The sequence below is a fragment of the Phyllobacterium ifriqiyense genome, assembly GCF_030817885.1.
GTDB classification, from domain to species: domain Bacteria; phylum Pseudomonadota; class Alphaproteobacteria; order Rhizobiales; family Rhizobiaceae; genus Phyllobacterium; species Phyllobacterium ifriqiyense.
Map to the genome: position 1 here is coordinate 228,239 of NZ_JAUSZT010000002.1, position 115,343 is coordinate 343,581.

95 protein-coding genes and 6 pseudogenes (2 of these 101 running past the window's edge) are annotated in these 115,343 nt (G+C 53.6%); 56 read left to right on the forward strand and 45 right to left on the reverse strand.

All coding sequences use genetic code 11. From position 1 onward, the window contains the following. The 6 genes from exoK to QFZ34_RS02735 all read left to right on the forward strand — a co-directional run. Positions 1 to 450 carry the 3' portion of an endo-1,3-1,4-beta-glycanase ExoK gene (gene exoK, locus QFZ34_RS02710; RefSeq protein ID WP_307276594.1) on the forward strand. It extends 333 nt beyond the left edge of the window, so 450 of the gene's 783 nt are visible here — the last part of the coding sequence; its start codon lies off the left edge, out of view; its stop codon occupies positions 448 to 450. A 107-nt stretch (positions 451 to 557) separates the two neighbouring features. Further along, entirely contained in the window at positions 558 to 1,655 is a 1,098-nt protein-coding gene (locus tag QFZ34_RS02715; RefSeq protein WP_370878709.1) for a glycosyltransferase family protein, read from the forward strand. A 32-nt stretch (positions 1,656 to 1,687) separates the two neighbouring features. Further along, positions 1,688 to 2,701 carry a glycosyltransferase family 2 protein gene (locus tag QFZ34_RS02720; protein WP_307276599.1) on the forward strand — a complete coding sequence of 338 codons (1,014 nt, stop codon included), beginning with the start codon at positions 1,688 to 1,690 and terminating at the stop codon, positions 2,699 to 2,701. After that, positions 2,691 to 3,650: a glycosyltransferase family 2 protein gene (locus tag QFZ34_RS02725; protein WP_307276602.1), complete on the forward strand. Its 960-nt coding sequence runs from the start codon at positions 2,691 to 2,693 to the stop codon at positions 3,648 to 3,650. Before QFZ34_RS02720 ends, QFZ34_RS02725 begins: the two co-directional genes overlap by 11 nt. Then, positions 3,640 to 4,614: a glycosyltransferase family 2 protein gene (locus QFZ34_RS02730; protein ID WP_307276605.1), complete on the forward strand. Its 975-nt coding sequence runs from the start codon at positions 3,640 to 3,642 to the stop codon at positions 4,612 to 4,614. The genes QFZ34_RS02725 and QFZ34_RS02730 overlap by 11 nt, the downstream gene beginning before the upstream one ends. A gap of 156 nt (positions 4,615 to 4,770) precedes the next feature. Further along, a complete protein-coding gene (locus QFZ34_RS02735; protein ID WP_307276609.1) occupies positions 4,771 to 7,095 on the forward strand; it encodes a polysaccharide biosynthesis tyrosine autokinase in 2,325 nt (774 codons plus the stop codon). A 4-nt stretch (positions 7,096 to 7,099) separates the two neighbouring features. Here QFZ34_RS02735 and QFZ34_RS02740 read toward each other — a convergent pair whose 3' ends face one another. Both QFZ34_RS02740 and QFZ34_RS02745 read right to left on the reverse strand, forming a co-directional pair. Further along, entirely contained in the window at positions 7,100 to 7,900 is an 801-nt protein-coding gene (locus tag QFZ34_RS02740) for a metallophosphoesterase (protein ID WP_307276612.1), read from the reverse strand. Between the two features lie 54 nt (positions 7,901 to 7,954). Beyond that, a complete protein-coding gene (locus QFZ34_RS02745; protein WP_307278851.1) occupies positions 7,955 to 9,076 on the reverse strand; it encodes an alpha-hydroxy acid oxidase in 1,122 nt (373 codons plus the stop codon). Positions 9,077 to 9,583: 507 nt separating this feature from the next. Here QFZ34_RS02745 and QFZ34_RS02750 point away from each other — a divergent pair. Further along, positions 9,584 to 9,778 (forward strand): hypothetical protein, encoded by a 195-nt coding sequence (locus QFZ34_RS02750; protein ID WP_307276614.1) that lies wholly within the window; start codon positions 9,584 to 9,586, stop codon positions 9,776 to 9,778. Between the two features lie 294 nt (positions 9,779 to 10,072). Then, the gene (locus QFZ34_RS02755; RefSeq protein ID WP_307276617.1) at positions 10,073 to 11,737 is read left to right on the forward strand and encodes an amino acid adenylation domain-containing protein; all 1,665 of its coding nucleotides are present in this window, start codon (positions 10,073 to 10,075) and stop codon (positions 11,735 to 11,737) included. On the opposite strand, the gene QFZ34_RS02760 is transcribed toward QFZ34_RS02755, so the two are convergent. Continuing rightward, positions 11,728 to 11,985, reverse strand: a complete 258-nt coding sequence (locus QFZ34_RS02760) for an acyl carrier protein (RefSeq protein ID WP_307276620.1) — start codon at positions 11,983 to 11,985, stop codon at positions 11,728 to 11,730. The two genes, QFZ34_RS02755 and QFZ34_RS02760, sit on opposite strands and share 10 nt — an antisense overlap. Continuing rightward, complete coding sequence (locus QFZ34_RS02765; RefSeq protein ID WP_307276623.1) at positions 11,985 to 12,608, reverse strand: serine O-acetyltransferase; 624 nt, start codon at positions 12,606 to 12,608, stop codon at positions 11,985 to 11,987. Before QFZ34_RS02765 ends, QFZ34_RS02760 begins: the two co-directional genes overlap by 1 nt. 783 nt (positions 12,609 to 13,391) lie before the next feature. Here QFZ34_RS02765 and QFZ34_RS02770 point away from each other — a divergent pair. Both QFZ34_RS02770 and QFZ34_RS02775 read left to right on the forward strand, forming a co-directional pair. Beyond that, complete coding sequence (locus QFZ34_RS02770; protein ID WP_307276626.1) at positions 13,392 to 14,003, forward strand: LysE family translocator; 612 nt, start codon at positions 13,392 to 13,394, stop codon at positions 14,001 to 14,003. Between the two features lie 676 nt (positions 14,004 to 14,679). Next, positions 14,680 to 15,036 (forward strand): hypothetical protein, encoded by a 357-nt coding sequence (locus QFZ34_RS02775; RefSeq protein WP_307276630.1) that lies wholly within the window; start codon positions 14,680 to 14,682, stop codon positions 15,034 to 15,036. Positions 15,037 to 15,181: 145 nt separating this feature from the next. On the opposite strand, the pseudogene QFZ34_RS02780 reads toward QFZ34_RS02775, so the two are convergent. Continuing rightward, a pseudogene (locus QFZ34_RS02780) lies at positions 15,182 to 15,482 on the reverse strand (hypothetical protein). 598 nt (positions 15,483 to 16,080) lie between these two features. On the opposite strand from QFZ34_RS02780, the gene QFZ34_RS02785 reads away from it, so the two are divergent. Then, positions 16,081 to 20,493 (forward strand): putative Ig domain-containing protein, encoded by a 4,413-nt coding sequence (locus QFZ34_RS02785; protein WP_307276634.1) that lies wholly within the window; start codon positions 16,081 to 16,083, stop codon positions 20,491 to 20,493. 348 nt (positions 20,494 to 20,841) lie between these two features. Here the strand turns inward: QFZ34_RS02785 and katE are convergent, their stop codons facing one another. The 3 genes from katE to QFZ34_RS02800 all read right to left on the reverse strand — a co-directional run bounded on the left by katE (position 20,842) and on the right by QFZ34_RS02800 (position 25,074). Next, positions 20,842 to 23,031, reverse strand: a complete 2,190-nt coding sequence (gene katE / locus QFZ34_RS02790) for a catalase (RefSeq protein ID WP_307276637.1) — start codon at positions 23,029 to 23,031, stop codon at positions 20,842 to 20,844. Between the two features lie 69 nt (positions 23,032 to 23,100). Continuing rightward, positions 23,101 to 23,598, reverse strand: a complete 498-nt coding sequence (locus tag QFZ34_RS02795) for a YciE/YciF ferroxidase family protein (protein ID WP_307278854.1) — start codon at positions 23,596 to 23,598, stop codon at positions 23,101 to 23,103. Positions 23,599 to 23,985: 387 nt separating this feature from the next. Beyond that, positions 23,986 to 25,074: a LacI family DNA-binding transcriptional regulator gene (locus QFZ34_RS02800; RefSeq protein ID WP_307276639.1), complete on the reverse strand. Its 1,089-nt coding sequence runs from the start codon at positions 25,072 to 25,074 to the stop codon at positions 23,986 to 23,988. A 209-nt stretch (positions 25,075 to 25,283) separates the two neighbouring features. Here QFZ34_RS02800 and QFZ34_RS02805 point away from each other — a divergent pair, with 209 nt between their 5' ends. From QFZ34_RS02805 to QFZ34_RS02815, 3 genes and pseudogenes are all read left to right on the forward strand, one after another. Then, positions 25,284 to 26,126, forward strand: a complete 843-nt coding sequence (locus QFZ34_RS02805; protein WP_307276644.1) for an ABC transporter substrate-binding protein — start codon at positions 25,284 to 25,286, stop codon at positions 26,124 to 26,126. 78 nt (positions 26,127 to 26,204) lie between these two features. After that, positions 26,205 to 27,756 (forward strand): annotated as a pseudogene (locus QFZ34_RS02810) (amino acid ABC transporter permease/ATP-binding protein). 56 nt (positions 27,757 to 27,812) lie between these two features. Beyond that, positions 27,813 to 28,937 carry an NAD(P)/FAD-dependent oxidoreductase gene (locus QFZ34_RS02815; protein WP_307276646.1) on the forward strand — a complete coding sequence of 375 codons (1,125 nt, stop codon included), beginning with the start codon at positions 27,813 to 27,815 and terminating at the stop codon, positions 28,935 to 28,937. A 1,095-nt stretch (positions 28,938 to 30,032) separates the two neighbouring features. On the opposite strand, the gene QFZ34_RS02820 is transcribed toward QFZ34_RS02815, so the two are convergent. The 3 genes from QFZ34_RS02820 to QFZ34_RS02830 form a co-directional block, all read right to left on the reverse strand. Then, positions 30,033 to 30,326, reverse strand: coding sequence for a hypothetical protein (locus QFZ34_RS02820; RefSeq protein ID WP_307276649.1), 294 nt, complete (start codon positions 30,324 to 30,326; stop codon positions 30,033 to 30,035). A 309-nt stretch (positions 30,327 to 30,635) separates the two neighbouring features. Then, the gene (locus QFZ34_RS02825; RefSeq protein WP_307276653.1) at positions 30,636 to 30,887 is read right to left on the reverse strand and encodes a SemiSWEET family sugar transporter; all 252 of its coding nucleotides are present in this window, start codon (positions 30,885 to 30,887) and stop codon (positions 30,636 to 30,638) included. A 552-nt stretch (positions 30,888 to 31,439) separates the two neighbouring features. Beyond that, the gene (locus QFZ34_RS02830) at positions 31,440 to 32,066 is read right to left on the reverse strand and encodes a hypothetical protein (protein ID WP_307276656.1); all 627 of its coding nucleotides are present in this window, start codon (positions 32,064 to 32,066) and stop codon (positions 31,440 to 31,442) included. A gap of 506 nt (positions 32,067 to 32,572) precedes the next feature. On the opposite strand from QFZ34_RS02830, the gene QFZ34_RS02835 reads away from it, so the two are divergent. The 6 genes from QFZ34_RS02835 to QFZ34_RS02860 all read left to right on the forward strand — a co-directional run bounded on the left by QFZ34_RS02835 (position 32,573) and on the right by QFZ34_RS02860 (position 39,343). After that, positions 32,573 to 33,502 (forward strand): ArsR/SmtB family transcription factor, encoded by a 930-nt coding sequence (locus QFZ34_RS02835; protein WP_307276661.1) that lies wholly within the window; start codon positions 32,573 to 32,575, stop codon positions 33,500 to 33,502. A 139-nt stretch (positions 33,503 to 33,641) separates the two neighbouring features. Further along, entirely contained in the window at positions 33,642 to 35,153 is a 1,512-nt protein-coding gene (gene arfA, locus QFZ34_RS02840; protein ID WP_307276664.1) for an arabinosylfuranosidase ArfA, read from the forward strand. 9 nt (positions 35,154 to 35,162) lie between these two features. Next, positions 35,163 to 36,233: an ABC transporter ATP-binding protein gene (locus tag QFZ34_RS02845; protein WP_307276667.1), complete on the forward strand. Its 1,071-nt coding sequence runs from the start codon at positions 35,163 to 35,165 to the stop codon at positions 36,231 to 36,233. Positions 36,234 to 36,301: 68 nt separating this feature from the next. After that, positions 36,302 to 37,570: an extracellular solute-binding protein gene (locus QFZ34_RS02850; RefSeq protein ID WP_307276670.1), complete on the forward strand. Its 1,269-nt coding sequence runs from the start codon at positions 36,302 to 36,304 to the stop codon at positions 37,568 to 37,570. Between the two features lie 67 nt (positions 37,571 to 37,637). Beyond that, positions 37,638 to 38,516 carry a carbohydrate ABC transporter permease gene (locus tag QFZ34_RS02855; RefSeq protein WP_307278857.1) on the forward strand — a complete coding sequence of 293 codons (879 nt, stop codon included), beginning with the start codon at positions 37,638 to 37,640 and terminating at the stop codon, positions 38,514 to 38,516. Further along, positions 38,513 to 39,343, forward strand: a complete 831-nt coding sequence (locus QFZ34_RS02860) for a carbohydrate ABC transporter permease (RefSeq protein WP_307276673.1) — start codon at positions 38,513 to 38,515, stop codon at positions 39,341 to 39,343. The genes QFZ34_RS02855 and QFZ34_RS02860 overlap by 4 nt, the downstream gene beginning before the upstream one ends. Positions 39,344 to 39,691: 348 nt before the next feature. Here QFZ34_RS02860 and QFZ34_RS02865 read toward each other — a convergent pair whose 3' ends face one another. The 4 genes from QFZ34_RS02865 to QFZ34_RS02880 form a co-directional block, all read right to left on the reverse strand. After that, a complete protein-coding gene (locus tag QFZ34_RS02865) occupies positions 39,692 to 40,009 on the reverse strand; it encodes a LysR substrate-binding domain-containing protein (protein ID WP_337353497.1) in 318 nt (105 codons plus the stop codon). Next, positions 40,006 to 40,299, reverse strand: a complete 294-nt coding sequence (locus tag QFZ34_RS02870) for a LysR substrate-binding domain-containing protein (RefSeq protein ID WP_307276679.1) — start codon at positions 40,297 to 40,299, stop codon at positions 40,006 to 40,008. Before QFZ34_RS02870 ends, QFZ34_RS02865 begins: the two co-directional genes overlap by 4 nt. 142 nt (positions 40,300 to 40,441) lie before the next feature. Beyond that, entirely contained in the window at positions 40,442 to 40,594 is a 153-nt protein-coding gene (locus tag QFZ34_RS02875) for a helix-turn-helix domain-containing protein (protein WP_307276683.1), read from the reverse strand. A 75-nt stretch (positions 40,595 to 40,669) separates the two neighbouring features. Beyond that, positions 40,670 to 41,575, reverse strand: coding sequence for a LysR family transcriptional regulator (locus QFZ34_RS02880; protein WP_307276686.1), 906 nt, complete (start codon positions 41,573 to 41,575; stop codon positions 40,670 to 40,672). A 148-nt stretch (positions 41,576 to 41,723) separates the two neighbouring features. Between QFZ34_RS02880 and QFZ34_RS02885 the strand changes: the two genes are divergently transcribed. Together QFZ34_RS02885 and QFZ34_RS02890 are read left to right on the forward strand one after the other, a co-directional pair. Next, on the forward strand, positions 41,724 to 42,383 hold the full coding sequence (locus QFZ34_RS02885; protein ID WP_115055651.1) for a hydrolase: 660 nt from the start codon (positions 41,724 to 41,726) through the stop codon (positions 42,381 to 42,383). 347 nt (positions 42,384 to 42,730) lie between these two features. Continuing rightward, a complete protein-coding gene (locus QFZ34_RS02890) occupies positions 42,731 to 42,934 on the forward strand; it encodes a KTSC domain-containing protein (RefSeq protein ID WP_307276693.1) in 204 nt (67 codons plus the stop codon). Between the two features lie 133 nt (positions 42,935 to 43,067). On the opposite strand, the gene QFZ34_RS02895 is transcribed toward QFZ34_RS02890, so the two are convergent. Beyond that, a complete protein-coding gene (locus QFZ34_RS02895; protein ID WP_307276696.1) occupies positions 43,068 to 43,655 on the reverse strand; it encodes a TetR/AcrR family transcriptional regulator in 588 nt (195 codons plus the stop codon). 96 nt (positions 43,656 to 43,751) lie between these two features. Here QFZ34_RS02895 and QFZ34_RS02900 point away from each other — a divergent pair, with 96 nt between their 5' ends. Together QFZ34_RS02900 and QFZ34_RS02905 are read left to right on the forward strand one after the other, a co-directional pair. Beyond that, positions 43,752 to 44,864 (forward strand): efflux RND transporter periplasmic adaptor subunit, encoded by a 1,113-nt coding sequence (locus QFZ34_RS02900; protein ID WP_307276699.1) that lies wholly within the window; start codon positions 43,752 to 43,754, stop codon positions 44,862 to 44,864. After that, positions 44,864 to 47,971, forward strand: a complete 3,108-nt coding sequence (locus QFZ34_RS02905; protein ID WP_307276702.1) for an efflux RND transporter permease subunit — start codon at positions 44,864 to 44,866, stop codon at positions 47,969 to 47,971. Before QFZ34_RS02900 ends, QFZ34_RS02905 begins: the two co-directional genes overlap by 1 nt. Positions 47,972 to 48,412: 441 nt before the next feature. Here the strand turns inward: QFZ34_RS02905 and QFZ34_RS02910 are convergent, their stop codons facing one another. From QFZ34_RS02910 to QFZ34_RS02950, 9 genes are all read right to left on the reverse strand, one after another. After that, positions 48,413 to 48,553 (reverse strand): helix-turn-helix domain-containing protein, encoded by a 141-nt coding sequence (locus tag QFZ34_RS02910; protein WP_307276705.1) that lies wholly within the window; start codon positions 48,551 to 48,553, stop codon positions 48,413 to 48,415. A 115-nt stretch (positions 48,554 to 48,668) separates the two neighbouring features. Further along, complete coding sequence (locus QFZ34_RS02915) at positions 48,669 to 50,180, reverse strand: amidohydrolase family protein (RefSeq protein ID WP_307276708.1); 1,512 nt, start codon at positions 50,178 to 50,180, stop codon at positions 48,669 to 48,671. A 63-nt stretch (positions 50,181 to 50,243) separates the two neighbouring features. Beyond that, positions 50,244 to 51,137: an ABC transporter permease gene (locus QFZ34_RS02920; RefSeq protein WP_307276711.1), complete on the reverse strand. Its 894-nt coding sequence runs from the start codon at positions 51,135 to 51,137 to the stop codon at positions 50,244 to 50,246. Further along, complete coding sequence (locus tag QFZ34_RS02925; RefSeq protein ID WP_307276715.1) at positions 51,122 to 52,168, reverse strand: ABC transporter permease; 1,047 nt, start codon at positions 52,166 to 52,168, stop codon at positions 51,122 to 51,124. The genes QFZ34_RS02920 and QFZ34_RS02925 overlap by 16 nt, the downstream gene beginning before the upstream one ends. Continuing rightward, positions 52,165 to 53,724, reverse strand: coding sequence for an ABC transporter ATP-binding protein (locus QFZ34_RS02930; RefSeq protein ID WP_307276719.1), 1,560 nt, complete (start codon positions 53,722 to 53,724; stop codon positions 52,165 to 52,167). Before QFZ34_RS02930 ends, QFZ34_RS02925 begins: the two co-directional genes overlap by 4 nt. 22 nt (positions 53,725 to 53,746) lie before the next feature. Next, positions 53,747 to 54,814 carry a BMP family ABC transporter substrate-binding protein gene (locus QFZ34_RS02935; protein ID WP_307276722.1) on the reverse strand — a complete coding sequence of 356 codons (1,068 nt, stop codon included), beginning with the start codon at positions 54,812 to 54,814 and terminating at the stop codon, positions 53,747 to 53,749. A gap of 124 nt (positions 54,815 to 54,938) precedes the next feature. Beyond that, positions 54,939 to 55,259 carry an NIPSNAP family protein gene (locus tag QFZ34_RS02940; protein ID WP_307276725.1) on the reverse strand — a complete coding sequence of 107 codons (321 nt, stop codon included), beginning with the start codon at positions 55,257 to 55,259 and terminating at the stop codon, positions 54,939 to 54,941. Further along, positions 55,256 to 56,887, reverse strand: coding sequence for a GMC family oxidoreductase (locus QFZ34_RS02945; RefSeq protein WP_307276729.1), 1,632 nt, complete (start codon positions 56,885 to 56,887; stop codon positions 55,256 to 55,258). The genes QFZ34_RS02940 and QFZ34_RS02945 overlap by 4 nt, the downstream gene beginning before the upstream one ends. Positions 56,888 to 56,889: 2 nt before the next feature. Continuing rightward, positions 56,890 to 57,741 (reverse strand): uracil-DNA glycosylase family protein, encoded by an 852-nt coding sequence (locus tag QFZ34_RS02950; RefSeq protein WP_307276731.1) that lies wholly within the window; start codon positions 57,739 to 57,741, stop codon positions 56,890 to 56,892. Positions 57,742 to 57,961: 220 nt separating this feature from the next. Here QFZ34_RS02950 and QFZ34_RS02955 point away from each other — a divergent pair, with 220 nt between their 5' ends. Together QFZ34_RS02955 and QFZ34_RS02960 are read left to right on the forward strand one after the other, a co-directional pair. Then, positions 57,962 to 58,639, forward strand: coding sequence for a TetR/AcrR family transcriptional regulator (locus QFZ34_RS02955; RefSeq protein WP_307276734.1), 678 nt, complete (start codon positions 57,962 to 57,964; stop codon positions 58,637 to 58,639). A gap of 478 nt (positions 58,640 to 59,117) precedes the next feature. Then, positions 59,118 to 59,381, forward strand: a complete 264-nt coding sequence (locus QFZ34_RS02960; RefSeq protein WP_307276737.1) for a hypothetical protein — start codon at positions 59,118 to 59,120, stop codon at positions 59,379 to 59,381. Positions 59,382 to 59,531: 150 nt separating this feature from the next. Here the strand turns inward: QFZ34_RS02960 and QFZ34_RS02965 are convergent, their stop codons facing one another. Both QFZ34_RS02965 and QFZ34_RS02970 read right to left on the reverse strand, forming a co-directional pair. Next, positions 59,532 to 60,068: an SIS domain-containing protein gene (locus tag QFZ34_RS02965; RefSeq protein ID WP_307278860.1), complete on the reverse strand. Its 537-nt coding sequence runs from the start codon at positions 60,066 to 60,068 to the stop codon at positions 59,532 to 59,534. A 33-nt stretch (positions 60,069 to 60,101) separates the two neighbouring features. Continuing rightward, positions 60,102 to 60,875, reverse strand: coding sequence for a GntR family transcriptional regulator (locus QFZ34_RS02970; RefSeq protein WP_307276740.1), 774 nt, complete (start codon positions 60,873 to 60,875; stop codon positions 60,102 to 60,104). A 151-nt stretch (positions 60,876 to 61,026) separates the two neighbouring features. Between QFZ34_RS02970 and QFZ34_RS02975 the strand changes: the two genes are divergently transcribed. The 14 genes from QFZ34_RS02975 to QFZ34_RS03040 all read left to right on the forward strand — a co-directional run bounded on the left by QFZ34_RS02975 (position 61,027) and on the right by QFZ34_RS03040 (position 75,853). After that, a complete protein-coding gene (locus QFZ34_RS02975) occupies positions 61,027 to 62,412 on the forward strand; it encodes a family 4 glycosyl hydrolase (RefSeq protein WP_307276743.1) in 1,386 nt (461 codons plus the stop codon). Further along, positions 62,409 to 63,335, forward strand: coding sequence for a carbohydrate kinase family protein (locus QFZ34_RS02980; RefSeq protein WP_307276746.1), 927 nt, complete (start codon positions 62,409 to 62,411; stop codon positions 63,333 to 63,335). Before QFZ34_RS02975 ends, QFZ34_RS02980 begins: the two co-directional genes overlap by 4 nt. A 35-nt stretch (positions 63,336 to 63,370) precedes the next feature. Further along, positions 63,371 to 64,633 carry an ABC transporter substrate-binding protein gene (locus QFZ34_RS02985; RefSeq protein ID WP_307278863.1) on the forward strand — a complete coding sequence of 421 codons (1,263 nt, stop codon included), beginning with the start codon at positions 63,371 to 63,373 and terminating at the stop codon, positions 64,631 to 64,633. Between the two features lie 92 nt (positions 64,634 to 64,725). Next, a complete protein-coding gene (locus tag QFZ34_RS02990) occupies positions 64,726 to 65,826 on the forward strand; it encodes an ABC transporter ATP-binding protein (protein ID WP_307276749.1) in 1,101 nt (366 codons plus the stop codon). Continuing rightward, positions 65,823 to 66,698, forward strand: coding sequence for a carbohydrate ABC transporter permease (locus QFZ34_RS02995; protein WP_307276752.1), 876 nt, complete (start codon positions 65,823 to 65,825; stop codon positions 66,696 to 66,698). Before QFZ34_RS02990 ends, QFZ34_RS02995 begins: the two co-directional genes overlap by 4 nt. Before the next feature lie 3 nt (positions 66,699 to 66,701). Then, the gene (locus QFZ34_RS03000; protein WP_307276754.1) at positions 66,702 to 67,568 is read left to right on the forward strand and encodes a carbohydrate ABC transporter permease; all 867 of its coding nucleotides are present in this window, start codon (positions 66,702 to 66,704) and stop codon (positions 67,566 to 67,568) included. Positions 67,569 to 67,775: 207 nt separating this feature from the next. Continuing rightward, positions 67,776 to 68,657 (forward strand): glycine betaine ABC transporter substrate-binding protein, encoded by an 882-nt coding sequence (locus tag QFZ34_RS03005; RefSeq protein WP_307276757.1) that lies wholly within the window; start codon positions 67,776 to 67,778, stop codon positions 68,655 to 68,657. A gap of 106 nt (positions 68,658 to 68,763) precedes the next feature. Next, complete coding sequence (locus tag QFZ34_RS03010; protein WP_307276761.1) at positions 68,764 to 69,381, forward strand: ABC transporter permease; 618 nt, start codon at positions 68,764 to 68,766, stop codon at positions 69,379 to 69,381. A gap of 4 nt (positions 69,382 to 69,385) precedes the next feature. Beyond that, complete coding sequence (locus QFZ34_RS03015) at positions 69,386 to 70,027, forward strand: ABC transporter permease (protein WP_307276764.1); 642 nt, start codon at positions 69,386 to 69,388, stop codon at positions 70,025 to 70,027. Continuing rightward, positions 70,024 to 70,956: an ABC transporter ATP-binding protein gene (locus QFZ34_RS03020; protein WP_115055621.1), complete on the forward strand. Its 933-nt coding sequence runs from the start codon at positions 70,024 to 70,026 to the stop codon at positions 70,954 to 70,956. Before QFZ34_RS03015 ends, QFZ34_RS03020 begins: the two co-directional genes overlap by 4 nt. Before the next feature lie 19 nt (positions 70,957 to 70,975). Beyond that, entirely contained in the window at positions 70,976 to 72,049 is a 1,074-nt protein-coding gene (locus QFZ34_RS03025) for an LLM class flavin-dependent oxidoreductase (protein ID WP_307276770.1), read from the forward strand. Further along, positions 72,046 to 73,371 carry an LLM class flavin-dependent oxidoreductase gene (locus QFZ34_RS03030; RefSeq protein WP_307276773.1) on the forward strand — a complete coding sequence of 442 codons (1,326 nt, stop codon included), beginning with the start codon at positions 72,046 to 72,048 and terminating at the stop codon, positions 73,369 to 73,371. Before QFZ34_RS03025 ends, QFZ34_RS03030 begins: the two co-directional genes overlap by 4 nt. 14 nt (positions 73,372 to 73,385) lie before the next feature. Next, complete coding sequence (locus QFZ34_RS03035) at positions 73,386 to 74,387, forward strand: ornithine cyclodeaminase family protein (RefSeq protein WP_307278866.1); 1,002 nt, start codon at positions 73,386 to 73,388, stop codon at positions 74,385 to 74,387. After that, positions 74,384 to 75,853 carry an HAL/PAL/TAL family ammonia-lyase gene (locus tag QFZ34_RS03040; protein ID WP_307276776.1) on the forward strand — a complete coding sequence of 490 codons (1,470 nt, stop codon included), beginning with the start codon at positions 74,384 to 74,386 and terminating at the stop codon, positions 75,851 to 75,853. Before QFZ34_RS03035 ends, QFZ34_RS03040 begins: the two co-directional genes overlap by 4 nt. Positions 75,854 to 76,222: 369 nt before the next feature. Here QFZ34_RS03040 and QFZ34_RS03045 read toward each other — a convergent pair whose 3' ends face one another. Next, on the reverse strand, positions 76,223 to 76,519 hold the full coding sequence (locus tag QFZ34_RS03045) for a hypothetical protein (RefSeq protein ID WP_307276781.1): 297 nt from the start codon (positions 76,517 to 76,519) through the stop codon (positions 76,223 to 76,225). A gap of 404 nt (positions 76,520 to 76,923) precedes the next feature. Here QFZ34_RS03045 and QFZ34_RS03050 point away from each other — a divergent pair, with 404 nt between their 5' ends. Then, complete coding sequence (locus QFZ34_RS03050) at positions 76,924 to 78,816, forward strand: adenylate/guanylate cyclase domain-containing protein (RefSeq protein ID WP_307276784.1); 1,893 nt, start codon at positions 76,924 to 76,926, stop codon at positions 78,814 to 78,816. 201 nt (positions 78,817 to 79,017) lie between these two features. On the opposite strand, the gene apnL is transcribed toward QFZ34_RS03050, so the two are convergent. From apnL to oiaX, 11 genes and pseudogenes are all read right to left on the reverse strand, one after another. After that, the gene (gene apnL, locus QFZ34_RS03055; protein WP_307276789.1) at positions 79,018 to 80,907 is read right to left on the reverse strand and encodes a D-apionate lactonase; all 1,890 of its coding nucleotides are present in this window, start codon (positions 80,905 to 80,907) and stop codon (positions 79,018 to 79,020) included. Next, positions 80,904 to 81,563 (reverse strand): annotated as a pseudogene (locus QFZ34_RS03060) (Gfo/Idh/MocA family protein); the annotation flags it as partial. The pseudogene QFZ34_RS03060 and the gene apnL, both read right to left, overlap by 4 nt. Then, positions 81,505 to 82,617, reverse strand: a complete 1,113-nt coding sequence (locus QFZ34_RS03065) for an ABC transporter permease (RefSeq protein WP_307276792.1) — start codon at positions 82,615 to 82,617, stop codon at positions 81,505 to 81,507. The gene QFZ34_RS03065 and the pseudogene QFZ34_RS03060, both read right to left, overlap by 59 nt. Next, the gene (locus tag QFZ34_RS03070; RefSeq protein WP_307276795.1) at positions 82,617 to 84,176 is read right to left on the reverse strand and encodes a sugar ABC transporter ATP-binding protein; all 1,560 of its coding nucleotides are present in this window, start codon (positions 84,174 to 84,176) and stop codon (positions 82,617 to 82,619) included. The genes QFZ34_RS03065 and QFZ34_RS03070 overlap by 1 nt, the downstream gene beginning before the upstream one ends. Before the next feature lies 1 nt (position 84,177). Continuing rightward, positions 84,178 to 84,822, reverse strand: a complete 645-nt coding sequence (locus tag QFZ34_RS03075; protein ID WP_307276798.1) for a DUF2291 family protein — start codon at positions 84,820 to 84,822, stop codon at positions 84,178 to 84,180. A 73-nt stretch (positions 84,823 to 84,895) separates the two neighbouring features. Then, complete coding sequence (locus tag QFZ34_RS03080) at positions 84,896 to 85,834, reverse strand: D-ribose ABC transporter substrate-binding protein (RefSeq protein ID WP_115055601.1); 939 nt, start codon at positions 85,832 to 85,834, stop codon at positions 84,896 to 84,898. Between the two features lie 80 nt (positions 85,835 to 85,914). Then, complete coding sequence (locus tag QFZ34_RS03085) at positions 85,915 to 86,742, reverse strand: phosphogluconate dehydrogenase C-terminal domain-containing protein (RefSeq protein WP_307276802.1); 828 nt, start codon at positions 86,740 to 86,742, stop codon at positions 85,915 to 85,917. A gap of 79 nt (positions 86,743 to 86,821) precedes the next feature. Continuing rightward, positions 86,822 to 87,259, reverse strand: coding sequence for a D-erythrulose-4-phosphate isomerase (gene derI, locus QFZ34_RS03090; protein WP_307276806.1), 438 nt, complete (start codon positions 87,257 to 87,259; stop codon positions 86,822 to 86,824). Positions 87,260 to 87,285: 26 nt separating this feature from the next. Further along, complete coding sequence (locus QFZ34_RS03095) at positions 87,286 to 88,083, reverse strand: triose-phosphate isomerase (protein ID WP_307276809.1); 798 nt, start codon at positions 88,081 to 88,083, stop codon at positions 87,286 to 87,288. 3 nt (positions 88,084 to 88,086) lie between these two features. Beyond that, on the reverse strand, positions 88,087 to 89,418 hold the full coding sequence (locus tag QFZ34_RS03100) for a four-carbon acid sugar kinase family protein (protein ID WP_307276813.1): 1,332 nt from the start codon (positions 89,416 to 89,418) through the stop codon (positions 88,087 to 88,089). A gap of 7 nt (positions 89,419 to 89,425) precedes the next feature. Beyond that, a complete protein-coding gene (gene oiaX / locus QFZ34_RS03105; protein WP_307276816.1) occupies positions 89,426 to 90,685 on the reverse strand; it encodes a 3-oxo-isoapionate-4-phosphate decarboxylase OiaX in 1,260 nt (419 codons plus the stop codon). A gap of 178 nt (positions 90,686 to 90,863) precedes the next feature. Here oiaX and QFZ34_RS03110 point away from each other — a divergent pair, with 178 nt between their 5' ends. After that, positions 90,864 to 91,568, forward strand: a complete 705-nt coding sequence (locus tag QFZ34_RS03110; protein WP_307276818.1) for a transcriptional regulator NanR — start codon at positions 90,864 to 90,866, stop codon at positions 91,566 to 91,568. Positions 91,569 to 92,015: 447 nt separating this feature from the next. On the opposite strand, the gene QFZ34_RS03115 is transcribed toward QFZ34_RS03110, so the two are convergent. Continuing rightward, entirely contained in the window at positions 92,016 to 92,288 is a 273-nt protein-coding gene (locus tag QFZ34_RS03115) for an usg protein (RefSeq protein ID WP_307276821.1), read from the reverse strand. Between the two features lie 278 nt (positions 92,289 to 92,566). Here QFZ34_RS03115 and QFZ34_RS03120 point away from each other — a divergent pair, with 278 nt between their 5' ends. Together QFZ34_RS03120 and groL are read left to right on the forward strand one after the other, a co-directional pair. Beyond that, the gene (locus QFZ34_RS03120) at positions 92,567 to 92,881 is read left to right on the forward strand and encodes a co-chaperone GroES (RefSeq protein WP_307276824.1); all 315 of its coding nucleotides are present in this window, start codon (positions 92,567 to 92,569) and stop codon (positions 92,879 to 92,881) included. A gap of 47 nt (positions 92,882 to 92,928) precedes the next feature. Continuing rightward, positions 92,929 to 94,557: a chaperonin GroEL gene (gene groL / locus QFZ34_RS03125; RefSeq protein ID WP_307276827.1), complete on the forward strand. Its 1,629-nt coding sequence runs from the start codon at positions 92,929 to 92,931 to the stop codon at positions 94,555 to 94,557. 220 nt (positions 94,558 to 94,777) lie between these two features. Here groL and QFZ34_RS03130 read toward each other — a convergent pair whose 3' ends face one another. Beyond that, entirely contained in the window at positions 94,778 to 95,857 is a 1,080-nt protein-coding gene (locus QFZ34_RS03130; RefSeq protein WP_307276830.1) for a class II aldolase/adducin family protein, read from the reverse strand. 195 nt (positions 95,858 to 96,052) lie between these two features. Here QFZ34_RS03130 and QFZ34_RS03135 point away from each other — a divergent pair. The 6 genes and pseudogenes from QFZ34_RS03135 to QFZ34_RS03160 all read left to right on the forward strand — a co-directional run bounded on the left by QFZ34_RS03135 (position 96,053) and on the right by QFZ34_RS03160 (position 102,777). Beyond that, positions 96,053 to 96,833: pseudogene (locus QFZ34_RS03135) on the forward strand (DeoR/GlpR family DNA-binding transcription regulator). A gap of 743 nt (positions 96,834 to 97,576) precedes the next feature. Continuing rightward, positions 97,577 to 98,239 (forward strand): annotated as a pseudogene (locus QFZ34_RS23290) (carbohydrate kinase); the annotation flags it as partial. Continuing rightward, positions 98,236 to 99,780, forward strand: a complete 1,545-nt coding sequence (locus QFZ34_RS03145) for a sugar ABC transporter ATP-binding protein (RefSeq protein WP_307276837.1) — start codon at positions 98,236 to 98,238, stop codon at positions 99,778 to 99,780. The pseudogene QFZ34_RS23290 and the gene QFZ34_RS03145, both read left to right, overlap by 4 nt. Before the next feature lie 30 nt (positions 99,781 to 99,810). Next, positions 99,811 to 100,791, forward strand: coding sequence for an ABC transporter permease subunit (locus tag QFZ34_RS03150; RefSeq protein ID WP_307276840.1), 981 nt, complete (start codon positions 99,811 to 99,813; stop codon positions 100,789 to 100,791). A gap of 67 nt (positions 100,792 to 100,858) precedes the next feature. Beyond that, positions 100,859 to 101,798 (forward strand): annotated as a pseudogene (locus QFZ34_RS03155) (ABC transporter substrate-binding protein). Positions 101,799 to 101,877: 79 nt separating this feature from the next. After that, a complete protein-coding gene (locus QFZ34_RS03160; RefSeq protein ID WP_307276843.1) occupies positions 101,878 to 102,777 on the forward strand; it encodes a sugar phosphate isomerase/epimerase family protein in 900 nt (299 codons plus the stop codon). 36 nt (positions 102,778 to 102,813) lie between these two features. Here QFZ34_RS03160 and QFZ34_RS03165 read toward each other — a convergent pair whose 3' ends face one another. Then, entirely contained in the window at positions 102,814 to 104,883 is a 2,070-nt protein-coding gene (locus QFZ34_RS03165; protein ID WP_307276846.1) for an ATP-dependent helicase, read from the reverse strand. Between the two features lie 111 nt (positions 104,884 to 104,994). After that, the gene (locus QFZ34_RS03170; RefSeq protein WP_307276849.1) at positions 104,995 to 106,149 is read right to left on the reverse strand and encodes an MFS transporter; all 1,155 of its coding nucleotides are present in this window, start codon (positions 106,147 to 106,149) and stop codon (positions 104,995 to 104,997) included. Between the two features lie 147 nt (positions 106,150 to 106,296). On the opposite strand from QFZ34_RS03170, the gene QFZ34_RS03175 reads away from it, so the two are divergent. Together QFZ34_RS03175 and QFZ34_RS03180 are read left to right on the forward strand one after the other, a co-directional pair. Then, positions 106,297 to 106,791, forward strand: a complete 495-nt coding sequence (locus QFZ34_RS03175; protein ID WP_307278870.1) for an Lrp/AsnC family transcriptional regulator — start codon at positions 106,297 to 106,299, stop codon at positions 106,789 to 106,791. 64 nt (positions 106,792 to 106,855) lie between these two features. Then, positions 106,856 to 107,314, forward strand: coding sequence for a hypothetical protein (locus QFZ34_RS03180; RefSeq protein ID WP_307276852.1), 459 nt, complete (start codon positions 106,856 to 106,858; stop codon positions 107,312 to 107,314). Between the two features lie 161 nt (positions 107,315 to 107,475). Here the strand turns inward: QFZ34_RS03180 and QFZ34_RS03185 are convergent, their stop codons facing one another. Next, a complete protein-coding gene (locus QFZ34_RS03185) occupies positions 107,476 to 108,195 on the reverse strand; it encodes a Crp/Fnr family transcriptional regulator (RefSeq protein WP_307276855.1) in 720 nt (239 codons plus the stop codon). Positions 108,196 to 108,288: 93 nt separating this feature from the next. On the opposite strand from QFZ34_RS03185, the gene QFZ34_RS03190 reads away from it, so the two are divergent. Next, the gene (locus tag QFZ34_RS03190; protein ID WP_307276858.1) at positions 108,289 to 108,546 is read left to right on the forward strand and encodes a DUF6894 family protein; all 258 of its coding nucleotides are present in this window, start codon (positions 108,289 to 108,291) and stop codon (positions 108,544 to 108,546) included. Positions 108,547 to 108,743: 197 nt separating this feature from the next. Here QFZ34_RS03190 and QFZ34_RS03195 read toward each other — a convergent pair whose 3' ends face one another. Continuing rightward, positions 108,744 to 110,987 (reverse strand): sensor domain-containing protein, encoded by a 2,244-nt coding sequence (locus tag QFZ34_RS03195; RefSeq protein WP_307276861.1) that lies wholly within the window; start codon positions 110,985 to 110,987, stop codon positions 108,744 to 108,746. 706 nt (positions 110,988 to 111,693) lie between these two features. Between QFZ34_RS03195 and QFZ34_RS03200 the strand changes: the two genes are divergently transcribed. The 3 genes from QFZ34_RS03200 to QFZ34_RS03210 all read left to right on the forward strand — a co-directional run. After that, the gene (locus QFZ34_RS03200) at positions 111,694 to 113,136 is read left to right on the forward strand and encodes a DUF7125 family protein (protein WP_307276864.1); all 1,443 of its coding nucleotides are present in this window, start codon (positions 111,694 to 111,696) and stop codon (positions 113,134 to 113,136) included. Continuing rightward, on the forward strand, positions 113,136 to 114,191 hold the full coding sequence (locus QFZ34_RS03205) for a sensor histidine kinase (RefSeq protein ID WP_307276868.1): 1,056 nt from the start codon (positions 113,136 to 113,138) through the stop codon (positions 114,189 to 114,191). Before QFZ34_RS03200 ends, QFZ34_RS03205 begins: the two co-directional genes overlap by 1 nt. A gap of 774 nt (positions 114,192 to 114,965) precedes the next feature. Then, positions 114,966 to 115,343, forward strand: the 5' end (the start) of a protein-coding gene (locus QFZ34_RS03210; protein WP_307276871.1) for an alpha/beta fold hydrolase. It continues 486 nt past the right edge of the window; the window shows 378 of its 864 coding nt (coding positions 1–378); the start codon lies at positions 114,966 to 114,968; the stop codon falls past the right edge of the window.

Consider the following 115,343-nt stretch of genomic DNA (forward strand, 5'->3'; position numbering starts at 1 on the left):
GGCTCGGGTTTCAATACCAGTTTCTTCACCTATATCGGGCCGGCTCATGAGCAACCCTGGGACGAAATAGACTTTGAATTCTTAGGAAAGAACACGTCGCAGGTTCAACTCAACTCCTATGTCGACGGAAAAGGCGGAAACGAGAAACTCATAGATCTTCCCCGAAAGGCGGATACGGAATTTCATGACATTGCGTTCGTGTGGGAGAAGGACCGTATCAGATATTATGTTGACCAAAAACTGGTTCACACAATCACCAGTCCAGCTGCCTTGCCGGGACATCCTCAGAAAATCTATTTGAGCCTTTGGGCCAGTGACACACTGACAGATTGGCTTGGCGCTTTTGCCAAACCCGAAGTGCCGGTATCAGCACAATTTACACGCGTGGCTTATACGGCCCTGGGCGAGCCCTGCCAGTTTCCCGAATCCATCGCCTGTAAACTCCAGTAGACCAACAGCATTGACGTTGTACGAAAAGAATCGACAAGGACCGAAAGTTGCACATTCTCTACCTCGTTCACGATCTTGACGATCCTGCGGTTCACCGGCGGGTGGAAATGCTTCGTGCTGGGTGTGCAAATGTAACCCTTGCGGGATTTTCGCGAGGCAATAGATCAGAGCGAGATACTGGGGCTCAGAACGTATTCGAACTTGGGTCGACCCGAAACGGCGCATTCGCTCAACGGATAATTGCTGTCGGCAAAGCAATGTTGTCGTTGGGACGCTCGTTCAGACGCATTGAACGACCAGATTTGATTCTTGCCCGAAATCTCGAGATGCTTGCCTTGGCGAACCGTGCCTCACTTTTATGGAAGACTCCGATCGCCTATGAAAGTCTCGACATCCACCGGTTGCTTCTAAGAAAAGACCCCGTTGGAGCGACACTGCGCGCAGTTGAACGTTTGTTGGCAAGACCAGCGCGTGTTCTTGTTACCTCGTCTCCAGCATTCGTGGACAATTACTTCAGGCCGTTTCGTATCATTGATGCACCAGTAATGCTCATCGAGAACAAGGTCTATTATCCCTCAGCAGCCGGCCCTTTGGCTGTGGTGGTACGACAGGGCAGGCCGTGGAGAATTGGTTGGTTCGGCGCCTTGCGGTGCCGACGCTCGCTTGAACTGCTCGCATCCTTTACCCGCGCGATGGACGGTGCGGTTGAAGTGATTTTGCGCGGCCGACCATCGCTAAACGAGTTCGCAGATTTCGAAGGCTTTGTTAAGAACGAGCCCTTCATTCGCTTCTGCGGACCCTACAGAAATCCCGAGGACCTGCGCGCGATCTATGAAGACGTGGATTTCTCGTGGGCGATTGATTTCTTTGAGGCAGGTCAAAACTCAAATTGGCTTCTGCCCAACAGGCTTTATGAGAGCTGCCTTCACGGAGCAGTTCCTATCGCCATGGCTGGAACCCAGACTGCGTCGTTTCTCCAACAGAAAAATCTTGGCATGATTCTTGGTGAGGCCACGCCGGTGGCGCTCATGACGATGTTCGGCCAGCTAGATCGCGCAGGTTACGCAGAAGCCCAGGCGCGTATCGTTCAAGAGCCCAAATCCAGCTGGCAGCACTCAAAAGTTGATTGCACAGATCTCGTTGAAAGATTTCGGCGGCTGGCAGCGCCGGACCAAACCGATGTTTTTAGTCAACTCGTCGCCTGAACACCCGACAAGACAATACTGAAGGATAGGAAATGGAATTCCAGCGCATTGAGCCACGAGGCCGATCTGCAATGATTGTCATTCCATGCTTGAATGAAGCGAGCTACATCGGAGGGTTGATCGAAAAGTTGAATAAGGATGCACTGCGCTTTGGCATGAAAATCGTCGTCGTCGACGGCGGCAGCAGCGACGGAACCAAGGAAATTGTCTCTAATATGCTCGAGCACAATGACAGGTTGATCCTGATGCATAATCGAAAACGAGTTCAAAGTGCTGGTATTAACCTGGCTGTCGCTACATATGGTGACAGGTACGACTATATTATCAGGGTGGATGCCCATGGGCACTATCCAGACGGTTATTGTGCGACGCTGCTTGACGAAATCGAGAAGACGGGCGCCGATAGCGTGGTCGTGGCCATGGCCACTGTAGGAACAGGTGTGTTCCAAAAAGCTACCGCAATGGCGCAGAACTCAAAACTTGGAAACGGGGGCGCGAAGCATCGTGTCGGCGCCTCCGGCCATTGGACAGATCATGGTCATCATGCCATCATGACGGTCAGCGCGTTCCAACATATCCATGGATATGATGAGACATTTGCCCACAACGAGGATGCTGAATTTGATTGTCGGCTGAGCGCTGCCGGATATCGGATATGGATGACGGAAAAAACCCATATGGTTTATTTCCCGCGCTCTGCCGCGTGGCCACTGTTTTGCCAGTACCTTGGCTATGGTCGCGGGAGAGCCAAGAATCTGGCCAAGCACAAAATGATCCCGAAAATTCGTCAGGCGATCCCATTGTTTGTGATGCCGGCGGTTGTCATGGCCCTGTTTGCAACGATCCACTGGTTAGCTGCCGTTCCCGCTGGTCTGTGGTTTGGAGTATGTCTGAGCTACGGGCTTTGGCTTTCGCTGCGAGAACGCAGCCTCTACGGCCTACTTGCCGCTCTGTCGGCAATGATTATGCATCTGGCCTGGTCCACGGGCTTCTGGTTGCAATTAACGGGGATTTCGCAGGTTCCGGTGCCAGACTATGAACAATGAACGCGCGCTCCTTGACAGGCGGGTAAAAGTGACGGTGTGTATCTGCACTTATCGCCGTCCCCAAATTGCAGCGACCTTGCGCTCTGTCGACGCATCGACCGGCATTGAGGACTACCAAGTTGATATCTTGGTTGCTGACAATGATCTGAAGCCCACTGCCAGAGAACTTGTCAGTTCGCTCGCAAACCAGCTTTCGATGAGGGTACGATATATCCATGCACCTTCTTCAAACATCTCGCTTGCCCGCAATGCCTGTCTTGAAGCTGCTGCCGGCGATTACGTTGCTTTCATTGATGACGACGAAACGGCCTCTTCGACCTGGTTGTCCCACCTTTTGCGGAAGGCATGTTTGGCGAACTCTGATGTTGTGCTGGGACCGGTCAAAGCCATCTATGGAATTCATGCGCCCGGCTGGATGGTCCGGGGCAAGTTCCATGACACGCTGCCGGTGTGGGTAAAAAACGAAATCCGCGCCGGGTACACGTGCAATGCCCTTATCCGCCTCGGTTCCCCGGCAATCATAGGTCGTCGCTTTGATCCTGCGCTTGGCCGCACAGGAGGCGAAGACACGGTTTATTTCCATGGCGTGTGGAAAATGGGCGGAAAAATTGATTACGCACCGGACGCATGGGTTGAGGAATCCGTGCCGGGTAATCGAGCAAGTTTTAAATGGTTGCGTGAACGTCGATTCAGGTTTGGCCAAACGCACGCTATTCTTGCGAACGAAAGAAAAGGGAAGGTGGGACTTGCCGGGCACATGGTGCTTGCGGGCGCAAAGGCTGGCTACAGTTTCATGGTGGCATTGGTCGTATGGTTTTTACCCGTGCGACGAAACAGGTGGCTATTGCGCGGAATTATGCACGCGGGAGTCGTCAGTCGGCTCGCGGGAATGCGTACGATTGAAGCCTACGGAGTTGCGGGCAAGGGAGATCAGAGGAATGCGTCCTGACGTCAGTGTTGTCATTGCTGCATATAATGCGGAAAAGACGGTAGTCCGTGCCGTGAGCAGCGCTCTGGCACAGCTTGAGGTCAGTCTTGAAGTGATCGTGATAGATGATTGCTCAACCGACGGTACAATCAAATTGTTAACTTCAACATGGCCGGATACGGTCAGGGTGATCCAACTAAAGAACAACGGCGGTCCAGGGCAAGCCCGTAACGCGGGGATTGCCGAGGCGCGCGGACACTGGATCGCAATCCTCGATGCCGACGACGAGATGTTGAGCGGCCGATTGAAAGCGATGGTGGACCATGGGAACAACACCGGAGCTGATGTTGTCGTTGACGACATCCAGGTGGCTGACGGCAACATCACCGCGCCATACCCCATGTTTGCCGGCCGCTTGCAGATGATGTCAGGATTAACATTGGCGGCGTTCATTGATTCCAATCGGATATTCAGCAAAAAGTTCAATTATGGCTATCTAAAGCCAGCTTTTCGCCGTGATTTTTTACGCGATCACAATCTGAGATATAATGAAGCACTCCGCATCGGAGAGGATTATCTTTTCATGGCCTCGGTGCTCGCATGCGGCGCAAGATGTTCGATCTTGCCTGTGGCAGGATATCGCTACAACATCACGGCAGGGTCGATCTCGCGTGTGCTGAACCGCCACCATGTTCTGGCAATGCTTGAAGGTGACAATGCATTCGTTTCAAGTTTCAAACTGGATGAAAAGGCGCAATTAGCGCAAGCGCGCAGAACTTCCAACTTAAGGGAGGTTCTCAACTTCCTGATGTTGGTCGATGACATCAAACAAAGACGAGTGGCTGCGATCGCTAAGATGGCATGGAGGAACCCACGCGTGTTCCGGTTTCTTCATATGCCCTTGCTTGTCAGGATACAACGCGCAGTGTCCCATATCATGCATTCAATCGGACCGCGCAAAGTCGATATCAAGGCATCGCTATGAGAAAAGGTTTGGGAAACAAACACGCGGCCGAAAGAGACGTTGCGGCCAAGCCAACCCTATTCGTTGCCGGGCCCAACACATTTACTATTCGTCACAAAACCAACAAGAACAATTGGCGGTAACATGCATCAGGTCAATATCCCCCTATCGAGCCGAATGAACGCGAAGACAACTTCCGAGTACGATCAGGCGGATGAAAACTTTATCGATCTCGAACGCCTGTTTACTATCGCAAAGCGTCAGGCGAGAGTTGTTATTGCCGCCGCGCTCGTAGGCTTGCTGCTCGGAGTGTTTTATATCGTCTTGGCAAAGCCCAGCTATACTGCGGCAACGAGTATCCTCCTTGACGATACTCTGGGAAAGTTCGCCGATGATGTCTCGCCAGCGCCGTCCAATATGCAATCCGACACAACGATCCTCAGCCAGATCGCGATTTTGAGATCCGCAGAACTTGCTACCAAGGTCGCAATCAAGGAAAAACTGGACGAAAACGTCTTTTTCATGAACCCACCACGGTCTTTGGTGTTCAGACTGAAGTCAGCGGTGAGGGCGGTCGTCGGTTTGTTTGGCATGGGTGACGGGTCGAACATCGAACTGGAGGAAAAGGCCGCCCGAATAGGGTATGCCGCCTCGCTGCTGCAGGAGGGCCTTTACGTTGAACGTCAAGGCCGCAGTTTTGTGATCGATCTTACCTATACATCAGGCGATGCCGCACTTGCTGGTAAACTCGCCAAAGCCTATGCCGATGTTTATCTCTCGGATCAACTCGACGCCAATTACGATGCGACCGAACGGGCAACAATTTGGCTTCAGACGCGACTGACGGATTTGCAGGAAAGTTCCCAGACAGCAGCGCTCGAGGCAGAGCGCTTTCGTGCTGCAAATGGCCTAACTTCGGCAAAAGGGGCTTTGGTGTCAGAACAGCAGCTGTCGGATCTGAACAGCCAGCTGATTTTGGCGCAGGCCGATACCGCCCGTTCCCGTGCTCTTTTCAGCCAATTCAAGTCCATCATAGACTCCGGTCCTGAAAAGGCGGTCACCAACGCTTCGGTTCTTTCCGAACAATCGGGTACATCAGTCATAGAGACGCTGAGGAGCCGCTATCTGTCAGTCAGCAAGCGGGAACAGGAAATTGTATCTCACTTTGGCCAAAATCATGCCCAGGCCGTCACCCTGCGAACCGAAAAGCGGGACATCGAAAACCAGATCTTTCAGGAACTGAAGCAACTGACAGAAAGTTACCGCAATCAGTTTGAAGTTGCACAGTCGCGGGAAACCTCGCTACGCGAAGGGCTTGGTAAGGTAACAGGCGAAACGTCTGTCGCCAATGAAGCGCTGGTTCATCTGAAAGAACTGGAGCAGAATTCCGAGGCGCTGAGCAACTTGTACCGAACCTATCTTACGCGCTTTCAGGAAGCCTCCCAGCAGCAGTCGTTTCCAATCGCCAAGGCACGCATCATTTCCATTGCCACGATGCCCAGCGCCCCATCCAGTCCAAACAGGACAATGGTCTTGGCCCTGTCCTTTATACTCGGGGGCCTAACGGGAACCGGCATCGGAGCATTGCGCGAATTTCGCGAGCGGTTCTTCCGCGTCGGCGATGATGTGAGGTCACTGCTCGGATTGAAGTTCCTTGGATATGTGCCCAGCTTTGACGGGGCGTCAGAGGAGAAAAAAGTAGCGCGTTGGGAGCTTTCCTCGGCCACGCCCGTCGCTCCCACGCCTCCGGCCAATGTCACGCGCGTGGCGGTCGAGAACCCATCATCGGTTTTTGCAGAAACGCTTCGAAACGCGAAAATTGCTGCTGACGTGGTGCTGCAGGGGCATAAAAGCAAAGTTCTGGGCGTCATCTCGGTACTACCGCATGAAGGTAAATCAACCGTCGCGGCAAATCTGGCGCTACAACTTTCGGCAAAGGGCGCCTCTACGCTTTTGATTGATGCGGATCTGCGTAATCCTGGTCTTACACGATCATTTTCGTTCACCCCGCAACGCGGACTGGTACAAGCGGTGCTTGGCGACCAGCCCTGGCAATCCATGTTGAAAATCGACAAGCGGACCAAGCTCGCTATTCTACCAGCCGTTCTGCACAAGCATTTTCAGTACACCAGCGAGCTTTTATCCAGCGAGGCTATGGAAAAACTTCTCAATGAGGCCAGGAATGCCTATGAATATATCATTGTCGATCTGCCGCCGCTGGGTCCTGTTGTTGATGCCAAAGCCTTCGCGCCGTTTGTCGATGGTTTTGTCATGGTCGCGCATTGGGGCAGCACGCCGCGCGCGCTCGTAAAATCGGTACTTCAGTCGGAGACGCACATTTTCCCGAAAGTTCTTGGCATTATTTTGAACCGGACCGATATGAAGGAGCTATCCAAATACACCTCTTTTGGGAGTTCCGAGCACTTTATGGAGCGATATAGCAGCTATTACCTCGATCAGGCTCCATCAAAACCAAAGCCTGTGTCACATGAAGGCGCATAGCTTATCAAGTTACCAGAATGGTCCCGTGTCGCTTCCAGATGCGCAAGGCGGTCAGTTTGCCGCTGTAATAGGCGCCGGTGTCAATGTTCAAACGCCTTCCTTGCCGATCGGGCGCTTCGACGGGGGTGTGCCCATGGATCACCCAGTACTTGAGGAGGGGCGTGTCATTGAAAAAATCATCCCTGATAAAAACAAGATCCTCATCCCGCTGATTCTGGAGGGCAATGGTAGGTCGCACACCCGCATGGACGAAAACGAAATCATCCGCTTTTACGACAATGGGTAGTGATCGCAAGAAATCAATGTGACGGGTCGGCAAGTTGCTCCGGATGTATTGATCCAGATGTTTGGGCTTCGGATACATTTTCTTCAAATGCGCAACGTCTATGCCGTAAGACGTAAGGGTTGTATTGCCTCCCATCTGCATCCATGTCGAAAGAGCAAGGTGTCCGTCAAAATAATCAACCATTGCCATGTCATGATTGCCAGTTAGGCAGATCCTCTCAAATCCATCCTTGCAGGGTGTCAACAGGTGTTCCACGACTTGTGCCGAGGCCGGGCCCTTATCGATATAGTCGCCCAGCATTACCATAAGTTTCTTACCGGTCAGCCGCTTGGCATCAGAGAATATCATTTTTTCCAGAGTGAGCAGTTCATGCAAACAGCCATGAACATCACCGATAACGTATACAGCGGCATCCGTGACAGTTGTTTCCAGTCGTGGACGTCGCTTAGAGGCCTTGCCTGGACTGCGCCTGACATACTGGAAAAAGGCACGAAGCCTCTCCCTGATCGGTGCTGACAATCCCATACTCCCCGGACGAGAACACGCCATCCGCTTAAGATAATCCAAATGAAGTCAATTTGCTGCCGCAAATCTTGTCAGCATATCGGACTGCAAATCATCGAGATGACTGACACCCAGCAGGGCCATGTTCTGGTGAATTTCCTTGGACAACAGGTCGATGGCTTTGGCAACTCCAAACTGCCCACCCACGCTTGCGGCATAGAGAAATGGTCGTCCGATAAAAACGAACTTGGCTCCCAATATCAGAGCTTTCAGAACATCAGTGCCGCGGCGAATGCCGCCATCCACCATTACCGTCGTGGTCGAACCTACGGCAGATACAATGCCCGGCAGCACTCTGAGAGGGGCGACCGTTCCGTCAAGCTGGCGGCCGCCGTGATTGGAAATTATAATCCCGTCTGCTCCTATGGACGCAGCGCGTACGGCATCCTCAGGCCTCATAACTCCCTTCACAACTAGGTTGCCGTTCCAACGTCTGCGAATTTTTTCAAGATGGGACCAATCCAGGTGATCGCGTTTGCTGAAATCGCGTGACACGTTCCTGGAAATTATCGGTGCACCACGGGTTGCGAAGGAATTTTCGAAATGAGGAACGCCGTGATTTAACAGGGTTCTGGCAAGTGTTCTGATGCTCCAGGAAGGATGGGTCAGGCCTTGCCATAATAATGCTAAGGTCGGACGCAGGGGGGTGGAAAAACCGTTGCGAACGTTGTTTTCGCGACTTGGAAGCGTCGCCACATCGACGGTGATAACGAGCGTTTTAAACCCTGCTGCTTCAACCCTGTCCAGCAGGGCTTCAATACGTGGCCACTCACCTGGAAGATAGGCCTGAAACCAGCTGGCCGGTGCCGCCTTGGCCACATCTTCGAGTGGGATAAGGGACGAACCGCTCATTATCATCGGTATATTTGCTGATTGCGCGGCAGCAGCGAGCACAACGTCGCCTCTGTAGGACATCATTGCGCTGATTCCCATGGGGGCAATCCCGAAAGGGGCGGCGAACGTCTGCCCAAAAAGACTGGTTCGTTGATGCCTTGCAGACACGTCAAGGAGCACACGAGGTCGAAAACCAAATTCAGCGAATGATTTCGCATTGTCAGTCAAGGACAGATTGGTTTCACTTGCGCCGGCTATGTAGCCAAAAAGGGGGCGTGGAAGATAACTTTCAGCCATCGGTTCGAAGTCATCAAGACACAAGACCTTGCTAAGGCGGCGGCGAACGGATCGCGACGCGCCCACAGACGATTTGTCATGCGATGTCACTTTAGCACTCGCTAAGGTTTCCGCCATTGGTGCTGCTCACTTTCACACAACAGGACTGAGCAATAGTCCATAAACTCGAATGATTACTGATACTGGACAGGGCATGGCATGGAACAACCCGGACACCGATGCCGGTTGCAAACTTACACGAGGAAATCCAAAATGTAATAAACAATAGGATTAAAATTTACTTTAAATTGTAGTTAAATTGAGTGTGTTGAGTTAACTCACCGATTACAGCAAGTTAGGTACAGGCAGATGCTCACTATATTTGCGTTGTTCCGAATACTTTGAAAAACAAGACGCAACTGTTTGTGTGGCTTTCGGCGGGTGGTGGTTTGCGCGGAGTAATCCGGCGCAAGCATAAGTCCTTTTATTGTTATCGATGTTGCGGGTACCTTGAGTATGGAAACTTCATTGAGTGACAGGCGTATCGGCGAGCTGGTCGAACTCGTTTTGCGGGACAACCCGCGTGCGTCGAGATTGACCCATCTCATAGCTCTCGCCGAGCGGGTTGATCCCCACATGCAGATGGCGGAGATCAGGGCGGCATGGTCCCGTTTCAACAAGTTTCACAGAACACCCCGCCTCGGCCGGGTTCCTCAAAAGTAGTACAAACAGCAGTGTAAACCCTGATTGGATTCTCTCTGTCGGCTCCATCCCGGATTAGGCGAAGAGCGAAAGTGTTAATCCTGCGACGAGTTCGGTTAACTCCATGTGTCTATAGCGCTTATACTGGAAATCAGTAGAATAAGCTGCGTGTAGCGTCCATATCGCAATAAAAACGAAGCTATGTTCAGTAGACCGAAAGAAAAGCAACTATTGACGATCCTGCGGGTTCACTCGGGTGCCGTCATCGCAAATCGACAAATTGCAACAATCTTGTGATCATATGCAGGTGTAGGAATGACAACCCGGAATCTCGCCAGACCGCTTTTTCAATTTGCGCGGAGCCAGCCGGATGCCGTTGCCATCTCGTCAGGTGGTGAGGCTTGGTCGTACGGTGAGACGGCAAGGGTCGCCGCTGCGCTTGCAGGCAGATTTGCAGCTGTGCGCAGCAGCGGACGAATTGGAATCCTTGCCTCCAGGAGCGCTGTCGCCTGCCTGGGCATACTCGGAACCGTATGGGCTGGCCTGACATATGTCCCACTCAGTCTGAAATTACCGGAAGAGCGCCTGGTAGAACTTCTGAAGGCGCTCGCCCTGGACGCAATTGTTATCGATCACCGCGGCGCCGGAATGATCTCGGCCACGGTCCATGAATACCTGCCCAAGTTAGTAATCATGGCAGCGAACGTCAAACCGTCAGGCGTGAGCCTCGGTAAAGATATCGTCTACCTGACGGATATCAAGGAGATTGTCGGGGGAGAGCCCGCCCCAATTGATTCAGACAATATTGCCTATATAGAGTTTACATCCGGAACCACCGGAAAACCAAAAGGGGTTATGGTTCCGGCGATTGCTGTGAACAACTATCTGCAGGTCATGCAAGAATGGAGTGGAATGAGCCCAACTGACCGGGCAGCCGAAACCTGTGACATCACTTTTGACCTTTCCGTACATAACATGTTTTTGACGTGGCATGGCGGAGCATCGCTCCATATTATGTCGGCCATTCAAATGTTGCAGCCAGCGCGGTTTATAAGGGATCACGGAATCACGTGCTGGTTGTCCGTACCCTCCATCATCGGCCTGATGCGCAAAACAAACATGCTCAAGCCGGCGTCACTTGCCAGCCTGCGGATTTCAATGTTTTGTGGTGAGCCACTGCCTAGCGGAGCCGCGCAAGCATGGCTGGAAGCTGCGCCCAACAGCCGTGTGGATAATATTTATGGACCTACAGAAGCGACCATTGCCTGTTTAAGACAGGTGGTTGAAACACCGATAGCTGTAACGGCAGGCCGAGGCATCGTTGCCATCGGTTGCGCATTTCCAGGAATGAGCGTTGCGGTATTCGATCAGCACAACCAAAAGGTAAAGGTCGGCGTGCCAGGGGAGATTGCTCTGTGCGGTATTCAATTGGCCAGAGGATACTTTGGACAGCCTGAACTCACCCGGGAGCGCTTTCCGGTAATCGACGGAGAGCGATGGTATCTAACCGGGGATCTGGGAGTGGAAGATGAAAACGGGATCTTTCATCATCTTGGCCGGCTCGACAATCAGATAAAGATTATGGGCAATCGCGTGGAACTTGAGGAAGTTGAAATGCACTTGCGCGCGGCCAGCGGTTCAGACGAGGTCGCAGCTGTGGCCTGGCCCATCGAACATGGATCTGCGACAGGCATTGTCGGATTTGTGGTTAACACAAAACTGCGGCCCGAACAGATCCAGGCAAGCTTGGCGGAAAAAGTAGCCAGCTACATGATGCCCTCGGATTTGCACCTAATGGATGCCCTGCCGCTCAATGGAAACGGCAAGGTTGACCGCGCTGCGCTTGGAATACTGCTTTCACATGGACTTGTCGGGGTAAGGGACGGGACGGGACGGCAATCGGCGCTGGAGCAAATGACAGTTGCCCCCTTGGTACACAGAGCTGCCCATCTGGATAAGACACCCGCCCTTCAGGGCTGATTATTGTAATAAAATGACACGAAATCGCCAAATGTCTGAGGCTCAAAAGATGTTGCCGAGTGGGAAAAAGGGTCCCATTCGAGGCTGTCTTGAAGCCTTGCCATGAGCACGGAAAAACCCAAGGAATCCAGCCCAGTATCATAGAGCATGGTCTCGTCATCCGGCATCGCAACAAGCGCGCCGCTCTTGGGAGCAATGACGGATACGTATTCGGCCAGTATTATTTCTCTGACAGCAGATCTTTCCATTAAATACCTCTGGATGACCGGGCGCACTCCAGGTCAGGTTTTCCGGTTTCATTATTCATTTCCGGCCTGCCCAAAATGGACCGGCTTACAATCCGCGGCGGCGGCGCCAAGACAGTGGAGTTCGATTTTATGTCCGTAACGATGACGACGTTCGGGCCGATATTCACATCATCGCCAATCGTTACTTGCCCGATGATAACCGCGCCAACACCGATGTCGACCCGGTTGCCGATCACGGGAGCATGTTCTCGTCCGGTCTCACCCCTTTGCAAACCGCCGATGCCAAGGGTAACCCCCTGACGAATAACACAGTCATCACCGATCGTGGCGTATTCGTGGACAACGATGCAGCCTTGGTGTCCAATATGAAGTCGCCTGCCGATGGACGCGGTGTGGTACAGCTCGATGCCATAGTAATTCCTGACGAACCGGGCGAAGAAAAGATGAATAACCGAGAAAAACGCTCTTGCCAAATAGTTGGGACGGCTACGAGCCCATGTACCATATCGATAGACGGCCAGAGCCCGAAAACCCGGCAAAGTTAAATCTTTTCGATGGTTCATGAAGTCTTCTTTTATCAAGGCAAGAAGACCCAGCTTAGCTATCAGCTCATTCTTATACATCGCGCCCCTTGTCCCGTCGCCCGAATTGGAACGCGAACGATTTCAGCAGCAAAACCCCTATTGTGACCATAACATTCCATAGGGAATATACGAACTCATAAATAAGAACTAGTTCAGCCAAGGTTTGTATAAGTCGCGGCACCGAAGTTCAGGAGTGATGCCTTTTCCGATTTGCCTGAGCCCGGACGCCAATCGGATCTTTACACCGGAATAGGGCATGGCCGCTTTGTGCAGGAGCAGCCAGGCTGGAGATTGGCCGGGTGGTTTGACTTCGCAAAATTACGGCGGAATGACAAGTTGACGGTTGGCGCCAGTGCGTCACGCCAGCTCAATGGCATCTAAGCAGAACTATGTATAAGATAGGCTGGGTACAACCCAAAACCTGAAATGCAGGTATCGCTTTCCGCGCTCGCGGTTATCTGCACGCGGATGGCGCCCACTTTTACGATCTTCGCATGGTGGTACATGCTTCGCACTATGAAGCTGGAATCAAACCAGGACAGGTCGCACCTTACGGTTGGGCGGGTCAGGATCTGGCGATAGCGCGCAGGCTCCTATCACGTTGTTTTTGCTGGGTGACAAATCTGTGCTTGCCCGCTATGGAAACGGCTATCTATGCAGCCAGAAACATGCTCCGAGGAGACATCATGAGAGCAAGCAAAGACGGCTCCACTCACCTTACCTTTCGACGTTAAACGCTGGCTTCGGGTCCAAGGAGATTGTTTATTGGGGAACTGCAAGCAGACTGGCGCGTTCCCTTTGTCGATTTACGAAGGATGTGGAATGGACATTACATCTCTCGTTGTTTTTGCTGTAGCCTTGGCTGTTGCTTCTGCGTCGCCGGGACCGAGCGTTGCGGCCCTTGTCGCACGAGTGCTTTCCAAAGGCCATCGGGACGTTTTCCCATTCTTGATTGCAATGTGGATAGGCGAAGCCATCTGGCTGGGATTGGCGGTGCTGGGGCTGTCGCTGCTGGCCCAAACCTTTCAACCCCTATTTCTTGCCATCAAGTGGTTCGGGGTGGGCTATCTGCTTTTCCTGGCGTGGAAGATGTGGCACGCACCTGTGGAGACCTTGGCGGAGCATTTTGCGTGCTCAGGATCCAGATGGCGACTTGCGCTAGCGGGTTTCGTAGTGACGATGGGAAACCCAAAAACCATGATGTTCTATGTTGCCTTGCTGCCAACCATCGTGGACCTGCACAAGATTTCAATATTTGGCTGGCTGGAGCTCACCTTCGCGATGTTCTGTGTCGTCATAGCCATCGACTTATGTTGGACGTTGGCGGCTTCGCGTGCTCGGCGCTTTTTCACGAGCCGCAAGTCTATGAAGATAGCAAACCGCACCAGTGCCGGAATGATGGCTGGGGCTGCAGTTGCCGTGGCAGTGCGATGACAAGCCATGCGTGCTTCGAGAAACCGATTGGCGATTGGGTTCAATAACTTTAAGGAGAGACCGGTCCATAGAATAACAGGCCGTGTTGCGGATTATTCTGCCGATAAGGTTGGTTGTTATTGCTTCTGATATTATGAGAAGCAAGAGGTGAGTGAATGAACGATCAACGGAGTTTGTGATCAAAGGAATCTGACGTTTATTAAAGAACTCGAAATAGCGGCAAGCAAGTTATGGGACTAAGAATTAATTTGGCCGCATGGCCATTTGTTCAAAGGAGTTTCGCAGAGCGACCGAAATGGGCGCGAAGCTACCATAGCATCGACGCGCGTCCTTAGATATCTGTGCTGTCGGCGGCTCCGGTGGCACATTTATGATGCCTCATTACTTTCTACGATGTTTGAATCGGGGTCGTAAAGATAGAGCTGCGGGAAGCCGGCCAAACCAGTTCGGAGGATCAGCAGATATTTTGGATCGTCTTCAGGTAAATTTCCCGGAAACCGAGTGCCGCGAGGTGTTTGATCACCGCTTCAAAGTCGTTGGTTCGGAACGCAGAGTGGCAATCCTTGCAGTCTATTCTCCGCCGTTGGCGGGAAGTGCCGCCGGGATGCTATATCAAAACTCGCGGGGCGGAACTATGCGCGCCTCTTCACGTTCAACTCGCTTGGGAGGAGTCCCCATGGAGACAAAGGATAAATTATTCCGCATCGAAGAGGGCTTCTGGCTCTCCGGTAAAGACCATTTCCTCGCACATGTGGACGAGAAGGCAATTCTCGCCTTCCCGCAAGCGGGAGAGATGCACGGCATCCACCCACGCGAAGACGTGGCAGAGACCGCCACCCTGACGAACCGGTGGCGCAACCTCAAAATGACCAGCAGGTACCTGCTCATGCCTGCCGACGACGTCGCCATCGTCAGTTATCGGGCCGATGTGTCCCGTAACGACGGCGAGCCTTATTCCGCGCTGGTCAGCTCGGCTTATATCCGGCGGTCGACCGGCTGGAAACTGACCTTTCATCAGCACTCACCGGTTTAAACCAATTGCGTTGCAAAGTCGCTCCACCGATCTTCCGGCGAGCACCTCCAAGGGGCTTGAGATGTTGTCAGATTCCTGTCGCAGGAGGAGCACCTCTTTTTAAGCAACAGTGGGATCGGGCGTCCGAATTGGCAGTACCTGGCAGTCATCGCATGCATGCCCGTTCCTCGATTCCCGATCTGTCGAGATGCTTGGTATCCTCGCCTTTCCAGGGTAATGGCATCGAAGCAGGATCCAGGTTGACCAAGGGCGTCGGCATTCGGCATTTTAACTCCGGCTCCGTCTATTCCACGATCCGGGCGGGCGAGGAATCAGAAGCTCGCCGGCTTACTGGCCCCGTACTGGTCGCCAGTCGACCAATATGCGAGATCAACTTCTGCCGGACTTGGTTCGAAGGGGCGGATTGTAACAAGGATTCGACTGCCATCTTTGGGCACGCTCGTCATGTTACGTCAGCGGTTTGCCTCATCCCTCGTCTTGCCTCGTTGATCTTACGTATTGTATGCGTCGCTTCACCATTGAGAGCGCTCAAACTGAGAGTTTTTACGGACCTTGCGATGTCGCCACATACTGCAGTTTCAAAATCACCTGTGGCGAAGTGCCAGCGCCTCTTTCCCCAACAGTTTCCAGCATCCCGCGGCGAGACCCGCGTGAATAGTCCGAAAATTCATTATTGCAGACAAGGCGGTTTTGTTCCTCAGACCTGTCCTGCGTGATTGGTGGCTCTTCTTCCGGTGACATAATCACTGAGCAGAATGCGCGTTGGGTGATAGGGGCTTGCTCGATATTATACACAACCCAAGCAGGGCGGCCGCTATTAATCATTGCCATCGTGGTAAATGAATGATTTTCTCCTAGATTAATTTAAGTAAGGCACCAATAGCATTCAGTACATCTATTGAGTTTATGAAATGTCGCTTTCCGTCTTATTTTTTCGCGAAGATTCTTTATTTAAAAAAATAATGAATAGGGTCGCAATTTGTGATTGCAGTCGCTTCCTCACAACGCTAGGTAAAAAATATCAAGAATACGCTGGGGGGCGTTATGTATTCAAAAGTATTTTCACGTGTGCGTACTCTTGCGATAGCAATTATGTTGTTTCCTGGTGGCCTGGCATGGTCAGATTTGGCGTTTGCACAGACTTGCGCCCCCAATGAGACAAGCCGTTCCTTTAATTTCACAGGTGGTACGCAATCCACGGTTGTACCAAGTGGGGTGAGTTCGATCACCGTTCATCTCTTCGGTGCACAAGGTGGCGACGGCAAAGGTGGCGCGGGTTCAATAGGCGGTAGTCCATTCAGTCCTGGCGGTACAGGTGGCCTTGGAAGTCGCGTTAGTGGTAAATTGAGCGTTTCGCCAGGCGATATTCTATCGATTGGCGTCGGTGGCAGAGCGTCTTTTGCAGTCAATCCCGGGGGGCCAAGCGGCACCAACGATGGTGGAAATGGCGGCGGCGGAACCGATCTGAGCTTGGGTGGCAGCCGGATTGCGATCGCCGCTGGCGGCGGGGGTGGCGGCAATGGTGGTTGGAGTACTGCCAATGTAATTAGTGGTGGTAATGGCGGTATCGGAGGTGGTCTGGGCTGGGCAGGAGCGACTGTGCCGGGCGGGACAGGTCCGTTCGGCGGCGGCGGCGGTTCACCCGGTGCGGGCGGCTCTGGCGGAGCCGGGTGTGGCAGTTTCCCCGCGACGCCCGGTCAAGCGAACGGGCAGGGGGGAAGCTCAAATAATTTTTCTGGATCTTTCATCGGGGCCGGATTTGGCGGCGGCGGCGGTGGCGGTAGCACCGTTGGCGGTGGAGGCGGCGGTGCAGGTGTCGGCACAACCGGCTGTCAGCAGAACTGGAACGGGGGTGGCGGCGGAGGAGCCGGGGGCACTTCAAGTCCGGGTGCTTTGCAATCGGCGTCGATCCTGAACGATGCGAACTCCGGTGACGGCTCCGCATTGATTTGCTTCGCAACGCCGACGTTTTTGGTCAGTGGCATCGCAAACGGCTTGAATGGCACAGCAAGTCTTGAGCTTGCAACAACAAGCCCCGTAAGTGTCCAAACCGTTAATATCGGCGGCGGCAGTTTTTCCTTTCCCAACAGGGTGCCTGACGGAGCAAACTGGAGCGCGAGGGTATTGACAGCCCCGGACGGGCAACTCTGCACGCTTGTGCCTTCGTCCGGCACCATATCCAACGCTGATGTGTCCAATCTGGCTCTTACCTGTACGACTGTGCAGGTAGACCTCACGCCCCAGACGTTGCCTGATGGTGTATTCGGGGAAGCCTACAGCCAGACAATAACAGCAAGCAGCTCAAATGGTGGTACGGCGCCTTACAGCTTCAGCCTTGCTTCTGGAAGTATTCCCGGTGGTCTTATTCTATCGTCTGGCGGACTGTTGTCCGGCACGCCCAACGCTACGGGAAGTTTTACCTTCACTATTCGAGCGACAGATGCAGACGGCTTTATCGGCGAGCGGCAATATACAGTCGCGATTCCTGTGCCGGTCATTGCCGTTGCACCTGCCGACCTGCCTGATGGAAAGGCCTCGAACGCCTATGTTCCGGCAACTCTCTCAGCAACAGGTGGTGCAGCGCCTTACTCATTTCAGGTGACTGCCGGAGCTCTGCCCGCTGGGCTGAGTCTGGCCGGTGACCGGATTTCGGGTACGCCAACTGCAGCGGGTTCGTTCACCTTCACTGTTAGAGCAACCGACGCCAACGGGTTTACAGGCGAGCGCCAATATACGTTGGCAATCGAACCGCCGACGATTATTGTAAGCCCTGATAATCTGCCCGGAGGTAACGCTTCGAACGATTACGGTTCGGTGACGCTGGCAGCAGATGGCGGAACAGGCCCTTATACGTTTCAGGTAAGTGCCGGTGCTTTACCTACAGGGCTGAACCTGGCCGGAGCCGTGATTTCCGGTGCGCCAACCATTGCAGGCTCATTCACTTTCACTGTAACTGCTACCGATGCAAACGGAGCTACCGGCGAACGGCAGTTTACGATCGCGATAGTGGCACCGGGAATCAATATTGCACCGGACGCGCTACCGGACGTGGTGATCCCGAACGATTATGCTCCGGTAACGCTGACGGCTAATGGCGGAGCGGCGCCCTATACATTTCAGATAAACGCCGGCGCATTACCAGCTGGATTGAGCCTGTCGAATGCCAATATTTCGGGCAAGCCAACCGCTGCTGGTTCGTTCACATTCACAGTGAGAGCCACGGATGCCAATGGTTTCAGCGGCGAGCGGCAATACACAATCGCCGTCGCAGCGCCGGGGATCACGATTGGTCCGGATGCCGTGCCGGGGGGACAAGCCTCTAACCTTTATGCTTCGGTCACGCTCTCGGCAGACGGCGGCACTGCACCTTATAAATATCAGTTGAGTGCCGGAGCACTGCCCGCCGGGCTTGCCTTAGCTGGTGCCGAAATTTCCGGCACACCTAAGGTCGCAGGCACCTTCAACTTCACGATTACCGCAACCGATGCTAGCGGTTTTACTGGTCAACATCAGTACAGCCTGTCCATTGAAGCCCCCACGATTACAGTCACGCCCGATGTTATTCCAGGTGGAAAAATTCAAGAGCAATATGGTCCGATAGCGCTCACCGTTGACGGCGGAGCAGCACCTTACAGTTTTCAGGTTTCTGCGGGAGCATTGCCTGCCGGGTTGAATCTAACCAATGCCAGCATATCCGGAACACCCACGGCAGCTGGTTCCTTCAGTTTCAGTGTCACCGCAACAGATACGAACGGCTTTACAGGTACCCGGCAGTATAAAATCGCCATCCAGGACTTGCCGCCGCCGATAGCACAGAATCAAACGCTCAGCGTTTTGGCGGGTACAACTGGCACAGTCGATCTTACTCAAGGTGCGACGGGTGGCCCATTCTCCGCCTCGGCAATCGTAACCTCTCCTCCAGGTGAAGCTGGCGAGGCACGCATCACGAGGGAAGATGGCACCCATATCCTTCAGTTTGCGGCAGCCGGGACATTTGCTGGCACAACCAGTCTGACCTATACACTATCAAACGGAGCTCGCAGGTCTGCGCCCGCAACGGTTACGATTGAAGTAATTGCGCGTCCCGACCCGTCACGCGATCCCGAAGTTATTGGATTAATCCGGGCCCAGACGGAGAGCGCCAAGCGTTTCGCCAACACGCAAATCCGCAATTTCAGCCACAGGCTGGAACAACTCCATAATGAGGGTGAGCAGCGCAGCAATTCTGTAGGGCTCAGTGTCAGCGTTTTGACCGATTCAACGCAATCGGAACCTTATGAATCACAGGATTATTCTCAGCAGGGCCCGTCACTCAACGTTACCCGCCAAGGCTCGGGAGCGGTTAGCATTGGCTCTAATGCCGCATGTATCGACGGTACTCAGAGCAGTCTGAGCGCGCAGAAGGATCCATCGTCTGAGTCGACTTCCATCACAACCGGGCAAAGCGCGACAGGGACCAGGCTCCGTCCATCCGCTGCATGTCCGCAAGCCGGTTTGATAGCCTATAGTTCGGATCAAGCGTCGAATAATCCTGCCCGTGATCCTGCGCTTGAGGCGATAGGGAAAGTGTCGTCACCGGCAACCAATGCTGTTGAAGCTCCTCCCCCGGTCGCAAATGAACACGCGTTGGGCGAGTTCGCCCTCTGGAGCGGTGGCTATGTCAACTTCGGCACCAATGATGATGGGGCAATCAAGCTGGATAATACATTGGTGGGCGTGAGTGCCGGCGTTGACTATCGCTTCAATCCGAATCTGACGGCCGGTATCGGTGTAGGCTTTGGACGCGATAGTACAGACGTTGGCGACAATGGCACTGAAAGTCGTGCAGAAGCGTTTTCAATTGCAGCTTATGGCAGCTATCGACCCGTCCCAGGTTTCTTCCTTGACGGGCTTGCTGGCTACAGCACCATGAGTTTTGACAGCGAGAGATATGTGACGTCGACCGGAGACTTCGCTTCGGGAAAGCGGAATGGAGACCAGTTTTTCGCATCGCTGACCGCTGGTTATGAATATCGCAAAAAAGGTCTGCTGATGTCCCCCTATGGCCAGTTGTCAGGATCACGTTCAACACTCGACGCATTCACTGAAAAGGGGGCGGATATTTACAACCTTACTTATGGCGATCAGGATATTGACACATTGTCAGGAACCTTCGGGTTTCGCGTCGAACACGCTATACGTACCAAATGGGGTTTGCTCACGCCTCGTGCCCGGTTGGAATACACCCACGACTTTGAAGGATCGAGCCGCGCCAGTGTGGGATATGCCGACCTTGGTACGTTGCCCTACGCGCTTGATGTTGACGCGTTCTCTCAAGATCACTTTACGGTCGGAATGGGGTTCGATGCGCAGATAGGAGAAGGTTGGAATGTGGGCTTTGATTATCGTACCGCATTTGGAACCGACGGCGACAGCCAAGACCATACGTTCGCAACAAGGCTTGGCATAGAGTTCTAGAAGGGCAGATGTTCTTTGGTTGTACAGGGCCTCAAGACGCTGTTCGCCAGGGACGTGCCAACCCCGCTCATGCCCGATTGCCTCGCCAACAGCGAATGCCAGTTTGGCGATAGCAGGGCCTGACACTGTTGACGGCAATCGCCGTGAGATCATGCGCGTTGACACAGCCGAGTGAGCCACCACACCATCCAGCTAATTTCCGGTCGGTGCGAGACCAGCGGCATCTCCGGGCAATGGTCGAGAGGCCGCGTAATTTAGCCGCTGGCGAGAGTGCCTCCGATATCCAGGCGAGCAGTCGGCTGTAACAGGGAGGCGGCGGCAACCAGTCGCCGCCGCGCCCCAAAGGGTCTACCTTATTGGCGCAGAGGCTTTCCCAAGCTTCACGGCGGGCTCGCGCGCCCAAACCCGAAGTTTACCCAACCTGGAGACAAAGGCGGCAGGGCCTTCCTCTCCAGGCAGCTCCAGAATGCCCTCGTCGAGGTCGTTTGCAATCCCGGCTTTTTTGAGTAGCGGCAATGCGGACCGATCGTACCCGATGAACTTGCAGTGCTGGAACGCGTCAGCAACAAAGTCACGAGCCGTTGCCTCCTCCACCAGGTCATCAATGGCTGCGGCAGAGGTCAGCAGGGCCACTGCATCGAACAGGACGGAAGGGCCGCCATCAATCATGTGATGTGCTGCTACCCAACTCCCGTCGGACGCGGTAACGCCCCCCACCTTCGGTGCTATCAGTTCGAAGACCGCCCCATCCTTGGTAACAGCCGTGGCAAGGCCCTTCAGAAGCCCGGCATCAACACCATCGGTTACGAGAATACCAAGTTTGCGCCCTTCGAAGCGCTTGGGTCCACGTTCCACGATGCTGAGCGCCGGTGATGGTTCCAGATCCTGGCGCGTCGGCATGGCCGCATCAGCCGGTTTCGGCAGCGATTGAAAACCGAGCTTCCTGGCCACCGTTGATGCCAAGGTATCATCGATATTGAGCAGATGTGACACCATGCGCTCACGTATGACCGGCTCTTCGACCTTGCTAAGCTCGAAAGTTAAGGCCATGGCGATGTGCCGCTGTTCGGGTGGTGTCTGGCTAATATAGAATTGGCGCGCCTGACTGTAATGGTCGGCGAAACTCTCTGGGCGGAGCCGAATCTTCGAGCCCTCTTCGTCTGATGGAAAATGGCGAAAGCCGCGGACCGGGGACGCTCTCGGTCCTTCGTTGCGCGAGTTTGGCTGATAGTTTGTCCGCCCGACCGGGTTTCGCATTGCCATGTGGCCGTCTTGTTGGAAGTTATGAAACGGACATTTGGGTGCATTGATGGGCAGATGGGTGAAATTTGGGCCGCCCAGACGCTTCAATTGGGTGTCCAGGTACGAGAAGTTCCGACCCTGGAGAAGTGGATCATTGCTGAAGTCGATACCGGGGGGCACGTTCTGGGTCATGAAGGCAACCTGCTCCGTCTCGGCGAAGAAATTGTCGGGCATCCTGTCAAGTACCAAACGGCCTATTGGCCGAACCGGCAAGATCTCCTCGGGGATGATCTTCGTAGGATCAAGGATATCGAAGTCGAAATTGTCGGCGAATTCCTGATCAAACAGCTGAACGCAAAGCTCCCATTCCGGAAAGTTACCCGATTGTATCGACTGCCAGAGATCACGGCGATGGAAATCAGGATCCGCACCATTGATCTTGACGGCCTCGTTCCAGACCACCGATTGCAAACCCAGCTTTGGTTTCCAATGGAATTTTACGAAGGTTGACTCGTCCTTGTCGTTGACAAACCGAAAAGTGTGGACACCAAAACCCTCCATGAAGCGGAAGGAGCGGGGAATGGCACGGTCAGACATGATCCACATGACCATGTGCATGCTCTCGGGAGTGAGGCTGATGAAATCCCAAAAATTGTCATGCGCAGTCTGCGCCTGGGGAAAGGCGCGGTCAGGCTCCTGCTTTGCTGCATGAATAATATCCGGGAACTTGATTGCATCCTGGATGAAAAAAACCGGAATGTTGTTTCCGACCAAATCCCAGTTGCCTTCTTGCGTGTAGAGCTTCACCGCAAAGCCTCGGACGTCACGAGCAAGATCGGCTGAACCCTTGTTGCCCGCAACAGTTGAGAACCGGACGAAAGCCGGCGTCTTTTCGCCTGGACGCTGAAAGAGATCCGCGCGTGTATAGGCCGCTAGGGACTCGTAAGTCTCGAAGAAGCCATGCGCACCGTATCCGCGAGCGTGAACCACGCGTTCGGGGATTCGTTCGTGGTCAAAATGGAAGATTTTCTCTCGAAAATGAAAATCATCGATGACAGCGGGGCCGCGGGCACCAACCCGAAGTGTATTCTGGTCATCGGCAACGGGGCCGCCTTGGGCGGTTGTCAGAACCTCGTGTCCGTCTTCGGCGAACTGGTGAAGCTCGCCACCTTTTCCACGATGGAGTTGCTGGTCATGGATCGTGACAGTGTTTGGGAGTTTTCCGGTCGCGGCGGTTTTCTTCAATGCGGGCGTTTTTGGTGCTGGTTTTTTCGCTGGGGAAGGCTTCTTGGCCATCGGTCTCTCCTCATTGGCAGGGTGCATGCGAAAGGGGCGCGCGATGCGCGTTTGAAGACGACGGAATGATCAGGCAGCTTTACCCTTTGCTTTCGCAAAGGCCTCTGCAAGATGCGTGAGCTTTTCGTCGGTGGCTACTTCTTCAGCCAGGTTCGCTTGAAAAAGAGGGATCGCGTCCTCAAGGCCGACCTGCTTGGCCCAGGCAATCAGGGTGCCGTAGCGGGCCATTTCATAATGTTCAACCGCCTGCGCCGAGGGAAAGAGGCCTGCATCGAGAGCAGCCGAACCCTTGTATTCCTCCATGATTTCTTCGCCCTCGGCGATAATACCCTGGATGGCTTCACAGGTCTTGCCGCGAGCAGGTTTTCCCATTAGCTCGAACACCTGTTCAAGACGTTCGATTTGGCCCTGTGTCTCGTCGCGATGCTGCAGGAAACCTGACTTGCCTTCTTCTGACTGAGCCGCCCGGGCCATTTTTGGCAGCGCCTTCAGAATCTGCTTCTCGGCAAAGTAAATGTCTTTCAGCGTGTCTAGGAAAAGGTCGTTCAAGGTCTTCTCGGCCATTATGTCCTCCCTGGGAACCATTGCGGCGACTCAACGCCTCCTGCAATAAAATGTTCCCGATCGAAGAATGGCAGCGTTCCAGTTCAGCCCAACATCGCACTGCGCAGGGGCAACTTGCGCGGGATACTGCGTTTGCCACGCGGTTCACATTACCATCCCTCACTATTGGTTTGGTTCAAGGCTGGAGCCAATGACGCCAACAGTCACGTCCAGCCGATTGCGCAGTACACGTTTCGATAAAGGAAACCGCTTGCCATTATAGTCACCGGCTTGCGGGGCTACCTTTGGTCCGTAGCCTGCTTTTTGACCAATCTTTGGCGCTGCAGACAGCCGCCTCGAACCTCTCAATCAGCTGTCCGTGACCTAGAAGGCGCGACATGCGACAGATAGTCATTTCTGGCCGCCTTTAATCGCGCGCGGCGGCCCGACAGAGCCACGTTCGATGAGTGACGTACCTATCACAACTCTTTTGGGTGGATGATTCTCTCCTTTAAGTCGCCGAATGAGAAGCTCTGCGATGGTTTTCCCTAGTGTGTAGGCTGGCTGATCAATGACTGTAATGGGTGGACTCGTCACCCTGGTCCAATCTGCGTCATGGAAGGTAATCAATGATATATCCTCAGGAATGCGCAGCCCGCGTTCGCGAATGATTTTAAAAATTTCAATTGCTATCAGGCTGTCAGACGCAAGGATCGCCGTTGGTCGATCAGGTCTGGCCAGGAGATTCTTGGTGAGTGTCCGTGTCTCTTGTGCATTCGTTGCGCCGAGTTGCACAAATTTCTCGGGGTTTTCTATGCCACTGGCCCGACACGTTGCGAGAAAACCCTCGATGCGCTCGCGCACTGAGGATGTGTAGATCTGCTTAAGCTCTCGATATTCGCGTCCGGCGAAATCGACTGCCGTGACATAGGCAATATTGCGATGCCCGGCATCCGACAAAATCTTCGTTGCCCGCATCGCGGCGTCGCGGTCATCGACGGTCACTGTATCAACGTCGAAGTCAGGTAGAGCGCGATCGAGGAGGGCCAACGGTCTGCCCGAACGGTGAATTTCCCGCAAATGCGACACGTCCCGGGATTCTGATGGGGTGACGATCAGACCGTCCACGCGTTTGCCGATCAAGACACGAACGGCAGCTTTCTCAACCTCGATCTGTTCACTGGAATTCGCAAGGATAACGTTGAATCCAGCAGCTCTCGCTACATCGCTTATGCCGCGGACAGCAAAACTGAAGAAAGAGTTCTCTATGTCGCCGACGACCACGCCGATAATTCCCGATTTTCCGGTGGTCATGCTTCGGGCCAGCTCGTTCGGCCGGTAATCCAGTGCCTTGGCAGCAGCCAGTACATCTGCGCGGATTTTTTCGCTGACAGCGCCGTATCCGCCCAGAACGCGAGCCGCGGTTGCTTTCGACACATTCGCCTCTCGCGCCACATCGCTGACGGTGACGGATCGGGATTTTTGAGCAGCGTTTTTCATATTTCAAGCACTACAAGGGTTGTTGACGGAAGGTCAATGTGAATATATCAATTAGCATTGAGACCGGTCTCAATCAATAAGAGACCGGTCTCATGGGCAAAGATCTCTTCTCAGTGATCCAGGCAACCAAGAGCCGTGACAGTGAAGGGCAGCCCGCCAGTTTGAGCATGCCAATTTAGAACAATAATTTCAGAGTGGAGAACAGGGACATGAGCATTTTAATACTCTTCAGAAGGACAATGAAGTCTGCCCGGGTTGGAATGATAACCTTGACCATCGCGCTTGCCGGTTTTGGGGCCGTTTCCAGTATGGCAGCGGCCGAAGATAATCCTTACGGTTTGATTGATGAGAAAGTCATAAGCGTTGGCACGATGGGCGACGCGAAGCCCTACACATTTACAACCGCAGATGGCCAGTTCACCGGTTTCGACATTGAACTTTTTCTGAATGTTGCAAGCAGACTTGGTTTTGGGAAGGGTCAAGTGGTTTTCACAGGGCAGGAGTTCTCGGCACTCATGCCGTCAGTTGCCAATGAACGTTTTGATGTGGCCGTCGCAGCCATTGGAACGACGGAAGCACGCAAGAAGACCATAGACTTTTCCGACGGCTATCTTGCCGGCTATCTCTCCGTGCTGACAGCGGACAAGGCAATTACATCTGCTGAAGGATTGAAAGGCAAGCGGTTGGGGGTGGTGCAGGGGACGCTTCAGGAAATCTACGCCGCCAAAAATTTCACTGACACGAACCTTGTCAAATTTCCCGATAACAATTCGGCAGTTTCAGGCCTCAACAACGGAACGGTTGATGCCCATTTCCTGGATTATGAGGCCGCAAAGCAATATGGCGAACGTTATCCAGAACTCAAGATCGCAGTAAATATACCGTCCTTTGATGCTCCGGCTGGTTTTGTTATCCGCAAAGGCAACGATGCATTTCGTGAAGCGTTGAACACGGCCCTCCATGCGGCAATGCAAGATGGGACCTGGAAGACGCTTTATGAAAAGTGGTTTCCGGGCTCACCCATGCCCGACGCGTACCTTCCCAAGAAATAACGTCGTGGCCGCTGCTCTGATGCCTCAAAGCAGCGGTCCTGCCGTTGATCTTTATGGTCACAACACAGGGGGAATGGGATGAACTGGCTCGAAAATCTGCGTCGAAGTTTTCTCGATTGGGACGCTATGGCGGCTGTTTTGCCCGCCATGATCACAGTCGGACTGAAAAATACCCTGATCCTTGCAGCGGCCTCAACCGTGCTCGGACTTCTTATCGGTCTGTTGCTGGCCGTCATGGGCATATCCCGCTCAAGATGGTTGAGGCTTCCCGCGCGTATCTACACTGATGTCTTCCGCGGACTGCCCGCAATCGTGACCATTCTTCTTATTGGACAGGGATTTGCCCGTATTGGGCGGGAGATTTTCGGTCCTTCGCCTTACCCTTTGGGGATTCTCGCGCTTAGCCTGATTGCCGGTGCCTATATCGGAGAAATCATCCGCTCAGGTATTCAAAGCGTTGAGCGCGGGCAGATGGAAGCATGCCGCGCCTTGAGCATGAGTTACGGGCAGGGAATGCGCTTGATTGTGATCCCGCAAGGAATTCGGCGTGTATTGCCGGCGCTTGTCAATCAGTTCATTGGAAACGTCAAAGACTCAAGTCTCGTATATTTTCTTGGTTTGCTGGCTTCAGAACGCGAGATATTCCGCGTTGGGCAGGATCAGGCGGTTGTTACCGGAAACCTGTCACCCCTTCTGCTCGCCGGAATCTTTTATCTCCTTGTTACCGTCCCGCTGACCCACGTGGTGAATTACATTGATAACGGCCTGCGCCTTGGCAAGCACAAGAGCGGTGCTGTTACGAGCGGACTTGCCGAGGTCAGCGAACTGGAGGGCACCGGCAGTAGCAACGGTGCTCGCAATAGACAGTCGACTGCCCGGAGTGATGCCGGTAAGCCGCGTTTCAAAGGCGGCAGTCTCGCGGTCAGCAATCTGGATATGTCATACGGCGATCTTGATGTGCTCAAGCAGGTAACCCTGGCGGTAAAACCGGGTACTGTCACATGTATTATCGGGCCGTCTGGTTCGGGGAAGTCAACATTACTGCGTTGCATCAATCGGCTTGTCGAACCGAAGGGCGGCGATGTGCGCATAGATGGTGAGAGCATTCTAGCAATGAAGCCCGAGAAACTGCGCAGAGCGCGTCGGGATGGTTTTTCAGCATTTTAACCTATTTCCGGATCATACAGCGCTTGAGAACGTTATGCTTGCATTGACCGAGATAAAGGGCCTGCCCAACGAAGAAGCGGAGCGTATTGCACAAGCGCGCCTTGCTGATGTTGGGCTGGCAGCCCGCAGTCATCATCGCCCCAGCCGTCTTTCCGGAGGACAACAGCAACGGGTGGCGATCGCCCGGGCTCTGGCCATGGATCCGGAGGTTATCCTCTTCGATGAGGTAACGAGTGCGCTTGATCCGGAACTGGTAAAAGGGGTTCTCAACCTTTTGGCCGATTTGGGGCAACGGGGCATGACCATGGTTGTCGTCACCCATGAGATGGGTTTCGCCCGCAAGGTGGCCGATCAGGTTGTCTTCATGGACGAGGGCCGCGTTGTTGAGGCCGGCCCGCCAAGTTCCATTTTTGACCATCCGCAAAGTTCCCGGCTGAAACGCTTTCTTGCCGAAGTTCTGTGACCGCCTATTGAGTGCAAGTTCAATCTGAATCCATCATACTAATGAAAGTCTCTATCATGAATTCATCTTCCTTGGTGTCGAAGGTCATTGTCGTTGGCGGCGGTATTTTCGGCGTCTCGTCCGCCGTTCATCTTGCTCGACTGGGTGTTCAAACGATCCTTATCAACGACGGCCCTCTGGCAAACGGTGCATCGGGGCGCTCACTGGCCTGGCTCAATTCCTCGCGGCAACGCTCGGACGAATATCATCGTTTGCGGATGGCCGGCATAGATCGCTATCGCACTCTGGCAGCAAAGCATCCCGATGCCGCGTGGCTGCGTTTCGATGGAGGGCTGACGTGGGACTCAGATGATACTGCCAACGAGATCGCAGCGGTTTTCAGGTATGAACGCAACATCGGATATGATGCGCAACTTCTTTCTCCAGGTGACATCGCGGCCGTCGCGCCTGGCGTCGATGAACATTCTGTCACACCGCAAGGCGCTATCTTCAATCCCGGTGAGGGTTGGGTTGATCTGCCGAGTTTGATAGAGATTTTGAGTCAGGAATTTGTGCAACGCGGTGGCAGATTGGTAACAAATGCCGGCTTGGCCAAGGTCACCGTTGCAGATGGCCGCGCAACCGGGGTTACCATGGCAAGCGGAGTCTCCGTTAAGGCCGATGCCGTTCTGTTGGCTACCGGGGCGAGCGTTCCGTCGACGATCGCCGAGTTTGGGCGTTTTGTTCCAGATAGTACACCGATTGCCTTGCTGGTCAGGACGCAGCCGATGCACCTGCCTCTTCGGGCTGTGCTGAATACGCCTCGCGTAGCAATCAGGCCAACGCCCACAGGTGCACTCGTACTGGATTCTGCTTGGTCGGAGGAAGAGGTCATCGCGCAGCCCGGTGGCACATATACGGTAAACGATTCGACGGTGGCAAGGCTTCTCGAAGAAGCTTCAAAAGTACTGAATGGCAACCCAAGGCTGGAACTCGATACTTATTTCGTCGGACCGAAACCAATCCCTGGGGACGGGGAGCCGGTCTTTGGGCAGCTCGATGACATAGCAGGATACTACATTGCGTTCAGTCACAGCGGTGCCACACTCGGCCTGATCGCCGGTGAACTGTTGGCCGGAGAAATTGCAACTGGAGAGCTTAATCCACTTTTGACAGCCTTTCGACCTAGCCGATTTGACTGATGGTTCCTCCGGTTTCTCTTTAAAACATAAGCCATGAGCCAAACACAGTCGATTAGTAAAGATAGCGTTTTGCGAGAAGTGCCGACGCCGCCCTCAGCGCGAACTCCTGGAATCGCCGTCTGTCCGTTGGCGCTGTCGTGCTTGAGGAAATTATGATCGCCAACCCGAACTTCAGACGCTCCTGGAAATTCGATAGTAATGGGGTTTTGCGTGCCGGTGCCGAGTACCCGAATGTCTGGCTGCCAAGCCGTCAATCATGGCAAATTCACTGCGGAACCATATCTGGTGGTTATCGCACCGTGCCAGGTTTCTCGCGGCCGGATGCCATAGGTAGGTGTTTGTCGGTTGTGAGCAGACCTGGATGTGAACTGCCGCTTGACCTGCGGGAAACTGCTCAATCAGCTGTTTTGGTTGGTTGAACGACACCCGCAGGCGAGAGTGTTCATCGTCGGACTTCTGTGAACAGGCTTGCCGGTTTCCGGCAAGGTCGAGAGGGCGGCCGATCTATTCGAAGATCCGGTCGGCAAGCGTCATCTTTCTCCTCGGCCCTGCGCGACGTAAACGGCCTTTGCCACCGCATTGCTGCTCGTGCCGACATGCACGGCCGGGCCCGCGCCGGGCGGAACATTTTCAAATCTTGGTATCCTTTGCCAGTTCCAACGCAACCGATGTCCCGAGCCTGGATACCTGACCGTGTTCCCGTCTTGCTATGTCTAATCAGGATCTGAACCTGATGCTGCCTTTCATTTTCCTCTCCAGCTGGACAGCAGCCCGCATAAGACCATCGAGAGCTTTAGGAAGCTTTTGCAGCAGGCTGAGCTGCCAGTGGCCGGCACTTTGCCGACCGACGAATTCGACCTTGAGTTCGGTTAACCGGAATTCGGGTCAATACTGCAAGGATATACTGCAAACTACTTGCCGATTTGCTTGACCTACGCGTTCAATCCAAGCGGTCTCCTTTCGCAGTAGACGGAGCTGCGTTGTACAGCGCAACCTTCACCCGCCACCAGTTCTTGCGCATCTCTGGTTTGAACGAATTGCTCCAGGCCAAAGGCAGCTTCAACCACTACAAAAGGATAGAAAGTGGGTCAGACTTCACAACCTCTCGATTGACGTTGTCCGGATGACGATCGCTTCCTGCTGGAACGCCACTTCCAGATCTTTCCGATAGTGACGCCACCAAACCCGATCGATTTCATCGACCATGACTTCGACGATGATTATTTGGTCTTTTTCGGTCACCACGCCATTCTTCCAGAGGCCTTCGGCCGGCGCGTTTGCGTGAAGCGTGACGCCCCCGAATTTTTCCGAGAGCTGAATGCGGACGTCCCGGTAAGCTGTTTCCTTGCCGGGGATAACAGGAAGCAGAATTTCGACGAGGGCAGCCACGATACCCTCTCAGCAAGCTGCGCCAGGCAAAAATCCAGCCGGCACGGCCCATGCTGATGCTCTGGGCCATACCTGGATCCAAATACGGGCATTTTCATGCATATCTTCCCTCCTTACGCCCAGCTTGCAGTCGGCTCCTGCTCCTGCTCCAACTTCGCGTCGGGGACTTTTCCCGAGGAGCGCCTTCCTCCTGGCTCGATATCAAGGTGACGGTTGCGGCAATACTGTCTCATCAACACGCTCAAGGCGCCCTGGTTCCGGAAAGCCGGCTTAAAACGGGGAGCGCCGGTTCCAGTAACCTGTTTCGCACTAGCTTCTGAGCTTCTTTACAAGGATAAGCGCCGACAGCACAAAGCAGGCAGCATTCGTGACAATGATTGGCCACTCGGACCGCATAAGGCCAAAAGCGGTCCAGAGTATGAAGCCGGTAACGGTAAGACAATACATTTTCGTGGAGATTGCTTCGGTGTCTCCGGTGCGAATGACCTTCCGGACCTGCGGCAAGAAGCTGCAAACGGAACAGAGGGAGGCGAGATATCCAACGATGAGCGCTGTATCCAAAATGGCGACCTCCTTCTGAGTGCATCATTCAAAGTGATCGGGGAACTATCGCTCCCCGCTGTTGTTCCCAGTCTGCGCTGCGGCTAACGACAATGGATTATGATATGGACTTCGACTTCGCAAAACAGACTGCGTTGTTGCCGGAGATGAACCGGCCGGATTGACGGTCGTCAATTCCCTGGCGCGCGATCACTCGTCCGTAACGAATTTCAACGATAGAACCAGCAGGACCGGAACAACGGATTCTTCTTTTGCCTTGCGCAATGCAGTCATGGGTTGATGAAGAAACTCGGCGCCTCATATCAAGGGTCGAGCGCGTGTCCGGCTAAGCAGTTGCGTGCCGCTGATGCCGCAAGCGGGCGTAACTACAAAAGACCGGTGGTTACCTCATTGACGAACGTCTCGATTGCAATCTGTTTCTCCGCAACCGCGACATTCCATTGGAGACCTTGGTCGCAATGATATTCACAACTGCGTTCCATGGCCAATCTTTGACAGGTGGATTATCTCGCCCGCAGCTTTAAATCCGCAGCAGGTTCCTAGATACGCAGCTCACCGCAAAAACCCGTTACGTCTAAATTCATCCCAGCCAACCAGTTTCCCGCTCGCCTCCATGGGCTCCGCTTCTGGCGGAGAGTCAAAACCCGCCCCCTTCTTCAATGAGCGTTGCAGCTTCGCCTTGTAGGCGGCCCGCCGTCGGTTTTCTGCTGCAGCCGCCACATCTTCCTCGCGCCACTGATCCACCAGTCCGTTGTCAAGCAGGTCTTCGACAACCTTGGGATCGAAGACATGAAACGTGATCTGCTTGGCACGCCCCCGTAGTCTCACAGTCCGCGTGCCCGCACTGGGTAGGCGGCCATCGGCCAGCCAGCGGTATCTCTCGGCTGGCTTGATGGTCAGGATGTCCTCAATTTCACGAGGGATCACGGGAAGTTTTTCGATATCGTTCATTGCTGAAGACACAATAGCCGCTGCGGTTTGGAATTGTGTCTTTGAATTGGCCGACATCGACAGCACCAGTTCCCCCGCGTCGAGTACGAGCGATTTCTTCGACGATATGGGTAGCCTTGCCCGCATTTCGAGAAGTACTCCCTTTGTGCGCACGGAGGACCCCAGTGTGGCTTCCGGTGGAAGTTTCCAGGTTCTGAGGAGCTCGATATCGTTGTCTTGCTTCGACATAGAGCATAGATGGGTTCCCTGTCAGATGAGGTCAAGCCAATATAAGCCGGGCAGGCGGCTGTCAGCCAACGAAGCGTCCTGACGTGAACCCGGTCATGCTTAAAGAAACCACATGGCTCCGGGCTCCTGTCCGGCGCGCCGTATTTGTTGGATGAGTTCGACATTCCAATCGGTTTTTGGTCCTTCGTCCATAAGATTGGCAAACCTGCCCAAGAGCGCACACGTTCGTTGACATCGTGCTGGTCCCAGGGTTTTGAAGACCGAGCAAGCTTTTGTCGCGACCATCGATCTTCTTGGTCATCGCGTTACCCTTGGTGCGACAACTCACCTTATGGGCATCACCAAGCGGAAGCCTGTGTTTGTCGTTCATCCGCTTCCTTCGAAGCTTGATAAAGTCAGCAAAGGAGGCGTTAGTCGCATAGCCTGAAATGCGAAAAATCACATTTTGCGTTTATTTAAATCGATAATTCCGATATGAACCAGATATTGGCTCATCGGTAAGGCACATGAATTCGAACTTTCTCGTCATAGATCCGGAAAAAGACTTGGTCGCCATCAAAGCGTTATCCTCGCTACCTCGGATTAAGCTATTGAAAGAGCTGTCAAAACAGACCGGTATGAATGTGAATGAGCTCGCGCGGTTTTCCGGGCTGCCGCAGTCGTCGGTATCAGCCCATCTCCAGGTGCTTGAAAAAGCGGGACTGGTCCGCACCGAAATGCAAAAAGCACGCAAGGGAAACCAGAAAATTTGTTTTGCCGTCTACGATGAACTCGTCGTTACGTTTATTTCGGCCAGACCTGCTCTGTCTTCCGATCTTATCGAGGTGTCGATGCCTCTCGGGCTTTATACGAACAACGCGGTGACCGGTCCTTGTGGTATCTGCTCAGTACACGGAATCATTGGTCTTTTGGATGTACCCGAGACATTTATTGATCCGGAGCGAATGAAGACGAGCCTGCTCTGGTTTACCAGCGGCTTTGTCGAATACCAGTTTCCCAATAATGCAAAACTTCGTGGTAGCAACATAGAGGCCATCGAAATTGTTATGGAAGTTAGCTCGGAAGTTCCCGGTACCTTGTCCAATTGGCCGTCGGACATTGTACTATCAGTAAACGGTACGGAAATCGGAGTATGGACGTCGCCCGGCGACTATGGCGATCGCCGGGGAACCTTTACTCCCGACTGGTGGAAGCTCAAGGGGTCCCAATACGGTATGTTGAAGACCTGGTCCGTGGGAGCGGGAGGTTCATTTGTGGATGGTCATAAGATCTCGGATGTCAATATCGGTGATCTTGCTCTGGACGCCCACCGATCCATACGGCTGCGAATCGAGGTAAAAGCTCAAGGGCGTCATCCGGGTGGTATCAACATTTTCGGGCGGGGTTTTGGCAATTATGATCAAGACATCATTATGCGTTTGAAAACAAAGCAATAGCCGTGTTTTAACAACGAAATCTTCTTTACCTTTTGCACTGCAGCACATTCTGGCCATTGACAAGCCCGGTGCACTCCTCCGACTATATCTAAAAATACGATGAGTATCGTTTTATTGGGTTGTCAGGGAGCGACACGGAATGAAGGCACGCGCAGCCGTCCATGTAGACTTTAAAATCAGTAACATTGATGAGCGGCTTTATTCAGCCTTCATTGAGCATATGGGTCGCGCAATCTATGGCGGAATCTACGAACCGGGTCACCCGCAGGCGGATGCGCAAGGTTTTCGCAAGGATGTGCTCAAGTTTGTACAGGATTTGAAGATACCCGCCATCCGCTATCCGGGCGGTAATTTCGTTTCCGCCTATCGCTGGGAAGACGGCATAGGGCCAAAGGAACAGCGCCCGGTTCGGCTGGATCTTGCCTGGCGCTCGAAGGAGACGAATCAAGTCGGAATCAACGAGTTTGCCGATTGGGCGAAGTTGGCCGGTATTGAAATGATGTTGGCAGTCAATCTTGGCTCTCGTGGGCTCGAGGAGGCGCGCAACTTTCTGGAATATACCAACTTTCCGTCCGGAACTTCCTGGAGCGATTTGCGCCAGTCGCATGGCAAGACCGATCCCTATCAGGTCAAGATGTGGTGCCTTGGCAACGAGATGGATGGTCCTTGGCAGATCGGGCACAAGGTCGCTACGGAATATGGCCGCCTTGCCAATGAAACGGCCAAAGCCTTCAAAGCCTTTGATCGAGACATTGAGGCAATCGTCTGCGGCAGTTCCAATGACGGCATGGCGACCTATCCCGAATGGGAGCGGGAGGTCTTGGAAGAATGCTACGAGAATGTCGATTATATCTCGCTGCATAAGTATTTTGGCAACAAGAGCAGGGACACGCTCAACTATTTTGGCAAGATTGAAGAAACCGGCCGTTATATCCAGACTATTGCCGGCACGATTGACTATGTGAAGTCTAAAAAGCGCGCCAAAAACGATGTGCACATCTGCTTTGATGAATGGAACGTTTGGTACCACATCCGTGAGGAAGACAGCCATCGCTGGAGAACCTGGGATTGGCCGGAAGCGCCGGCATTGCTCGAAGAAACCTACAACTTCGAAGATGCTTTGTTCGTTGCGGGCCTGCTGAATGAATTCATCCGCCGCTCTGACCGTGTGCGCATTGCTTGCATCGCACAGTTGGTGAATGTCATTGCACCGATCCGCGCCGAAAAGAACGGGCCTGCCTGGAGGCAGACGATTTATTATCCATACCGGTTTGCGTCGGTTTACGGACGCGGTGAAGCGCTCAATGTAGCGGTGGACGCTCCGAGGTATAATTGCCATGTCGCCGATGATGTTTCTTATCTCGACGTTGCAGCAGTTTACGACCGAAGTGCAGGTGTTCTGACCTTGTTTGTTGTGAACAGGCATTTAACCGAAAGAGCTGAGTTGGACGTCAGCCTCACTGGTTTCGCCAGGCCGGCGCTTTTCGAGCACCATGCGATGGAAGGTTACGGACTTCATGAAACGAATGGTCCAGATCGCCCGGATCACGTCGTTCCGAAATTAGGCGCAGGAGTGGGTATCGAGGATGGTAATTTGAAGGGATCTGTTGCACCGCTTTCCTATCATGTATTCCGCCTCACGACGAATTGAGACATCGAGATGGGGATCAGTTTACACAATGTCAGGAAAAGTTTTGGGCCGGTCGGCGTTATCCATGATGTAAGCATGGAGATTCCAACCGGAGATTTTGCGGTTTTTGTCGGTCCATCCGGGTGCGGCAAGTCAACGCTTTTGCGAATGATTGCCGGACTTGAGGATACGACCAGCGGTACGATCTTTATTGAAGGTCGAGATGTGACCAATGTCGAGCCAGCGCAGCGTGAGGTCGCGATGGTCTTTCAGTCGTACGCGCTCTATCCACACCTTACAGTCTTCGAAAACATGGCCTTTTCGCTGAGGCTGAAAAAGACCGCAAAATCACATATCAATGAAATGGTGCATGGGGCTGCGCGCATTCTTCACCTTGAGGACCATCTGCAAAAGCGGCCTTCTGAGTTGTCAGGCGGCCAGCGCCAGCGCGTTGCCATTGGCCGCGCTATTGTCCGGCAACCAAAAGTGTTTCTCTTCGATGAGCCGTTGTCCAATCTTGATGCCGAATTGCGCGTGCAGATGCGTCTTGAGTTGGCCAAGCTGCATAAGCAGATCGGCGCTACCATGATTTATGTCACCCATGATCAGGTTGAAGCGATGACGCTGGCCGACCGCATATTCGTGTTGAAGGGCGGTGTCGTCCAGCAAGCCGGCAAGCCCCTGGAGCTTTACGATAATCCCGACAATCAGTTCGTCGGTGGGTTCATCGGTTCGCCCGCCATGAACTTTTTGCCGGGGCGGGTTCTCGGACGGCAAGAGGAAACCCTTCGGGTTGCTGTCGATGGGGCAGGAAAGGAATTGTTGGCAAAGGTGTCGGCAAATTTGAGCGATGGAACCAGTGTCAGGATCGGGGTCCGGCCAGAACACTTACAGCCGGTCACCAATGGTATTCCGGCGACAGTCGAGTTGGAAGAAGATCTCGGCGGCGTATCCTATTTGCATGCCCGTTTAGCCGGAGGGCAGGCAATCGTTGTCGAGACCCGCGAACGTCGCAAAAGCCTCGACGGGCAAACCATATACCTTGGAGCGTCAGCGGAAGATGTCCTTGTTTTTGCAGAAGACGGGCGCCGGTTGCGCTGAACGCCTTTGAGTGAGATTCAACCGCCACCAACGGGAGAAGGGTGGCATCAGATTAGGGAGGAATTCTTATGCGATTTAAAGCTCTGCTTGCCGCCACGGCGGTGGCCCTTATGGCGCTACCCGCCATGGCTCAGGAAAATGTTACATGGTGGGATTTTCTGAGTGGCGGTGATGGTGTCCGCATGAAGGCGTTGATCACGCGCTTTAATCAGGAACACCCAGACATCAAGGTCACCGGCACCACCCTCGAGTGGGGTATTCCCTTCTATACCAAGGTTCGTACCGCAGTAGCCGTGGGGCAGGGGCCCGACATTATGACCTACCACCTTTCCCGTATGCCGTTAGGACTGGAAGAGGGCGTACTTGACGAAATCACCGATGACGATCTCAAGAACGCTGGCGTCACGAAGGATAGCTTCTTTCCGGCGTCGATAAAGGCTGCGAGTTCCGATGATGGCAAACTTCACGCTGTGCCGTTCGATATCCATTCCATCGTTCTTTATTATAACAAGTCATATCTGGAAGGGTCGAAATTCCTCGACGCCGATGGCAGGCTGACAGGGATCAACAGTCTCAAGGACTTTGAAGAAGCCCTGACTCTGGCAAAGGACAAAGGTGCAGTGGCGCCGGTATCCTATGCAACCGGTGATGATGGCGGTACCTATCGCGTATTCTATACATTGTTGCGTCAGCAGGGCGGTGAATTGATCACAGGCAAGGAAGTGCTGGCGGGAGACAATCTTGCAAAGGCTGCCAAAGCAATTGAGGTCATGACCAATTGGGCCAAGAATGGCTGGCAGCCGGAACAGGCGGAGTATGAAGCCTCAGTTGCGCTGTTCACTTCCGGAAAGTCTGCGTTTTCGTTGAATGGCGTTTGGGAAGTCCCCACCATGATCGATCTGGAGAAAAAGGGAACGCTTGGTTATCAGTGGGGCGCCGTTCAGGTGCCCAATCTGATGGGAACTCAGACAACTTGGGCGGACTCCCATTCTTTTGCGATACCGGCCAATAACAAGATGTCGCCTGAAAAACGCAAGGCCGTCATGACGGTAATCGGTTGGATGGAGAAAAATTCTCTGGCCTGGGCCGAGGCAGGACATATTCCTGCATACAAGGAAGTGGCCGATGGCGAGGCGTTCAAAAAGCTGGAGCCGAACGCCACCTATGCGGCGCTCGCAAACACTGCCTCTTACGATCCACGGTCGCCAATCGCTGGTGTGGCATCGCCTGCCTACGATGCGGCCATCAACATTATCTCGCCTGCCATCCATGGTTATGCTGAGCCAATGCAAGCTGCTGAACAGATCAAACAGGACCTTCAGGACAAACTGCAATAACGGTCGTGCCGATGACCGCGTGTTAGGGCGCGGTCAACAATGATTCTGGGAGGTTGCTGACGTGGCCATGCTGACAAACCGGCGCAAGGAGATGGTTGTAGCCGCTTCGCTCGTTGCACCATTCGTACTGACGTTCGTGGTAGTCTTTCTTTATCCGACGATCCGGCTCGTGCAATTGAGCTTCACCAATTCTCCCCTCATCGGTTCAGGAGAATGGATAGGATTTGATAACTTCACACGGCTTTTGTCCGACAAGTTGTTTCTAACGTCGTTGAAAAACAACGGATACTTCGTGCTTTTGACGGTCGTGCCTACCACGGCTCTGGCGCTGGGCTTTGCATTGATGATTACACGCCTGCGTGGCTCTTTGCAGGCGTTGGCTCTCGCAATTTTCTTTCTGCCTTACATACTGCCGGTGTCTGTCGTGACGCAGATATGGACATGGATGCTGGACTTTCAGTTCGGTGTGCTGCAGCCGGTAATAGAGTTTTTCACGGGAAAGCCTGTTCCCGTTTTCAAAAACCCTTATTGGGTCATGCCGACTGTCGCTGCCGTGACGATTTGGTGGACCAATGGGTTCAATGTACTGCTGTTCATTGCTGGTCTGCGTAATATCTCGAAAGACTATTATGAAGCCGCACAACTCGACGGCGCAACACGTCGGCAGTTGTTCACAAGAGTGACTTGGCCTCTTCTCTGGCCTGTCACTGGCTTGGTATTGACCCTTCAGCTGATATTGCAGTTGAAGATCTTTGATCAGGTTTATCTGCTCAGCAGCGGAGGACCATTCAATTCGTCCTACGTGCTGCTCTTGATGGTTTACCGCGAGGCGTTCCAACTAAATCACGGCGGCTATGCATCAGCGATAGCGCTTGTCCTGTTCATTATTATTGCAATGCTCTCGGTTCTCCAGTTCCAACTCTTTCGTGCAGGAGGACGTCGATGAAATCGGTCCGGAAAATCGAAGGCTGGGTTTTGACGGTCTGCACTTTTCTCGCTGCGGCATTGTGGATTTTCCCGCTTTATTGGGCCTTCATAACCTCGCTTCGCTCAGAGGAGCGCGTGGTGTCGGATGGAGCCGGTGTCGTCCCGGACGAAATCAATCTGGCCTCGTATGCTGATATCCTCTGGAATACCAACCTCGTCAGTTGGTACATAAACTCAATCGGTACTGCCGTCATCATCACGGTAGTAGTGATCGTATCCGGCATGATGTGCGCCTATGCCATTTCACAGATGCGTTTTCCCGGCAGACGCATACTTTATAGCGTAGTACTTGCGAGTTTCATGGTGCCCTCGCAGGCTCTGGTCGTGACCCAGTTTATCCTGATCAACGATATGGGGCTCATCAATACATGGGCGGGTATCATTCTACCGCAGCTGATCGTTCCGGTCGTCATTATCGTCTACAAACAGTTTTTCGACGCCGTGCCTAAGGAACTGCGCGAGGCCGTGGTGCTCGACGGCGGCGGTGACTATACGCTGCTGTTCAAGATATACCTGCCATTAAATTGGGGCATCACGACAGCATTGGCCATCATCACCTTTATCATGGCCTGGAATCAGTTTCTTTGGCCCTTCCTTGCCGTGACGACCGAGGACATGATGACGATCCCTGTCGGAATAACCCAGGTCAAGGACGCGTTTGGGGTGTTCTATGCAAGGTTGATGTCGGTTGCGCTTCTCGGAGCAATGCCTGTCGCTGTTGCCTATCTGATCTTTCAAAGAAAAGTTACCGAGGCAGTTATGATCTCGTCTGGTGTTAAAGGATAAAACTCCCCAGCTCAGGGTACCTATCCCAAGACGTTCATATAGTCAGACTTTGTTGCAACAGCTGAATGGAAGCGCAAGAGCTTCTCGGGCGCACCATCATTAGACGATTCTCGGTCGTTTAGTGAGAACCCTGAATGATCTTCAAACTCAGAGCGGATTGCGCTCTTTTCTGATTCGCCTTCCGGAACTCGATCAAGTGCTGCCACTACGATCAAAACGAGATTGGAGAGATCAACACTACAATCGAAATTGGTGAAAATTATTCTATTGTCGGCATTTTTAAAGGAAAACTCATAACTTCCCTGGTTGAACGCAGTAGTAATCTGTAGGTCATGCGTTCAACTCAAATCAAGAGCCTTCATTAATCCGTGGGGGCAACTGACATTGGGTGGAAAACAGTTTCTCGCTGATAAAATCAACGAAGACCCACACTTTGGGTGAAAGGTGCCGGCTTGAAGGCCAGATCAGATTGAACTGGCCGGGTGCATCGAGGTGATCGACCAGCAGCGACATAAGTTCCCCGGTCCGGAGTGAGTTAGTCACCAGGAAATCCGGCATGCAGCCGATGCCGAGCCTGCGCAGGACGGCACCGTGCAACGCCTCCATATAGTTGTATGTCAGGACGTGAAGGACCCTGACCTCAGGCTCTCCCGCCGAACGTATCAGGGGCCAGTCCTAATCTTGCCGCTATTGGGATAGCGGAAGCCGATTCCGACATGACTCGACAGGTCAGGCGGGCAAGTTGGCATTCCCCGTTTCCCCAGATAGGCGGGAGATGCACACAGCAGCAGCTGGAAGGGCCGAAGCGTGCGGACCATGATGCGGCTGTCGGGCAGCTGCCCGTTGCCGATGGCGACATCAACGCCTTCATCGATAAGATCGACGATGCGGTCAGTGAAATCCAGGTCAAGTTCGATTTCCGGATAGAGTGACAGGAATTCCCCAAGCACCGGCAAGAGCAGGTGGTAAGCGACGACAGGTGCACTGACCTTGACACGTCCGCGCGGCGTTTCCCCGTTCGAAGTAGAGTCTTCTGGGCATCGTCAAGATCGTCAAGAATGTGGCGGCATCGTTCGTGAAACACGCGGCCTTCCTCTGTCAGTCGCAGGCTGCGGGTCGAACGCTGAAAGAGCCCACGCCCAGCTGGCTTTCGAGTCTCGTCACGGCCTTTCCGACAGCAGATGGAGACAGGCCCAGGACTCGTCCAGAGGCGACGAAACTGCCGAGATCGACCGTACGCACGAAGGCCATCAAGCCGGTCAAGCGGTGCCGGGTGATTACAGCCGGCGACCGACTGCAATCACGGGGATGCTGCTCATGGCCCAATCAAGCATCTCCTTTACCGATGCTCTCCTCGCCCTCGGCCAGGTTTCCAAAACATTCGATAAGCATCTCGGTGAGGATTCTCACTTTTCTCGTGGGATACCGACCGGGCGGTCTCACGACGAAGATGGCGGCGGGTGGAACCGGATAACCTGTCATGATTGGCACCAATGCGCCCGACGAGATATGATCGGCGACGAGCGGTTCGGGTAGATAGGCGACCCCTATCCCCTCCAAAGCGGCCGCCACGAGCGATACTCCGTTGTCAGCTACGAAACGCCCTTGGGGGCGCACCAGGACAATCTTGTCGCCATCCATAAATTGCCACGTTTCAGCTTCCCGCATGACCACCTGGTGATTCACAATCTCATCCGGTGTTACGGGAGCGCCGTGAGCCTCGACGTAGGCAGGACTTGCGACAAGTTTGCCAAAGAGTGGTCCCACACGTCTTGCGACGAGGTTGGAATCCTGAAGGTGGCCTACACGGATTGCGCAGTCAAAACCTTCTCCAACGAGATCTACGAAGCGATCAGTATAGGAAGAACTGATATGCAGTTGGGGGTGTCGGCGCGCCATCTGCGAAAGGACAGGAGCAAAATGCGTTGGACCAAATGACAGTGGTACGGCTATGCGCAGGCGGCCTCGAAGCTCACCGGCCGGCAACATCGTTTCCTTTGCGACATCCAGTTCGGTGGAAATCCGGGCTGCATGCTCCCTGAATGTAACACCTGCTTCTGTCAGCGCTATACCACGGGTCGTCCTCGCAAGTAACTGTGCGCCAAGTTCCGCCTCGAGCTGGGTGATTCTCCGGCTGACCATCGACTTGGAAATGCCCAGCCGCAGCGCCGCTGACGATATCCCGCCGGCATCAGCGACCTCGATGAATATTCTCAGATCCTCAAGTTGCACATCGCGTTCCTTTTCCTGCAACACAGCGTCACACGATTTAGGTCTACCGGCTCGCAGAAGACAATGACAAGTTGGCTGCGGATGGCTCTCCGATGAGGGTATCCTCGCAACATCTCTTAACGAACCGCCAATATAGGATCTATATTCAATGACCTTTCGTAACGGCCTCAATTCTCTCCTTCGTCCCGAAGATTCCGTCCTCGTTCTGATTGATCATCAGCCTTACCAGCTAACTAACCTCAATAGCCATGATCCTCAGGCCGTCGTCAACAACACGACTGCGCTAGCAAAGCTGGCAAAAGCCTTCAATGTTCCGACCATCCTCACCAGCGTGATTGCGGACCGCGGCGGCAAGCTCTTCAAGCAAATCACAGACGTTTTCCCAGGGCAGGAAGTAATCGACCGGACCTGGGTGAATACGTGGGAGGACAAGAAGGTGGTGGACCTGGTGAAGGCGACCGGTCGCAAGCAACTAATCATCGCAGGTCTGTGGACCGAAGTTTGCGTAGCGATGCCAGCGATTCAGGCAGCTGGCGAAGGCTGGGATGTGACTGTAATCACTGACGCATCGGGCGGAAGCTCAACCGAATCTCATCAGGTCGCCATCCAGCGGATGATTGCGGCAGGCGTTAACATGATGACTTGGATGGCTCTTGCTGGCGAGTGGCAGCGTGACTGGGCTCGCACCGAGCACGTCGAAGAGCTGACCGAAGTGCTCATCTCGCACATGGCCGGCAGCGGCATTGCCTATCTGTGGGAGCAGCAGTTGCTCAATACCCCCGTCCCGACAACCAAAGGCGGCCATTAAATCCTTCCTGGGGTGATGGGGACATCGACGGTTGCCCCGCGACTAGCTGGGCGATCTGTCGATCCTCGTCATCTTCAATCGGTCTCAGCAATTGTAGAATCGTTGAAGCTCCGTTGCCGAGACGCCCAACCAGTCGGACGTGAATGGCAGACTTTTTCCTGTGCCCCGCAACATCGGTTGCGCAATAGGCCGCAATTGTTGTGGCTTCAGCATGTGACAGCCGTCTTTGTTCCGTCGCTGCATCGCGACCGGCTTTACAGGCTCGGATGCGGGAACCATTTCCCTACCGACAGGTTATGGTTCGGGCCGTCAGAGAGCTCCGGTAGTGGAGGTTGGTGAGGGATAAAATGCCTTCTACGTTGATCCGAAATACCAGCTATGATGAAGCGGCACGGATATTGTCAATATGGTTTGTGACAAGCAGAAATCGGTACGACTATATGGATGTGCCGCCTGGAATATATGACGATTTTCGCCATGCCTTTTCCAAAGGACGTTTCTTCAACCAGCACATTCGCGACGTGTATCGCTATCGCATCTACCGATCTTGAATGATATTTCCGGCGAAACCACCTCGATCAATCCACTGGAGTGGTCAAGGGCTCCGAAAGCATTGATGAGCGATAGTGCTGTTTGCTGGTTTGAATCTTATCAATGGCGAGCTTAACAAGCCAGCGGCATCTGTCAGACGACATCTTCACGGTGCGCAATGCGCCTGACTTCCTCAGCCGCTGCATCAAGAATACCTTCTGCCAAACTCTTGTCCCCCATGATACGGGAAAGCGTGACGGCACCAACCATAAGCGAAAGTATTGTCATCGCCTTGGCGCTGGGGTTGGAGCTCTTGGCTTCGTTCATCAGTTCATCCAGCACCTCAAAGTGAGCCGCTACTCCCTCTTCAAATGGGTGTCTCACTTCGTCACTCTGGCGCACCGCATCAGATCCCAGCGCCACCAATGGGCAGCCATCTGCCATTTCCCCGCGATGCCCCATTGAAAGATAGAACGACATCACCGCCTCCAGGGGATCGGAGCTTGTCGCGGCAGCTGTCGACCATCTGCGCGTCGCACTTTCCATGGCGCGGCTGGATGCCAGAGCAGCAAGGTGTTCCTTGGACGAGAATTGCTTATAGAATCCACCTTGCGTCAGACCGGCGCCCTTCATCAGATCCTTCAAGCCGATTCCATCAAAGCCACGCTCTCGAAAGAGGCGGCTGGCAACGTTGATCACCGTTTCTCGGTTTTCCTCTGCCTGTGCGCGGCTCACTCTCATATCTGCCTCCAATTAGATTTCGTTTGACATCTATATCATGTTTAGATTTAGATCGCAATCCAAATCGCCGAACGCTGGCCAAACTGAGAATGTAAAATGAAACGCAAATATGTCCTGACATTTGTAGGTCTTCTGGGAACGGTGGCGGTCGCTGCTTTTATCTTAATGTCCGAAACCACTGAACGGAAAGCCGAAGCCGCGGATCCGAGGACGGTTGCACCGCTCGTAAGGGTGACAGAGGCGAAGAAGACTGCATCGGCAGAGCGGTCGTTTACCGGCACCATCGCGTCACGGGTGCAGAGCAATCTCGGTTTCCGGGTGCCGGGCAAGATCGTCCAGCGGATGGTTGATGTGGGTCAGCAGGTTCGGACAGGTCAGGCTCTGATGCGCATAGATGAAACAGATCTCCAACTCGCCCTTACGGCCAAGCGCAATACGGTCATCGCGGCGCGGGCTGTCCTGATCCAAGTACAGGCAGATGAGAAACGCTATGCGGCGTTGGTGAAAAATGGACTGGCTGCCACCCCACAACGTTATGAACAAGCGAAAGCAGCGCTCGACACGGCCTCGGCGCAGCTTGCGGCCGCTGAAGCTGACGCCAGTGTCGCAGAAAATGCAGCCACCTATAGCGTTCTACTTGCAGATGCAGATGGAACAGTTGTTGAGACGCTTGGAGATCCAGGACAGGTCGTGGCCGCGGGCCAGACGGTTATTCAACTCGCGCAGGCTGGCCCGCGTGAAGCCGTTGTCTGGCTACCTGAGACGCTGCGGCCCGACATAGGATCCCAAGCCGAGGCCAGTGTCTATGGAGCCGACGGTATCAGCGGAAAGGCGCGCTTGCGACAGATCTCCGATGCTGCCGATCCGCAGACCCGTACCTACGAGGCGCGTTACGTCCTCGATGGCGCCGCCGCCTCTGCCCCGCTCGGCTCGACGGTGACGATTAAAATCCTGGACGCGCACAGGCAGTCGGAGGTCGCAGTTCCGGTAGGTTCGATCCTGGACAACGGTGGGCGGACGGGTGTTTGGGTCGTCAACGGTGCCACCCTCACGGTGACGTTTACACCAGTCGAAATCAAACGGATCAGCGAGGAGATGGCATTTATCACCGGTGTCAACATTGGCCAGAGGGTTGTCGCTCTTGGCGCGCATCTCCTGGAAAATGGCGCAGCCGTCAGGATTGCCCCGCAGCAAGAGGTGACAAAATAATGAGCTTCAACCTGTCAGCTCTTGCCGTTCGCGAACGTGCCGTCACCTTATTCTTTATCGTGCTATTGGCTGCGGCGGGGGCGTACGCCTTTGTCAAGCTGGGACGCGCCGAGGATCCTTCCTTTACCATCAAGACCCTGACGGTCACTTCCGTCTGGCCGGGCGCGACGGCGCGCGAGATGCAGGATCTTGTCGCTGAACCACTGGAAAAGCGCATCCAGGAACTGACCTGGTATGACCGTGTCGAGACGACGACACGGCCTGGCTACGCCTTCCTCACCGTGACCTTGAAGGATAGCATGCCGCCGGCCGCCGTCGAAGAAGAGTTCTATCAGGCGCGCAAGAAGCTCAGCGACGAAGCCCGCAATCTGCCTCCGGGCGTGATGGGCCCGTTCGTCAATGATGAATATTCCGATGTGAGTTTCGGTCTTTATGCATTGAAGGCGAAGGGGATGCCGATGCGGGACCTCGTGCGACAGGCTGAGGTCATCCGTCAAGATCTCCTGCACGTTCCGGGCGTCAAGAAAATCAACATCATCGGGGAGCGCCCCGAACAGATCTTCGCCGAATTTTCCTATGCCAAGCTCGCGACACTTGGAATATCGGCAACCGATATCGCCGCAGCTTTGCAAAGACAGAATACGGTCACGCCAGCTGGCTCCATCGACACGCGTGGGCCGCAGGTGTTCATCCGGTTCGACGGAGCCTATAACAGCGTGCAGGCGATCGCCGATACGCCGATCGTAGCGGCCGGTCGGACGCTGAAGCTCTCCGATTTAGCGGATGTGCGGCGCGGGTATGAGGATCCGGCAACATATATCATCCGGCATGAAGGTGAGCCAGCCATCATGCTGGGTGCCGTGATGCAACAGGGTTGGAATGGTCTTGATCTCGGCAAGGCGCTTGAAGCGCGATCCGCCGCGATCGCGCAGACACTGCCGCTGGGCATGACGCTCACCAAAGTCAGCGATCAGGCCGTCAACATCGACGAGGCGGTTGGCGAATTCATGCTCAAGTTCGCAATGGCGCTTGGCGTCGTGCTGTTTGTGAGCCTGTTTGCCCTCGGCTGGCGCGTCGGCATCGTTGTCGCACTTGCCGTGCCGCTGACGCTTGCCGTCGTTTTTCTCATCATGCTGGAAACCGGCCGGTTCTTCGATCGTATCACGCTCGGCGCATTGATCCTTGCGCTGGGCCTCCTCGTGGACGACGCCATCATTGCCATTGAAGTGATGGTGGTGAAGATGGAGGAGGGCATGGACCGTATCAAGGCGGCCGCTTATGCCTGGAGCCATACGGCAGCGCCGATGCTTTCCGGCACACTCGTCACAATCATCGGGCTGATGCCAGTAGGCTTTGCAAGATCGACTGCAGGTGAATATGCCGGCAACATATTCTGGGTCGTGGGCTTTGCGCTGATCGTTTCATGGTTTGTAGCAGTGATCTTTACGCCCTATCTCGGCGTCAAGATGCTGCCCGACATCAAGCCTGTAGAAGGCGGACCGCACGCAATCTATGACACGCCAAACTACCGTCGCCTGCGCTCCCTCATCGAGTTTGCGGTTCGCCATAAATTCATGACCTGCGCCGTGGTCGGCATCACAATGGCTGTCTCCGTCGTCGGGATGGGAGGCGTGAAACAGCAGTTCTTCCCGACATCGGATCGACCCGAAGTGCTGGTCGAAGTTCGTATGCCCGAGGGTACAAGCATCGAGACCACGACAGCCGCAGTGGAGAAAGTCGAAGGCTGGCTGCAAACGCAGCCGGAAACAAAAATCGTCACCAGCTATGTAGGGCAGGGAGCGCCGCGCTTCTTCTTTGCCATGGCGCCGGAATTGCCCGATCCTGCCTTCGCCAAGATCGTTGTGCTGACGCCCGATGCGCATGCGCGTGAGGATTTGAAGCATCGCTTGCGCCTCGCCATTTCCGAGGGACTTGTCCCAGAGGCATCTGTGCGCGTGACGCAACTTGTCTTTGGGCCCTACACGCCATTTCCGGTCGAGTTTCGGATCATGGGATCGGATCCGGATGAACTTTACAAAATCTCCGAGCAGGCTCTTGCTATCATGAAAAGTGTTCCAGATGTCCGCCAGGCCAATCGGGATTGGGGCAACCGCACGCCGGTGCTGCGGTTCGTTCCCGACCAGGATCGACTCAATCTGATCGGTCTCTCACCCTCCGAGGCAGCCCAGCAGATGCAGTTGCTGCTCAGCGGCATCCCTGTCACACAGGTGCGCGACAATATCCGCAACGTGCCGGTCGTTGCCCGAAGCGCAGGCGAGAACCGTCTTGATCCATCACGGCTTTCCGACTTTTCGCTGATGAGCAGGGATGGTCGTCAGGTTCCCCTTGATCAGATCGGCCACTCCGAGATCCGGTTTGAGGAGCCCATCCTGAAACGCCGCGACCGCACTCCGGTGATTACGATCAGGTCTGATATCAACGAGGCGACGCAGCCACCGGAGGTTTCGCAGCAGGTCATGAAGGCGCTTCAACCACTCATTGAAACGCTCCCCGTCGGATACCGCATCGAAATGGGCGGCAACATCGAGGAGTCCTTGAAAGCCAATGCCGCCCTCGTCAAGATCTTTCCAGTTATGATTGCCGCCATGTTGATCGTCATTATACTGCAGGTGCGCAGTCTGTCGACGATGACGATGGTGATGTTGACTGCACCGCTTGGCCTCGCCGGAGTGGTGCCGACGTTGCTTATGTTTAATCAGCCGTTCGGCTTCAACGCCATTCTCGGGTTGATAGGATTGGCTGGTATCCTCATGCGCAACACGTTGATCCTGACGGAACAGATCAAGGAAAACCAGGCGGCCGGTCTTGATGACTATCACGCCGTTATTGAAGCGACGGTGCAGCGGACACGCCCTGTCATCCTGACTGCACTGGCCGCCATTCTCGCCTTCATACCCTTAACTCATTCGGTGTTCTGGGGATCGATGGCCTATACGTTGATTGGCGGAACGGCAGCAGGGACGGTGATGATCCTCCTCTTCCTTCCAGCACTGTACGCTGTGTGGTTCCGGATCAAGCCAATCGAAGATGACCACGCCGAGGCGATCGAAGAACTCGCAACACTGAGAAAGATTGCCGCAGAGTAGAGAACTCGATCGCCAAAGGTCACTCCAGCTTTTTGCGCAGCTTTCGGGATTATCGCGACTGTCAGTACAACAGATAAAAATCTCGCTATGTAGCTGCGCCGAGCAGCAGGTTATTGTTAATGTTTTGTCTCAGCGACGTACGAGATTAAGTATTACGAGCGCTGTTCTCGAAAGTCATACATTCGTCTTGTGATCGAGCTTCTATACGTGGAATTGCAAAGTCTAAAAAGGCGCGTCTGTTCTTAAGGAGCTGTTGGCCAGCATGCATCAAGCTAACGGGCCACGGCGGTAACTCGTAGCCTCAAATACTCAGGAACTCGGCAATGATCGGAATCATGTGCGTCCGGCCAAAAACGATCGGGGCTGTTATTTTGAAAACTCCCATTGCCGTACGTTCCGCCTCCCCGACTTGTTCGAGTATGCGTTTGCTCGCTTCAAGATTCAGACGTCCAGCTTCCGTGAGAATAAAAGGCTGGGGCACCGATTTAGGAGCCGTGTGTCCAGATGAGCCTCAAGTTCGCCAATCCGCCTGCTGACGGTGGCCAGAGGCACATTAAGTTGCTTGGCCGCAGCTGATTGCACGAATGTTGATGGCCAGCGTCTTCGTGTTCAGTGCATGGGGAAGCTGCGTGGTGACGATCGCGATGTGCGTGAACAAATGCTCAGGGCAGGAAAATAATAGAGTGGGTACACAGGCTTACGCGCGCGGACCTCCGGTATAGCGGTTCATGCCAATTTCGGTGGACGTGGCGCGCCGATGGATTTCGGCCATGGTGGAGTGGAGCGCCGCGTTCCGGGCTTCCAGTTTGGCATGCGCGGCGAGGTGTGCCGGGATAAGCTCACGGATCTCGGCCAGTATTGCTGCTTCGTCGATCGTTTGCAGGCGACCGTCCTGAACAACGATCCGCCCCGCTATCATAACCGTTTCAATCGAAGAACCATTCTCTGCGTAGACCAGGTGCTTGGCAATATCGTTAAGCGGGGTGAAGCTGAGGGTGGTAAGATCGAGGATCAGCAGATCAGCGGCCTTGCCAATGTCGAGCGAACCGGTAACATTCTCCAGCATGGCACTGCGTGCCCCACCGATCGTGGCCATGGTCAGAATCTCGTCCGCACGAATCCACTGGTCAAAGTCCGGGCCGGAAACGCTATGAATCAGCCCAGCTACCCGCATAACGTCGAAGATGCGTGCCGTGTCGTTCGATGACACGCCATCGGTCCCCAGCGCAATCGTTATGCCTGCGTTCATCAGGTGGCGGATCGGAGCAATGCCGGCACCGAGCTTCTGGTTGGAAACAGCATTATGGGCAATTGAACATCCGGCATCGCCCATCATTTCCATGTCGCTCTCACTCACCCAAACAGAATGGGCGATTGTCGTGTTGCGCGACAGGACGCCGAGATCATGCATATAGCCGATCAGGCTTTTGCCGTAAATTTGATGTCCGGTTACGGCCTGTGTCTTGGTTTCCAAGATATGTGTATGCAGCGGAACGCCCATCTCCACAGCCAGCGCATGGCAGGCCTGCAACAAATCCGGAGTGCAGCGCTGTGGCGCCGAAGGTGCGATCATGAAGTTGAGCCGACTGGCCTTGCCATGCAGTGAAGCAAATGCAGAACGGCAATAATCGATATAGGCCTCGGCTGACATGGGCGGGCCAAAATCAAGCTTTTCCTGCAGATAGCGCGGCATGATCTCGCGGGCGAAGGGCAAGGCATCCAATGTGTGTACGTTCATGGCCGCGCTCGACACATTGGCACGAATACCCGCATCGTCATAGGCTTTGAAGACTGTTGATAGTCTTGAGAGATCATGTACCGGCGGATCGAAAAAATCGTCGCAAATCGTTGTGACGCCATTACGCAGCGAGTCCATGGCAAGAAGAAGGCTGCGCAGATAAAGCAACCTGTCATCAATGACAGGCCCCATCAATAACGGGTAGGCGTAGAGCAACCAGATTTCCAGCGGCATGCCTTCATACCGGCCGCGAAAAAACGTTTCGCTGGAATGGGTATGCGCATTGATGAGGCCCGGCATGACGAGACGGCTGTGGCCGTCGATAAGTGTGGCACTCGGTTGGGCAGCGAGATTTTGGCCGATGGCAGCGATGCGCCCATCCTCGATCAGAATGTCGCCTTCGAACGGCTTGGTGCCGTTCTGAGGACACATCGTCAACAAGGTGGCATTCTTGATCAGCGTCTGGGACATGGGCGTATCCTGTTCGTCGTGCCGTCGCACCGGTTCCGAAGTGGAGCGACGCGAGGCTGGTGTTTATTGATCGCGTAGCTCACCGAAGCCGCTAGCAGCTTTGGTACCTCCGCGCAGGTGCGTGCTGAGCCAGATGCCGAGAACAGTGGCCAAATAGGGCAAAGCGAGCAGCAGGTCGTGGGGAACACGATCGCCGAAAGCCAGCTGAGCCCTGATGCCGAGTGCGCCGATTATGGCAAAGAACATGGCCGCCAGAGTTGCGCCGATGGGATGTCCGGCCCCGAATATGACCGCAGCAAAGCCCATGAAGCCACGTCCGGCTGTCATGTTCTGGGCAAAGATCTGAAGGCTTCCCGCAGCAAGTTCGGCACCCGCCAGCGCACAAAGCACGCCGCCAACCATTAATGCAACGAGGCGCATAACAGCCGGGTTGATGCCGACACTTCGCGCGGCGAAAGGGTGCTCGCCGGCGGCAGCCAGGCGCAGGCCGAAACGGGTTCGGCGCAGTATGACCCACATTGCCAGGACGATTGCGGGCATTATCAGGACAAGAATCGACAAAGACCCGAATGGCCCAAACGCGGCGCCGATACGTGGCAGGCCGAATGGCGCACTCACAGCCGCCTGCGTACCGAATATGGATTGCACGGCGAGTGCAGTGCCACCCAGCCCCAAACCGGTCAGCCCCAACCCCGCGATAATCTGGTTGGCCTTGAGCTTTTCCACTACAAACCAGAACAGGATTGATCCAAGCACGCAGACGATAATTGCGCCCAGAAGGGCAAGCCAGATCGATTGTGTGAGCACAATGCCAAGAATGGTTGTGCAGGCACCTGCAATCATCAGACCTTCAAGGCCCAGATGCCAGACACCTGTTCGTTGAGCAATCACACCGGCAAGTGTTACGTAAATCAAAGGAGTGCCTGAGCGCAGAATGGCGATTACGAAGTCTTCCATATCCGTCCTCCAATTTTCGCTATCCGGTCGACGGTACTGGATTTTGCGGTGATGAAAAGAGCGATGGCTGCGTTGATAATGTCGATTGCCGAAGAGGGCAGGCCAGCCATGATGGGCAGGTAGAGAGCGGCAGACGCAAGCCCGCCAAAGAAAAGTGCCACGAAGGCCGTGCCGACAACCGAGAAGTTGGCAACGAGAGCGATCAGAATCGCGGTGAAGCCGTGACCGGGTAGGAAACCACCGGTCAGCCGTCCATTTGGCCCCATGAATTCGATGGTTCCTGCAAGACCGGCAAGCGCACCGCTGAGGAGAAAACTTGCAAGTCCTATGCGCCATGTCCGCGCGCCTTGCCACTCGACCATTGTCGGATTTCGACCAGCAAGGCCGGAAACTATCCCGAAGGCGGTCCGATTAACCAGAAACCACATCGCAAGGCCGACAATAACGGCGATGATGATGATCGTTGGAGACAGTCCGAGCGAGTCGCTGATCCGGTAGGCACCCGCAAGTGGACGGCTTGATGCCTGCTGTCCGGTTCCTGATGGATCTTTAAGAGGCCCGGCGGTGACATAGAGCAGGACAAGACCTGCGATAAAATTTCCCATCAGGGTAGTTATCACTTCGTCAGCACCTGATTTCAGCCGCAGAAGTCCTGGCCAAAGTGCCCAGAGTGCACCGCCTGTCATGCCCGCAAGGAAGCAGGCCGTGACAAGGACAGGTGCCGATACGCCATTGAGCCATTCCGCCATGAAAGCGGCTGCAATGGCTCCCATGTAGAACTGGCCCTGAGCACCGATATTGAAATAGCCTGCTCGAAAGGAGACGGCTACACCCACAGCGGTGATAAACAGCGGGAGCCCCCAGCGAAGTATCTGTTGCAGTGCGCCTGGTCTGAGGAAGGCGCCATCAGCGATAGCCTCGAACATCAAGGGAGCAGAATAGCCAGCGGCCTGAAAGATGATGCCGCAAAGCGCAAGACCCAGCATGATGAAGATCAGCGCACGGAAAACGGTTACGAGCCGATCGATCATCTCAGCACTCCTGTCATGGCTGCGCCGACTGCGGCAAGATCATAGGGGGGGCGGAATTCGGCGACGATGCGCCCGGACAGCATGACAATGATACGGTCCGAAATATCGAAGATTTCATCAAGATCCGACGAGATGAACAATAAACCACAACCGCGGGCTCGCGCATTGCGCATCGAGTCCCATACGAAGGAGGTCGCGCCGATATCCAGACCACGCGTAGGCTGCGCTGCGAGAACAAGACGGGCGTCTTCGTCCATCTCGCGTGACAGGATTACCTTCTGAGCGTTTCCACCTGAAAGAGAGCCTGCGCGCTGGCTTACATCGGAATAACGGACATCCCATTGCCTCAGGGCGCTATCGCATTGCTTGCGAATAGCGGATGGGCTGATAGTGGACAAAAGCGGTGTCTGAAGAAGGCTTCGTGCCGACCAATTTTCCCAAAGGGAACTGGTCATGCTAAGCCCTTCAACGTTCCGCTCAAAGGGAATGACGCGCAGTCCGATTGCCCGTCTTGCGGCGAGGGGAGCGCCGGTCACATTGGTTTTGTCAATGGAAATGTCGCCGTTGACGACATCAGCCAATGCCGAAATTGCGCGCACCAGCGTCCTTTGTCCATTTCCCTCAATGCCCGCAACACCGATAATTTCTCCGGGACGGATGTCGAGCGTGATTCCATCGAGCGCCGGCCCTTCGGGGTCGCGTCGCGTGGAAACGTTACGCATCTTGAGGACCGGCGCCGTAGTGATGCCCGCTTGCCTTTCGAAATGCGGGATCAGCGTTGTTCCTGTCAAAGCGGCTTTAGCTTCCGGATTGAGATTGCGGGCAGCAGTTGGCCCGATAATAAGCTCTGCCAGCCGGTTCGCATCAATCCCATTGCTGGCAAGAGGCCCATCAACGAGCTTACCGCCACGCAGAACCGTGACGGTATCTGCAATTGCCAGAACTTCTCGAATTTTGTGCAAGATAAGGATCACGGTCACCCCGCGCTCCTTGAGACGCCTCACTCGTTCGAAAAGCTTCTCGGCACCTTCAGGAGAAAGAACCGCGGTGGGTTCATCCAGGATGAGCAGCTTTGCGTCCGAAACGAGAGCTCTTGCGATTTCAACCCCTTGCTGGGTCTCGACCGGCAGGTCGCGAATGCGCTGCCTCGCACTCACCTTCACGTCGAGCGCGTCGAGGTGGAGCTGCCACCGCTTTTCAAGTTTTGCCTTTGTAAAGAATCTTCCGCCTTGCGCGCCAAACTGCATTGCCTCGGCCACCGTGAAAGAAGGCGGTAGCGCGAAGCTCTGGTGGACGAGTTCAACACCCGAACGCCGGGCATCCCTGACGCTGCCGCCTGCAAGCGGGCGACCGTCGATCTTGATCTCACCCGATGCAAGGCGAACCAGACCGGCCAGGACGCGGGCAAACGTCGTCTTGCCCGCGCCATTCTGGCCGACTACTGCGTGGATCATGCCACGTTCAAAAACGGCTCCGACATTAGAGAGCGCGAGGACATGGCCATAGCGAACGGTCACGTCGCGACATTCAAATATTGGGGGGCTAAGTTTTGTCATCGCGGCTTGATCCAGTCAAAGTTCACAGCTTTGTATTGAACGGAACCTTCAGTGATCCGTTGAGAATTGCTGCTCGTGCGGCTGCAATTTCAGGCTCTGCTTCCTTTGCCTTGGCAACAATGTCAGCCGGTCCCTGTTCGGCGAAGAGCGGCGACGGGATGAAGTCAATAACGCCTGTTCCCAAACCGGTATGCTCGTGGGTTCCGCCGGCAAATTCGCTGCCAAATGCCTTCTTTACCTCGTTATAGAGCGAGGTTCCGAAGTCGAGGCCGACGATTGAAATTACGGATTTGGGACCTTGAGGGAATTGAGCGGGATCAAGGACGCTCACCAGACGACCTTCCGTCTCTTTTGCTGCGGCAATGATACCGAAATCCGTTGCTGCTGCATCAGTCTGGATGAAGTCGATGCCACTTGAATACATCTGTGTCGCGATCTCCTGACCCTTTGCCGGGTCTTGAAAAGATCCTGCAAAAGCGATTTTGACAGATGCATCCGGACGCACCGACAGGGCACCCGACTTGAATGCATTATAATCGGCATTGATTGGCGGAATGGATACGCCACCGATGAAACCAAGCTTGCCCGACTTGCTCACACGTGCAGCAAAAATGCCGGAGAGATAGCAGCCCAGATAGTAATCATAGGATACCGTCACGACATTGGGGATTGCTGGCTCGAAAGGATCTGCGAAAAGTTGAATCCACTTGGTATCGGGGTAGGATGGAGCAAGCGCTTTGAAGGGTTCAGCCACCTCATTGAAGGTCGAAACAATCACCGTCGCGCCAGCATCGCCGAGAGTGCGGAAAATGGTCTCATAGGTCGCGGGGTCCTGAGCGTATACGGCGCGATATTGGAAGCCCAACTCTTTGGAGAGTTGTGTGAGCCTGGCGATCATCGAGTCCACGGGACCGGCATCACCCGCCGCTTGCGTGTGAACAAGCGCAACGAGGCCGCTCGCAGCGCGTGCGGCGCCTGTCAATTGCCCCCCTGTAACTGCAATGGCGGCCAATCCTGCCGAAGCTTTGAGTAATGTGCGACGGCCGACAGGACGGTGTAGCATATTCATTTCATTCGAAGTCTTTGTCATGTTCCCGTTTCCTTGCTCTGGAGGTTGTATATCAGCAACTTCTAATTGGAGCGGCTTCGTTTGCCGCCCGGTCGTCATCGGGGTCCAGGATTGTGCACCCTTCTCACTTCAGACATCCCCCGTCTCAGGCGCCGGGAGAAAATGGTGCCGGATTCATGATCATCACGTCCTGACTCTGAATGGCGTCGAGAGACCAGACTGCGGAGATGAATGCCTGCCAATCCGGGTCAGCATACATGGCTGCCCGTCTTGCCTCCCGGTCGGCGAGACTGTCATAGCGCCACATCAAAACTGTCTTGTGCAGATGGCCGATCTCGCTGACATAGAGGCCGAGGAAGGTGTTCAAGTGCCGCTTCTGGATCGGCAGGCCCTCGGTTTCGTATTTTTTTAGCCAGCCATCGACTGTTCCAGGGCGGAATGTATAGGTGCGATGTTCGACGATCATATGGATGGCTCCTTGAGAATGAATTCAGCGGCCCGCTCCCCGATCATGATCGCAGGGGCGTTCGTGTTGCCGCTCGAAATAATTGGCATGATCGAAGCATCCGCGATGCGCAGGCCCTTTACGCCGTGAACTTTTAATCGAGAGTCGACGACAGCCATTTGGTCATGGCCCATCTTGCAGGTGCCGACCGGATGAAACGTCGTCATGGCATTGGCGCGCAGCCACCTGATCATTTCCGCGTCGCTTTCGACGGCGGGACCGGGGGCAAGTTCCTTGCCGCGATACTTATCGAAAGCAGCTTGCTTGATAATATCCCGCGTCATGCGGATCGCATTGATCATCGTTCGAATATCAAATTCTGTTTGCAGATAGTTCGCTGTGATGCATGGCCTGTCCATCGGATCGGCCGAGCGCAGCCTGATCTCGCCACGGCTCTCTGGATTGACCGGACCAACGCGCAATGAAAAGCCATGATTGGCCTCCACCCGCTCTTTCTTGAACGGATTTGGAAAATGCAGGTTCGCGGTTTTTTCAAGTGCCGGCATGAAGTGAAGCTGGATATCGGGTGCAACCAGGTCTTGGCGCGATTTGACGAAAGCACCGGCTTCATATGGAAAAGTCGTCGCGATTCCTTTTCCAAACAGCATGCCCTGGATCACCGACCAGGTAAGCTTGTCGGCGCGCAGGTCCGAATAGAGTGTGACCGGCTCCCGGCACTCATAGGACATGACGCAATCAACATGATCCTGAAGGTTTTTGCCTACACCGGGAAGGTCCTGGACGACCGAAATATTATGCTGCGCAAGTTCGTCCGCCGCGCCGATTCCCGACAGCATGAGAATTTGCGGTGAGTTAACGACACCGGCAGACAGGATCACCTCACGGTCTGCATAGACTTGCGAAATATTGCCTTTCCGAGTGAACTCGACGCCGATAGCCCGGCCATTTTCGATGAGGATACGCCTTGCATGTGCGCGCGAAATGATCGTCAGGTTCGAGCGTTTCCTGGCTGGGCGCAGAAAGGCATAAGCCGCCGAGCAGCGTTTGCCCTTGGCGATGGTGAAGTCATAGCGACCGAAACCTTCCTGTTCGCCACCGTTGAAATCGTCATTGTGAGGATATCCGGCCTGTCCGCCTGCCTCGTTGAAAACATCCAGCAGGCTGTTCCAGCCGCGTGCCCGGCAGACCGTCAGTTCACCTTCGGAATTGTGGTAGGCGCCATTGCGTTGCACGTGGTTCTCGGAGCGGAGGAATGCCGGCAGTACTTCATCGTATGACCATCCCGCTGCGCCAATCTGCGCCCAGCGATCATAGTCGTGACGGTTGCCGCGAACATAGATCATGCCATTGATCGTGGATGTTCCGCCAAGTACTTTGCCACGAGGCCAATAGAGAGAGCGTCCGTTCAGATGCCGCTCCGGCTCAGTGTGATAGTGCCAGTTATAGATGCCCGAATGAAACAGCTTGCCCATAAGCATGGGCAGCCGAAACAATGGGTTGAGATCCCGTCCACCCGCTTCAAGCAAAAGCACCTTGTTGGTGGGATCTGCGGACAGGCGGTTTGCCAGGACGCAGCCTGCCGAACCGGCGCCTATGATTATGAAATCGAATGTTTTCGTTGACACCATGGTTACCACGCGATGGGACGAGCGCCCATCTCCTTCAAAGAGTCGTTGCAGAGAATGAATGGATTGGGTCTGGAAAGAACGGCATCGGCATAGGCTGGATGTTCCCGCAAGATGCAGCGAAGATTCCCATTGGCAGACTCGTCAATGCCAGCGTCTGCCAGTGCGTCTGCAGCGGCGCCACCAAAACCGAGGAACACCAGCGGCTTGCCCTGGGAGGCAAGGACACGCAGGGTTTCCACGATCAGCGGATGCCAGAGTCGCAGATGGCCCTTCGTCTGATGCTCATCCATATTCACCTTGAAACGGGTGAGTGTCAGCGAGGCATTCAAAAGCAGAACGCCGTTTGAGACCCAGCGGTCCGCGACGGCGGATGGATGTTCGATGTCGACCGTACCGCTTTCCATGGCGGCAAGCGTTTTCGGCCATTCTTCGAAGCTGTGGGCGTAAGATAGATCGCCGGTTCGCGCCGCCACGATCATCTGCATATAGGCCCGAATACTCTTGGAAAACATCTTGTTAAGTTCGTTCCAACTCGCAAGATTCCCGGCTTCAAAGGCACGTCCGGTAGCAAACCCCGGCTCGGGGTAGGGGTCCTGACCCAGAATGACACAATGAACGTCGTCTGGTTTAATTCCTTCAAACGCCCTCAGGCAGTGTGCGCCGGCAGGCATTCCCGGAAAATGCTTGCCGAGACGAACGGGGAAAATCGGCTCCCAGACCTCCAGTTCGAGTTCAGGCGCTATCGCTTCGATGTCAGGCCCTGCATGCCCGATAAGCGAGCGCCATGGTGCAGTCAGGTCCGCGGACCAATCTGACAGGAATTCCTCCATGGCGACCCTTAACGATATTGGCATTCCCTCGTCCCCCGACTGGTCGGCTCTAGCTGATTTTCCAAGAACCTGACCGTTTTGTCAGCTTTTCATGAAAAAACTTGACCAAATTGTCAACTTCTTTTTTATTGGCGCTACGATTCTTTGCGGCCCTTCAATGGGTCTGACGTGCCTCCGAATCATAAAGGAGTGTTGACGTGGACGAATATTCGGACAAAACCTTATGGAAAATAACGGGATAGCAATGGTAGAAGAACTTAGCGCAACTCATACCGCCGCTGAAAAAGGGCTTGCCGCGCAAGCCGCGTCGGATGAGCCGATTAGAGCGCGGAATGTGCTCAAGATCCTAACCGCGGCCGTCGAGATCTTCTCGCGCAAAGGTCTTGATGGTGCGCGCATCGTTGAGATCGCCAAGGCTTCGGGGCTGCCCAAGGGCAATGTCTATTATTATTTCTCGTCCAAAGAGGAAATCTACAATGCTGCCATTGATCACCTGATCCACAGTTGGGATGATGCGTTTCGGCATATTTCCGCCGATCGTGAACCCGGCGATGCGATTGAGGCCTATGTTCGCGCAAAGCTGGATAACGCCAGGGAGAATGCCGCCGAGACGCGCCTTTTCGCAAATGAGATACTGCAGGGAGCCGAACACCTTTCTATAGCAGCCCGCGATCACATGCGCACCGTTACGTCCGAGAAGGCAAGGGTAATTGATGCATGGGCGGCGGCTGGAAAGATCGAGAAAATCGATGCCCGCCACCTGTTCATTCTGTTGTGGTCAGTAACGCAATTCTACGCCGAATTCGAGGCATTGGCCTGCGATGCGCTCAATGTGAGGGAGCTGAATGCCGTGGACTACGACATGGCTGCAAAGACGATCACACAGACGGTTTTGAGGGGCGTCCTGATGCGTCCGTCGTAACCATTTAGTTTGGGCATGATGGTGTGCGATTGGCCGACGCGAACGATCGAAATGTCTTGCAGAACCAAGCTCTGTGAGGGGTTGCCTGGGGCGCCACTGCGTCGACCCGAACGATTAACTGATGGCAATAGCCACTCCTCTTGGCATGTTTTTGCTCTGGCGCTGGCAGTGATCCCTGGATCCAATGCTGCTGCTCCAATCAATTCGCAAATCGGGTATTGCATGATGCGAGATGCGGCGATCCCCCGGGCGCATTCCCAGAACCCAAATCACAGAAATGCTGGCTTTGTTTCAAATTGCCAAGGTCTTGCTTTCTAACGACCCGATAAGGCCTGGCCCCGGAAATCTCCTTTGGATATCGGCACAGGTTTCGTGTCCAAAGCTGATTTGACGAGGATGAGTTTCGTCGATTTATGGAACTAGCGTCCGTCTCTGGCATTTCGCTTTATCAGCGTGGTCAAGGCGAGAGGAGATTTAGATGAGCAATTCGAGCAGCACAACCAATCACGATAAAATCCGCAAGTGGGCAGAAGCGCGCAATGGCAGGCCTTCCGTTGTTCGGACCCAGGGAAAAGGTGGAATTTTGCGCATCGACTTCGGCGAACCGGAAGAAAACCTTGAAAGAATTGACTGGGTGGAGTTTTTCGAGATTTTCGATAACAGCAAATTGGCATTTCTTCATCAGGAAGAGACTGATGATGGCGCTCAGAGTCGGTTCAACAAATTTGTCAGCCGGGATTAAACAGGATTCCAGCCGCTTTCGTTCCCGCTTGAGGACAATCGCTCTTTGCCATGGCGGTATGGCCCCGCACTGATAATTTTTCGTTCGGGCTGTTGTCGCCAGCCTCACACTTAGAAAAACGCTCCGAGCTGGATGCATTCTTCTGGAGCGCTATTGCAGATTCGTATGACGGTACTGCATGGCTTTATGCACGTCCGGGATGCCAGCTGTTAGCCGAAATATAAGGCTGTCGAGCATGATCAGGCTGCACTGTTCGAAAAGGCTTCCGCCAAACTGGGCAGTCGCATCTGCGGGTACGTGCAATGCGAAGTCCGCGATCTCGGCTAGTGGGCTGCCCATTTGCCCGGTGAGTGCAACAACGGTCGCTCCCTCCAACTTGGCTGTCCGGGCAAAACGCAAATTGGTGGGTGTCTGGCCCGAAGCCGACAGGATCAGCAGTCCGTCATTTCTTCGAATCGATGGTGCAGATGCTTCGCCCACAAAGTGGACCTTGCGCCCGGTGTGCATGAAGCGCATAGCAGCCATTTGTGCAGACAAACCGGAGCGACCTTGTCCGGCAAAAAACCAGCGGCGTTCCGAATTTTTGAAGATCTGTGCCAGACCGTCAAATGAGTTTGCGTCTATTCGCGATAAGGCCTGGGTTAATTCTTGACCAATAATCAGCCAGGGAGCTTGAGTAATAGTCATCGGCAATACCCTTGGAAAAGCGCTTGGTTGGAATCAGCTGCGCCTGCGAGATTGAGTCAACGATAACGGGTAACGGACAGGGTGATAAGCCATTGAACTGACATTCACCGGGCGATATTCGCTATCGTAGGCAATCTGATCAAGAGTAAGAACAGCTGCAGGAAGATCAAGTTGCAGAAACCCTGCCTCAGGCTCTGTCGCGAGACGGGCACTTAGCGTTGATTGACCACGCGCGGGAATGACCCCATAGCGATCTTTGAACTCGGCATAGAGTGACCTGTTTCCGGTGCTCCAGTCTATATTCAAAATGTCTGGAGTCAGTGCCTCGGCAAACCAATCGCGCTGAACGACAACCGGCAAATCATCAAGGAAACGCAGCCGCTCAATGAAAACAACGTTTGAACCTGAAGGAAGTCCAAGCGGACGTGTAATATCTGCCTCGCCTCGAATAATGTCTGCGGCGAGTAATTTCATGCCAGGCTTGCGATTATTCGCCTCGGCAGTTTCGGTAAAGCTCCGTACGATCTCAATTTCATAGGTCGGCTGAGGCTCGGTAACGTAAATACCTTTGCCCGCCCGAGTTTGCAGAAAGCCGAGATTCTCGAGATCCTTCACTGCTTGCCGAACGGTAATCCTGCTTACACCGTACAATGCCACAAGTTCGCGCTCGGATGGCAGTTTGTCGTTGACCGAGAGTTTTCCACTGTCGATCATATTCTTGAGGACAGTCCGCAATTGGAGATAGAGCGGGTCGGGGTGGTTTCTATCGACCGAATTTGTTCGGCCACTCCGGTGTGCTTCACTCATTTCAAATCTTCACCCGCTTTTTTGGTGCCTGAGCTATGTGCCAGATTGCTACGCCTGTTGTCGAGGCTACTGAATATAATATGTTTCGACCATGTTGACATAACTGGTTATGACCAGTAGCAATAGCACAGCGTGAGCATTGGAGCAATTCATGAAGTTGACTTTGGTTGGCGGCGGCGGAGTGAGAGCGCCATTGTTTGTTGGGTCGGCCCTTCGCCGGGCAGAACAGAGCGGGCTGAAGGAAATTTGCCTGCTGGATATCAACGAGAAGAAGCTCGAACTGTTCGGGCGTATCAGTCAGGAATTGGGTCGTCGGAACCAATCCCCCGTGAAAATCTCCCTGACCACCAGTGCTGAAAAAGCGCTGGAGGGTGCAGATTATGTTGTTACAACCGTTCGCCCTGGCGACGAAGAAGGCCGGATCAAGGATGAGCGGATTGCCCTCTCACACGGCGTACTGGGACAGGAAACAACCGGGCCAGGCGGATTCGCCATGGCTCTGCGCAGCATTCCGGTAATTTTGGAATATGCGAGGCTTTTAAAGAAAGTCAGTCCGGATGCCTGGCTCTTTAATTTCACAAATCCGGCTGGTCTTGTTGCGCAAGCACTTCAGGATGAAGGCTTTCATCGCACGGTCGGCATTTGTGATGGCGCCAACGGCGCGCAGGAAGCCTTGGCGAAGTGGTTCAAGGTTCCACAAAACGATGTGCACGCAGAAGTGGCAGGCCTCAATCATCTCTCGTTTACGCGAAGCGCAAGCATAAACGGGCAAGAGGTTCTGCAGGCCTTGCTGGATGACGATCGTTTTTTAAAGGCGACGTCGCAACGGATGTTTGATCCGAAGATTATCCGCCGGCAGCGAAACTGGATCAATGAATATCTCTACTACTACTACTATGCCGAAAGAGCCGTGGCCGCATTGAAATCCGACGTCCGTACCCGCGGCGAGGAAGTCAAAGATCTCAATCGGACATTGATCGAGACGCTTGGCTCAATCGACCTTGAGAAGAATGCGCAGGAGGCACTGAACCGCTATTACGCCTATGAGCGCCGTCGTAGCTCAACCTATATGCATTATGCGCTCGAAGATGCTCCAACCATGGAAGAAGCTGATAGCCTGATCGATACCGGCAGCCATGAGGGCAATTCGGAAGAAGGCGAGGGTTACGCTGGAGTTGCGCTTAATCTTGTGGATGCGCTGCAAACAGGAAAGCCTTGCTACAGCGGCCTCAACGTCCGCAATGAGGGATCAATAGACGGTCTGCGCTCCGACGATGTTGTCGAAGTAAGCTGCGTCGTTGACAAGGAGGGAATTCGCCCTTTGCATATCGGCAAGATGCCGGATTCACAATTTCAGCTTGTTCAAAGCGTCAAGCACTATGAACGTCTGGCTGTAAAGGCAATTCGCGAGCGAAGCCGCGATGTTGCCGTTGAAGCTTTGATGGCCCATCCGCTTGTGCTGTCCTATTCGCGTGCAGTTCCATTGGTCGACGAATACCTTGCCGCTCATGCGCCATATGCAGGAGTATGGAAATGATAAATACCACGCGATCAAGCTACGAAGTGATGGTCGTTGGCGAATATTATTTCGATCTCGTTTTTCGTGGTCTGCCGGATATCCCTCGAATGGGCGCGGATCTTTGGGCTCAGGAATTTGATTGGGTGCCGGGTGCCGCATTTTCAACAGCCTTGGCACTGACGCGTCTTGGGACAAATGCCGGATGGTGGTGTGCTTTCGGTAACGACATCTTCAGTCGTATGATCATGGAAGAGGCTCGAAAAGAGAGTATTGACGATGGCTTATTTATCCAACTGGGCAAGCCTTGGCGGCGGCTGAGCTCGGCTTTTTCGTTTACCGATGATCGCGGATTCATCAGTTACAGCGAAGATCGTGATCCCAGCCCGACACCGGCTGATCTTGAACGAATCCGGCCAAACGTACTTCTACTGCAGGGCTTCTCGCTTGATAATGAGCGCAAGGCACTTATCAATGCGGCTCGTAATCTCGGCATAAGAATCTGTTCGGACTGCCAGCACATAGATATGGATTTGTCGGAGCCTGGCCTGATTGAGGCTTTGCGACAGATCGATGTGTTCCTGCCCAACGAAACAGAAGCCAAGGCGCTCACCGGGGAAACCGACGTCGAAATCGCGCTCGGCGTTCTTACCCGATACTGCAGCACCGTCGTGATCAAGCGTGGAGCGGAAGGTGTTATCGCCAGCGATAATGGCCGTGTCTACCGGCTTCCTGCTTTGTCGGTCGATGTTTTCGACACGACTGGAGCCGGGGACTCTTTCAACGCAGGGTTTGTTCACGGTCTGCTGCACGAGCCGGACTTTATCTCGGCCCTGGAAGTGGCAGTGATTTGCGGCTCGCTTGCAGTAACCGGATATGGTGGCAGGAACCTGCCATATCTTTCCGATCTTGACCGATACCGGCGGCGCAGCGCCGCCGACTGATGACTCCAATCAATCAGGAAAAAAAGGGAACGATGATGGGATACAAACATAAACTGCTTGCAGGCCTCGCTTTTTTAACAGTTGCAGTGGCGTTACCAGCCAAGGCAGAAACCATATCGATGTTCTGCTCGGCCACGGATTATGAGCTTTGCGAAGAAGGGGCTCAAAAATGGGCAAAATCCTCGGGTAACGAAGTCAAGATCAATCGCACACCGCAAAATCTCGATGACGCCATTCCGATCTATCAGCAATTATTCGCTTCCAAATCGGCTGATGTCGATCTGCTCTATGTGGATGTGATTTGGTTGGGCATGATGAAGGATCACTTCTCGGACCTTGTCTCGCTTGTTCCCGAGGCAGAGGTAAAGGCTCATTTTGCGTCGGCGACAGATGCCGCCCGTATCGATGACAAGCTTGTTGCCATGCCCTTCTACATTGATACCGGTCTGATGTTCTATCGAAAGGATCTGCTGGAAAAATATGGCAAGCAGGCACCGAAGACCTGGGATGAGCTAACAGCAACCGCCAAGGAAATTCAGGACGGTGAGCGCAAGGCTGGCAATGCCGATATGTGGGGTTACGCCTGGCAGGGCCGCAGCTATGAGGGGCTTACCTGTGACGCCGTGGAATGGATCGCCGCAGGCGGTGGCGGTACCATTCTTTCCGACAAAGGAGAGGTGACAATCAACAATCCAGCGACCGTTGCCGCACTCACACGGGCGCGGGGCTGGATTGATACGATTTCTCCAAAGGGTGTCTTGAACTACGATGAAGAGAGTTCGCGCGCGCTCTTCGAAAGTGGCAATGCCGTATTCCACCGCAACTGGCCTTATGTCTGGGGCACATCTCAGGCGCAGGGTGGCAAGTTGGTTGATAAGGTTGGCGTGTCTGCATTGCCGATCGGGGCAGATGGGCAAAAATCAAGCGGTGCTCTTGGTACAGCCTATCTGGCCGTGTCGAAATATTCGGCAAAGCAAGAGAAAGCTGCAGAACTATTGAGGTATATGGTGGGCCTTGAGGACCAGAAAATGCGAGCAATAAAGGGCGGATACAACCCTACGGTTGAAGCGCTCTACACTGACGCTGATGTTCTCGCCAAAATACCGTTCATGCCCATGGCGAAAGCGGCTTTCGAAGAATCCGTTGCTAGGCCATCTGCGGCGACCGGAAAGAACTATAATCGGGTTTCGCGCACCTTCTATCGCGCGGTCCATGATATAATCTCCGGGACCGGCGATGTGGCAGAGGAAGTTGCGCAGCTTGAAAAGAAGCTGAAGCGCGACGTAAAAGCCAACTGAAGCAAAGCCGCCTGCGGATAATACCCTCAGGCGCCTTCTCGTTCACCAAAGCTCACGCATTGCAAGTTACAGGTTAAGGCAAGGGCAACATCATGGCCTCCGTCACACTGAAAGAAGTCAGCAAGAGCTTTGGAGCTTTTGATGTGCTCCGGTCGATCGACCTCGACATTGAAGATGGAGAATTCGTGGTCTTCGTGGGGCCATCAGGCTGCGGCAAATCAACCTTGCTGCGTGTCGTCGCGGGGTTGGTTCCTGTCTCGCAAGGGACCGTCTCCATCGATGGAGAAGAAGTTACGGACGTACCAGCGTCAAAACGCGGCGTTGCGTTCGTTTTTCAATCCTATGCCCTCTATCCTCACATGAATGTAGCTCGTAACATCAGTTTCGCCCTGGAAACAGCGCGAATGACCAAGCTAGAGATCGGTCGGCGGTTGGCCAAGGTCGCTGATATGTTGAAAATCGGCCATCTGCTCGATCGTAAGCCAAAGCAGCTTTCAGGCGGGCAGCGCCAACGCGTTGCGATAGGACGGGCTCTGGTCAGTCAGCCAAAACTATTCCTCTTTGATGAACCCCTTTCCAATCTTGATGCTGATTTGCGAATGGAGATGCGTTTCGAAATCGCCAAACTGCATGCCGAAGTCAGTGCCACGATGATTTACGTTACGCATGATCAGACTGAGGCCATGACACTCGCCGATCGGATCGTCATCCTCAATCACGGGCGCATTGAACAGGTTGGAACGCCCCGTCAGCTTTATGATCATCCGGCAAACAAGTTCGTTGCAGGTTTCCTTGGTAGCCCTCGCATGAACTTTGCGTCTGTCAGTGAATCCCAAGGTTGGATAACCGGCCCCGGCGGATTCGAGCTTGAACTGGATCAGCGGCATGAAAAAAAACCAGTTACACTTGGACTTCGTCCAGAATCCTTGGAAATAATCTCCGCAGACTCGGGCCGTTGCATAAAGGGCATCTTTGAACGTGTTGAGGACCTTGGTTACGAACAGATCGCCTATATACGCTTGAGCGATGAGACGATCTGGACAGTTCGCTCAGGAGGCGCCATTCCGGCATGTGCTTCAGGATCGAAGGTTGGCTTGAGATGGAAGCCCGAGGATATCTATCTTTTCGATGATAAAGACCAGTGCCTGGACGTCGGACCCGTTCTGAAACCAGCAGTCGGAATAAGTCAATGAAGAACAGGGAAACAACCATAGCCTGGTTTTTTCTCCTGCCACTTCTGCTGGCACTTGCGGCTGTTGCCGCATGGCCGCTGGCACGGAACATGTATTTCTCTTTCACCGATGCCTTTCTCGATAATCCTGCAGATTATAATTTTGTCGGCTTCCAGAACTTTATTACCGTTTGGGAAGACTCCATTTTCTGGGGGGCCGTACGTAATACGCTTGTTTTCACGTCTATCTCGGTGGCGTTGGAGACCCTGCTTGGTTTTGCGATCGCCTTGCTGTTGCATCGCGTCTTCGTCGGGCGCGGGCTGGTGCGGGCCGCTATATTGGTTCCATGGGCCATGCCGATGGTCGTATCCGCGAAGATTTGGGAGTGGATGTTCAATGATCAATTTGGCCTTATCAACAAGGGCTTGATCTGGCTAGGCTTCCTTGAAAAGGGCATCGCATGGACAGCTGATCCGTCCCTTATCCTCGGCACGGTTATCTTCATCGACGTATGGGTCACGACGCCCTTCATGGTTCTGCTTATTCTTGCTGGTTTACAGTTGATACCGGAAGAAATCCACGAAGCGGCTGAGGTTTCCGGAGTGCCTGCATGGAAGCGTCTGTGGTCGATCACCTTGCCGCTGGCGACACCCGCCATTGGAGTAGCCGTTCTTTTCCGGACACTCGATGCGCTGCGGATGTTTGATCTGAGTTATGTCCTTGCCGCCAACAATGAGAAGGCGATGACAATGTCAATCTATGCGCGGGATCAACTGATCAGCTTTCAGGACCTGGGTGTAGGTTCCGCCGCTTCAACTTGGGTGTTTCTTATAATAGGGCTGATTGCGATCGCTATGGTGAGCATTCTCAGACTCGACCGGAATACGGGTTGACCGATGGCGGGAGGTTCAAGACATTATTCCAACAGCACCTATCGAAAATTACGCATTGCCAAACGTGCCGGGCTTTATGCGGGTGTAGCGCTGGTGCTCGTTTACATGTTATTCCCTTATTATTGGGCTATTATTTCCTCTACAAAATCGCGCGAAGATCTTTATTCTTTCAGTTTGCTGCCCTCGCTGGATTTCAGTAACTACATCACCCTTTATCACAACCCGATCTTTATTGGTGCAATCGTCAACTCAGCTTTTGTCGCCTTTACCAGCAGCGTGATCTCTCTAGTCATCAGTATCTTGGCGGCATATGCATTGGGGCGGATGAATTTTCGGTTTTCCCGTATCATTCTGATCTGCGTGCTGATGATTTCAGTTTTCCCGCAGGTTGTTGTCTTGTCCGGAATGTTCGAGGTTATCGGATGGCTCGGTCTTTACAATCGACCGACGGCACTTGTCTTCTCCTATCTCTTGTTGGTGTTGCCATTTACGACGTGGGTTCTGACAAGTTTCATTCGAGATCTGCCGCAAGAACTCGAGGAGGCTGCGCTAATTGACGGATGCTCCCGTCTGAGGATACTCACCCATGTCCTCCTACCACTTATGGGGCCGGCCATTGCCAGCACAGGCTTGCTTGCCTTTATTCTTTCGTGGAATGAGTTTCTGTTTGCCTTGACGTTCATTCTCACCGATGAGAACCGCACGGTCCCTGTCGCTATGGGTCTGCTTACCGGTAGCAGCCGTTACGAATATCCGTTCGGTCAGATAATGGCGGCTTCTGTAACGGTTACGCTTCCGCTTCTCATTCTGGTTCTGATTTTCCAACGCAAAATTGTATCGGGTCTGACCGCCGGCGCAGTGAAGGGTTAACGCGAGATCGGCAGGTCGATCCTGTTGCCGCAACATGACAGCAATGGTCTGAACGACGGTTGCAATCCACTAGTAAATAATTTCTACTTATAGGGGCGAAAATGGGAAACCATTCTACGAAACTAGTCGATAAGATTGATAGCATGAAAAATAATCAGTTAAACCAGTAAGATACGTCGAGATCTTACGAAGCTCTTGGGAAAAATCATGATCTTGAAAAGCATCGCTGCGCTTGGTCTGGGCGCTCTTATAACGCTCGCTGGAGCGACTTCTGGTTTTGCCCAAACGGTTAAGATTGGCAGCAAAAATTTCACGGAACAATTCGTCGTTGCCGAAATCTACGCGCAGGCTTTGGAAAAGGCGGGGCTCACGGTGGAGCGCAGGTTGAACCTTGGCGCTACGTTGATTGCTAATTCAGCGCTGACCAGCGGTGAAATCGATCTATATCCGGAATATACCGGCACGGCTCTGGCTTCAGTTGTTAAAGGGGATTTGTCGGGGACCGCCGATAAAATCTACAAGGAAGTCAAAGACTACTACGAGAAAAACCTGCAGCTGACACTTCTCTATCCCACGCAGATCAACAATGGCTATGCGATTATCACGCTTCCTGAAACTGCCGAGAAATACAAGCTCAAGACGCTGACTGATCTCGGTCCGGCGTCCAAAGATTTGTCATTCGGCGCAGAGGGTGGTTTCGGCGAGCGCAAGGATGGATTGCCAGGCCTGAAGCAAACTTACGGCATCCAGTTCAAGGACTTCCGCATCTTCGCCAAGCTCGGTATCCGCTACAGCGCACTTACGAGCGGTGATATCGATGTTTCCTATGGATTCAGCACCGACTGGCAGATCGCCGACAGCAAGCTTGTCGTGCTCGATGACGACAAACATCTTTTCCCTCCCTACTATCTGGTGCCGGTCGTTCGGCAGGATACTTTGGCCAAGAATCCAAAGATTGCTGAAGTGCTGAACAAGATCAGCCCGCTCCTTAACAATGAAAACATGCGCGCACTGAACGCAGCGGTAGAGCGTGACAAAAAGGAACCGAAGGAAGTAGCAGCCGAATTCCTGAAGGAAAAAGGTATCTGATTGGCCTAAAAGGAACCAAAAGCTGCAGCGACCATGCGATAGGAACCAGCGGAGATGATTGCATCTCCGCTGGTTCATTGCAGAACCGGCAATACAGGAAACACCTTTGAATTGGGCTCCTAAAAACATTCCTGAAATACTGACCGCAACCTGGCAGCATCTGTTCCTGTCCGTTTCTGCGGTTCTCATCGGACTGATAATCGCGCTGGTACTCGGCGTCATCTGCGCGCGCCGGCAAAAACTTTATGCGGTCGTGCTGACGATTACCGGTATCATCTTTGTCATTCCGAGCCTTGCCCTGTTTGCCTTGCTCATACCGTGGTTGGGGCTTGGCACAAAACCGGCACTGGTCGGTCTATCATCTTATTGTTTGCTCATCCTGTTGCGCAATGTCGTGACGGGCTTACGTGGTGTTCCCGCCGACGTACTGGATGCCGCAGATGGTATGGGATACAGCGCGTGGCAGCGGTTGGTTCAGATCGAGTTGCCCCTTGCAATGCCGCTTATAATTTCCGGCATTCGTATTGCGCTTGTAACAGTGATAGGAATCGCGACTGTTGCCGCATTCATTGATGGCGGAGGTCTCGGCACTATCATTCTCACGGGAATAGATCAGGAATACACCGAGAAAATTCTCGTTGGTGGCATACTGACCGCTCTGATGGCTACGTTTTTCGATGTTGTCTTCAGCCAGGCCGAAAAACTGATGGCAAGAGGGCGGTGACAGCATGTTAAGCACTGCCTTTACCTGGATAATCGAACATCAGCCTGAGTTCTATCAGGCGCTGGGTCGCCACCTCGTTATGTCGGGTGTTTCTCTTGCAATTGCGCTCGCTATTGGGCTTCCGTTGGCGATCCTGATTATCAACCGCAGTAATCTCGCCTTCAGCGTAATCAATATCGTCAACGCTCTGCGCACGGTGCCGAGCCTTGCCATTCTTGCGATCATGATGCCTTTGCTGGGTATCGGGCTTTTGCCTTCCATTGTCGCACTGACGGTACTTGCCCTTCCGCCAATTCTGCTCAATGCCTTTATCGGATTACGGGATGTCGATCCGGATGCGATCGAAGCTGCAATCGGGATGGGCATGAGCCGCGGGCAGGTTCTGCGGAAAATCCGTATTCCGCTTGCGGCGCCAGCCATGTTTGCTGGAGCACGTACTGCTGCCGTTCAGGTGCTGGCAGGAGCAACACTCGCGCCATTCATTGGCGGAGGCGGCCTTGGCGATTTTATCGCTGTTGGTATCAGCATGATGGATATGTCGCGGCTGCTCGTCGGAGCGATTCCAATCGCACTTTTGGCACTTGGTACCGAGTTCATCCTTGGCCTTGCCGAGAAAGTTTTCTTTTCAGAAAGATCGGCCGCATGATTAACATGGAACACGTCACCAAACGCTACACCGATGGCGGGCCTGCCTCGGTTGACGATCTATCAATTGCTGTGCCCGAGGGCACAACCACTGCGCTTATCGGACCATCAGGTTGCGGCAAGACGACGACAATGCGGATGATCAATCGCCTCATTGATCCGACCGAAGGCAAGATCATCGTCAACGGCGAGGATGTGACCAAGGTTGATCCCGTACAACTGCGCAGGCATATTGGATATGTGATTCAGCAGGTCGGCCTGTTTCCGCACATGACCATAGCGCAAAATATTGCGGCGGTGCCCAAATTGCTTGGCTGGGAAGACGCTAGGATCAAAAGCCGCACAGAAGAACTGCTTCATCTGGTCGGTCTCGATCCTAACGAAATGCTAAAGCGCTATCCCCGCCAACTTTCCGGCGGACAACGTCAGCGTATCGGTGTGGCGCGCGCTCTAGCTGCCGATCCTCCCGTCCTGCTGATGGACGAACCTTTCGGGGCGATTGACCCGATTGCTCGCACAAGGCTGCAAGCCGAGTTTCGCCAGATATTGCAGCGGGTGAAAAAGACGGTCGTACTTGTGACGCATGATCTTGACGAAGCGATCCGGCTAGGCGATCGCATCGCCATCATGAAAGATGGCAAGATCGTTCAATATGATACGCCAGACGCTGTGCTGTCACATCCAGCAGACGCTTTTGTCGAAAATTTCGTCGGTATAGACAGAGCGATCAAGCGGCTTAGCCTGTTTACTGTCGCAGATGCCATGAATGGCGACGCACCGTCAAACAATGCAAGGAGCGTCAGGCAAACAAGTAATCTACGCGATGCGCTGGCACTGATGGTTGCCGCCAATAGCGACGTTCTTGCAGTGATAGACGAACATGGCACCGTGACGGGTAAACTTAGCCGCGACGCCATCTTTTCAGTTTGACGGCGCAGGGAGCGCGAAGATGCATCTTGGAACCTCCATTACGCCGTTCGGCCATCATCTTGCTGCATGGCAAAAAAATGGATCGGTAAATGCGCTTCGGTTCGATCGAATTTCGGAACAGGTGAAGCGGGCGCAGGATGCAAAACTGGATTTTGTTCTTTTTGCAGACAATTTTGGCCATAGGCCAGTTAAAAACCTGTCAGCCCAAACCGTTCCGTTTGAACCCACGACACTGATTGCGGCTTTGGCGACCATGGCAGGCAAAATCGGGTTGATAGCCAGTGCAGCTATGGATCAGCATGAGCCATATAATCTGGCGCGACGATTTGCTTCACTTGATACGATCAGTCACGGTCGCACCGGGTGGAATTATATCGCAGCATCAGCTTCGGCAAAAGCTGCCGAGTACATCGACGTCGTAAGCAGATTGTGGGACAGTTGGGAAGACGACGCTTTTGTCTATGATAAGAACGAGGGGCGGTTTTTCCTGCCCCAGAAAATGCATGTGTTGAACCACGTCGGTGAAAATTTCACGGTTCGCGGCCCGCTCAACGTCAATCGATCACCGCAGGCAAAACCGGTAGTCGCTACGCTGTTACGGTCGCAGACACTAGAGCTTGCCGCGCAAAAGGCAGAAGTGATTTTCCTGGATGTAAGTAGTCCGGAAGAGTTGAAATCGACGCTCACCAACTTTCACGAAGCCCTTGATCGAACCGGACGCAAACGAAGCGACATCAAAATCCTTGTCAATATCGTCCCCTATATTGGCGAGACCAAGAATGAGGCAAACAAGCTTCGGCAGGAGCTCAGTGGTTTGATCGAGGTCAACGAACAAACTTCCGGCATCGAATTGGTCGGAACTGCACAGGCAATTGCTGACCAATTGGAAAAGTGGAGCGAACTGGTCGAGGGCTTCATCAGCCTTTCCCCCTTTCTGCCCAATGGCCGCGATCCATTCATTGAAAGTGTCGTGCCCGAACTCCAGAAACGCAGCATTTTTCGTTCAGAATATGCTGGACAAACTTTGCGCGAGCATCTGAGTTTGCCAAGACCTGCCCATCCGGCAACTGCTATGACGGAGCAAGCATCATGACCGGTACGAATTCAGGGCAGATGAAACTTGGTGCCTTTCTGATGGCGGGAGGGCATCACATCGCAGCCTGGCGGCATCCGGATGCAATCGCCAATGCGGGAGTCAATATCGACCACTTCATCGAATTGGCGCGCATGGCAGAGGCTGCAAAATTTGACATGGTATTCGTAGAGGATGCAGCGGCAATACGTGAGCGAGATCCTGATCTCGCAAGTCAGGGGGCACGCTCGACAATGTTCGAACCGCTGTCGCTTTTGGCTGCATTGGCGGTCAATACATCCCATATCGGGCTGGTTGCCACCGCATCGACAACCTACAATGAGCCTTACGGTCTGGCACGCGCCTTCGCTTCGCTAGATCAATTGAGTGGCGGGCGCTCAGGCTGGAACCTGGTCACGTCTGCCAGTGAACTTGAAGCTGAAAACTTTGTTTCCAGCGGATTGAGGCCCCATGCGCAGCGCTATGAAAGGGCAGAAGAATTTGCCGGTGCTGCAGCAGCGTTGTGGGACGGTGTGGATAGTGATGCACACACCATCAGCGACGGAGTTTATGCCGATCCAGCTAAACTTCATCCCGTGGACCATCACGGCAAACATTTCACCCTAACTGGTATTTTGGACAGCCAGCGCTCACCGCAGGGACGCCCGATTATGGTACAGGCTGGCGCATCGGAGGCGGGTAAGAATCTGGCAGCGCGCACAGCAGATGTGGTATTCACTGCCGCGCAAACGATCGAAGAAGCGCAGGCCTATTACGCTGATCTTAAATCCCGGATGCCGGCGTTCGGTCGAAAGCCCGACGACCTCAAAATCCTTCCCGGTATTTCTCCAATAGTCGCGAATTCACAGAGCGAGGCGAGGGCGAAATATGAGGCCCTGCAGGACCTCATTCCAGATGAGGTCGGCGTCGCACTGCTGGCCAGCTATCTGAGCATTAAAGATTTGTCGCAATACCCGCTCGACGGACCTTTGCCAGAAATGCCTGCGACCGACGGAATACAGAGTCGTCAGCAGTTGATTGTCGATCAGGCAAGGCGGGAGAACCTCAATATCCGGCAATCAGCCCGCAAATTCGCGGGCGCACGCGGTCATTGGCAGTTGATTGGGACGCCCATGCAGATCGCTGATAGGTTGGAGGAGCGCTTTCTTGCCAAGGCTGCCGATGGCTTTAATATCATGGGCGCATACTTCCCTGGTGCGCTGAAGGATTTTATTGATTTGGTTTTACCCGAGCTTCGCCGACGTGGTCTCTTTCGTACAGAATATGAAGGAAAGACACTACGTGGGAATCTCGGGCTCAGTATTCCGGAGCGTGCAGTGTGACCAAAAAAACAAACATGAAACCAGTCTACATCGATTATCTGAACGCGTTTGATATCGACTCACTGGCACTTACCGATGCTGAAATTCTGGGCGCCATCGAGAAATCTCTCACTGCTCAAGGCAACAATCAGACTGTTATCGAACCGCGCGTCCATCTCGAGCCGGATGCAAGTTTTAATGGTCACTTCAATGTGTTACGGGGGTATGTTGCACCTTTGAATTTAGCCGGCGTCAAGATCGTTGGCGACTTTGTTGATAATTATAAGCGGAACTATCCTTCGGAATTCGGTGTGCTTAATCTGTTCGATCCTCGCACCGGCGTTCCGCTTGCCATTATCGATGCCACGGCAATTACCGACATGCGAACAGGTGCAATTACGGCACTGGGTGCCAAGCATCTGGCGCGAAAGAACTCGAAAATTCTCGGGCACATTGGCGCACGCGGCACGGCCTACTGGAATGTGCGTCTGCTCAATCATCTCTATGATTTTGATGAGATCAGGGTCCATTCGCGCCGCCCGGAAAGCCGGGAAACTTTTGCGGAAAAGTTGTCGAACGATCTCGGGAAGAAAATCGTGGTGACCGATGACTGGCGCAGCTGTGTTGAGGGCGCCGATATCATTGTCGAAGCTTCGCGTCTGCCATCTCCCGAGCCGATGCTGAAGACCGAATGGATCAAGCAGGGAGCGTTTGTAGTGCCCTATGGCACGATGAGTGCCGTCGAACTGTCGTTGACAGATATAATGGATAAGCTGGTCGTCGATGATTGGGGTCAGTGCAAAGCCGGCAAATTCGGCTCGCTGCGGGCTCATGTTGAAGCTGGAAAACTTTCTGAAAAAACTCTGCACGCCGAACTAGGGCAGATCGTTGCCGGGCATAAATCCGGGCGGGAAAACGACGGGGAAACCATTCTGTTCTGGCACCGAGGCTTGTCACTTAGTGATATCGCACTCGGCCATGCCATGTTGGAAAAGGCCAAGACAGCCAATATTGGCCAGCGATTGCGGTTTGCATGAATATCCTCTTCGGTAACGGCCCAGCCAACATTACAGATATCGCGGCAATAGCACGCAACGACGCGTTCGTGGAAATTGCATCGCAGGTATATGAACGGCTGGAAAAAGCGCGCGCTATACTCGATAGGGCCGCCGCATCCGGGCAGCAGATTTATGGGTTGAACACCGGCCTCGGCGCTAATCTTAAAACACCCGTCAGCAGCGATATCACGGGATTCCAACAGCAATTGGTGCGTGGTCGCGGTATGGGAACTGGCACGCCCTTGTCCCGCGAACTGACGCGGGCGGTTATGGCCACACGACTTTCCATGCTGGCTGCGGGAGGTTCAGGCATTTCGCCTGCCGTATTTACAGATCTGCTCGCTCTGCTGAATAAACAGGTTCACCCCGTAATGCCCTCAATTGGATCGATTGGAGCAGGTGATCTGGTGCTATTATCGGCACTTGCCCAGGGCATGATAGGTGAGGGACATTCAGAGTATCAAGGGCAGGTTTGCCCATCTGCGTCTGCACTTGAATTGGCCGGTCTCCTCCCGTCGCAGCTGGGTCCGAAAGATGGGCTTTCGCTCCTTAATGCTTCAGCCGTATCGGTCGGGCAGGGCGCACTTGTTGTCTTTGATGCATTGGCGCTTTTTGATTTTCAGCGTCAGGCAGCTGCCTTGAGTTTTGAAGGCTTGGGTGGCAATCCACTTATTCTCGCCCCGGCGTTGCAACGTGCACGGGCTGCCTGCGGTCAAATCGAAGAAGCAGAACAACTGACGGCCTTGCTTGATGGTTCGGCATTACATACGACCAGCCCTGCCATACAGGATCCCTTAAGCCTGCGCTGCATTCCTTCAATCCATGGTGCATTGTCGACGGCGCTGGAAGGAGCAAAGCGTTCAGTCGAAATCGAACTGAATGCAGCGGCCGATAATCCGCTTGTGGTCATCGATGAAGAGCGGGTGCTTTCAACCGGCAATTTTCACACACCCGCATTGGCACTGGCTTTCGAGACTTTGGGCCTTGCAATAGCACAAGTCGCCGCTGCCAGCGCTGCACGGTTTATTCAATTGACTGGCTCCTCGCGCAACGGACTTCCAAAATATCTCAGCGCTGTGGGCGGAGCTTCAGCCGGTTTCGTGCCGCTGCAAAAAACTGTCGTCGCATTATTGGCCGCCATTCGCCATAAGGCCAACCCGGTCATGCTCGATTTCCTGCCGGTTTCGGAGGGTGTGGAGGATCACGCTACCCAATCGGTACTGGCCGTTTCAAAATGCGCCGACATGATTGATCTCTGGCGCCAGCTTGTGGCGTGCGAGCTGCTGGCGGCCGCACAAGCCGTTGACCTCAAACCCGAACATAGTTGTGGCCCGGCGATCTTGCAGATACATCGGTTCGTGCGCAGCTCGTCAGCCCGGCTTGTTGAAGACCGGGCACTCAGCGATGATCTCTCCCAACTCGTCTATTCTCTGAGCCGTGGCTGAACGTGGCATCAACCTGTCAGGGCAAGGTTGTGGTAGGTCCACTGTGCAAGCTAATGCATGAAGCGCGATGGTTGGGAGGAAGATAGATGTCCACCTCCACGAAGATGATTGATGGTGCTAAATCGACTCGCACTTCAACTGGTTCCAAAATATCAGTCTTGTTTGGGGCTGGGCCAACTGAATGCGGTAGGGTGCCAGAATCATCTCGAGAACTTCTTGGATAGCCATGGGAGTTAGAGCGCCCGCTCAGTTGCCCATATGCATGGATCCGCATTCGATTGCGTCCGGGGGCTCACTAAATATCAGCTTACCGAAGCCCAACAATATGCGCCGCTGTTTTCTTTAGGATCGGTCGTTTCTACCTGGATTCTAACCGCGCTGAACCGCCAGGAAGGCAGCTACGATCAACAGCACGAAAAGGCCAACAGCGGAGGCAGCTATTCCCAAAAGAACGAGCCATGTCTGCAGATTGCGCAGGCTTGGCCGCCTGCCATCTGCCGCCTTTGTGCCAAGAAAAGTCAGAGCTCCGACGACAACCGGCATGCCAGCGCCAACAACCATTGCCGTTGTTCCTTCCGGAGCTGTTGTTCGCCAAATCATTCCGAATAGGTATATTCCGGCAATGGTTCCAGCGATGAGAGAGCTGAAAATGAGAAGTACGCGCATGATGTACCTTCTTTGACGCAAGAATCGTAGGCAATTATCTACCGGTTAACTCACTGTGTGGAGGCAAGGTCAATGATCTCCACGCAATTCGTTTAAGCCGAAACAGGAAAGGTATGAAGGGTTGCTCGCGATATCGACTGCGGATGTCGGAATGAATGCCAAGGCGCGAATGATGCAGTTCAGCTGATCGTTACAGCTTTGCCTTGCTGGGCCCTGCACGATCTAACCAGCACTTGAATTCGGTTCCGGGCAAATGGGCAACCATCGCCGTCGTAAAAAAGTCCGCTTGGTGGCGGGAGCCGTGGCTTCTCCTGGTGCTGTTCAATCGAATGATGGACGCGACATCACACAAGCAAGCGGCTATGGTAAACGTTTGCACATGCCAATTGATATCTGGAGGCCATTTGGAACGTCGACTGAGCGCTATATTCGCCGCTGACGTTGTCGGCTACAGCCGTTTGATGGGCGTTGACGAGGCGGGAACGCTCGACAGTTTCAAGCGTCATCGCCGTGAACTTATCGATCCGTTGATCAGCGACCATTCCGGCAGGATCTTCAAGCTGACCGGTGACGGAATGCTGGTGGAATTTTCCAGTGTAGTCAACGCTGTTGCCTGTGCAGCTGATATCCAAAGGGGCATGGCGGAACGCAACCGCGATGTAGACGAGAACAGCCGGATTGAACTGCGCATTGGGATTAATATCGGCGATATAATTGTTGAGGATGGCGATATATTTGGCGACGGCGTCAATATCGCCGCGCGTCTTGAAAGCATTGCGCAACCGGGCGGCATTGCCGTGGCCGCATCCGTTCGCGATCAGATTGGCTCCCGGCTTAATTTGGGTTTCATGGACCGGGGTGAGCAATCCCTTAAAAATATCAAGCAAAACATCAGAGTCTACACGGTTGGTTTTGGCGAGGCGAGCACAAGAGGTTCCGATTTACCCGCAACGCTTGACGTGCCTGATCATTCTCAGAAATTCATAGCCGTCTTGCCATTCACCAATATGAGCTGCGATCCAGAACAGGAGTATTTTTCCGACGGGATTACCGAAGACATAATTACCGATCTGTCAAAGGTTTCGAGCCTTCATGTCGTGGCGCGCAATACCGTGTTCACCTACAAAGGCAAATCCATAAAAGTCAAACAGGTCGCACAGGAACTTGGTGTGCGCTATGTGTTGGAAGGCAGTGTTCGCAAAGTTGAAGGACGCGTCCGCATAACAGGCCAGCTTATTGATGCCATGTATGGCGGTCATGTCTGGGCGGAACGATATGATCGGGAGCTCACAGATATTTTTGCGATACAGGATGAAATAACCTACGCAATCGTCAGTCAATTGAAAATCAAACTGTTGCCGGACGAGCGCAAGGCGATCGAGACCGAGCCAACAGGGAATGTAAAAGCGTACACCTATTATCTGCGTGGGCGGCAATTCTCTCATGCCTGGACGAAATCCTATCTTCACCTGGCACGACGCATGTTCTGCAAGGCAGTGGAACTGGACCCCGATTACGCCCGTGCCTATGCTGGTATTGCAGATTGCGAGGCAGCCTTGCGGGACTGGCAGCCGGAAGATTTTCCGTTGGAACGAATTTCGGCAATGGCGGCCAGGGCCCTTGAGCTGGACCCAAATTTGGCCGAAGCATATGCTTCCCGTGGGTTGGCGCTGCATCAGGCTGGTCGAGATGAGGAAGCAGCCGCATCGTTTCAACACGCGCTGGCGATTGATCAGGGTCTGCACGAGGCAAATTTTCACTATGCTCGCTTCCATTACATGCGAGGAAATTTCGAGGCAGCAGTACAGTTCTTTAAACGGGCAGCCGAGCTCAAACCTGATGATTATCTGTCGCCCGTTCACTTGATGAGCGCTTACGCATCGCTTGGCAACTCAACAGAGATCGAAAGTTGGGCTCGCGTGGGGTTATGGCGGGCCGAACAGGCATTGAAACAAAACCCGGAGAATTCCGGACCAGCCCACCGAGGAGCTCTTGCCTGGGCCCATCTTGGCGATGATCGACGTGCCCGTGAATGGGCCGACCGGGCGTTGGCGATTGATCCCGATGATGTTGTAGCACAATACAACGTTGCGTGCGTATACTCGTTGATCGGCGACGCTGAGCAAGCCATCCAGCTTCTGCAGTGTGTTTTGCCTAGAAGCTCCTACTACCAAACAATGTGGTTCAAGAACGATTCCGATTTAAACGCCATAAGATACGATAGCCGGTTTACGGACATGTTCAGCGCTTATCGAAGAAAAACACGACGAGGTTATCAAGGCCAGGGCAAATGGTGACTGACGGATGGAACAAACGGACCTGGACGCAGATTCGACTGAATACCTTTCGTCCAGACGTTATCAAGGGCGTTTGTTCCGCTAACGACATTCAGGTCGCCAAATACGCTCCTCGGTCGCCAGGGTAGGTTCGACCGAACGGAACTACCTGTGACCTAAGTTTCGTGCGCAGACATGGGAATGCGTACTCATTGTCGAGGGTTAGAGAGGATTGTCTTTCAAATTCAGCGATATGGTCGCCAGCGGCCCGAGAGCGACCATTGGTTGCGCGTCATCCGCTTTAATATTGAAGGCTTCTACGTCGACGTTTTTCGTTTCCGAAGTCACGTTCACAAGCCGCAGATATGATCCCTTTGCACCTTCTACGATAAAAGCGACGACTTGGGTAGGATCTGACGAGACGCATTCCTGCCATTTGCTTTGCGCAACGCCGGCCAGCCATTTGATTGTGTTGTACAGTGGTCTTTTACCACCCTCGATAACCGGCTCTCCCTGTCCGGCGATAAGCCCGAAGGAACCGGTCAATGCTGAAAGAGTGAGGCATTCAAGCTCGGCGTCGAGAAGCTGAATCGCGTAGGCCATTGCAAACGCTTCAGCGAATACGCTGTTATGTCGCGGGTCGGTTTTTGCCATTGTAATGCGTGCGCCCGCGGGGTTTTCCATCGTGCGGCTGCCATACGGATTTTGGCGCATTGCTATGGTCGATGGTCCGATGCGATAGGCTTTATCGCCGTAAATCGCGCGTGTTGACCGGGTAATGAAGGGCAAGGCTTCCAGGGTTTGCATGACGCTCAGATCATCGCTCGCATGCACAATGGGATTTGTACAATGAGTTATGAAATCGAGCGCACGGGCCGGTACACGCTTGCGGTTAAGTTCCGTGAAATAGCTGAGCATGCCGCCTCCAAGCCGCGCGTGCGGAAAGGCAGCGCGCGCAGCGTCATAGACTTCCTCAAGGGGTGGGCATTGCGGCCAGATACTGCCGGGCGGTGTTGATTGTCTGTCAACGGCAGGGGATACGACAATGGCCTGGGGATGGAAACCGGAAGCACTCATTTGTGCTGCGATTAGGGTAAGTTCCGTTGCCGCCGTTTGTTGGCATGGAAGCACAATTTCCAGGGTGGAATTGCCGCGATGGATTCCGGCGATTGCGGAAAAATCCTCAAAAGCTTCTTTTCCGTGCCCGGCCAATGGATCAAAATGGAACAGCAATTCCTGTGGAGCAACATCGGCAAGATGCTGGCGTGCAGCGAGCGTTGCCTTGGCTTCTTCCGGAGTTACGACAAGGCCAATGTGCGGTATTGTCCCGGACTTGACGCCATGGGTTACGACGACTGCCGGATTGGGCCGGGAAGAAAACGGCGCCGACTTGGGCGCAATGCGCGTATCAGTTATGGTCAGCGCGATCCGCTGCTTGACCGGTTTTGCTACTGGAATCTCGTAAGGCCAAGGCAGAGCCAGCGGACGGACATAGGTCTTGTAGGAGGCGTCTGACCAATTTCGCTGGTCTTCCATCTCGAACGTGTCGCCTTCCATGCGACATTCAGCCTTGACCCCGGTCATAACATTATGCGTTATCGCTCGCATATTTTTGAAAGGCTGCCAGGGTTCAATCAAAAATGGTAACTGCGTCTGTTCTACCACGCCGTCGACGTGTTCGACAGTGACAGTGGTGCCTGCAAGGCCGATGATCGGATGAAGAACGCAAAATCCACAGCGGTTGGTTTCAAATCCCGTATGCGAGAGCGCTTCGGTTTCGAATGTAAGAACGCCAGAAATGGTCGCGGAAATTGCGACTGAGACCTCCAATTCTGTTTCTGCATTGCCTTTGTACCGGGCCAAAAAAGCGATCAGAAATCCATCATCGTTCTCGTTGATACGAAGATTCTCGATGAGGGGTAGATATGTGCCCCAATCTCGGTCGCGTATCAGATATGAGACTGCACGCAATACCTCCACGCCGTCATAGCAAACCGTCCTCAAGCCGCTATAGGTGAATTCCGCCGATAGTCTCCCCGCTGTCAGAAGGATCGGCCGAGCTTGGCGCTGATGAGTGCCAAAAAGCCTGAAATGATCCAGATCAGCGATCATTTCAATAGCGCTCTTATGTCGATTGTCTGACCGCATTCGGCGCTTTGATAGGCAGCCTCCACCAATGCAAATGTCTTCAGATTATCCGCACCGGAGGTGGAGGGCTCCGTGCCGACCAGAAGATGATCTGTCCAATGCTGCTGGATCGCAAGCACACTTTCCTGGATATTGTGCCAGGGGTGTGATGCCCAGGACAGGAGCCTCGGCGACACATCGAGAACCTCGCTTCCAAGTGGACCATTGATCTGAAGCCGGTAGCCTTGAGACAGGCGTAACGAACCCTCTGTCGCATCAAGTTCAATCAGAGTTTCGGGGAATGGATCTGTTCGGAGCTTGGTGGCGTAGCTTACATCGACGACGGAGGTCACGCCATTTTCGTGATCGAGTAGTATGGTTGCTACATCCTCTCCCTGGATGGCTCCATTGACGCGCTTTGTGCGCGCAGACAGGCTCCTCACGTCGCCAAGGATATAGCGGGCGATGTCAAGCGTATGGATGCCGAGATCCTCAATGATAAAGCGCCTTCCCTCAGCCAGATAAGGCTGACCGGAAAACACGTTATAACCGGAGCGAAACGAGAATCTGCCCCAGAAAGGCTCACCGATTGTCCCCGTGTCCAAAATCTTGCGCACGGCTTGGATTGGCGTTTGCCATCGAAGCTAACTGCATCAGGGCGACCTGTTGCTGCAAGCGGCGTTGTGCCTGATCTATCACCACTGCGACGATGATGACGATACCTTTGATGACCATTTGCCAGAAGGAAGAGACGCCCATCATCACCAGGCCGTCGGATAAAATACCGATGACAAAGGCACCGATAATGGTACCGCCGATTGTGCCGCGCCCCCCGGACATGGAGGTGCCGCCCAATACGGCTGCAGCGATTGCGTTGAGTTCGAAGGAATTACCGGTCGCCGGGTGCGAGGCCATCAACTCGGAGGAAATAACGATGCCAACGATCGCTGCGCAAAAGCCGGAGAACATATAGACGAACATTTTGACGCGATTGACACGGATGCCGGACATGCGGGCAGCACGCTCATTGCCGCCAACGGCAAATATTTGGCGACCGATGGGCGTGTATCTTGCCAGATAGGCCGCGGCAAGTGCCACAACAATGAGCATCCAGATGGAAACCGGCAGACCAAAAACACGGCCGGACCCGAGGAAACCGAATCCCGTGGTTGACAGTTCGGCTTTCCCCACGAGGTTCGGAAAGGTCTGTCCGTCGGAAGAAAGCAGGGCAAATCCGCGGGCAACGTAGAGGGTGCCAAGCGTGGCGATAAAGGGAGCAACATTAAGCCTAGTTATCAAAAGTCCGTTGATTGCGCCGATGGCGACGCCAACGGCGAGCGTGATCAGGCAAACTTCAACGATGTTGAAATATATCGTATAGCCGAACTGCAGATCGATGCCATGCAAGATGAGGCCGCCTGCCACCATGCCGCAAAGGCCAACAATCGAGCCCACGGAAAGGTCAATGCCGCCGGTGATGATAACGAACGTCATGCCCATAGCGAGAAATGCATTAAGCGCGACATGCTTTGACATCAGAATGATATTTGCCGCCGACAAAAAGTTGGGTGCGAAGATCGAAAAGAAGACAATGACGGCAAAAAGTGCGATGAACGTTCGCAGTTTCATCAGTGTCAGCAGAATGGAGCCGCTGTATGCTCCGGATGTTTTTTCACTCGCAGTTGCCGTAGCCATCACGCAATTTCCCCAATAACATTATGCCCGGCGGATTTGTGTCCTTCAGACGCGGCCTTGATAATGAGTTCTTCGCTCGCGTCAGCCCGGTCAAGGATAGCCGTGATCCTGCCGTTGCTCATCACGGCGATACGGTCGGACAATGCCATAACCTCTTCGAGGTCAGAGGTCGAAAACAGAATGGCGAGACCTTCGCCAGCCAACCGTCTCATGGTACGAAACACGTCTGCCTTTGCACCCACGTCAATCCCGCGGCTCGGCTCGTCCATGAGGAGCACTTTCGGATTGGTCATCAGTGCCTTGCCGATGACGACTTTTTGCTGATTGCCGCCGGACATGGAGGTAACATCGAAATCCGGATTGGGTGCCTTGATAGAAAGGTTCTGGATCGAGTCTTTGATGGCAGATTTTTCCCGTTCGCCGACGATGTGGAAGCCAAATTTGACAAATTTCTCAAGGCTGGCGAGGGTCAGGTTCGAGGCGATGGAAAGCACCTGTACGAGACCCTCACGCTGCCGGTCTTCAGGGATCAGTGCGAGGCCTTTGCGGATCCGCGTGGACGTATCCCGGGCAATGACCTCCTCGCCTGCCACAAAAATCTTTCCGGTCGAGTGTGCATGCTGTCCGATGACGCACTCAAAAAATTCGCTGCGACCCGCGCCCATCAGGCCGTATATGCCGAGCACCTCTCCAGCGCGAACCGAAACGGAGAGATGATCGACAGAGAGGCCTCCGGTTTTGCGCGGCAAGCAGATATCCTCCGCGCGGAAGGCTTCCGGCCCGAGCTTGTGGTCAACAGACTTGGCGAAATCCTTGGCATCAGAGCCGATCATCGAGCGCACGATCCACCTTGTGTCGATGTCCCTCATCATGGCCTGACCGGTGATCCGGCCATCGCGCAGCACCGTGATATAATCACCGATGCGCATCAGTTCTTCGAGACGGTGCGAGATATAAACAATCGCGACACCTTGCGCCTTCAGTTCGCCGATCACCTTGAAGAGAATATCGACTTCAGCCGCTGACAAGGCTGAAGTTGGTTCATCGAGGATCAATATACGGGTATGAAGCGAGATTGCCTTGGCGATTTCAACAAGCTGCTGCTGGCCAATCGGCAAGTCTTCGACCATGGTCTCGGCATTGATGCCAGCATCAAGTTTATCCAGGAAATGGTTGGCTTTTTCCACCTGCGCCTTGTGATCGATGCCACGCATGCCACGGGTAATCTCCCGGGTCAGGAAGATGTTCTCGGCCACGGAAAGATTGCCGAAGAGATTGAGCTCCTGAAACACCATTCCGATGCCATGCTTCTGCGCATCGGCTGGCGAATTGAATTCGACTTCTGTGCCGTCCAGGAGAATGCGGCCGAGGGTTGGCCTCTCGACGCCTGCAATCATGCGCATCAGCGTTGACTTGCCGGCGCCGTTTTCGCCGACGAGCACGTTGACCGCGCCGCGATACAATTCAAGGGTGGCGCGCTTGACTGCAACGATACCCGAATAGACCTTGGTGACATCGTCGAGCTTGAGGATTGTGTGGAGTTTGTCCGTAACCGTCATCTCAGCCGCCGATCGCGATGGTGGCTGGCGTAAATAATGCCGGCTGGCCGGTTGACGGTAAGGGATAGGCGCCGAGTGCTTCGATCTTCTTGCCTTCCAGTCCTTCGCGCGGCAGCTTTTCAAGCGTTAATTTATTAACGTGCGTGTTAAATGCTTTGCCAAATTCTGCCCATTGGATCTGGTTCTTGAACTCATTGAAATTGACAAAATCGAGGCTGTCACGCAGTGCTGTCCCTTTGATGACCGGACCGATTTGAATGCGGACATCCGCCTTGCCGTCTCCATTGACATCGGTGTCGAGATAGGCCGCGCGGGATTTCGTTTCGGCTTTAATGATGGTACCGGAAACCTTGGCGGCAAAAGTCCAGGGTGCGCTTCCCTCCTTTTCCTTGTGCCCATAGGCAGCGGCGGCCGCATTCAGATCAGTTGCGGAAAGAGCATACACCTCTTGGAATGTGCCGGCGCGCTTTTCAAGAAACGAGATGACTTTCGTGTCCCAAATCCCGGCAACCTGTTGATCCGGGTTAAACCCGCCGTTTGCCGCCGCCGTGGCCTCTTCAGCCGTCGGCGTCTTGATAATTTTGCAGCCGGTCAAAATCAGCGCAATGGCGAGGCAGGCCGCGGCAGCTTTGCGAGGGTTCGGCATGAATACTGCTCCCTTCCAAAGGAATAATCGTGCGGTGCGGAAATCATCCACACCGCACTTATTCTCTGGAGTATCAATCTTTCAGGGCGAAAGTTTCAAGCGCTGCGGCATTGTCGGCATTGATCAGCACACAATCCATCAGCTGCTTTTCTTCCGCAGGTCCCTTGCCCGTCTTGATGAAGACATCGGCCTGTTCAACAGCCATCTGTGCCTGAGCAAAGGCAGGCTGCAGGACCGTCGCTTTTATACCGCCGGATTTAATGGAATCGCGAACATCATTGGACCCGTCGAACCCGACAACGATAACGTCCTTTCGTCCAGCCGCTTGCAGTGCTGCAATCGCTCCCATTGCCATGGTATCGTTGCCGGAAATCACCCCTTTAATATCGGGATTGGCTTGCAAAATGGTCTCCATTTTGGAGTAGCCTTCCGTTTGGCTCCAATTTGCAGATTGCTGTGCAACCATTTTCATCTCGGGATATTCGTCGATGACGTCATGGTAACCCTTCGAACGAATTCCCGCATTCAGATCAGCTTCACGGCCAAGCAACTCGACATAGTTGCCTTTTTCGCCCATCAACTTGACGAACTCCTCAGCTCCAAGTTGCGCACCCTGATAATTGTTGGAAACGATCTGGGAAACGGCAATACCGGTGGCATTGATCTCACGGTCGATCAGAAATGAGGGTATTCCCGCGTCCTTGGCCTTCTTGACGGCAGCAATGGACGCCTCTGAGCCGGCATTATCGAGAATGATCGCCTTGGCGCCACGACCAATGGCAGTATCGATAAGCTGCGATTGTTTGTTCGCGTCATCATCGTGAACAAGGATCAAGGTCTCGTAACCAAGTGATTTGGCTTTTGCCTCCGCGCCCACTGCTTCCGCCTTAAAGAAAGGGTTGTCGTGTGACGGTGTGATAATTGCGATAAGGTCTGCCGCATAGGCCGGCATTGCTGTGCCAATTGCCAGTATCGCAGCTGTGGCAAGCAATAGTCTGCGTGTGAATTTCATGTCGTTCCTCCCAGATAAAATGAACGGCTCCGTTCCCGGCGAAGCCGATAGTGATTGTGGGATTTAAGGCCCCATGCCGGTCAGGTGATGCGCCGGATGCTTTCAGCGATTTCGGAAGGCTCAAACACCTTTCTCCAATCGTCGCGCATAAGCGCTGGAATACCAAATTCGATGGCTTTGTTACACGCGTCGGAGAACACCCCCTGAACTTCACCGAAGATCACCGCGCCGAGGACGTTCATGTGGCCGAGCAGAAAGTCGCGTGCGGCCTGTTCTGGCACCCCTCGCGTCACGCATTCATCCATCGCCTGCTTCATGACCATGAGCAGAGAAGCCGCTACCGTTTCCGATAAGCCCGGCTCGAGAATGGCGAGCTGTTCAACGGTGACACGATGAGACCGCATGACCGGCGCCCAGATCACTTTGGCAATTTCCTCACCCAGAGTATAAGCCGTTTCGGGACCCTGCATCAGCGCGGAGACGATATGCTGCTTGGCATAGAGACCTCCAAAGTGATCCTTCTTCGCCTGCATATCGGTTTCGTCGTTGAAAATCGGTGGATGGCACGGGTGGGTGACGAAATACGTCAGGTCGGGTCGAACGGGTAGGTGTCCCGCAAAGGGCGCTGCTGCGTCGAGCGCAATGACCATGGTTCCCGCAACCAGCCTATCAACAATACTGGCGGCGACCTTGCCAATGACTGTATCTGGAACCGCAAGAATGACAACATCAACACCCGCAAGTGCCGTGTTAATATCTACACATGACAGGCCAAGCTCTTCTTCAAGGCGAGACTTGCCGGCATCGCTTACTTCTACATGGCGCACCTCAAAGCGTGAGCCCATCAGATTTTTGGCCAAGCGGTAGCCCATTTTCCCGCCGGCACCGAGTAGAGCGATTGCAGTCATGTTTCCTCACCTCATGAATATATGTTTTGGTACATCAACTGGTATGATGAGTCAATGATCGCTCCATCATATTCGACGCTTATTTCGCGCGATCCAACCTATCGATTGCTTCGACATTACCTGCTGATGCGCCTTGTGGATCGAATTCGGATTCCAGCCATTTATCCACGATAGCCTTGGCAAGTTCCGGGCCGATAACCCTCGCGCCCATGGTGATGATCTGCGCATTGTTGGATTTGGCAGCACGCTCGGCGGAATAGGTATCATGGGTCAGCGCGGCGCGAATGCCCGGCACCTTGTTTGCTGAAATACTGACGCCAATGCCTGTGCCGCAGATGAGAATGCCGCGCTCATTGGTTCCATCGACAATTGTCTGTGCCAATTTTTGCGAAAGATCGGCATAAAAGCCGGACTGGCTGAGGTCTGCAATGACATGTTCCGGCTTTGTCGCAAGATGCGCAGCAATGATATCGAGCAAAGGCTTACCCGCACTATCGGCTCCAATTGCTATTTTCATGAGTTTTTCCTTTCTAGATCTGTTCTTTACGCAATTCCGGACGGAAAACCGGTTCCCACTTTTTCTGGAATTGCTTTTGCGACCCGCTGTAAAATATCAAGATAGCCTTCTACTGCCCAAGCAGAACGGCCAATGAACAGGCCATCAATATTCGGGCAGGCAATAAGTTCGGCGCAGTTTTCAGGATTGACGCTGCCGCCATAAAGGACAGGTACGGCAGTGCCGAGCACCGACCTGGCCACAGCCGCGATCTTCCCATGGCGTTCATCTGCATAGTCGGACGTTGCCGGAATGCCATTGACGCCGATTGCCCATATGGGTTCGTAGGCCAGAAGGACCGGCTGCCGCTTCGCTTCACCTTCAAGCAGGCCGAGGGCAGCTTGCACTTGCGCAGCAAGCACGGCGTCGGCCTCTCCGGCCTCGCGTTGAGCCAGACTTTCACCAATGCAGATCAACGGGGTCAATCCATGACGCACGGCTGCTGCAACCTTGAGGCCAACCGTGCGGTCGGTTTCACCAAAAAACTCGCGGCGCTCGGAATGTCCAAGCTCGACCAGATCGAGATTGCAGTCCTTCAGCATCAGCGGCGATATTTCACCGGTCCATGCACCTGCATCATCCCAGTGCATGTTCTGGGCACCGACCTTGACGCTTGTGTCTTTCAACGCGGCTTTGACTTCACGCACCGCTGTGAACGGCGGAATGACAAAGCGCTGAAACCGCTGATCGCGGCTTTCATCACCGGCAGCAAGAGCTTCGGCAAAGGCCAAAGCCTCCGCCAGCGTCTTGTTCATCTTGAAACTCGTGCCAATCCAGAAGGTCATGATTTATGCCCCTCTTCCATCTTGGATTTGAGCAAAATAATCATCGGCCCCAATCTGTCCTCCTTTAAGGGCAATCTGAAGACCGTTTGTGGGTCCGTATGGCCCATGAGCGATGCAGAGTGGTGATCCGGGCGTTTGTGGCAGTGGAAGCAATGTCGTCAAGGCTTCCGTATGTAACTCCTGGAGAGCGTGACTGGAGGTATCGCCGCCCGCAATAACTACACGCTCGAGTTTTTGTTCTTCGACGAGACGGCGCAGAATAGTGCCAAGGACCTGTCCGAGACGGTGTCGCGCGCCGGCGATATGGTCGATGTCTGCACCGCGATCGGCTGACGGACCAAGTGCCGTATGGAGGATGACACTACGCCCGGCATTCAGGCTTACACATCCTGCTTTGACTGCGTCGTTCACAGCCTGATTGGTGTTTTCGCCTATCAGTTGTAATGGATCAAGATCAACAGTGTTGAAGCCGCCGGCGCTTGCGCGGCGTATTTGCCGTTCCGTTGTCGGTGAAACGCTGCCAGAAACCACTGCAAGACGGTCCACTTTACCAGGAAAGGCAAAATTGGGCGGTGCGCCCAGGACACCCTCGGAGCGCCACGCGCTGATAAGAGCGTATTCCACGCCGGAGGAGCCAGCGACAAACAGGCCGCCATTTCTTCTTAGCTGCCACAGATGCCTGCCTGCGGCCCTCTGGGACAGATCGCCGTCAACGTCGATAAGCGACACCCCCGAGGTGGTTTCATGTGCCGCAATCAGACTGTCTGCGTCCTCACCAAGCAGTGTTACAAGGTCCACCAGTCGTACCGGCAGATTGGTCTGCCTGCTCAGATGCACGGTAAGATCGGCTTCATCCATCGGTGTCACCGGGTGCCTGCTCATGACCGGATGGCGGTCGATGCGAAAGACCGTACCCTGATAAGCGGCAAAGAGATGACCAAAGGCGGTATAGCGTCTGAGTTGCGGCGCGCCGACAATCACAGGCACACATGATTGCGCAAAAATCCTCTTTCCAATCTCGATTGCTTTGCCAATATTCCCAATGCGCGGACTGGAATCAAAGGTGGAACAGACCTTATAGTGACAAATTTCAGCCTTAAGTCCATGCAGCCATTCAATGGCAGGAGCAAGATGGTCTTCCATCCACTCTGGCGTCTGACTACGGCTCGTGCCGGCAATCCCGATCGCTTGGCAATCTTTGAATCGCTCGAGCAGATCAATGCTTGGAATGCCCAGGAACAACACTGTAGAAATACCGTTGAGCGCCAGTGCTTCCATGACATCGGTAGAACCGGTAAGATCATCTCCGTAGTAGCTGATAAGTGGGCGCGCCATCAGCACCTCAAGCGCCTTTGCCATTGGCGAACTTGTTGATAGATGCCGCAAGTTCCGGGTGGTTTTTGGCATAAAGGCCAAGTGGAATGTCGGCGACGGCCGCTTCCCAGGCCTGCTGTACAGCTCTGACACCAGCGGCTGGGCCCTGCGGATGGCTGACAATGCCGCCTCCACATAGATAGAGAAGGTCTGTTGACCGGCCGGTCCGATTATAGGTGTCGGGTGCTTGACCACCCCACTGACCGGAACCGGCCACAGGTAGCGGGCAATCGGATTTATCAAAGAGCGGCGTGCTCAGAGCCTTGAAGGAGGAGATGAAACTCTCATCCGGTTCCCAATATTTCACACGGATGCCATTGATCTGGAACTGGTCAACGCCGATCAGACGCCAGAATTGCTGCCAAACTTTAAAATCCATGCCTGCGCCCGGACTTCGTGTCAGGAGATCCCAACCATTGCGATGGGCATGCAGCACAAGACCAGAGCGCTTGCGCAGGAAGGTCATTCCGCCCATCCCGATTGAATTGATGTTGACGACGGCACAATTACCGCCGGCTTTCAGCACCAGATCGTGATTGCGCATCAGCTCATCGGGATCAGCGTGCGAGATTCCGAATGCATACATGACCTTTTTTCCGGTCCTTTGCTCATGATCAAGAATGAGTGGCATGATTGCTGCGACGCGTTCCCTGAGCGGAGAATAGGACGGACTCATCAGCTTCTCGTCGTCCTTGATGAAATCCACCCCTGACCGTACCAGCTCTTCTACCAGAGCTGCCGTTTCTCCCGGACGCAGTCCAAGTGCCGGCTTGACGATGGTGCCGATAATCGGACGGCTGTACACATTGGACAGGCGACGACTCCCGGCGATTCCAAATTGTGGGCCCGGATGAGCAGAACGAAAAGCATCGGGGAGTCTCATGTCGACGACGCGTATGCCGGTCATGCCCTTAATCGAGTAGACTCCGCCTATCGCAATTGTCATCAATGCAGATAGATCCGTACCGACGGCATCAAGGGGAAAAGCAATTTCGACATCGGCGCGGCGCAGCCTGGCATGGCCTTTTTCAAGCTCGGGCCAAGTCGGTATCACAGCATTTTCCAGCGGCTTGATCGAGACCACATGCGCTGCAACTCTAGCCTTCAGCTCCTCAGTTTCGCCCGGGACTGGGACGAAGGTTCCTGTTGATTGGTCGCTGGCGATCTTCTGAGCCATGGCCTCGATATTGCCAGGTGTCTCAATGCGGTACGTCAAGTGGATCATCATGAAATCGCTGCTCCCAATGCCGCCGAATATTCGTGGCGTCAACTCATGATGTGGTATAATGAGTATTCCAACGGCTGTGAAGAAGAATTTTGGAATGCAGCGCGATTTCGCCGCGAGCCCTATTCTCGAGGTCCTGTTAGCTTGTATAAGGAGTGGAGTTTTGAACCAGCGAGACCCTATGAACCAGCCTGTTGACCAGATCGTCCGTCGGAAACTGTCTGATGAAGTCTTCGACCGTCTGGAACGGATGATCACATCGGGCGAGTTGAAGCCGGGAGACGATATGCCCTCCGAGCGGGTCCTCATGGAGCGGTTCGGCGTTGGGCGTCCAGCAATCCGCGAGGCCATGCAAGCGCTTGCAAATATGGGGCTGGTCAATATTTCACATGGCGAGCGCGCCAAGGTCCTGCAGTTGACGGCGAAGTCAATCTTCCGTCAAGTTGACCTGACCGCAAAAATCATGCTGTCACAATCATCGGACACGCTGGAACATCTCAAGAGCAGCCGTATCTTCTTCGAGCGGGGGATGGCGCGAGAGGCTGCCTTGCGCATAGAGCCACAAGACATCGCCGATCTCGGGGCCATCATCGAGCGCCAGCGCCAATCGCTGGGTCAAGCGGAAGAGTTCATTTCAGCCGACATGCGGTTTCATAGCCGCATTGCTCAGATTTCGGGAAATCCGATCTTTGTCGCGGTAAGTGAGGCGATGCTTGCTTGGTTGAAGGCCTATCACACCGACATGCTCATCTGGACCGGGAAGGAAAAGTTTACGCTGGTCGAACATGAAGAAATTCTCGATCGCTTGGCAGCGAAAGATGCAGACGGAGCCGAAGCTGCTGTTCTTAAACATCTCGAGCGGTCAAGAGCTCTATACACTCGGTAATGGTGTTGATAACAACCCTGGTCCGATCATAGGCAAGGGTTCAACGAGCCGCTCATCATTGCTGCATCCGGTTTAACTGGAATGAGATGATTGCAGGTGCTGTCCAGATCCATCCATGGCTAATTATATTTGACTTTCTATCCATGCCGGGGATCTGCCCCGGCAGAACGATCGCGATTGCGCACGCTCCGCGCCTCCTCCGAGACGGTGATGACTCGTCGCTATTCGTCGGTCTTCCTGAGCAGGATGTCGGGATTTTCAATCTTGCCTGGCGTGGAACGATGCGCCCGGCCGTGTCTAACACGGGAAGCGAATGCCCCTTGCTGGCGCTGGGAGCAAATGGAGCCGCCGCGCTTGGCGGCATTGAGTTACGCATGCAAAACTCCAGCATCGCAACAGTGTCGACCAGCTGGCAAACCCGAGCCCAGAGCTCTTTAATTGCCGGGATTAGTGAATGTTGATCTCGCCGCTGACAAGCCGCCACTCATTAGCCCCGATGAGACGCCTGTGGGTATAGCGGATGGAATGCAGGGGCCCGTCGAGTTTGTCATGCCAGAAATCAAGAAACTTCCTCATGACCGGAAATTCCGGCGCTACATCATAGTCCTGCCAGACGAAAGTCTGCAGGACGGATTCAAAATCGGGAATGCGATAAAGAATATGAGCTGTTGTCAGGCCGTAACCGTCAAGCTGGCGCTCCAATTGCGATGAATACTGCATGCTTCATCTCCATTGCGTAACGATAACCAAGTTTGGTCCACAACCGTGCAGAAATCAACAAAAAACAGGGCGTTGATGGTAAAATTATTGTTTCTTTACATAGTGTTAGCAGCGGGCGTTAGAGAGTGCTAATTTTTTTGATTTGAGATATTGAAACTGTGTCTTGCTGAAACCAGATCGATAGCCGCTATCGCTTGAACAAGGATAGCGCCCACTCCGGATTGGCTTTCGGTCCGGGAGTGAAATTGAACATGATTTGTTTGTCCATGGAGGAAAACATGACATTTCGACCGCTACACGATCGTATTCTAGTCCGCCGCGTCGAGTCTGAAGAAAAGACAAGCGGCGGCATCATCATTCCTGACACAGCCAAGGAAAAACCGCAGGAAGGCGAGGTATTGGCCGTCGGTCCTGGCACGCGAAACGAAGCCGGCCAAATTCAGCCCCTCGAGCTTAAGGCCGGAGACCGTATCTTGTTTGGCAAATGGTCAGGTACCGAAATCAAGATCAACGGCGAAGAACTACTGATCATGAAGGAAAGTGATGTAATGGGCATTGTAGAGGCTCAGACGATCGAGAGGAAGGCTGCGTGAGCGGGACGTATCATTATAAACTGCTGCGTGAAAAAAGGAGCAATTAAATGGCTGTCAAGGAAGTAAAATTCAACACGGACGCGCGTGAGCGTATGCTGCGCGGTGTCGATATTCTTGCAAATGCTGTAAAAGTGACCTTGGGTCCCAAGGGGCGCAACGTTGTGATTGACAAGTCCTTCGGTGCACCGCGCATCACAAAAGACGGTGTTTCTGTCGCCAAGGAAATAGAACTTGAGGACAAGTTCGAGAATATGGGTGCTCAGATGCTGCGCGAGGTAGCATCCAAGACCAATGATCTTGCCGGAGACGGCACAACAACGGCAACCGTGCTGGCTCAGGCTATCGTCAGGGAAGGCGCAAAGGCCGTTGCTTCGGGCCTTAATCCGATGGACCTGAAACGCGGGATTGATATTGCGGTTGATGCCGTTATCGGCGAACTGAAAAACAATGCTCGCAAGATTTCCAAAAACGCGGAAATTGCCCAAGTGGGCACGATTTCTGCAAATGGCGATGAGGAGATCGGCCGATACCTGGCAGAAGCAATGGAAAAAGTGGGCAACGAAGGTGTCATTACCGTTGAAGAAGCCAAGACCGCCGAGACCGAATTGGAGGTGGTTGAGGGCATGCAGTTTGACCGAGGCTACCTGTCGCCGTATTTCGTCACCAACCAGGACAAAATGCGGGCCGAACTGGAAGATCCCTATATTCTTATCCACGAGAAAAAGCTTTCCAATTTGCAGGCCATGCTCCCGGTTCTGGAAGCAGTCGTGCAATCTGGTAAACCCCTTTTGATTATCGCCGAGGATGTCGAAGGCGAGGCGTTGGCAACGTTGGTCGTCAACAAGTTGCGCGGCGGCCTGAAAATCGCTGCTGTCAAGGCGCCCGGTTTCGGCGATCGCCGCAAAGCCATGCTCGAAGATATTGCCATACTGACTGGCGGAACGGTGGTTTCCGAGGACATGGGTATAAAACTCGAGAATGTGACCCTTAATATGCTCGGCCGAGCCAAGAAGGTTGTAATCGAAAAAGAAAACACCACCATCATCGATGGGGTCGGTTCAAAAGCCGAGATCGAGGGTCGCGTCAGCCAAATTCGCACGCAGATTGAAGAGACCACGTCTGACTATGATCGTGAAAAGCTGCAGGAACGTTTGGCAAAGCTGGCAGGCGGCGTTGCCGTTATTCGCGTTGGTGGCTCCACGGAAATCGAGGTCAAGGAAAAGAAAGACCGGGTCGACGACGCACTGCATGCAACGAGAGCAGCCGTTGAAGAAGGCATTCTGCCGGGTGGTGGTGTGGCCCTGCTGCGTGCTGTCAACGCGCTGGACAACATCTATACGGCCAATTCAGACCAGCAAGTCGGTGTCGAAATTGTTCGCCGTGCGATCGAAGCGCCAGCGCGCCAGATTGCGGAGAATGCGGGTGCCGAAGGGTCGATCATTGTGGGCAAGTTGCGTGAAAAATCTGAGTTCTCGTTCGGGTGGAATGCCCAAACGGGTGAATATGGCGACCTTTACGCCCAGGGCGTCATCGATCCGGCAAAGGTTGTACGCACGGCGCTTCAGGACGCAGCTTCCGTTGCCGGTTTATTGGTGACAACGGAAGCCATGATCGCTGAAAAGCCGAAGAAGGAAACATCTCCTGCACTACCAGCAAGTGCTGGTATGGATTTTTAAATCGCGAACCCGACCCGCCTCACAGGGGCGGGTCACCACCATTCGTTGGGGGGCATTGACAAGATTGTTGAGATCGAAAGCGCGCGATTGATGAACTCGCAGGAGCGCCACCAGCCACTAAGGCGCGATGGTTGGAAACACAGATGGGCGTCTTTATTGCGTATGGTGCCAACTTTCCAGCCCATCATCGACGGATGCTGCACTGCCGGCGAAGTTCATGTCAACGAGCCGCCTCTGGCGCTCTCCGGTCCAGCGTCTGGCGGTATTGTTCTGCCTCCCAATGGTTCAATTGGTGTTCATCATCTTCACTCAGGTAGGCAATTTTTTCTCCCTCGGGAATCCGTGCAGTAACTTCTGCAAGGCAACGGGCCATAACTTCTCCGCCTTGGGCAAGTTCATTTGAAAGTAGAATACCTTTTCCGGGGACCAGGAGCAGCTTCGGTGCAGCTTTGTTGCGGTTTCTGTATTTGTTGAGTACTGCCTCAATCGAGCCCTCGGGATCGACAACGCCAAGCTCCGTGCCCAGAAAAATGACGTGGTCCGGATATAGGGACCCACCAAGTGCGTAAGCCATGCTTAATGGCGAAAGAGCTGTCTTATGGCTTTCCATATCGGGGGCCGGGCGGAACGCAGAGTCCTTTGCAATAGCCGACAGAGCTGCAATGTCGGGCGCACCTGTACTGCGTGGATCGGTGGCAAGAGCAGCGCTGACACGTCCAATTTTTCCGGCAACGTCTTCTGCCGTGTCGCCCGTGACGATTATGCCATGATTAAACAAAATAAGGACATCGGGCGCCCTGTGCGCGATCTTTTCGATTTGCCGTGCAAGCGGCGTTCCCGGTCGGCGATAAGGGACCATCTCCCACTTCAGATCCGGTATTTTAGCCATGCGTGCCGCGAGCACCTTCTCACGTTGCCCAAGGACTGCAAGCGCGATCGTATTGACGCAATGATAATGCGCAACAACCCGGCTGGGAAGGGCGGCATGAAAGCTCGTTTCTATGGAAGGCCGAAGGCTGCTGGTGTTCATGCTGCCGACTATAAAATCGGTCGCTTTATCGGCACGAGAGTCGCTAGAACGCAAGGCATCCACTAAGGGTGCCGCCAGCACAGGTACCATAATGTCCCGCTCCTTCGCATGGGCGAGCCACGTCCCGGATGCTTTGATCCACATGACCCCCTCTGCTTTCAACGAAGTGTTGCCGCCAGCTCCTTGCGTTTTGAGGATGTCATTGCCGATCTGGCTTGAGAGATCAAGGAACTGCTCAAAGGTGTTCGTCAGGGTCTTGCTCGAATACATCAATACCACCGTTGCGCGCTTCACTTACGTTTTGACTTGGAAGGCATCAAGCCATGGTGATCAAAGTTTCTATCGAAACTTAGAGTTTTGATTGTAAATCGTCAATGATGAGGTTTTTCCATCTATCAAACTTGCAGGCTACCCGGTTGTATGATTATCTTGCGTCATTGGTGTTGGGAGACGCCGGGAGGTTGAATGAACGATTCTGAGCGCCATAAGCAGATTATTGATTTGTTGCAGGAGACGCCGTTTGCTTCGGTCCGCGACCTGCAGGAGCGCTTGGGCGTATCGCCCGCCACCATTCGTCGCGATATTGACAAGCTTCATGAAATTGGAAGTGCCCGGAAGGTCTACGGCGGAATTTCCGCAAATGAGGTGAGCACAGGTGCGCGTCTTTCAGCTCGTCCTTACGATGAAAACCGCGACATTGCAGTAGAGGCAAAACGGGCCATTGCCGAAAAGGCGGCAAGCCTCGTGCGCGATGGAGATTCAATTATCGTACATGCCGGATCAACTTGCTTCCAGTTGGGGATCCAGCTGGCGCGGCGAAATGTACGTCTTTACACAAACTCGATGCCTCTAGCCGCCTATTTGGGCGAGCATGGTACATGCAACTTGACGCTTGCAGGTGGCGTATTATACCGCGAGCCCGGTATAATACATGATGCCTCTGCCAGCGTGCCTGATTTTTTTGCCTCGCGCTTCTTTGTTGGAACTCAGGGAATTAACAATGATGGCTTGCTCGAGTCTCATCCACTGCTCGCCAAGGCGATAAGTGAGTTAAGCCGCTGTGCTGATGAAATTGTCCTGTTGGCCGATAGCCGAAAACTTTCCATCGCACCCCGCAATATCGTGCTGCCGCTTTCGCGAATAGGGACCATCGTGATCGATGACGGATTGTCGGATGCGGGGTGCAAAAATGTTGGAGGATCACGGAATCACGATCCTGATTGCAAGAATGGGGTCGCAGAATTGACAGATCACCCCGTCATCGCAGTCTTTGATTTAGGCAAAACAAATTCCAAGCTGTTTGTTTTGACGGCCACGGGAAAAGTAGTGGCACAAGCCCGCACCAGACCCGTTTGGAATGATGTCGGCGACCTCCGTGTTCTCGACGATGCGGCCCTTTTTGAGTGGGTAAAGCTTTCGTTGAGGGCAGCAGTTTGCGACCATGGCGTCAACAGCATTATGTTTTCAGGACATGGCTGTACCTTTGCATTAGTTCGCGGAGAGAAGCTGATCCACCCCATACTGGACTATGAGCAGGAACCGCCCACGGATATTGCTGGAAAAATCGACACACTGATACCAAAATACTCCGAGACATTTTCTCCAGCGTTGCCACTCGGCTTTAATTATGGACGCCATATCCTCTGGTTGAAGGAGCGCAATCCAGACTTAATCCACGAGGCGGATGCAATCCTTTCATATCCTCAATTTTGGTCATGGAAATTTTCCGGCCACAAGGTTTCAGAAGTTTCCTATCTTGGCTGTCACTCCCATCTTTGGGCACCGCTCGCAGATGACTTTAGCAGCTTGGTGACGTCTCAGGGATGGCGGGAAAAAATGCCGGAGCTGGCAAGGGCAGGTGATTGGATTGGAACATATGTCGTTGAGCTGGAAAATGGGACATCCGCTGAGGTTGCGGTTCACAATGGCGTCCATGACAGTAATGCTGCACTTTATTATTATCGATCGCTTGGCTTTGAAGACTTCACCCTGGTTTCTACCGGCACTTGGATCATCATTTTTAATTCGTCTTGCCCGCTCGAGGTGCTCGATTCGCGGCGTGATATGTTGGCCAACGTAACTGTAGATCACCAACCGACCGCAACCATCCGATTTATGGGAGGGCGTGAATATGATGTTGCAAGTGGCGGCTGGAATAACGCCATATCCGTTGACGTACTAATATCGGTCATAGCCAAGGGCATATTTGTTCTTCCCTCCTTTGCGCCGGGCGGGCCCGCTCAAAATCAAACGGGTCGGTTCACAGGGCCGTCTGTCGACGGCGAGGAGCGCGCTGGTGCGGCTCTGCTATACGTTGCACTGATGACAGATCTGTCACTTGATCTCATCCAGTCAACCAACGCAATTGTGGTTGATGGCGGTTTGGTCAAAACTGGACTGTACGCAAACTTGCTGGCCAGCTTGCGGCAAGACCAGCGAATCTATTCAAGCGAAAATCCGGAGGGCAGCGCATTTGGTGCAGCAGCACTCGTATACGGTCAAGTTGGCTCAAACCCCTTCTCCAATGACACCCGAGAAGCTTTGCCATCTGTAATTGCCGGTTTGACGGATTATCGCGACGCGTGGCGCGCCATGGTCGAAAGCGGTCACCCGTCAGGTCGGCAAGTAGATCACAAGGAATTGCTGGTATGACCGTTTCGTCTCTCGCAGTCTCCGCTCCTGTGCTGGAGATGCGCAACATCAGCAAGACCTTCGGCAACATACGCGCGTTGTCCAACGTGTCGCTGACCGTTCATGCAGGTGAAGTGCATGCGCTTATGGGCGAAAATGGTGCGGGGAAATCAACGCTGATGAAGGTTCTGTCGGGAGCCTATAGGGCTGACCCTGGCGGGAGTATTCACATTGATGGTCTTCCTGTTGTGGCGGGCGACCCAGTTAAGGCAAAGGCCAGTGGCATCTCAGTAATTTATCAGGAACTATCTCTCGCCCCAAATCTGACGGTAGCCCAAAACATGTTCCTTGGTGCGGAACCTTCGCGGTTTGGTGTGGTAGACAAAGTCCAGATACGCGAGCGAACAGAACCGATACTCAGGCGCCTGGGAATTGATTTTTCTGCTTCGCGACGGGTCGGCGAACTTTCCCTTGGCGAGCGGCAGATGGTCGAGATTGCGAGAGCATTGACCACCAATGCACGCATAATTGTCATGGATGAACCAACAACTTCGCTGACTTCGCGGGAAACTGATCGCCTGTTTGAAGTTATAGCAAGTCTAAAGGCACATGGTATTGCAATCATCTATATCAGTCATCGGATGGAAGAGATTTACCAGCTTGCCGATCGGGTGAGTGTTCTGCGTGACAGTGCGTACGTTGGAACCCTCGAGCGAGAGGAATTGTCAGCTTCCAGACTGGTATCAATGATGGTTGGCCGCGATCTGTCATCATTTTACAAGAAGGAACATCACGCATCTGACGGCGAGATGGAGACGGTGCTTTCGGTGCAGAATATTGGTGATGCGCGCCGCGTGCATGATTGCTCTTTTAATGCCTGCGCGGGTGAAGTTCTGGGTATTGCTGGGTTGGTCGGTTCTGGACGGACGGAACTTGCTAGGCTGATTTTTGGAGCCGATGTGAAAACGGCCGGCGTTGTAAGACTGGCTGGCAAGGAGCTTTCCATCTCAAATCCGAACGATGCGCTCGCTGCAGGCATCGCCTATCTGACAGAAGATCGTAAGGGGCTGGGTCTCTTCCTCGACATGACAATTAGCGAGAACATTAATATGGGTGTGATGGCCGCTGACGCGGCGAAGGGCGGGGTCATTAATTCTGCCGCCGCAAGATCGCGCGCAGATCGCGCCATATCCTCGCTGTCAATCAGGACGCGAAGCGCCAATATAAATGTCGGAGCCTTGTCAGGAGGCAACCAGCAAAAAGCGTTGATCGCAAGGTTGCTGGAAACCAAACCGCGCGTGCTTATCCTTGACGAGCCTACACGTGGCGTCGACGTTGGCGCAAAATCCGAAATTTACCGCATCATCGATGAACTTGCCCTAACCGGCATCGCTATTGTGGTGATCTCCAGTGATCTGCCAGAGATCATCGGGATTGCCGATCGCGTGCTCGTCATGCGGGACGGGCAAATTGCGGGCGAAGTCAGAGCTACGCCAGACAAACCTATAGATCAGGAAGCAATAATGGCCCTCTCGACCGGCTCTTCTGCCGGTCGAGCTTGACTGTGCAGAAGAACGGAAACGGATGAAATAATGACCGCGACATTGACAGATAAAGAACAGGACAAGGCCAGATTTCGATCGACGCTCACTGCCTTGGGGATGCTGCCGGTTCTGATAATCCTTGCGATCGGCTTTCACCTGTTGAGCGGACGGTTCCTGAGCGTCAATAATCTTTCGATCGTGATGCAACAGGCGTCAATTAACACCGTACTCGCTGCGGGGATGACTTTTGTCATTCTGACAGGCGGAATTGATTTGTCAGTCGGTTCAATCCTGGCCGCTTCTGCAATGGTCGGCGTAATCGTTTCGCTTTTTCCGGATATTGGAATGCTGGGTATTCCAGCTGCGATCGCGGTTGGACTTGCCTGTGGTCTGGTGAATGGGAGCATCATTGCCTTTTTAAATCTTCCACCTTTCATCGTGACCCTTGGATCGCTGACTGCTATGCGCGGTATCGCGCGGTTGCTTGGCAACGACACAACGATATTCAATGCAGACCTGCCTTTTGATTTCATAGGAAATGGAAATTTTCTTGGCGTCCCTTGGCTGGCAATCATAGCATTGGCGACGATCCTGATTTCGTGGTTTGTGCTTAAACGCACAGTCCTTGGCACATGGATATACGCGGTGGGGGGAAACATTGAGGCGGCACGCCTGACAGGCATAAAAGTACCATTAGTGTTGCTTTTTGTTTACAGCATCTCCGGGCTGCTCTCGGGCCTTGGAGGCGTCATGTCTGCGGCACGTCTTTATGCTGCCAATGGCCTTCAGCTTGGTCAGTCGTACGAACTCGATGCAATCGCGGCAGTCATTCTGGGGGGGACCAGCTTCGTTGGAGGGGTCGGCTCGATCTGGGGAACTCTCGTAGGCGCTCTCATTATCGCGGTCCTTTCTAACGGGCTGATCTTGGTAGGCGTCTCGGACATTTGGCAGTACATCATAAAAGGCCTTGTCATCATTGTCGCGGTCGGTCTCGACCGGTACCGACTGAAAGGATTGAGCCGCACCTGACGTGTGGTCAACCAAACCCGGCTGTCCGGGCAACAAGACGCTGGGAGCGTCATAAATGGAGGAAAAAATGAAAGTTATCTCGAAATTGCTTATGGGAACAGCGCTTGCTGCTTCGCTTGTCATGCCTGCTGCGGCCAAGGACTTGCAAAAGATCGGTATTTCGGTCGGCCTTCTAGGAAATCCATTCTTTGTAGCGACGATCAAGGGCATTGAAGATCGCGCCAAACAGATCAACCCAAACGTACAGGTAACGTCTGTTTCGGCGGATTATGATCTTAACAAGCAGGTCTCGCAGATGGACAGCTTTGTTGCCGCTGGCGTGGACATCATCATGCTGAATGCGGTGGATGCCAAGGCAATTGCACCAGCGGTGAAAAAGGCTCAGGCAGCAGGAGTCATTGTTGCTGCATTCGATGTGTCGGCTCCCGGCGCCGATGTTACTGTCATGACCAATAATATAAAAGCCGGCGAGGAAGCCTGTCAGTACATTGTAGATCAGCTCAAAGGAAAGGGCGATGTCGTGATCATCAACGGTCCGGCTTCGTCTTCAATCATAGATCGGGTTCAAGGCTGTAAGAGTGTTTTAGCAAAGAACCCGGAAATTAAAATCCTGTCGGACGATCAAAATGCCCAGGGTTCCCGCGATGGTGGCCTTGCCGTCATGCAGGGACTTCTTACACGATTTGACAAGATCGATGCCGTTTTTGCAATCAATGATCCGACGGCAATCGGCGCAGAATTGGCTGCAAAGCAGCTGAATCGCAGCGAATTCTTCCTCACCGCCGTCGACGGTGCGCCGGATATTGAGAAGTCTCTCGCCAGTGGAAAGTCGATGATCAAGGCTTCGGCCTCCCAGGATCCTTATGTTATGGCCGGCGATTCCCTCAAGATGGCGGTTGATTTGATGAACGGAAACAAACCTGCCGAAACGACAGTTCTTCTCGATCCCAAGTTGATTACTGCCGATAATATAAAGGGAATACAAAGGTTGGACTGCCGCTCGGTAGAGTTTTTCGTCAAGACCTGTCCGCGATAATGATGCGGGCAGGTCTTTTTTAACCCTTCTCAATTGCCAGAAAGTCTTCCATGTCAAAAATCGGTGTTCACTCATTCGTTTGGAGCGCAGGCTCATCAAAAGGCGATCTGGAAAACGCGCTCAACCGAACGCATGAACTGGGCTATAAGCTGATCGAATTTTCATATCTTGATCCAAGACAGGTCGATGTAAAGTGGCTGGCCGGGCGCATTCAAGACCTTGGGCTCGATGTAGCGATCAGTATGGGTTTGCCGCCTGATGGCGATATATCAAGTTCCGATATGGCCATCGTTGGCAATGGAACGGATATTCTGGACAAGGCGATTGCTCTTGTCCGCGACTTGGGCGGATCGAAGCTTGCGGGAATATTGACTTCAGCGCATGGGAAGCAAGAACATGCTTTGACAAAACGGGGCTGGGATAACAGCGTTACGGCGCTTTCAAAAGTCGCCGACCATGCGAAAGCAGCAGGCGTGACGCTCAATCTCGAGATCGTAAATCGTTTCGAGAGCAATATGCTCAATACAGCAGCTCAAGGTCTGGCTTATATTCACGACACCGGTGCATCGAATGTCTTGTTGCATTTGGATACATTCCACATGAACATTGAGGAAGCTGATGTCGGATTAGCTATCCGGCATGCTGCCGAGAAAATTGGATACATTCATATTGGTGAAAGTCATCGCGGCTATCTTGGCACCGGCAGCATCGATTTCGGCGCTATCTTTGATTCATTGATCGCAATTGGCTGGGACGATTACCTAACTTTTGAGTCCTTTTCCACGACGATAGTTGATGAAAATCTGTCACTTAAGACCGCAATCTGGCGTAACCTTTGGGATGATAATTTGGCCCTTGCAAAACATGCTCGCCAATTCATTGAACTTGGAATGGAAACCGCGCGACTCAAGGCAGATTTGGTAAGACAAGCACATTTGCCGATTGAGTGACAGCCTGACTGTGTGGCCAAAGGCTCGGTGAGGGAACTAACTCCACATGGCACGCATGCGTGAACCTACATCAACCCGAACGCCACGGGCCTCAGTTTCCCTCGCGTTCTCAGGGCGTGCAATCGGCCATGAACAGCACTCGAAATATTGCAGTAAAGTGGCTGGAATGAACCGTGTGCGGGAAGCGTAAACATGCCGATCGCCTTTGGCGTTCTGGCCATGCGTGAAAAACCGCTGAGGGGTGACAAGGTGCAAGCTATCCTTTGCTCTTGTCATGGCGACGTAGAGCAGGCGCCTCTCTTCCTCGATCTCTGCAGTTGAGCCGGTACCAAGGTCGGACGGCATGCAGCCGTCTACCACATTGAGCAGATAAACCGATTTCCATTCTTGTCCCTTGGCTGAATGGATCGTCGATAGGATGAGATAATCCTCATCCAGCAATGGGACGCCAGATTGATCGCTTGTCGCGTCCGGCGGATCAAGAGTGAGTTCAGTCAGAAATCTCTCTCGCGAAGGATAGCCGCTGGCAATTTGCTCAAGCTGAAGAATATCAGCCTGGCGCATTTGCGCATCTTCGTGAATACGCTCCAGATGCGGTTCGTACCAACGCCGGACCAACTCAATCTCGGCAGGCCAGCCCATCCTTCTGGCGCTTAGTTGTTGAACGGTCGAAACGAAGTCCGACCAATTGTCACCGGCGCGCGGAGGTGCCGGATGCTGGGTGAGGGCACTTAATGGGTCCGCATCTATCGCCATGTCTTCAAGTGCGCGCTGTGCCGAAGCAGGACCAACGCCTGGAAGTATCTGCATGAGGCGGAATCCGGCAACACGATCACGCGGGTTCTGCGCAAAGCGAAGCATGGCCAATACGTCTTTAACATGGGCGCTGTCGAGAAACTTCAATCCACCAAATTTGACGAAAGGAATGTTGCGCCGGGTCAGTTCAACTTCCAAGGGTCCGCTGTGATGTGAAGTACGGAACAACACCGCTTGCTGTTTCAAAGTTGTTCCGATTTCCCGGGTCTCCAATATCTGCTCGACGATGTAATTTGCCTGCTCGTTTTCATCGCGCACAGAGACGAGTCTCGGCCTTTCCGCAGACTGTCGCTCCGTCCAGAGATTTTTTGTGAAGCGTTCGGATGCCAGATCAATCACGCCGTTTGCCGCACTCAGGATCGGCTGTGTGGAGCGGTAATTGCGGTCAAGTGTGATGACATCCGCCGGTGGAGTGAACGAGCTTGGAAAGTCGAGGATATTGCGAACGGTAGCAGCGCGGAACGAATAAATAGATTGCGCGTCATCACCGACTACCGTCAGACCACATCCGCCCGGCTTCAAGCCCAGTAAAATGGTGGATTGCAGCCGGTTGGTGTCTTGATACTCATCGACAAGCACATAATCAAATCGACCGCCAATATCCTCGGCAAGATCCGGGGTGCAAACAGTCTGCGCCAAGTAGAGCAATAAATCGTCATAGTCCAAAACATTCTGTGCCTGCTTGGCTTCTACATAACCGGCAAAAAGCTGGCGAAGCTGTGTCTCCCACATGGCGCACCAGGGAAAAACATCCTTGAGAACCTCGTTGAGAGGACGTTCGGAATTGACGACGCGAGAGTAAATTGCCAGGCATGTAGCTTTGGTGGGAAAGCGGGTCTCAGTTTTGGAGTATCCAAGCTCATGACGCACCAGATTGATCAGATCGGCCGAATCTTCCCGGTCGTGGATAGTGAAGTTTGGGTCAAGCCCAATCTGTTCGGCATAGTCACGTAATAGCCTTGCGCCTATCCCATGAAATGTTCCGGCCCAATCCAAGGCGTCGGTCATAATCGATGACTTTTGCCCAAGCACCTGAGTACAGATACGGCCGACCCGTTTTGACATTTCGGCGGATGCACGTCTGGAGAAGGTCATCATGAGGATACGGCGAGGATCGGCGCCATTCAGGATAAGGTGAGCAACCCGGTGGGCAAGCGTGTTGGTCTTACCCGATCCGGCACCCGCAATAATAAGAAGAGGGCCAGCAGTTTGACCGTCAGGTAATCCGATACCAAATTCAACAGCTTTGCGTTGTGCAACGTTCAACTTATCAAGATGCGCAACACTCATCGAAAATCTAGTTCCTATTTCTGATTCTTGTGGAACAAATATAGAACATAACATTCGTTCGCTCAATACTCAAGGCGGTGCAAAGACATACGCCAGCCGTTCCCGCTGCAATTAGTCCGGGCTCTGCACATAGGCCGCGCAGAGCGAAAAAACGCTTGCAAGCAAGCTGAGCAAGCCCCCGCATAGAGTAATGTAAACAAACCCCTCGGCCGCGTAGACTTTACCCATGACGATAGTCCCAGCGAACAGTGCAAGGTAGGTTACGGCGCTATTGAGACCCATTATTGCCCCACGTTGTGAAGGTTCCAGGGCCGTTAGTCGCATAATCAGCACGTTCAGGCCGAAGTGATTTGCGAGGCCCCAGATTGCCATGACGGCAAGAACCCCGGTGTAGGTGCCTGATACGAGCGACATCACGGCGTAAACCACGGCGACCATCAGAAAAATTAAGGGGAGCAAAATGCGACGGCCACTATAGGCGTCAACATAACGGTCCAGAAATACGGCGCTTCCAAAACCGATTCCGTAGGAGATTGCTGCAAGCCCGTTGGCTCGCACAGGATATTCCAGGTTCACATGCAAGTGATCACCGACATAAGCATAGACGCCGTAAAAAGCCGCCATGAAACACCCACAGGCTGCCAGAAGCGGCAGTACGCCTTTGATCGTCAGGGCGGTGATTGGCGTTCTTGATGCAACACCCTTGCGCTGTGCTTCATGCTCCTGCCCGTTCACCAATAATCCCGCTCCAGCAATGAGTGCCGCTGCGGCGATTGCGATGTAAAATGCACGCCAGCCAAGACCGTCAGCGATCAACGTCGAAAGGGGTACACCCGCCACCATGCTGATCGTCCAGCCCGTGAGTACGACGCCAATCGTGCGCCCTTCATGTCCGGGCGAGGCAACGACGGCAGCAAGAGTATAAATTGCGGGCAGGGCGACACCGGCCGATATACCGACGAGAAACTGAGAAATCGTCAGGACGACTGCGCCTTGAGCTACACCACTGCTGATAAAACCGATCCCCATTATCAACATGACATAGGCAAGCGTTCTACGAGGGCCCGCCCGATCTATCAGTTGCCCCAAAGCGATGGCCCCCAATGCGGTCCCAAGCCCAAAGGCAGCAGATGCCAGCATAATGTCCTGAACTTCAACGTCGAACCCATCGGCAATTGCCGGCGCAATCGGACCCAGTGCAAGTGAATTTGAGCCGATCAGACCAATGCATCCCGTCAGGGCCCAGACTATTGCGGGAACCGACATTGATGAAATTTCGCTTGTTACGTGATTATCATTCTGCATAAGCTCACAATATTCGAATACTATTCGGCGGCAACCAGGGAGTTTACGGTCGTGAAAAAAACAGATGGTATTCTGCACCATAAAGGGGAGGCGCATACGGCAGACCCAATGGACAGAAAATTGTTAGGTCAACTGGTGGGGGATGCGACCCTCAGCTATGCTGAACTTGGACAGAGAGTTGGCCTTTCGGCCCCGGCGGCACATGAGCGTGTCAAACGCTTGCGGCAGCGGGGAGCGATCAAAAGCGTCTCAACACTGATAGACCCCGCAAGTGTAGAAAAATCGCTTCTGGCGTTTGTCCATGTGGACACAACAGGCTGGGGGAAAACACCGACCTTGCTGGCAATAAGCCAGTACCCGGAAGTGGAGGAAATCCATTCGGTAGCGGGCGACGCGTGCATGCTGCTCAAGGTTCGCACGAACGGGACTCAAGCTCTTGAACATTTGCTGGCGCAACTGTACGCAACGCCAGGTGTGAAGGCGACGCGAAGCTATGTCGTGCTGTCGACCTATCTCGAGCGGCCCGTACAAGCCGAAACAACGCAGGAGTGGCCGGTGATCGACTTCACGCGGCAACAGGCTGACGCCAAAAATCTTCTTTAGGTTGTAAGCCTGGGGAACGAAAACCCTGCCAGCTCGTTCCAACGACAACTCAGGGAGGTTCCCAATGTCAAATGAAGATAGATCCGGAGGCAATCCTGCTTTCGATAAGAGCAGCCCGACATCCTTTGGACAATCCGTAGAAAGTGAAGCGCAGATTGCCGATGCTGCGAGCCGCTCGTCCGGCCTTGTCGGCCAAGGCGAAAGACTTCACGTCTATAGGGTTGTGCCGACCGCCTCACCTGACGATCCCCGATGGGAGAACTCGCCGTTTCAAGGAGAGGTCGTGGTGGCTGCGCGGACCAGTGGCGATGCAAGAATTGTAGCCGCGGGCCGCGAGCTTGATTTTATGGAAGTCGATGCGGCACCTGCCGATGATGTTACCACTTTCAATGCAAGTGCCTTCCGCGATGACAAGCTCTATACGATCATCGAGATTGAAAGCGATAGAACCGATCTGACGCGAGGGGTCATTGTTGGCGATATCAGCGTTGATAATATCCGGCCCATGCGGTCCATAGACTGATCGGTGGTTTATAGTCGGTTTTCTGCGCTCACCTGCGCCACATCGCGCGCGTCTTCATTAAAGAGAGCGCGGGGAGCTTGTTCATGGCCTTCCAAGAAAGGGCTCCCTCAACGTGCCAGCGTACTCGAATGATCCTGTTTGAAGGCAGCCCCCCTCTGGAACTAGCGCGGTTCGGCACTTAAGTTGAGATAAAGAGGACTGAAATCGGCATACTCTTTAAGACGCTCCCAATCGAGAATAGTCACGATCTTACCCGCCCATTTGAAGAAATTTTCCTGCCGTAACATTTGCAGGCTTTTGTTCAGGTGGACCACTGATATGCCCATCACATCTGACAGCTCGGCTTGTGTGAGAGGAAAGCTAAACGAATTATCCCGTGTCTGGCCCACCACTCGCAGACGGATGAAAAGCTCGCAAATCAAATGGGCGAGATGTATTTTCTTGGGTCGCCGTCCCATTCCCACGATCCACTCCCGGTGAATAGAGCCATCGATAAGGGTTTGCAGCCACAGCAATCGCGTGAGATGGGGAAATCTCTCGGTAACCATGTTGATATCGTTGTGATCGAAAAGAGCTATGCGGCAAGGTGTGAGTGCAACAATGCCATGATCCATAACCTTCAAAGGAAAGGCATGAAGGTCCACAAAATCGCCGGAAACATGCAGAGATGTAATTTGCCTACTCCCATTTTCAAGTACCTTGTAGCGAGCAGCAAAGCCCTCCACCAGAAGTGTACTATACCTCGGACGGCTTCCTTCGACGACAAGATCCTCATCCGCGGAAAAATTCTTGTCCTGGGTTATCATTGATTGCAGTAATGACTTTTCCGCAACTGATACGACATCGTGACTCTCAAGTTTCAGTAGCAAGGATTCAATCAAAGAAACGTACTCCAGAGGGCGTGTTGAAATTTTATCGGCACCTGTAGGAACCTAATCCTTCAAAGAGGCTTATGTTCCAGAAGAGGAAAAAGCATGAGCCGATATTACTTCGATTTGGACAATGGCGACGGCAGGACCCGCGATGATGAAGGGGTGGAACTTCCTGACAATGCCGGCGCCATTAAAGAAGCATCAAGGATTGTAACCGACCTGGCACGTGACGAACTGGTGGAATGCGGCAATGGTAGAATTTGGCTTACAATCAGAAAATCGGATGGCAATGTGCTGGCGGTGGCCAGCCTGCTGTTCGACACGAAATTTATCGAATTTCAGCCAGCTGGTGAAAGCTGAGCAGTACTCAACTCCATCGTTGAATGCACCCAGGTCATCCAATAAATCCTCGGTTTCACCTGAGTGTTTCTTTCGCGACACCGTCAGACCGGGGAGACAGCTCGCCGGACATCCAATCTGTGAATTTCAAAGCGGTAGAGTTACCGACAGCCTCCCGGCTGGCTTGCCTGTGCGGACGGTTTTATTGCAGCAGCACCTCATGCCGGCGCCAGCCCTGATCTCGATTGTTGGTTCTGGAGCAGTTTGCCTATTTCGGTGGAAGATACTGCTTCACTGAATAAATGACCTTGCACTTCGTCACAATGATTTTCACGCAGAAATGTCAGCTGCTCGTGGGTCTCAACCCCTTCTGCGATCACTTTCATGTTGAGCTTTTGCGCAAGCGATATGACGGCTGCGGTAATCGTTTTGTCATCGTCATCCTCAACCAAATTTCGTAAAAAAGACCTATCTATTTTCAACCGTGAAACCGGGAGGCTTTTTAAGGCACTTAAGTTTGAATATCCCGTACCAAAATCGTCAATGGCAAAACTGACACCGACTTTGCGCAGTTCCTCCATTGTCGCAATTACTTCGTTGACGTCCCGCATTACCAAACTCTCAGTAAGCTCAAGTTCAAGGCACTTGGCATCTAATTCTGTTTCGCCCAATGCGTGCATGACACGGCTCGTCCAATTCTGATCGTGAAACTGACGAGCCGAGACATTGACGCACATGGTAATTGGTTCAAACCCGGCGTCCTGCCATCTTTTGTTCTGCTTGCACGCTTCGTAAAGAACCCACTCGCCAAGCGGCACAATAAGCCCCGTTTCTTCTGCCAACGGAATAAATTCGTTGGGATTGATCAGTCCCAATTGCGGATGATTCCACCGGACCAAGGCTTCCACAGCGAATATGCGTCCGAATTCCAGTTCCACTTGAGGTTGATACAAAAGGTGAAACTCGGATTGAGCAATGCCTCGGCGAATTCCGTCGTGGAGGGCTAACCTTTCATGGGCTTTTATATTAAGTTCCGGCGTGAAAAAGCGAAATCCGTCCCGCCCTGCTTCCTTTGCCTTATACATGGCAATATCCGCATTTGCGATCAAGGTTTCAGCATCTGTTCCATCTTGGGGATAGGTGGCGATACCTATGCTGCAAGTGATGTGGAACTCTCGGCCTCTGATAATCATTGGCTCCAGGATCGCTGCTCGGATTTTGTGCATTGCGGCAGCAATCGCGTCGGTGTTTTCCGGTAGATCTGTCAACAGGATAACAAATTCGTCGCCGCCCATACGCACTGCCGCGTCCGTCGGCTGTATACAATTCTCCATACGTCGGGCAACCGTCTTTAAAAGTTCATCGCCTGCAGTGTGCCCGAGGCTATCGTTGACGAACTTGAAATTATCCAAATCGACGAAAAGGACCGAGACCCATGGGTTGTGCCGTTTCGTTTGTAACATTGCCTGCGTGAGGCGATCTGTCAGGAGACTACGATTTGGCAAACCAGTCAGCATATCGTGGTAAGCCATGTGGCGGATCTTATCCTCGGCATGTTTCCGTTCGATCGCAATTGCTGCGATTCTGGTCGCGATTTGTGTCAGGTTGATCTCTGCCGGCTCCGGATGGCGTACTCTGGCCGAGTAAAGTGCGAACGTGCCAAGGACGATGCCATCGTGAGACAATACAGGAGCCGACCAGCAGGATTTCAGACCATGACGGGAAGCCAGATCGCGGTAATTCTTCCAAAGTGGATCACTGGCGATGTCGGCAACGATCACACTTTCGCCAAGCCAGGCAGCAGTCCCGCACGATCCGGCACCAGGTCCAATGGGGAGGCCGTCGATCGCCCCGCAATACTCTTGCGACAACGCAGGCGCGGCTCCATGCTTGAGGTGAGTACCACCGTCGTCAAGTAACAAAATTGAACCGTATACACCGACCAGCTGTCTTTCCATAAGTCTAACCAGGCGATCAAGAACTGCATGCAGAGGCGAATTTACAACAATCATCTCAAGTATCGCTGTCTGCTCATCCCTAAGAAAGTCATCTCTTTTGCGAGCAGAAATGTCACGCGAGATTCCAATCAGCCCTACGACAGTGTCATTTGCTGATCTTAGCGGGACCTTTGAAGTGGATAACCACCTCTCCTTACCAGAAGCAGCATCAACGACGCATTCCTCCATCCCTATCATTGCAACACCAGTACGAATGACCTGACGTTCGATTTGGGAGAATCTTGCTGCAGAGGATGCATCATGCAAGTCGAAGTCGTTCTTTCCGGTCAGATCATCCGGACTTTCAAATCCGTGAATACGGGCAACTGCCTCATTTGCCACGATGAAGCGACAATCCAGATCCTTGACAAACAGGTAGTCCGGCACCTGATCAATCATATTACGAAGCAGTCTGTGTGGGTCGTTTAAACTGTTGTCAGCAAGGTCGTTTTTCACAATCGACATCACACTTGGCCTTTGATGGCCAGATGTAGCCCACTGGAAACATTCGAAACCGATCGCGTCGTCAAAATCGAGAAAATGCTAGGGTCATCGCGACGAGCAGATTGTATTGTTTTTTCAATTGGATTGTTGCGCAGTTCGGTCATTAGAATTGCTTCCCTCATCTCAGTAAACTACCCAAGTGCGCTTCCGTTCCCACATCCTTTCGAATGTCTCGTTCCATCCAATGAAGGTCGATAGAATTTTGGGGGTGTGACGCGCATTGTTCAACAAGGACTTTGTTGTCCACCATGAGAAAAAATGGAACTTTGCCACGCCAGCGATAAGATCCTCATATCAGCAATCATGCGCATGCGGCAGCCCCCTGATCATAATGCAGATCTGGGGAGGTTACAAACTGGCTGCCGCCGTTCGCGTATTGACCCTATCAACTTTATGGCGGGTTCAGGTACCGACAGACAACCAACAAAACCCTTCCGATCGAGGGTCGATTCTAGGATAAGCCATCCCACCCGACCATATCATCAAGGCGGCCAGGAACTGTACAGGAGGAAATAACGAATCGCGGCTGATTGATGCGGGGCAAATCGCAGTCTCAACAGGGCGCCATGTTGACGATCACAGCCATGAAATATAAGCCTGAGGCTTGTTCGGCTTTTAGCGGTCGGCGTACCCGCCGCTCCTGTATTCCAAGAATGGAACTCCTTGCATGGCTACGCCAAAAAAACCGCCGGTTGTCAAAACAGGTATCACCGGATTGGACGAAATCCTGAGGGGAGGACTGCCCGCCTCCAATTTTTACATTCTCCAGGGAGCGCCCGGATCTGGCAAAACCACGGCCGCACTGCAATTCCTGCTTGCAGGTGCTCAAAACGGCGAACGCTGTCTCTACGTCAGCCTTTCCCAAACGACGGCGGAACTGAAATCCATTGCTGTCTCTCACGGTTGGAAACTCGACGGTATCAGGGTGGAAGAGCTGTCAGCATCAGACGCTGTAAATGGCGCGTCTGATCAGTCCATTTTTCAAACGACGGAGCTTCGGCTAGACGAGACCCGTAAAGCGGTGGAGCAAGCTATTGAGGACCATAAACCCACTCGGCTTGTCTACGACTCGCTTTTGGAAATCCGGCTGATCACGGGCGATTCCCCACGGTTTCGTAGGGAGTTGCTGGGGTTCAAGGCGTTTCTTGCCAAGCACGGTGTCGTGGCGTTGTTGCTTGATACGCAGACCAGTGGTTCCTCCGAGCGCAATGGCGAAGAGGTCGAGGGTATTGCCCATGGTGTGATCCGCTTCGACAAGTCTCTTGAAGAATATGGTGGGGTTCGTCGCCGTATAGAGGTCAGCAAAATGCGCGGCGTACCCGTTGCCGACGGATATCACGACATGGCGATACGTGAGGGGGAGGGCGTCATCGTCTATCCGAGGATCATTCCGGGTACCGCATCCGAGACCGTGAAGCCGCAACTGATCAAATCGGGCGTCACCGCACTTGATGAGATGTTTGGCGGCGGACAAGAATCCGGTACCACGACGCTCGTGATTGGCCAATCCGGCACGGGTAAGTCCACCATGTCCTCCTTGTATGCTACTGCCGCCCTGAAACGCGGCGAAAGCGTTGCGCTGTTCCTTTTTGAAGAACGTCTGGAAACTTTCTTCAGGCGTTCAGAAGGGTTGGGAATGGATTTGCGCCAGTTTCACAAAGACGGTCAGCTGATCATCCGTGATTTCAATCCTAACGAAATATCGCCTGGGGAGTTTGGCAAAATCGCTCAGGAAGTCGTCACCCGGGAAAAATCGCGGGTGGTTGTGATTGACAGCTTCACCGGATACCTGAATTCCCTCCCGCATCGTGAAAAGGCTGTGCGAGACATACAGTCGCTGCTGAAATACCTTGCCCGGTCGGGCGTTTTGACGATGTTGATCGTGGCACAACACGGGCTGCTGGGTCAAAATGTTGGGATTGATGTCGACGTCAGTTTTCTCGGCGATACAGTGCTGCTTTTGAGAATATCAGAACACGAAGGAAAGCTGAGGCGCAGTATAACGGTGGTAAAAAAACGCCATGGTCCTCATGATCTGGACGTCAGGGAGCTTCTGATCCAGAGTTCGGGCGTGTCCGTTGTTCCTTATAATCCCCTTCCTGAACTCTGATGCACGACGAGAACCAGAGCGAACTTGATTGGGCGCTCGTCCTTGCTCCATACCGTAGGGACGCCGCGTTTATCGAGATTTTGCTCGCTGAAAATGGCATGAGCGTCAGGGTGTGCGCCAGCACAGATGATTTGGCCGATTTGCTCGCGCAATCGCCCGGCGTCATTCTCGTAACGCATGAATCCCTGACGCCCCAGACAATCGAAGCCATTGCGGTTCATTTGTCGGCACAGCCGAACTGGTCGGACCTGCCTATTTTTGTGCTTCTGGATCGAAAGGCCCCGCATGCACGCATTCGCGCGGAATTGGAAAGACTATGGCCGCAAGCAAGGCAAATATATTTTCAAAGGCCCGTCATATCTCTCGAACTGGTGACTGCTGTGCAGTCCGCATTTCTGGTGCGTTTAAGACAGCGTGAAGTCAGAGATTCGATCGAGCGTGAGCGAGATCTCCGCTTCGAACTCAATCACAGGGTCAAGAATATTCTGGCGAGCGTAAGCTCTATCTTCAGAATGACCCGTCGCGCAGCAGATACGATTGACACGCTCGTGGCGGACTTTGAGGGGCGCCTGGGAGCCTTGGCTAATGTTCATTCGGCTGTCTTCGAACAAGGTGGCGACACGGTCGACCTGCGAGAAATCGTTGATCTGACCTTAAAACCTTATGCGGACAAGGCAAAGCGGCTGAAAATCGATGGCCCGGAGCTTCTGCTCAACCGCGACGCTGGCACCACACTCGCACTATGTCTGCATGAACTGGTCACAAATGCCATCAAATATGGCGCTTTGTCCACGGATGAAGGACGTATAAGTGTAATCTGGAAGATATCCGATGACGCACAGCCGATTTTGACGCTGGAATGGATTGAAAGTGGGGGGCCGCCTGTGAAGGAACCGACGAGGGCAGGGTATGGCACACGATATATCCGTTCAGCCCTGTCAGCCATATTCGGCGAGAAACCTATAGTTCTGTTTGAACCTACGGGATTGCGCTGTGTGGCTCGCGGATTGCTTGCAAATGTTGTTTTAACCGATGTCCGTCCGCCGTTTAAATAAACGGTAGAGGCTCCTTCCATCATTTGAGTGTTTGTAAAAAATTCATTGCCATGATGCAGTTCTTGTATCATCAGGGAAGCAATCCGAATGCCAAATGATCTTTTTATACCTTCAAGGAACGCTAGCCGTCGCCGGTATCTTACAGAAGATTGGGGGCTGTGGGGTTCTGTGCCATTGATTGGCAATCGGATTAACCGTGCCCATCCCTATCTTTTGTTGGCCTCTCCGCAGCTGTCACCCATCAGTAGTGGTATGCGTTAAGTTTATCGGATTTCCAGGCGCACCATCTGTCGAGCGACACCTCATGTTCATGGTTATCGAACTGAGAGACACTATACTCGATCTCAGGAGTGCATTGCCCCACAGTCTCATAGACCTGGCTGAGTGGCTCGTCCCATATGATGTCCCCAAAAGTTGTTTTCACACCGTGCTTGATTGGCACCTTGTGCCTCGCGTCTCGTATGCTATTCCCAATCACTTACCATGGGACAGTAGATTTAACACTTTTAGCAGGAAAGCAGTTCCTGGTGATCAAAAGCCCGCGGTGGTGGTGTCATCTAGGCTCCAGTATCGGCAAACTTTCTATTGCGCGCTCAGGTTCTGGTGTTGCCTTTGATACTTTGCAATGAAATATAAAAATCTGGACAACCAAAGGCCGTCGTGGCTCGTTGGAGGCAAGCTCCCCCTGATAGTCTTGTCAGAACGACCAAGATCCTGTGTGCAGCTGCGAGGGAAAAACTTTACTATGCCTTCGCCGGTGATAGAGTGGGGGAAATGTTCGAAGGCTTCGCACTGGATCGGATCGACGTCGGCGATGCCGTGCTGCGAGTGCGGCACGGCGGCTCAGGTCCGCCCCTTCTTCTCCTGCACGGGCACCCACGTACACACACGACATGGCACCGCGTTGCGCCTATCCTTGCAGCAAAATTTACCGTGGTGTGCCCTGACTTGCGCGGCTTCGGGCAGTCGTCGTCGCCGCCGGACATGGCGAGTCATTCGCAGGCATCCAAGCGAGCAAAGGCCGATGATTGCGTTCGGTTGATGGAAGCGCTCGGCCACCAGCGGTTTATGATAGCGGGCCACGACCGAGGAAGTTACACCGCATTCCGCTGCGCGATGGACCACCCCGGACGGGTTGAACGTTTGGCGATT

Bases quoted from the DNA above. Each gene is read 5' to 3' on its own strand.
- QFZ34_RS02715 (WP_370878709.1), top strand. From the start codon at position 558: ATGCTTCGTGCTGGGTGTGCAAATGTAACCCTTGCGGGATTTTCGCGA.
- QFZ34_RS02720 (WP_307276599.1), top strand. From the start codon at position 1,688: ATGGAATTCCAGCGCATTGAGCCACGAGGCCGATCTGCAATGATTGTC.
- QFZ34_RS02725 (WP_307276602.1), top strand. From the start codon at position 2,691: ATGAACAATGAACGCGCGCTCCTTGACAGGCGGGTAAAAGTGACGGTG.
- QFZ34_RS02730 (WP_307276605.1), top strand. From the start codon at position 3,640: ATGCGTCCTGACGTCAGTGTTGTCATTGCTGCATATAATGCGGAAAAG.
- QFZ34_RS02735 (WP_307276609.1), top strand. From the start codon at position 4,771: ATGAACGCGAAGACAACTTCCGAGTACGATCAGGCGGATGAAAACTTT.
- QFZ34_RS02745 (WP_307278851.1), bottom strand. From the start codon at position 9,076: ATGGCTGAAAGTTATCTTCCACGCCCCCTTTTTGGCTACATAGCCGGC.
- QFZ34_RS02755 (WP_307276617.1), top strand. From the start codon at position 10,073: ATGACAACCCGGAATCTCGCCAGACCGCTTTTTCAATTTGCGCGGAGC.
- QFZ34_RS02760 (WP_307276620.1), bottom strand. From the start codon at position 11,985: ATGGAAAGATCTGCTGTCAGAGAAATAATACTGGCCGAATACGTATCC.
- QFZ34_RS02765 (WP_307276623.1), bottom strand. From the start codon at position 12,608: ATGTATAAGAATGAGCTGATAGCTAAGCTGGGTCTTCTTGCCTTGATA.
- QFZ34_RS02770 (WP_307276626.1), top strand. From the start codon at position 13,392: ATGGACATTACATCTCTCGTTGTTTTTGCTGTAGCCTTGGCTGTTGCT.
- QFZ34_RS02775 (WP_307276630.1), top strand. From the start codon at position 14,680: ATGGAGACAAAGGATAAATTATTCCGCATCGAAGAGGGCTTCTGGCTC.
- QFZ34_RS02785 (WP_307276634.1), top strand. From the start codon at position 16,081: ATGTATTCAAAAGTATTTTCACGTGTGCGTACTCTTGCGATAGCAATT.
- katE (WP_307276637.1), bottom strand. From the start codon at position 23,031: ATGGCCAAGAAGCCTTCCCCAGCGAAAAAACCAGCACCAAAAACGCCC.
- QFZ34_RS02800 (WP_307276639.1), bottom strand. From the start codon at position 25,074: ATGAAAAACGCTGCTCAAAAATCCCGATCCGTCACCGTCAGCGATGTG.
- QFZ34_RS02805 (WP_307276644.1), top strand. From the start codon at position 25,284: ATGAGCATTTTAATACTCTTCAGAAGGACAATGAAGTCTGCCCGGGTT.
- QFZ34_RS02815 (WP_307276646.1), top strand. From the start codon at position 27,813: ATGAATTCATCTTCCTTGGTGTCGAAGGTCATTGTCGTTGGCGGCGGT.
- QFZ34_RS02830 (WP_307276656.1), bottom strand. From the start codon at position 32,066: ATGTCGAAGCAAGACAACGATATCGAGCTCCTCAGAACCTGGAAACTT.
- QFZ34_RS02835 (WP_307276661.1), top strand. From the start codon at position 32,573: ATGAATTCGAACTTTCTCGTCATAGATCCGGAAAAAGACTTGGTCGCC.
- arfA (WP_307276664.1), top strand. From the start codon at position 33,642: ATGAAGGCACGCGCAGCCGTCCATGTAGACTTTAAAATCAGTAACATT.
- QFZ34_RS02845 (WP_307276667.1), top strand. From the start codon at position 35,163: ATGGGGATCAGTTTACACAATGTCAGGAAAAGTTTTGGGCCGGTCGGC.
- QFZ34_RS02850 (WP_307276670.1), top strand. From the start codon at position 36,302: ATGCGATTTAAAGCTCTGCTTGCCGCCACGGCGGTGGCCCTTATGGCG.
- QFZ34_RS02855 (WP_307278857.1), top strand. From the start codon at position 37,638: ATGCTGACAAACCGGCGCAAGGAGATGGTTGTAGCCGCTTCGCTCGTT.
- QFZ34_RS02860 (WP_307276673.1), top strand. From the start codon at position 38,513: ATGAAATCGGTCCGGAAAATCGAAGGCTGGGTTTTGACGGTCTGCACT.
- QFZ34_RS02875 (WP_307276683.1), bottom strand. From the start codon at position 40,594: ATGGCCTTCGTGCGTACGGTCGATCTCGGCAGTTTCGTCGCCTCTGGA.
- QFZ34_RS02885 (WP_115055651.1), top strand. From the start codon at position 41,724: ATGACCTTTCGTAACGGCCTCAATTCTCTCCTTCGTCCCGAAGATTCC.
- QFZ34_RS02890 (WP_307276693.1), top strand. From the start codon at position 42,731: ATGCCTTCTACGTTGATCCGAAATACCAGCTATGATGAAGCGGCACGG.
- QFZ34_RS02895 (WP_307276696.1), bottom strand. From the start codon at position 43,655: ATGAGAGTGAGCCGCGCACAGGCAGAGGAAAACCGAGAAACGGTGATC.
- QFZ34_RS02900 (WP_307276699.1), top strand. From the start codon at position 43,752: ATGAAACGCAAATATGTCCTGACATTTGTAGGTCTTCTGGGAACGGTG.
- QFZ34_RS02905 (WP_307276702.1), top strand. From the start codon at position 44,864: ATGAGCTTCAACCTGTCAGCTCTTGCCGTTCGCGAACGTGCCGTCACC.
- QFZ34_RS02915 (WP_307276708.1), bottom strand. From the start codon at position 50,180: ATGTCCCAGACGCTGATCAAGAATGCCACCTTGTTGACGATGTGTCCT.
- QFZ34_RS02920 (WP_307276711.1), bottom strand. From the start codon at position 51,137: ATGGAAGACTTCGTAATCGCCATTCTGCGCTCAGGCACTCCTTTGATT.
- QFZ34_RS02925 (WP_307276715.1), bottom strand. From the start codon at position 52,168: ATGATCGATCGGCTCGTAACCGTTTTCCGTGCGCTGATCTTCATCATG.
- QFZ34_RS02930 (WP_307276719.1), bottom strand. From the start codon at position 53,724: ATGACAAAACTTAGCCCCCCAATATTTGAATGTCGCGACGTGACCGTT.
- QFZ34_RS02935 (WP_307276722.1), bottom strand. From the start codon at position 54,814: ATGACAAAGACTTCGAATGAAATGAATATGCTACACCGTCCTGTCGGC.
- QFZ34_RS02940 (WP_307276725.1), bottom strand. From the start codon at position 55,259: ATGATCGTCGAACATCGCACCTATACATTCCGCCCTGGAACAGTCGAT.
- QFZ34_RS02945 (WP_307276729.1), bottom strand. From the start codon at position 56,887: ATGGTGTCAACGAAAACATTCGATTTCATAATCATAGGCGCCGGTTCG.
- QFZ34_RS02950 (WP_307276731.1), bottom strand. From the start codon at position 57,741: ATGCCAATATCGTTAAGGGTCGCCATGGAGGAATTCCTGTCAGATTGG.
- QFZ34_RS02955 (WP_307276734.1), top strand. From the start codon at position 57,962: ATGGTAGAAGAACTTAGCGCAACTCATACCGCCGCTGAAAAAGGGCTT.
- QFZ34_RS02960 (WP_307276737.1), top strand. From the start codon at position 59,118: ATGAGCAATTCGAGCAGCACAACCAATCACGATAAAATCCGCAAGTGG.
- QFZ34_RS02965 (WP_307278860.1), bottom strand. From the start codon at position 60,068: ATGACTATTACTCAAGCTCCCTGGCTGATTATTGGTCAAGAATTAACC.
- QFZ34_RS02970 (WP_307276740.1), bottom strand. From the start codon at position 60,875: ATGAGTGAAGCACACCGGAGTGGCCGAACAAATTCGGTCGATAGAAAC.
- QFZ34_RS02975 (WP_307276743.1), top strand. From the start codon at position 61,027: ATGAAGTTGACTTTGGTTGGCGGCGGCGGAGTGAGAGCGCCATTGTTT.
- QFZ34_RS02980 (WP_307276746.1), top strand. From the start codon at position 62,409: ATGATAAATACCACGCGATCAAGCTACGAAGTGATGGTCGTTGGCGAA.
- QFZ34_RS02985 (WP_307278863.1), top strand. From the start codon at position 63,371: ATGGGATACAAACATAAACTGCTTGCAGGCCTCGCTTTTTTAACAGTT.
- QFZ34_RS02990 (WP_307276749.1), top strand. From the start codon at position 64,726: ATGGCCTCCGTCACACTGAAAGAAGTCAGCAAGAGCTTTGGAGCTTTT.
- QFZ34_RS02995 (WP_307276752.1), top strand. From the start codon at position 65,823: ATGAAGAACAGGGAAACAACCATAGCCTGGTTTTTTCTCCTGCCACTT.
- QFZ34_RS03000 (WP_307276754.1), top strand. From the start codon at position 66,702: ATGGCGGGAGGTTCAAGACATTATTCCAACAGCACCTATCGAAAATTA.
- QFZ34_RS03005 (WP_307276757.1), top strand. From the start codon at position 67,776: ATGATCTTGAAAAGCATCGCTGCGCTTGGTCTGGGCGCTCTTATAACG.
- QFZ34_RS03015 (WP_307276764.1), top strand. From the start codon at position 69,386: ATGTTAAGCACTGCCTTTACCTGGATAATCGAACATCAGCCTGAGTTC.
- QFZ34_RS03020 (WP_115055621.1), top strand. From the start codon at position 70,024: ATGATTAACATGGAACACGTCACCAAACGCTACACCGATGGCGGGCCT.
- QFZ34_RS03025 (WP_307276770.1), top strand. From the start codon at position 70,976: ATGCATCTTGGAACCTCCATTACGCCGTTCGGCCATCATCTTGCTGCA.
- QFZ34_RS03030 (WP_307276773.1), top strand. From the start codon at position 72,046: ATGACCGGTACGAATTCAGGGCAGATGAAACTTGGTGCCTTTCTGATG.
- QFZ34_RS03035 (WP_307278866.1), top strand. From the start codon at position 73,386: ATGAAACCAGTCTACATCGATTATCTGAACGCGTTTGATATCGACTCA.
- QFZ34_RS03040 (WP_307276776.1), top strand. From the start codon at position 74,384: ATGAATATCCTCTTCGGTAACGGCCCAGCCAACATTACAGATATCGCG.
- QFZ34_RS03045 (WP_307276781.1), bottom strand. From the start codon at position 76,519: ATGCGCGTACTTCTCATTTTCAGCTCTCTCATCGCTGGAACCATTGCC.
- apnL (WP_307276789.1), bottom strand. From the start codon at position 80,907: ATGATCGCTGATCTGGATCATTTCAGGCTTTTTGGCACTCATCAGCGC.
- QFZ34_RS03065 (WP_307276792.1), bottom strand. From the start codon at position 82,617: ATGGCTACGGCAACTGCGAGTGAAAAAACATCCGGAGCATACAGCGGC.
- QFZ34_RS03070 (WP_307276795.1), bottom strand. From the start codon at position 84,176: ATGACGGTTACGGACAAACTCCACACAATCCTCAAGCTCGACGATGTC.
- QFZ34_RS03075 (WP_307276798.1), bottom strand. From the start codon at position 84,822: ATGCCGAACCCTCGCAAAGCTGCCGCGGCCTGCCTCGCCATTGCGCTG.
- QFZ34_RS03080 (WP_115055601.1), bottom strand. From the start codon at position 85,834: ATGAAATTCACACGCAGACTATTGCTTGCCACAGCTGCGATACTGGCA.
- QFZ34_RS03085 (WP_307276802.1), bottom strand. From the start codon at position 86,742: ATGACTGCAATCGCTCTACTCGGTGCCGGCGGGAAAATGGGCTACCGC.
- derI (WP_307276806.1), bottom strand. From the start codon at position 87,259: ATGAAAATAGCAATTGGAGCCGATAGTGCGGGTAAGCCTTTGCTCGAT.
- QFZ34_RS03095 (WP_307276809.1), bottom strand. From the start codon at position 88,083: ATGACCTTCTGGATTGGCACGAGTTTCAAGATGAACAAGACGCTGGCG.
- QFZ34_RS03100 (WP_307276813.1), bottom strand. From the start codon at position 89,418: ATGGCGCGCCCACTTATCAGCTACTACGGAGATGATCTTACCGGTTCT.
- oiaX (WP_307276816.1), bottom strand. From the start codon at position 90,685: ATGATGATCCACTTGACGTACCGCATTGAGACACCTGGCAATATCGAG.
- QFZ34_RS03110 (WP_307276818.1), top strand. From the start codon at position 90,864: ATGAACCAGCCTGTTGACCAGATCGTCCGTCGGAAACTGTCTGATGAA.
- QFZ34_RS03115 (WP_307276821.1), bottom strand. From the start codon at position 92,288: ATGCAGTATTCATCGCAATTGGAGCGCCAGCTTGACGGTTACGGCCTG.
- QFZ34_RS03120 (WP_307276824.1), top strand. From the start codon at position 92,567: ATGACATTTCGACCGCTACACGATCGTATTCTAGTCCGCCGCGTCGAG.
- groL (WP_307276827.1), top strand. From the start codon at position 92,929: ATGGCTGTCAAGGAAGTAAAATTCAACACGGACGCGCGTGAGCGTATG.
- QFZ34_RS03130 (WP_307276830.1), bottom strand. From the start codon at position 95,857: ATGTATTCGAGCAAGACCCTGACGAACACCTTTGAGCAGTTCCTTGAT.
- QFZ34_RS03145 (WP_307276837.1), top strand. From the start codon at position 98,236: ATGACCGTTTCGTCTCTCGCAGTCTCCGCTCCTGTGCTGGAGATGCGC.
- QFZ34_RS03150 (WP_307276840.1), top strand. From the start codon at position 99,811: ATGACCGCGACATTGACAGATAAAGAACAGGACAAGGCCAGATTTCGA.
- QFZ34_RS03160 (WP_307276843.1), top strand. From the start codon at position 101,878: ATGTCAAAAATCGGTGTTCACTCATTCGTTTGGAGCGCAGGCTCATCA.
- QFZ34_RS03165 (WP_307276846.1), bottom strand. From the start codon at position 104,883: ATGAGTGTTGCGCATCTTGATAAGTTGAACGTTGCACAACGCAAAGCT.
- QFZ34_RS03170 (WP_307276849.1), bottom strand. From the start codon at position 106,149: ATGTCGGTTCCCGCAATAGTCTGGGCCCTGACGGGATGCATTGGTCTG.
- QFZ34_RS03175 (WP_307278870.1), top strand. From the start codon at position 106,297: ATGGACAGAAAATTGTTAGGTCAACTGGTGGGGGATGCGACCCTCAGC.
- QFZ34_RS03180 (WP_307276852.1), top strand. From the start codon at position 106,856: ATGTCAAATGAAGATAGATCCGGAGGCAATCCTGCTTTCGATAAGAGC.
- QFZ34_RS03190 (WP_307276858.1), top strand. From the start codon at position 108,289: ATGAGCCGATATTACTTCGATTTGGACAATGGCGACGGCAGGACCCGC.
- QFZ34_RS03195 (WP_307276861.1), bottom strand. From the start codon at position 110,987: ATGTCGATTGTGAAAAACGACCTTGCTGACAACAGTTTAAACGACCCA.
- QFZ34_RS03200 (WP_307276864.1), top strand. From the start codon at position 111,694: ATGGCTACGCCAAAAAAACCGCCGGTTGTCAAAACAGGTATCACCGGA.
- QFZ34_RS03205 (WP_307276868.1), top strand. From the start codon at position 113,136: ATGCACGACGAGAACCAGAGCGAACTTGATTGGGCGCTCGTCCTTGCT.